A 115,343-nucleotide genomic window follows, 5' to 3' on the forward strand; every position below is an offset into this window, starting at 1 on the left:
GGCGGCGATCGCCTTGGGCAGCGTGCCCTTTGGATCGGGGTTGACGCCGGGGCCTTCGAAACCCCAGTGGGCGTCGGAAAGCTGGACAAAGTAGAAATCGTCGTCGCGTCCGTAGGTGAAGCCGGGCAGCGCCGATGCAAATGCCGCGCCGCCGACGGCCGAAAGCCGCAGGAAATCACGCCGGCTCAGGCCTTCCCGCCGGTTTGGGTCTTTCAGATCGTTTTGCATGGGGAACCTCGCGAGTTAGGGACTCGTCTGCTGTACCGCGCTGCACCGCTTTCTATTCCCGGTTTCATTTTTTTCGGCGCGTGCAAAAGCCGGGAATAAACTGGATTGGAGACCGGTATTGCAGCCGTGAGGTCTGGGCGAGCTGGAGGGGATCGGTGACTGAGACGGGAAAATCTGCTGCTGCGGGCGATGCCGGTGACGCGCGCGCCGAGGCGGCGCGCAGTCTGCGCTTTCAGCAGATGGCGCTGCCGCATCTCGATGCCGCGTACAACCTGGCGCGCTGGCTATGCGGCAACCCGAACGACGCCGATGACGTCGTCCAGGAAGCGTTCATGCGCGCGTTCCGCTTCTTCGACACGTTCCATGGCGAGACGGCTCGGCCGTGGCTGCTCGCGATCGTGCGGCGCACCTGGTACACGGAATGGCGGCGGCGCTCGGGCGTGCACGCGACGGTCGAATTCGACGAGAACCTCGACGACGAGACGTTCGAAGGCTGGAGCGGAAGCTCGCCCGATCCGGAAACGCTGATGGTCCGCGACGAGGACACGCGGCTCGTGCACGAAGCGCTCGAGCAGCTGCCCGTCGAATATCGCGAGGTGCTGATCTTGCGCGAACTGGAGGAGTTGAGTTACCGCGAGATCGCGACGATCGCGGACTTGCCCGTGGGCACCGTGATGTCGCGGCTCGCGCGAGGGCGGCGGAAGCTCGCGACGGCGTTGACCTCGTTGCTGGCGCAGGGGAGCGCGCGGACGGCAAGCGGCGCGCGCGGGGGCGGCGGGCGGCGTGCGCCGGACGGGGCAGGCGATGTGCCGGGGGCGCGGCCCGCGGTGCGCGCGTCGGCTCAGCCGGCGGGTCCGGCGGGTCTGGCGCAAGGCAGCGCTTCTGGCGGTGTGCCCGACGGTCCGCGCAAAACCGAAAGCGGCTGGTTGCCGCACGCTCCCGGCGCGTTGCCGGGCGGAATCGCAAAGGAGGCGCCAGATGGACTGTAACGAAGCGCGGCCGCTTCTCGATGCGAATGCGGACCACGAACTCACGCCGCCACAGTCGCTTGACGTGCAGCGGCATATCGAAAGCTGCGAGGCTTGCCGGAGGGAAAGCGAAATGGTGCGGGCGATGAAGGGCGCGGTGCGCACGGCGGCCTATCACCGCGCGCCCGACGAGTTGCGCGCCAGGATCATGGCGGCGCTGCCTCCCGTGGACGTCGCCGAGCCGCAATGGCGGGCGCGCGAAAGCGACCGGCAAGCGGAGCCGCGCGGGAGGCACCGCAAAGGCTGGCTCGACTGGCTGCGGCTGCCGCAGGGCGGCGGCTTCGGGGCGCTGGCGGGCGAGGGCGGTGCGAGCGGATCGGGAAATCAGTCCGGCAGCCGGGCCGGAAGTGTCGCCGGATGGCACGCGGGCACGGCCTGGCGCGGCGGTCTGGCGCTCGCGCTATGCGCGCTCGTCGCGGCGGGGATCGCCGTGACGCTGCATCGCGCAGGCGAGGCGGCGCCGTTCGTCGATCAACTGGTCGCGAGCCATGTGCGCGCGCAACTGTCGGGGCACGATATCGACGTCGTATCGTCGGATCAGCACACGGTGAAGCCGTGGTTCAACGGCAAGCTCGACTATGCGCCACCCGTCGAGGATCTGGCGGCGAGCGGATTTCCGCTGGCGGGCGGGCGGCTTGATTACGTCGGGCATCGGCGGGTGGCGGTGCTCACGTACCGTCACGCGAAGCACGTGATCGACGTCTACGTGTTTCCCGAGGACGATCCGGCGGCTGGCAAGCCCGGCCCGGCGCTCGTGCGCGACGGGTACGCGCTCGCCCGCTGGCGCGACGACGGCATGATGTGGTGGGCCGTCACCGACGCCGCGCCCGAATCCCTGACGGCGCTGCAAGCGGCGCTGAGCGCGCGGCTGCACGGGGAAGCGCCCGGCGCGCCCTATCCGGGCAGTTGAGCGACGACTGAGCGGGCAGCCGAGGACTGCCCGATTCCCTAAGCCCTTGAAAACAAACTCGAATCGGCCGTGCGATACACGTTTCGTGTTGCAGGCAGTGTCGATTCAGGTTATAGTTTCGGGCTTCTCACTTGCCACACCGGTTCCGACGCCCGGGTGGCTTCAATCCACAAGGAGTGTGTAATGCGTCATTACGAAATCGTATTCATCGTGCACCCCGATCAGAGCGAGCAAGTGCCCGCAATGATCGAGCGCTACAAGTCCACGATCACGTCGCACGGTGGCCAGATCCACCGCATCGAAGACTGGGGCCGTCGCCAGCTGGCCTACATGATCGAGAAACTCGCGAAGGCTCACTACGTCTGCATGAACATCGAATGCGACCAGACCACGCTCGACGAGCTGGAACACGCGTTCAAGTTCAACGACGCCGTTCTGCGTCACCTTATCGTCAAGATGAAGAAGGCCGAAACCGGCCCGTCGCCGATGATGAAGGAAGTGCAGCGCGAAGAAGCCAAGAAGGCGGCTGCAGCGCAGTCGACCGAAGCGCAGGCTTAAAGCAGAACCGTTAAGCCATCAGAGTTACGCGCCGCTCATTGGTACACCACGCGGACATCCTTAGAAGGAACCGATGAACCGGCTGCAACTCACGGCAAGCGTCGTCGAACGCGAACCGGTGCGGTACACCCCCGCCGGCGTTCCGATTGCAGGCTGTACGTTGCAACACCGCACGCAGGTCGTCGAAGCGGGCATTGCCCGAACCGTCGAGCTGACCATGCAGGCGGTAGCGGCCGGCGAGGCGAGCGGCAGGCTGGAACGGGTTGAAATGGGCGTCGATACGCTCTTCACCGGCTTCCTGGCGAAGAAAAGCCGCAACGCGAGAACTCTGGTGTTTCACATCACAGAATTGCAGGACATTGGAAAGGACTGAACATGGCCCGCCCCACTGGTAAGAAATTCGACAAGCGTCGTCAGCAACAAAACCCGCTCTTCAAGCGCAAGAAGTTCTGCCGTTTCACGGCAGCTGGCGTCGAACAGATCGACTACAAGGACATCGATACGCTGAAGGACTTCATCGGCGAAAACGGCAAGATCACGCCGGCGCGTCTCACGGGTACCAAGGCCCACTATCAACGCCAGCTGGACACGGCTATCAAGCGCGCGCGTTTCCTCGCGCTGATGCCATACACCGACCAGCACAAGGCCTAACCCGACGACGCCATAAGGAGCATCCGAATGCAAATCATTCTTCTCGAAAAAGTCGCGAACGTCGGCAACCTGGGCGACATCGTCAAGGTGAAGGACGGCTATGCACGTAACTTCCTGATCCCGAACAAGAAGGCTCGCCGCGCAACGAAGGAAGCGATCGCCGAATTCGAAGTTCGCCGCGCAGAACTGGAAAAGAGCGCTGCTGAAAAGCTGGCGGCTGCCCAGGCTCAAGGCGAAAAGCTGGCTGGCCTGACGCTGCAGATCGCGCAGAAGGCTGGCGTCGACGGCCGTCTGTTCGGCTCGGTGACGAACGCCGACATCGCCGACGCGCTGACCAAGCAAGGCTTCGTAGTGGAAAAGGCGCAAGTGCGTCTGCCGGAAGGCCCGCTGAAGCTGGTGGGCGACCACCCCGTGCACGTTTCGCTGCACACGGACGTCACTGTCGACGTCACGGTGTCGGTGCTGGGCGAGCACGTCTAAGCTGCACGCGTAGACAGGATGTGAGGTTGCCGGGAAGTTTCCGGCTACAAGGGCAGGGGCCGGGAAACCGGCCTCTGCCTTTTTTATTGTCCGCAATCGTTGTTTACGCGCCCGGGTGTTCGCTGCCGAACGCTTTGCTGCTGTCCTCTATTTGCTTGATAATTCCACCCCATGAACGCACCGTCGAAAGATCCTCAACTCGAATCGCTGAAAGTCCCGCCCCATTCCATCGAGGCCGAGCAATCGGTGCTGGGCGGTCTGCTGCTCGACAACGGCGCATGGGACCGCATCGCCGACTTCCTCGCGCAAAGCGACTTTTACCGCTACGACCACCGCATCATCTTCGAGCACATCGGCCGGCTGATCGCTGCGACGCGTCCTGCCGACGTCGTGACCGTCTATGAAGCGCTGACCACGTCGGGCAAGGCGGAAGAGGTCGGCGGGCTCGCCTATCTGAACGCGCTTGCGCAGAACACGCCGAGCGCCGCGAACATCCGGCGCTATGCGGAAATCGTGCGCGACCGCGCGGTGCTGCGCCGGCTCGTGTCGGTGGCGGACGAGATTTCCGCCGACGCCTTCAATCCGCAGGGCAAGGAGGTCCGCCAGCTGCTCGACGAGGCGGAATCGAAGGTGTTCTCGATCGCGGAAGACGGCGCGCGTGGCACGCAGGGCTTCCTGGAAATCGGGCCGCTGCTCACGCAGGTCGTCGAGCGTATCGACACCCTGTACCACACGGCCAATCCGAGCGACGTGACGGGCACGCCGACGGGCTTCGTCGATCTCGACCGGATGACCTCCGGCATGCACGGCGGCGAACTGATCATCGTGGCGGGGCGTCCGTCGATGGGCAAGACGGCGTTTTCGATGAACATCGGCGAATACGTGGCCGTCGAGTACGGACTGCCCGTCGCGGTGTTCTCGATGGAAATGCCGGGCACGCAGCTGATCATGCGTATGCTCGGCTCGGTCGGCCGGCTCGACCAGCACCGGATGCGAACCGGGCGCCTGACGGACGAAGACTGGCCGAAGCTCACGCACGCGGTGCAAAAGATGAGCGAGGCGCAGATCTTCATCGACGAAACGGGCGGCCTGAACCCGATGGAACTGCGTTCGCGAGCGCGTCGCCTGTCGCGCCAGTGCGGCAAGCTCGGCCTGATCATCATCGACTACTTGCAGCTGATGAGCGGATCATCGACGGGCGAAAACCGCGCGACCGAAATCTCCGAAATCTCGCGTTCGCTGAAGAGCCTTGCGAAGGAGCTCGACGTGCCCGTGGTCGCGCTGTCGCAGTTGAACCGAGGCCTGGAGCAGCGTCCGAACAAGCGCCCCGTGATGTCGGACCTGCGCGAATCGGGTGCAATCGAACAGGACGCGGACGTGATCCTCTTCATCTACCGCGACGAAGTGTACAACCCGGACAGCCCCGACAAGGGCACCGCTGAGATCATCATCGGCAAGCAGCGTAACGGTCCGATCGGCCCAGTTCGCCTCACGTTTCATGGTCAATTCACGAAGTTCGATAATTTTGCGGGTCCGCAGAACTTCTATGGCGGCGAGTAGCACAACTTAGCGCGAACGGGAAAACCGGGTTGCGCTTCCCGTTGCGCGCGCGCCTAAAACGCGGCGACGCGCCGCACTGAAAGTGGTCCCTAACGGTACAATATTGCCGTTTTATGACAGCCTCACCGTGACCACTTTCTGGGAACCCAATGTTTGGTCGATTCATGCCCACCGAGGGCAAATTCTTTGAAATTTTCAACGCTCACGCGAAGCACATCGTCTCGGGCAGCCGCGAACTCGAACTCCTGATCGATAACCTCGGCGATGCCGAGATCCACAAGCAAAACGTGCAGACGGCCGAGAAAGCGGCCGACAAACTGACGCACGAAACGATCGATCTGCTGCACAAGACTTTCATTACGCCGCTCGACCGCGACGAGATCCACAAGCTGATCACCACGATGGACGACATCCTCGACCTGATGGAGGACGTCGCCACGGCCATTTCGCTGTATGACGTGCAGGCCGTCACGTCGGAGGCGAGCCAGCTAGCGCACATCTCGACGGCGACCTGCGAACGCGTGCAGGCGGCCGTCGGCATGCTGTCGGACATGAAGCAGGCGCGCGAAATCCTGAAGGCCTGCGAAGACATCGACCGTCTGGAATCGGAAGCCGACCGCGTGCTGCGCTCTGCGATGTCGAAGCTTTTCCGCGAAGAAGACAACGTCAAGACGCTGATCAAACTGAAGGCGATCTACGAGCTGCTCGAGTCGATCACCGACAAGTGCGAGGACGTGGCAAACATCATCGAAGGCATCGTGCTGGAAAACGCGTAATGCATTCGATACAACTCGCCATCTGGGCGGTCGCGACGCTCGTCGTCGTCGCGCTCGTCTTCGACTTCATGAACGGTTTTCACGACGCGGCGAACTCGATCGCCACCGTGGTTTCGACGGGCGTGCTGAAGCCGCAACAGGCTGTCGCGTTCGCGGCGGCGTTCAACGTCATCGCCTATTTCATCTTTCACCTGAAAGTCGCGCAGACGGTCGGCAAGGGCACGATCGATCCCGCGATCGTCGATCACTACGTCGTGTTCGGCGCGCTGGTCGGCGCGATCGGGTGGAACATCGTCACGTGGTACTACGGCATTCCGTCGAGTTCGTCGCACGCGCTGATCGGCGGGCTGGTCGGCTCGGCGCTCGCGAAATCGGGCTGGAGCGCGCTCAACTGGGACGGGCTGCTCAAGACCATCACGTTCATCATCGTGTCGCCGCTGCTCGGCTTCGTGCTCGGCTCGTTCTTCATGCTGATGGTGTCGTGGCTTTATTTCCGCACGCCGCCGAGCAAGGTCGACCGGCGCTTCCGCCGTCTGCAGCTGCTGTCGGCGGGGCTGTACAGTCTCGGCCACGGCGGCAACGACGCGCAAAAGACGATCGGCATCATCTGGATGCTGCTGATCGCAACCGGCTACGCGTCGGCGACGGGCGACGCGCCGCCGCTTTGGGTGATCGGCGCGTGCTATCTGTCGATGGGTCTCGGCACGCTGTTCGGCGGCTGGCGCATCGTCCGGACGATGGGACAGAAGATCACGAAGCTCAAGCCCGTCGGCGGCTTTTGCGCGGAGGCGGGCGGCGCGATCACGCTGTTTCTCGCGTCGTTCCTCGGCATTCCCGTTTCCACCACGCATACGATCACGGGCGCGATCGTCGGCGTCGGCGCGACGCAGAAGTTGTCGGCCGTACGCTGGGGCGTGGCGGGCAATATCGTCTGGGCGTGGGTGCTGACGATTCCGGCGTCGGCCGTGCTCGCGGCGGCCGGCTGGTGGCTCGGGCACCGCTTCCTGTAAGCCTTCGCACAAGGCAACGCGCGCCGCGCTCAGATCAGCGGCGCGCTGCCTCCATCCATCGGGACGATCGCGCCCGTCACATAGCTCGCGCGGCCGCTCGCCAGAAAGAGCGCGACATCCGCAATTTCCTCCGGCTTCGCAAAGCGCCCGAGCGGCACGCGCGCTTCGCCGCGCGACAGCGCCTCGGCGGGCTGGATGCCTTCGCGCGACGCTTCGAGTTTCAGCGCTTCCTCGACGCGATCCGTCAGCGTCGCCCCCGGATTGATCGCGTTGATGCGTATGCCATAGCGCGCGTAATAGTGCGCGAGGCCGACAGTAGCGAGCATCAGCGCCGCGTTCGCCGCGCCGCCGGCGATGTGGATGTCGCTGGCGATCTTGCCGCCCATGCCGATGATATTCACAATCGCGCCCGGCTCTTTCGCTGCGCCGGATTTGACGCGCTCGGCCATGCGCTTCAGCACTTCCTGCTGCGGATAGATGTAAGGGAAATATTTGGCTTCCATCGTCGCCTTGAACGCATCGGCGTCGAGCGTTTCGGGATCGTAGCGGCGCGCGGCGCCCGCGCTGTTGATCAGGATGTCGATCGGGCCGACGGCGCCCGTCGCTTCGTCGACGACATCGGTGGCGCTGTGCGGTTCGCGAAGATCGGCGCGCGTCAGATGGATATGCAGCCCTTCGCTAGCAAGCTGCTCGCGGGCGCGGACAAGATTGGCGGGGTCGCGCGAAACGATCGCCACTTTCGCGCCTTCCATTGCGAAAGCGCGCGCGCATGCGAGACCGATGCCCTTGCTGCCGCCCGTCACCAGGACCACTTTGTCTTTGAGTCCGAGATCCATCGTCGTCACCCGCCATCAGAGAAATATCGAAAACGATAGCAGACGTGCGACCGGGCGGGTGGCGAATCGGCCGGCGGCGGCTTTGTCACGTGGTGGGATTCGCGATGAATCGTGTGCGTGCAGCGGCAGGCAGGCGCCCGTCAGACAAGCGTTTAAACACGATCAGTAGCTGCCGTTGGCAAAGCCCGCGATCGGGTCGTCGTTCGTATGCGTCGGGGCCGGAACGGGCCGCGAAGCCGTCGACGCGCGCATGATCTGCACGCCGCCCGAATCCGTCGATGGTTGCGCGTCGCGGGCTTGACGGGCCTGGCGTGCCGCGATGGCGGCGGGTGGAGGCGGCTCGTAGGCATCGGCGGCGGCGTCGATCGCGTCGGGCGCTTGCGCGTCAGCGGGTGCCGGCGAAGCGGCGGCAGCCGGCGATACCGCGCCTGCCGCGCGCGCCTGCATCTGCGCCGCGCTCATCCCCGGAGGCGGCGGTTCGAACGGATCGGCGGAAGCTGCAGCCGTCGCGGGCGGCGCGACGGCCGACGTGCCCACGGACGCCGACGACGGCTGTTGGACCGATTGCACGGCATACGCGCTGCCCAGCTTGTATCCGTTGGCGGCGGCGTTGGGGCTTGCTGCTTCACGCTGCGTGTTCGCCGTGTCGTAAGCTGCCGCCGGCTTCGACGGCGCGACAGTGGCAACTGCGGGCGCCACGGGCACAGGCGCCGCGGCCTGATAGCTCGGCGCGTCAAACGGCGTCGTCGTCGGCTTGCTCAGCGCCGGCGCGACACGCCGTATGCCGTCGAAGCGCCTGGCCCAGTACGGATTGGTCAGATAGTCGAGCCGCACGGTGCCGCCCGTCGACGGCGCGTTCACGAAGCGCAGCTTGCCGACATAAATCCCGACGTGCGAATGCGGCCGCCCCGTCGTGTTGAAGAAAATCAGGTCGCCGGGCGCGATCTCATCCGGTTCGACAGATTCGCCACGCGAACTCATGTCGGCCGTCGTGCGCGGCAGATTCACGGATGCCGCGCGCTGCACCACGTAGTGCACGAGGCCGCTGCAATCGAAGCCGCTGTCGGGCGTATTGCCGCCCCAGCGGTACGGCACGCCGACGAGGCCCATCGCCTGAATCGAGATTTCCTCGCGTCCGATGCTGTGATCAACGAAATGAGGGAGGCCCGGCGGCGTGGTCCGATACGCACCGCCGGACGACGCATACGACCCGCCCGATCCGCGCGCGGTCTTCTGCGGCGCGCCGGAGCAGGCGGCGAGCAGGGCGGCGATGAGCAGTGACAGCGCGAGGCGGAGCATGAAAGCGAAGCCGGGCGACAACGCCCGGCAATGGCCGACGATGCCCGATGGTAGCCTTGCCGCGGGCCTCCGGCAAGAATTCTTGAGAAATGACTTGAAGTTTACGCGCTAAATGTTGCGTCGCGCGGACGGCACGCGCGCACATTGCCCAACAATCGGCGATTCAACGCGCGTAACCCGCGCACGCAACGCGCAAAGAGAAAAGCAAAGAAAAAGCCGCTTCCGGCGACAACCGGAAGCGGCTTTGAAAGGGACTTTGAAGCGGCTTTGACCCGCGGCTTCGAAATCCAGCGAAGCGCTCAGAGAATATCGGATGCGTAATCCGCGAGCCGCGAGCGCTCGCCGCGCGCGAGCGTCACGTGGCCGCTGTGCGCCCAGCCCTTGAAGCGGTCGACGACATACGTGAGGCCCGAGCTGCCTTCCGTCAGATACGGCGTATCGATCTGCGCGATGTTGCCGAGGCAGATGATCTTCGTACCCGGACCCGCGCGCGTGACGAGGGTCTTCATCTGCTTCGGCGTCAGGTTCTGCGCCTCGTCGATGATCAGATACTTGTCGACGAACGTGCGTCCGCGCATGAAGTTCATGCTCTTGATCTTCAGGCGCGAGCGGATCAGCTCCTGCGTGGCCGCGCGGCCCCATTCGCCCGCCGCGTCGTCGGTCTTCTGCAGCACTTCGAGGTTGTCGTCGAATGCGCCCATCCACGGCTGCATCTTTTCCTCTTCGGTGCCTGGCAGGAAACCGATGTCTTCGCCGACGGGCACTGTCGCGCGCGTCACGATGATCTCGTTGTAGCGCTTGTCGTCGAGCACCTGCGCGAGACCCGCCGCCAGCGCAACCAGCGTCTTGCCCGTGCCGGCCTGGCCGAGCAGCGTGACGAAGTCGATTTCCGGGTTCATCAGCAGGTTCAGCGCGAAGTTCTGCTCGCGGTTGCGCGCCGTGATGCCCCACACGTTGTTCTTGTGGTGGCCGTAGTCGCGCAGCGTCTGCAGCAGCGCCGTCTTGCCGTTCAACTCGCGCACGAGCGCGTGGAACGCCGGCTCGCCGTTCTGCGGCTCCAGATAGACGAACTCGTTGACGAGCATCGACGCGCACAGCGGACCCGTCACGCGGTAGTACGTGGTGCCCGTCTTCGTGTCCTGCCAGCTTTCCATGCCCTTCGCGTGCTTCGTCCAGAAGTCCTGCGGCAGCTGACGGATGCCCGAGTAGAGCAGGTCCTTGTCCTCGAGGACCTGGTCGTTGAAGTAGTCTTCGGCGGGCAGGCCGAGCGCGTGCGCCTTGATGCGCATGTTGATGTCTTTCGACACCAGCACGACCTGGCGGTCCTGCCGGTCGCGCTGCAGCGCGCGCACGACGCCGAGAATCTGGTTGTCGGCCTTGCCTTGCGGCAGGCCTTCGACGGGCTCGATGTCCGTGAGCTTGGTCTGGAAATACAGACGTCCCAGCGCTTCGAGGCTGCCCAGACGCGCGAGCGGAATGCCTTCCGCCATCTCGCCGGCGTTCGCGACGAGTGAATCCAGCGTGCGGCTCACCTGGCGTGCGTTGCGCGCGACTTCCGACATCCCCTTCTTGTGATTGTCGAGCTCTTCCAACGTCATCATGGGCAGATAGACGTCGTGTTCCTCGAAGCGGAAGAGGCACGTCGGGTCGTGCATCAGCACGTTGGTATCGAGCACGAACAGCTTGCGAACCTCGGCTTCCGCGCCGCGCGTCACGCGTTTTTTCGTCCCGGCGCGCGTCGGCGCGGCGGGCGCAGCGGTTTCCGCCTCTGCTTCGGCGGAACCCTTGCCGCGGCGCGCGACGACGGGCGCAATCGCCTCGTCGTCTTCAGCGGACACGGACGGCACCGGCTGCAGCAACGCGGCCGTCTGCTTCGCCTTGCGGCTGCGCGACGGCGCGGCCTCGGGCAACGCGGAAGCGGAAGACGCGGCGATCGGCGGGACGGGACGCAGGGTGGTCGCGGCGTTGGCGGCGTGCGTCATCGGTGTGGCGACATTGGCGCGGCCGAATTCGGCCGATGCGGCTTGCTCCCCTTCATGCGCCTGTTTTCGAGCAGGTTTGGCAGGCTTGGCCTTGTATTCATCAGGCGGCAACAGATTGCCGAGCTTGCTGGGTGGGGTAGGCAAAGGCATGGTTTCCCTCAAGTAAATCGGGTCACAGTTCTTCGCCGCCTGCCGCAAACTGTCGTGCATGGTGTGCTTGCAATTTGCGTCCGGTGGCGCGTGTCGGATTAGTAATGCCGGTTCGCCTGATTTTCGATCGGCTCCTTGACGAAGGTGCGCTGCGAACGACGCGAACTGCTGCGCGCAATAAAAAAAGCCGCCGCCCCGGCAAACGGGGCAAGCGGCTCGACTTGAATGATCGCATCACGCCTGATGACTCGCCTCATTGCCGTACCGTCAGCGACGACAAAGACGCGATCTGCAGCGCAACTGCGCGAAAAATTAGATGAACAGGCACTCATTGCGGCCCAATATAACGCGCCTCAAAGCGCTTGTACAGCCTCCAGAATCTCGTCGACGTGGCCCGGCACCTTCACGCCGCGCCATTCGCGGCGCAGCACGCCTTCACCGTCGATGACGAATGTGGAGCGCTCAATGCCCCGTACTTCTTTGCCATACATTTTCTTCATTTTCATGACGCCGAAGAGCGTGCACAGCGTTTCGTCGGGGTCCGATACCAAGGTAAACGGCAGTTCGAGCTTGGTCTTGAAGTTATCGTGCGAACGCACGCTGTCGCGCGACACGCCGACGATCTCCGCGCCCGCCTTCTTGAACTTCGGGTACAGGTCGCGGAACTGCAGGCCTTCCGTCGTGCAGCCCGGCGTGTTGTCCTTCGGATAGAAATACACGACGACCTTCTTTCCGCGCAGGCTGGACAGCGTAAAGTCGCCGCCCGTTGCGGGGGCGGTGAAGTCGGGAACGGATTGATCGACTGCGATGGGCACGTGGTCCTCCGGTTGTTATCGTGATCGGCAGCCGCGATTGCGGTCTGACTGAACGCTTTGTTCTGGGTTGCTTGGGTGCTTCGGGGCGGCTCCCGGACAGGAGCGCCGCGGCCTGATGACGTGCTGGCTGGTTGCTGCTGGCTGGCTGTCGCTGGCTTGCATAAACGGGCGCGCATTCGGCAGACGACAAACGATGCGCACCTCGTCGCATTGCTAGTCGGGCTGAACGATCAGCTCGCCGGAGCGGCCCGGGATTTCGCCCCACGTCACAGGGTACGACGGCAATGTGTCACGGTCTAGCGCGGCGTGATAATCGCCCATCGTCGCGAACGTGTGGCCTTGCGCGCGCCAGCCGGCGAGCAGTTGCTCGAACACGGGCGCGAACTTCTGGCCTTCGAGTTCCGCGTGCAGCGTGAACACCTGGTCGTGCGGGTTGTTCTCGGTGCGCTTGAGCAGCCACGCGGCGACGTTGTCCGTGTCGATGCCGTCGACGCCCAGCACTTCGTCGAGCGTCGGCAGCGTGGTCGGCATCTGCACATGCGAGAGCGTGCGGCCGCCGACGACGGGGAAGTACGGCGTATGCCCGCGCCCATCGGACGCATACCGCATGCCCCATGCGTCGATCTGCTCGAACGCGTGGCCGTTCATCTGCCAGCCGGCCGCGCCGTGCGTGACGGGCGGCATGCCGAAGATGTCGACGAAACGGTCGTGGCTCTTCTGCATTTGCGCGACGGTCCAGTCGCGCGGACGCGAACGCACGTTGTCCTGCCAGTAGACGTGATCCCACGTATGGATGCCGCATTCGAAGCCGGCTTCGTGGATCGCGCGCATTTCCGAGCGGGCGCGCGCGCCGATGTCCGGTCCGGGCAGCAGCACGCCGTACATCAACTGCCTGACGCCGTAGTGCTCGACTACGGACGTGCGCGACACCTTCTTCAGAAAGCCCGGGCGCAGCACGCGCCGCATCGCCCAGCCGGTGTGGTCGGGCCCGAGGCTGAAGAGGAACGTGGCGCGCGCCTTGTAGCGGTCGAAGATGCGCGCGAGATTCGGCACGCCTTCACGCGTGCCGCGCAGCGTATCGACGTCGATCTTCAGTACGATCAAGGCCAAGAGCGGCAGCCCTTACTGTTGTTCGACGAGCGCGCGTGCCTCGGCGACATGGCCGCGATACGCTTCGAAGATCTTGCGCAGTGCTTCGTCGAACGTCGACTGCGGCGCCCAGCCGAGTTCCTGCATCGTGTTGTCGATCTTCGGCACGCGGTTCTGCACGTCCTGATAGCCCGCGCCGTAGTACGCACCCGATGACGTCTCGACGAGCTGCACCTTCTTCGCCGAATCTGCGTACTCTGGGAATTCGGCCGCGAGCGCCAGCATCTTGTGCGCGAGCTCGCGCACCGAGAAGTTGTTCTTCGGATTGCCGATGTTATAGATCTTGCCCGTCGCGACGCCGCCCTTGTTCTCGATGATCTTCATCAGCGCGCTGATGCCGTCGTCGATATCGGTGAACGCGCGCTTCTGCGCGCCGCCGTCGACGAGGCTGATGTTCTCGCCGCGCACGATATGGCCGAGGAACTGCGTGACCACGCGCGAGCTGCCTTCCTTCGGCGTATAGATCGAATCGAGGCCCGGGCCGATCCAGTTGAACGGACGGAACAGCGTGAAGTTGAGGCCCTCCATGCCGTAGCCCCAGATCACGCGGTCCATCAGCTGCTTCGAGCACGCGTAGATCCAGCGCGGCTTGTTGATCGGGCCGTAGGTGAGGGCGGACGCGTCCGGGTCGAACTGCTCGTCCGCGCACATGCCATAGACTTCGGACGTCGACGGGAACACGAGGTGCTTGCCGTACTTCACGGCCGAACGCACGATGGGCAGGTTCGCCTCGAAGTCGAGCTCGAACACGCGCAGCGGCTGCTGCACGTACGTGGCGGGCGTGGCGATGGCGACGAGCGGCAGGATCACGTCGCACTTCTTCACGTGATACTCGACCCACTCCTTGTTGATCGTGATGTCACCCTCGAAGAAGTGCATGCGCTCGTGGTTGACGAGATCGCCGAGGCGCTCCGTCTGCATGTCCATGCCGAACACTTCCCAGTCGGTCGTTTCGAGAATGCGCTTGGACAGATGATGGCCGATGAAGCCGTTCACGCCCAGAATCAGGACTTTTTTCATGCGTTACGGGAAGATTGAGTGAGCTGGGTGAATTCGGCGGGGGAGACGACGCGCTCTTTGCCGTCGCGCTGATGCCGCAATTCGTGGATGGCGATGACGCGGCCATCGCCGCATGTCGCAAAAATGCCATTATCGCCTACGTGGACGCCGGGCGGCAAATCCGCGCCCGCCGCGCCGGGCTGGGCCAGTCGCGCTCGCGCAATGACGAACCGCTCGCCGTCGATGTCCGTGAACGCGCCCGGATACGGCGGCGCGACGGCTCGAATCAGGTTGTAGACCTGCTGGCCGCTCTGGCTGAAGTCGATACGCCCGTCTTCGGGTTTGCGTCCGCCGAAATAGCTGCCGTGCGCGAGGTCGTTCGGCAGATGCGGCGCTTCGCCCGCGAGCAGCGCGGGCAGCGCGCGCCACAGCGTCTGCTCGGCGGCGACCGTCACCTTGTCGAACACCTGCGCGGCCGTGTCGTCGGGCAGGATGGGGACGGGCGTCTGCGCGATGATCGCGCCTGCGTCGGGCTTTGCCGCCATTTCGTGCAGCGTCGCGCCCGTTTCGGTTTCGCCGTTGAGCACGGCCCAGTTGGTCGGCACGCGTCCGCGATATTTCGGCAACAGCGACCCGTGCACGTTGTACGCGCCGCGCGGCGCGACGGCGAGCAGATCGACGGGCAGCATGTGCCGGTAGTAGAACGCGAAGATGAAGTCGGGCTGCGCGTTGACGACGAGCGAGCGCAACTCAGGGCTCTTCGGATCAGCGGGCGTCACGACGGGAATGCCGTGTTCGGCGGCGACGGATGCCACGCTGCCGAACCAGATGTTTTCGGTCGGATTGTCTTCGTGCGTGACGACGAGCGCGACGTCGACCCCGCGCGCGAGCAGAACCTGCAGGCAGCGCACGCCGACGTTGTGATAAGCGAATACGACGGCGCGCGGCTTCATTTGCTCGGCCCCTGATCGGCGCTGATGGCCTGCGCTGAGTGCGTCGACTGCCCGCCGTGCATGCCTTGCGCACCTTGTCCGGCCGGCTGGCGAGGCGGCGGCATGGGGTCGCCTTCGCGCTGTTCGAGAATGGTCTGCACCAGATAGCGCGGACGCGCGCGCACCTGCTGATAGATTCGCCCGATGTATTCGCCGAGCAGGCCGAGCGCGAAGATGATCACGCCGAGCATGAAGAACGTGATCGCAAAGAGCGTGAACACGCCTTGCACTTCCGCGCCGATGATGAAGCGGCGAATCAGCAGCAGCACGAAGAGGCCCGCCGAGCCCATCGACAGGATCACGCCGATGAACGACAGCCATTGCAGCGGCACGACCGAGAAGCCGGTCACGAGGTCGAAATTCAGGCGGATCAGGCTGTAGAAGGAATACTTCGATTCGCCCGCGAAGCGCTCTTCGTGCGCGACTTCGATCTCGACGGGATTCTGCGCGAACGTGTACGCGAGCGCGGGGATGAACGTGTTGATTTCGCCGCAGCGGTTGATCGTATCGATGATATGGCGGCTGTACGCGCGCAGCATGCAGCCCTGGTCGGTCATCTTGATGCGCGTGATGCGCTCGCGTAGCCGGTTCATCGCGAGCGACGCCTTGCGCCGCCACAGGCTGTCCTGGCGCTGCATGCGGATCGTGCCGACATAGTCGAAGCCTTCGCGCATCTTTGAGCACAGCTTGCCGATTTCTTCAGGCGGATTCTGCAGGTCGGCGTCGAGCGTGACGACGATCTCGCCGCGCGACTGCTCGAAGCCCGCGAGAATCGCCATGTGCTGCCCGTAGTTGCCGTTCAGCAGAATCACGCGCGTGGTGTCGGGACGGGCCCGGAACTGCTCCGCGAGCAGCGCCGCCGACCGGTCGCGGCTGCCGTCGTTGATGAAGATCACCTCATAGCTCGTGCCGAGCGCATCGAGCGCCGGGTACAGGCGCGAGAACAGGGCGCCGAGTCCCGCCTCCTCGTTGTACACGGGGATGATGACCGAGAGTTCGGGGACGACCGGGCGTGGGTCCGTTTGATTCATTTCCGCTAGGTTTCCGCTTTATTGACCGTATTGTTGGCAAATCTCGTTCACCGCGCGACACACGCGCTCGACATCGCCTTCCGTCATCTGCGTGAAGAGCGGCAGCGTGACCGTGCTCGCGCCATAGTGCTCCGCATGCGGGAACATGCCTTCCCTGAAGCCGCGCGCGCGATACAGCGAGAACAGGTGGATGGCCGGGTAGTGCACGCCCGTGCCGATGCCGCGCTCCTTCAGCTGCTCCATGAAGCCGGCGCGGCTGATCGACAGGCGCGCGAGCGGCAGCGTGACGAGGAACATGTGCCAGTTGGAGTTCTCGAAGTCCGCTAGCGGCAGGCCCATGCCGAGCCTGACGGCCGCGCCGCCTTCGAAGTCCGCGAAATAGGCGCGCGCGAGCGCGTGGCGCTGCGCGCGAAAGCGCTCGATGTGCGGCAGCTGGCCAAGGCCGACGCGCGCGGCGACGTCCGTCAGGTTGTACTTGCCGCCGAGCAGCTCGCAGTCCATGCCGTCGAAGCCCGTGCGCACGATGCCTTGCAGGCGGTACTTCTGCGCGAGGACGGCTTCCTCCTCGTTGTTCAGCACGAGCGCGCCGCCTTCGATCGACGTCAGGTTCTTGTTCGCGTGGAAGCTGAACGACACGATGTCGCCGAGCTTGCCGATTCGCTCGCCTTTCCACGTCGAGCCGAACGCCTGCGCCGCGTCTTCGATCACGCGCAGCTTGTGCGCGCGGGCGATCGCGTAGAGACGGTCCATGTCGACGGGCAGGCCCGACAGGAAGACGGGAATGATCGCCTTCGTGCGCGGCGTGATCGCCTTTTCCATCAGATCCAGGTCGATGTTGCGCGTTGCCGGGTCGATATCGACGAACACGGGCGTCGCGCCGACCTCGATGATCACGTTGCTCGTCGCGACCCACGACGCCGGCGTTGTGATGACTTCGTCGCCGGCTCCGACGCCCGCGATGCGCAGGCCGATTTCCAGCGTCGCGGTGCCCGAATTGAACGTGCGCACCGGGCGGCCGCCGCAGTATTCCGACAACGCCTTTTCGAACGCCTGGTTCTGCGGGCCCGTCGTGATCCAGCCGGAGCGGAGCACGTCGGCAACACCGCGGATCGTTTCTTCATCGATCTCGGGACGAACGAACGGCAGGAACGGAACGGATGACTCGGTCATGGATGGATTTGCTCGATATAAAAAGGGCACGGTCTGACACAATGCTAACAATCGGCTTAATTCAGGCTTGATCTGCCGCGCCTGCGTTAATCGGTGCCTCGACGCGGCGGCGATAATGTGCGACTTCTGCACCAATGTCCAGTGGTCGAAACAATTCAAGAGACATTAGCAGACGCGAACGGGCTTGCCAGGGGATATTCTGCGGCGGAGCAGCGTCGATAGCACCGATGATCCCCATAATGCGCGATCGCGCCGCCTCGCCAGGCGTCACGCCCCCGCGTTCATCAACTTGTCCATCAACTGCGTGCGACGAGAAACACACCCACGAGAATCACGCCGATGCCCACGAGACGCTGGGCCGACAGCACTTCGCCGAACAGATACCACGCAGCAAACGCGTTTACAACATAGCCCAGCGACAGCATCGGATAGGCGATCGACACATCCACGCGCGACAGTCCGACGATCCACACGACGACGCTCAGCACATAGCAGGCGAGCCCGCCGATGATGGGCAGCTGCGTCGCGATCCTGAACCCGATGGGGATGATGTTGGCGATGGTGAAATCGAAGTGGCCGACGGCATTCGTGCCGGCCTTCAAAAGCAGCTGGGCCGTCGCGTTCAGTGCGACGCCCGCGAGGATGCAGAAGAGCGAAATCGGATTCATCGATTAGACGTTTGGGTGATGGATGCGGTCATGGCTGCTGCGCTCTCGGCGTTCATTGCGCTTGCCGCGGTCCGGAGGCCGCCTGCGCAGCGGCGGGTTGCGCGCTGGCCGGCGCGGCGGCGCCTTGCCCTTGCTGTTGCGTGCCCGCCTGTTCGGAGCCCGGCTTCTCGACGATCACCCGGCGGGCGTCGCGCGCGACGACGGTCATCGGCAAGTGCTGCGCGCTAAGTTCCTCATAGCGGTCCGGCGACATCAGCGCCATCGCGTAGCGGTCGGCTTTCCAGCGCTCGATCCATTGCGGGATCGTCGGCACCCATTTTTGCGGTTCGACCGACACGCCGAAGGCCAGTTCGTCCGCATGCTCGACCATGATCATCGTGTGGCCGATGTAGAACGGCACCGTGTGATCGAGCACGCCGACCGAGTAGAACGGCGTGTCGGCGGGCAGTTTCGCGAGTTCGGCCTTGACGGCGGGGGCGAGCGGCGCGCCCGACGACAGCCGGCCGAACGCGTCGTGCCCCGTGCCCGCGATCACGGCGAGCAGCACCCATCCGAAGCCGAAGATCGTCGCGGCGCCGAAGAGGCCCGCGCCCGAAGTCCGCGCCGCGCCGTTCTGCGCGCCCGCCTGGAGGACCGCGGACGAGCCGTTCGCGGCGCGGCGCGTGCGCCAGTTGAACCAGATCGCCGCAAGCGTGAGGACAAAGCCGACGGCGAGCGCCGCGAATACCCAGACGCGGAACTCGAGGTACAGCGCATTCGGGTTGCGCTTGTCGCCCAGATGACCGAGGAACACCGCGCCGAATCCCGCCGCGACGAGAAACACCGCATAGCCTGTCAGATGCCGGTGGAACTGCTCGCGCGTGACGAGGGGCAGGTACAGGCCGATCACGAGCGCGATCGGAGGCGCGATGGGCAGCGTGTACGACAGCAGTTTCGAGTGCGACGCGCTGAAGAACAGGAAGATGAAGACCGTCCACACGAACAGCATCGTCACGGGCGAGAAGCCGTTTGCCTGACGCGGCATGCGCAGCGCGTTGCGCACGCTCTGCACGCTCACCGACAGCCACGGCAGGAAGCCGACGATCAGCACGGGCACGAAGTAATAGAACGGGCCGGGGCGATTCTGCTCGGGCGTCAGATAGCGCCTGAACTGCTGGACGACGAAGAAGAAGTTGAAGAATTCGGGGTTGCGATCCTGCACGATCAGGAACCACGGCGTGACGACCGCGAAGAACACGATCAGGCCGCTCACGAGATACAGGCGTTTCCAGATCGCCCAGTCGCGCGCGATCAGCGTGTACAGCACGAGCACGGCGCCCGGCAGGATCAGGCCGATGAGACCCTTCGACAGCACGGCGAGCGCCATCGACGCCCACACGACCCACATCCACAGCCGCTGCTCGCGCGACGCGAGGCCCGGACGCTGCGCGAGCAGCAGGCCGAAGAGCGTGAGTTCCATCCAGAACGACAGGCCCATGTCGAGCGTGTTGAAGTGGCCCATCAGGTTCCAGTACGGCGCGCTCGCGAGCACGAGGGCGGCGAACAGGCCCGTCGCGGCATTGAACACGCGCGCGCCCGTGTAGCCGACCAGCAGCACGCCCGCGAAGCCGGTGAGCGCGGTATAGAGGCGCGCCTGCCACTCGCCGATGCCGAACCACGCGAACGACAGCGCATTCGCCCAGGTTTGCAGCGGCGGCTTCTCGAAGTACTTGTAGCCGTTGTAGCGCGGCGTGATCCAGTCGCCGGTGACGAACATTTCGCGCGCCATTTCGGCGTAGCGGCCTTCGTCGCTCGGCAGCAGATGGCGCCAGCCCAGCGGCACGAACCAGATCACAGCCAGCGTGAGCACGAGCAGCAGGACCGTCGTGCGATTGAGCGTCAGCCCGGACGGCTTGTCGTTCATGTGTTGTTCAACCCTTCTCGGCGCCGCTCGCGCGGCTTCGTTCTTATTTCGACCGGACGAGGGGTCCGGTTCTTACGGTGCGTCCAGCGGGCATGCGGTGCGCAGCGCCCGGCCGGTGCGTCGGCGGGCACCAGGCGGCGCGTTATCGGACCCGTGACGCGTGGCAGCCGGCGATTGTCCATCGTCGACGCTTACGACACCCTTATGCCGCAGCTTTGCGGCAAGCGCCTGCGCCCGCTTGCGGGCAGGCCTTCGCGAGCGCGCCGTGCGGTGCCGCGGCTGCCGGAGCGCGCGCAGGCGCGCAGTGTACTTGATCCGCGTGACGCGCCCGCCAAAAGGTGCCGGTGTGTGCCCTGCGAAAACGCCGTTCAGCCCTCGGCCCGATGCGCCGCGAGCCCCGCTAGCCTTCGATCAGCAGCGCGGCGGCGACCTTGCGGCCTTCCGCCATCAGAATGTTGTAGGTCCGGCAGGCGGCCTTGAAGTCCATCGTTTCGACGCCGATCCGCTGGGCCGCGAGGGCTGCCGTGAGGCGCGGATGCGGAAAGCGCAGGCGCTCGCCGCTGCCGAAGATGACGACTTCCGGCGCCGGTTCGATCAAGAGCGCGAAGTGCTCGGGCGAGAGAGCCTCGAACGACGACACAGGCCAGCTCATGACGGGGCCTTGCGGCAGCACGATGATGCTGCCCGTATGACGTTCGAGATTGATTTCGACATAGTCGACGCCATAACCCGTGACGGTGTTCAGGGCGCCGCTTGAATCCTGGTGTAATTTCAAACTGGTTTTCCGTGGTCGTCGTAAGGCATGCACTGCGTGCGTCGTGTGTCGCGTTTCGACCGGCAGGCGCGACAACGGGTTCAATGCGCGGGTTCAATGCGCGGGTCCAACTCGCGGCTTCAATGCGGGTTGATGCCGTTCGATGCCTCGTGCGCGGGCATCCTGGCCTTGCGTGGTGCATTGCGGAAGTCGGCCAATATCCGCTAAATTATAACTTTTTAGCCGCTCGGCGGCTCCCCTCGAGGTCCGCGCGCTGCCACAAGCCGCGCCCGCAAGGCTGGCGACCGCGCCCGCCGTCCGCAGTGGGGTGCCCGGAACGCGCCGGCACAGGCGTCAACGAGACGCCCGCCAGCGCGTCGATGAGGTGTCGACCGAGGCGTCCGATGTGCCGGCAACGCGCGCGAATAGCCAGCAAAGCGGCCAGCAAAACGGCAGCAACTCGCGAGCAGACCGCGCCAGCAACACGCGCGCCGTGCCCATGCCATACGCGACGACGCATCAGGCGGCATGTCCGCGCCCGCTCAGCCGCTCGATGGCCTTGCGCGCCGCGCCGCCCGCGTTCCGCACGATGCCCGCGCTGGCTCGCCGGCCGGCTGCGCAAACCCCGTCCTCATGGTGTGCCCGCTGCATGGGGCGCAGCTCAGTGGTCCCGCTCATTTACCCAGGATGAAGTGCCCGTCGTGAAACCGATACTCAAATCAAACAAGCTGTTGAACGTCTGCTACGACATTCGCGGGCCCGTTCTCGAACACGCGAAGCGCCTCGAAGAGGAAGGCCATCGCATCATCAAGCTGAACATCGGCAATCTCGCGCCGTTCGGTTTCGACGCTCCCGACGAAATCATCCAGGACATGATCCGCAATCTGCCAGATTCGTCGGGCTATTCGGACTCGAAAGGCGTGTTCGCGGCGCGCAAGGCGATCATGCATTACGCGCAGCAAAAGGGCGTCGTGGGCGTCGAGCTGGAGGACATCTACATCGGCAACGGTGCGTCCGAGCTGATCGTGATGGCGATGCAGGCGCTTCTCAACGACGGTGACGAAGTGCTGCTGCCCGCGCCCGACTATCCGCTGTGGACGGCGGGTGTGAGCCTGTCGGGCGGCACGCCCGTGCACTACGTGTGCGACGAATCGAACGCGTGGATGCCGGATATCGACGATATCCGCGCGAAGATCACGCCGAATACGAAGGCGATCGTCGTCATCAACCCGAACAACCCGACGGGCGCGCTTTACTCCGACGAACTGCTGCTCGCGCTGATCGAGATCGCGCGCCAGCACGGTCTCGTCATCTTCGCGGACGAGGTCTACGACAAGATCGTCTACGATGGCAAGAAGCACACGTCGTTGGCGGCGCTCTCCGAAGACGTGCTGACGGTCACGTTCAACAGTCTGTCGAAGAGCTACCGTTCGTGCGGCTATCGCGCGGGCTGGATGTGGGTGTCGGGCCTGACGGGCGAAAACCGCCGCCGCGCGAAAGACTACTTCGAGGGCCTCGGCATTCTCGCGTCGATGCGCCTGTGCCCGAACGTGCCCGGCCAGTACGCGATCCAGACGGCGCTCGGCGGCTATCAGAGCATCAACGATCTGATCGCGCCGGGCGGCCGGCTCTACAAGCAGCGCCAGCTCGCGTACGACATGCTGACGGCCATTCCGGGCGTGACCTGCGTGAAGCCCGAGGCGGCGCTGTACATGTTCCCGCGCCTCGATCCGAAGCTGTATCCGATCGAGAACGACCAGCAGTTCATCCTCGATCTGCTGCTGGAGGAGCGCGTGCTGCTCGTGCAGGGCAGCGGTTTCAACTGGAAGGCGCCGGATCACTTCCGTGTCGTGTTCCTGCCGAACGTCGACGACCTCGCCGATTCGATCCACCGGATAGCGCGCTTCCTCGACGGCTATCGCAAACGCCACGCGGCCTGAGGGCGTGCATCAGCGCCCGAACCGATTTTCCACTCTCTCACTCGACATACACGCTGCATGGAACCGATCAAAGTTGGACTGCTGGGCTTCGGCACGGTAGGCAGCGGCACCTTCACGGTACTGCGCCGCAACCAGGAAGAAATCAACCGACGCGCGGGCCGCGGCATCGAGATCGCGCGCATTGCCGTGCGCAATCCCGCAAAGGCCACGGCGGCGCTTGGCAGCGAGGCAGGCACGGTCGCGATCACCGATGACTTCGGTTCGGTCGTCGACGATCCGTCAATTGCCATCGTCGCCGAAATGATCGGCGGCACGGGCATCGCGCGCGATCTCGTGCTGCGCGCGATCAGGAACGGCAAGCACGTCGTGACGGCCAACAAGGCGCTGCTCGCCGTGCACGGCACGGAGATCTTCGAGGCGGCGCGCGCGAACGGCGTGATGGTCGCGTTCGAAGCGGCCGTCGCGGGCGGCATCCCGATCATCAAGGCGCTGCGCGAGGGCCTCACGGCGAATCGCATCCAGTACATCGCGGGCATCATCAACGGCACGACGAACTACATTCTGTCGGAGATGCGCGACCGCGGCCTCGACTTCGCGACGGCGCTGAAGGCCGCGCAGGAACTCGGCTACGCGGAAGCGGACCCGACCTTCGACATCGAAGGCGTCGATGCCGCGCACAAGGCGACCATCATGAGCGCGATCGCGTTCGGCGTGCCTGTGCAGTTCGACAAGGCGTACGTCGAAGGCATCAGCAAGCTCGCCGCGATCGACATCCGATACGCGGAAGAACTGGGCTACCGGATCAAGCTGCTCGGCATCACGCGGCGCAGCGACAAAGGCATCGAGCTGCGCGTGCATCCGACGCTGATCCCCGGGAAGCGCCTGCTCGCGAACGTCGAAGGCGCGATGAACGCCGTCGTCGTGCGCGGTGATGCCGTCGGCACGACGCTGTATTACGGCAAGGGCGCGGGCGCGGAGCCGACGGCGTCCGCCGTGGTCGCCGATCTCGTCGACGTGACGCGCCTGCACACGGCCGACCCCGAGCACCGCGTGCCGCATCTGGCGTTCCAGCCGGACCGTCTGTCGAGCACGCCGATCCTGCCCATCGACGAAGTGACGAGCGGCTATTACCTGCGTCTGCGCGTCGCCGACGTGACGGGCGTGCTGGCCGACATCACGCGCATCCTCGCGGACACGGGCATTTCGATCGACGCGCTGCTGCAAAAGGAATCGGAGCAGGTCGACGTGTCGAAGAAGGGTGAGACCGACATCATCCTGATCACGCACGAGACAGTCGAGAAGAACGTCAACGCGGCGATCGCGAATATCGAGGCGCTGAAGACGGTCGTGTCGAAGGTGACGAAGCTGCGCATGGAAGCGCTGAACTGACGCACGAAAAGCACACGACGCACGACACGCACACTCGCAACGAGGCAAGCTCATGAACTACATTTCCACGCGCGGCGCCGGCATCGGCGAGCGCCATACGTTCTCCGACATCCTGCTCGGCGGTCTCGCGAAGGATGGCGGCCTGTATCTGCCGGGCGAATATCCGCAGGTGTCGGCGGATGAACTCGCGCGCTGGCGCACGCTGCCGTACGCCGATCTCGCGTTCGAGATCCTGCGTAAGTTCAGCGACGACATTCCCGCCGAAGACCTGCGCGAACTGACGCGCCGCACGTACACCGCGCAGGTGTACTGCAATGTCCGCGACGAAGAGAACGCCGCGCAGATCACGCCGCTCAAGACGCTCGGCGTCGAAGATGGCGCGCCGTTGTCGCTGCTCGAACTGTCGAACGGCCCGACGCTCGCGTTCAAGGACATGGCGATGCAGCTGCTCGGCAATCTGTTCGAGTACACGCTCGCAAGGCACGGCGAAACGCTGAACATTCTGGGCGCGACTTCGGGCGATACGGGCAGCGCCGCCGAATACGCGATGCGCGGCAAGAAGGGCATTCGCGTCTTCATGCTGTCGCCGCACAAGAAAATGAGCGCGTTCCAGACGGCGCAGATGTACAGCCTGCAAGACCCGAACATCTTCAACGTCGCGATCGACGGTGTGTTCGACGATTGCCAGGACATCGTCAAGGCCGTGTCGAACGATCACGCGTTCAAGGCGCAACAGAAGATCGGCACGGTCAACTCGATCAACTGGGCACGCGTCGTCGCGCAGGTCGTGTACTACTTCAAGGGCTACTTCGCGGCCACGAAGCGCAACGACGAGCGCGTGTCGTTCACGGTGCCGTCGGGCAACTTCGGCAACGTCTGCGCGGGGCACATCGCGCGGATGATGGGCTTGCCCATCGAAAAGCTCGTCGTCGCGACGAACGAAAACGACGTGCTCGACGAATTCTTCCGCACGGGCATTTACCGCGTGCGCAAGTCGTCGGAGACGTATCACACGAGCAGCCCGAGCATGGACATCTCGAAGGCATCGAATTTCGAGCGCTTCGTGTTCGATCTGCTCGGACGTGATCCGAAGCGCGTGCTGCAACTGTTCCGCGACGTCGAAGAAAAAAGCGGCTTCGATCTGCAGGCGAGCGGCGATTTTGCGCGCGTGCAGGAGTTCGGTTTCGTATCGGGGCGCAGCAGCCACGACGACCGCGTCGAGACGATTCGCGACGTGTTCCAGCGCTACGACACGATGATCGACACGCACACGGCCGACGGCGTGAAGGTCGCGCGCGAGCACCTGCAGGCGGGCATTCCGATGATCGTGTTGGAGACGGCGCAGCCGATCAAGTTCGGCGAGACGATCCGCGAGGCACTGGAGCGCGAGCCCGAGCGCCCCGCGGCGTTCAGCGGGATCGAAGACCTGCCGCAGCGCTTCGAGGTGCTGCCGAACGACGCGCAGCGCGTGAAGGATTTCGTCGCGGCGCATACGGGGGCTTGAGCGGCCAGTCAGCGCGGTAGCCGGCGCGATAGCCGCTCGGTCACGCAGACGGCGCACGTTCAACGACGTGCGCCGTTTTGTTTTGCTGCGCGCGCGTCGATCCGCGCAGCCGTCCCGCAGCTATCCGTCACGCCCGAATAAAAGCGCCCAGCAACGCGACGCGGCTGCGCCCGCTACAATGATTGTTTTCGAATCGCTTCATTTCCGATCGATGTCCACACCTACGTCTCCGCAGTCCGCGCCGCGCGCGCCGATGTTGTCGACGGCCGACGCGCTCGCCACGCTGCTCGGCGCCGCCGTGCAGATCGACGGCACCGAAACGCTGCCGACGCTCGATGCGACCAACCGCGTGCTTGCCGCCGACGTGATCTCGCCGCTCGACGTGCCGCCGATGAACACGAGCGCGATGGACGGCTATGCGGTGCGTGTAGCCGAGCTGTCGCAAGGCGAGCGGCGCTTGTCCATCTCGCAGCGCATTCCGGCGGGCCACGCGCCGCAGCCGCTCGCGGAAGGCACGGCGGCGCGCATCTTCACGGGCGCGACGGTGCCGCCCGGCGCGGACGCGATCGTGATGCAGGAGCAAACGGAAGCAGCCGGCGATGAAGTAGCGATCCTGCACACGCCGAAAGCAGGCGAATGGATCACGCAGCAGGGCGCCGACATCCGCAAGGGCGCGACGATCCTGCCCGCCGGCACGCGGCTCACGCCGCAGGCGCTGGGACTCGCGGCGTCCGTCGGATGCGCGAGCCTGGAGGTCATGCGCCGCGTGAAGGTCGCCGTGTTTTTCACGGGCGACGAACTGACGATGCCCGGCGAGCCGCTCAAGCCCGGCGCGATCTACAACTCGAACCGCTTCACGCTGACGGGCCTGCTGCGGAAGCTCGGCTGTGAAGTCACCGATTTCGGCATCGTTCCCGACAAGCTCGACGCGACGCGGCAAACGCTGCGCGAGGCGGCGCAGGCGCACGATCTGATCCTTACTTGCGGCGGCGTGTCGGTGGGCGAGGAAGATCATGTGAAGCCCGCCGTCGAGGCCGAAGGGCGTCTGTCGATGTGGCAAATCGCGATGAAGCCGGGCAAGCCGCTCGCGTTCGGCGCGATTCGTCGCGCGTCGGCGCAGGGCGAAAGCGCGGCAGCGAGTGGGGCGGGTGTATCGGGCGCATCGGGCGCGGCGAACGAAACGTTCTTCGTCGGCCTTCCGGGCAATCCCGTATCGACGTTCGTCACGTTCCTGCTGTTCGTGCGTCCGTTCCTGCTGCGCCTCGCGGGCGTGCGGACCGTGACGCCGCGCGCGCTGTCGCTGCGCGCCGACTTCACGCAGCAAAAGGGCGACCGCCGCAACGAATTTCTGCGCGCGCGCGTGAACGCCGCGGGCGGTCTCGATCTGTTCCCGAATCAGAGTTCGGCGGTGCTGACGTCGACGGTCTGGGGCGACGGCCTGATCGACAATCCGCCGAATCATGTGATCAGCGCCGGCGAGACCGTGCGCTTCATCCCGTTTTCCGAATTGCTGAACTGAGCGTGGCCGTTATAGGGCCGCTACCGAGAATGAAGATCCAGTTGAAATATTTTGCGAGCGTGCGCGAAGCGCTCGGCCGGTCAGACGAATCCGTGGACGTGCCCGAAGGCATCGCGACGGTCGGCGACGTGCGCGCCTGGCTGCGCGTGCGCGGCGGCGTGTGGGCCGAGACGCTCGCGGAAGGCCGCGCGCTGCGCATGGCGTGCAACCACGTGATGACGGACGCGGGCACGCGCATCACCGACGGCTGCGAAGTCGCGTTCTTTCCGCCCGTCACGGGCGGCTGAACCGGGCCATTGAAGCGGGAGGGCAAACGATGACGGTGCGCGTGCAGACAGAAGACTTCGACCTGACGACGGAAGTCGCCGCATTGCGCGCGCAGAATCCGAAGGTCGGCGCGGTGGCGTGCTTCGTCGGCACGGTGCGCGATATCAACGAGGGCGAAGCCGTCGACACGATGGAGCTCGAGCACTATCCGGGCATGACGGAGAAGTCGCTCGAAGCGATCGTCGACGCCGCACGTGAGCGCTGGCCGGGCACCGAGGTGCTGATCGTGCACCGCGTCGGCAAGCTGATGCCGCTCGATCAGATCGTGCTGGTCGCGACGACGTCGAAGCATCGCGCGAACGCATTCGCGTCGTGCGAATTCGTGATGGACTACCTGAAGACCCAGGCGCCGTTCTGGAAGAAGGAAAAGACGGAAAGCGGCGAGCGCTGGGTCGATGCCCGCGTGACCGATGACGAAGCGCTCGCCCGATGGGGACTGGACTCGTCGAACTCGAAGGCCGATTGAGCGAAGCCCGGCTCAATCGTCGTCGCGCGACTTGCCGATGATTTTTGCCGGAAACGGCTCGCCGCGCGGTCGCGCATGCTCCGCCTCATGCTCTTCGCGCGGACGACGGCGCGGCGCGATGCGCTCCAGCAGCGCCTGCTGTTCGGCGGGAATCTGATAGTCCCAGCCGAATCGGCTCAACTGCAAACTCTGTGCGATGCGCAGCGCCGGCTCCATGAAACGCACGGCGGCGGCCGGTTCGTAGCGCGACTCGACGGTATCGAGGAACAGATAGAGCCAGTGGCTGAAGTGCTGCGGCTCGACGCCGGCGAGCGGCATGTGCGCCTGCTGCACGTTGCCGCGATATTGCTTCGCGCCCAGAACCAACGATCCCCAGAACACGCACATCTTCGGCAGATGCTCGTCCCAGCGGCCCGCCAGCTTCTCTTCGAACACGGGACCGAGCAGCGCGTCGGCGCGCACGCGGTCGTAGAACGCGTAGACGAGTTCGCGGATGTTCTCTTCGTCGGGTTCGGCGTAGCGCGTGGCGAGGCGTTCGGCAGCGGGAATAGTGGAAGAAATTTCGGACTTCATAGCTGAAATAAGTGAGACGCGGCAAGCACTCCGACGCAAAGCCGACGCAAACCCCGTCGCAAACGTTGGGCGCGCTCATCTAAAGTCAGAAAAAGTGCGCTTCAAACGAAAGTTAGCGTTTATAGTTACGCGAAATAACGAGATAAACGCGGCAATAAGATGTGTTTTCCACGCATGATATTGCGCGCTGCAGCACCGGCGTTTATGGGGAGGCGTGAACATTCCGCACGTGATCCCCGTCGCGACTTGCCTTTCAATGAGACTGACAGACTATACCGATTACTCGCTGCGCGTGTTGCTTTACCTCGCAGTCCGTTCCGAAGGACTGGCTACGATCCAGGACATTTCGGACGCGTACGGCATATCGAAGAACCATCTGATGAAGGTGGTTCAGCGGCTTGCGGAACTCGGCTGGGTCGAGACTGTGCGCGGGCGCAACGGCGGTCTGCGGCTGTTCGAGCATTCGTCGGCGCTGACCATCGGCGAAGTGGTGCGCGCTGCCGAGAACGACTTCACGCTGGTCAGCTGTTTCAACGGCGGCGATCCGGGCGCGCATCGCGAATGTGTCATTCAGTCGCAATGCCGGCTGAAGGGCGTGCTCGAAGCGGCGCGCGCAGCGTTTTTCCGCGAGCTCGACGGCTTTACGATCCGCGATATCGCCGAGCCCGCATCGCCGCTGATGTCGCTGCTCGGGCTCAAGCCGTCGGCCACCGTCGTGCCTATCGTGCCCGTCACGCCCGCCGTACCGACGGGCACCTGAGCCAGCCGCACGATCGGTCGCCCGTGCGGCCGTCGTTCGAGGTTGCACTCTGCGCGCATGAACGGCTTGTGGGCAGGCTCACGCCGTTCTCCCGTCCCTGCTGCGAACCTCTGTCCGCAATCTCCGCCCTTGCTTTTCCCGTGCTGTACGCGGGGCTAAACTGCGCTGTGTCCCGCGCCGGGCGCGACAACGCGCCCGCCGTGCGAATTCTCTCTCCCTGATGCAAAAAAGCGCTTGAAACCTGCCTAAAACGCCTCATTTTGGTGGTAATCGAAATTGGAGGTCTCTTGATGAGAATCGACAAACTCACCACTAAATTCCAGGAAGCGCTGGCCGATGCGCAAAGCCTTGCCGTCGGCCATGACAATCAGTACATCGAGCCCGTGCACCTCCTCGCGGCCCTCGTCGCGCAACAGGACGGCTCGGCGCGTTCGCTGCTGTCGCGTGCCGGCGTCCATGTCCAGGCTTTGCAGACCGCGTTGAACGACGCGATCACGCGTTTGCCGCAAGTGCAGGGGACGGACGGCAACGTGCAGATCGGCCGCGACCTCACGGGTCTGTTGAACCAGGCCGACAAGGAAGCGCAGAAGCTCAACGACACCTACATCGCGAGCGAAATGTTCCTGCTCGCCGTCGCCGACGACAAGGGCGAAGCCGGGCGTCTTGCGCGCGAGCGTGGGTTGTCGCGCAAGTCGCTGGAAGCGGCCATCGTCGCAGTGCGCGGCGGCTCGCAGGTGCACAGCCAGGATGCCGAAAGCCAGCGCGAAGCGTTAAAGAAATACACGATCGATCTGACCGAGCGCGCCCGCGCAGGCAAGCTCGATCCCGTCATCGGCCGCGACGACGAAATCCGCCGTTCGATCCAGATCCTCCAACGCCGGACCAAGAACAATCCGGTGCTGATCGGCGAGCCGGGCGTCGGCAAGACGGCGATCGTCGAAGGTCTCGCGCAGCGCATCGTCAACGGCGAAGTGCCGGAGACGCTCAAGGGCAAGCGTGTGCTGTCGCTCGACATGGCCGCGCTGCTCGCGGGCGCGAAATATCGCGGCGAATTCGAAGAGCGTCTGAAGGCCGTGCTGAACGACATCGCGAAGGACGAAGGGCAGACCATCGTCTTCATCGACGAGATTCACACGATGGTCGGCGCGGGCAAGGCCGAAGGCGCGATGGACGCGGGCAACATGCTGAAGCCGGCGCTCTCTCGCGGTGAACTGCATTGCGTCGGCGCGACCACGCTCGACGAATATCGCAAGTACATCGAAAAGGATGCCGCGCTGGAGCGCCGCTTCCAGAAAGTGCTCGTCGACGAACCGACGGTCGAAGCGACCATCGCGATCCTGCGCGGCTTGCAGGAGCGCTATGAGCTGCACCACGGCGTCGACATCACCGACCCGGCAATCGTCGCGGCGGCTGAACTGTCGCATCGCTACATCACGGATCGCTTCCTGCCGGACAAGGCGATCGACCTGATCGACGAAGCGGCGTCGAAGATCAAGATGGAAATCGACTCGAAGCCCGAGGAGATGGATCGGCTCGACCGCCGCCGCATCCAGTTGAAGATCGAGCGCGAAGCCGTCAAGAAGGAGAAGGACGAAGCGTCGCAGAAGCGTCTGCAACTGATCGAGGAAGAAATCGAGCGGCTCGATCGCGAATATTCGGATCTCGAAGAAATCTGGACGGCGGAAAAAGCGGCCGTGCAGGGCAGCGCGCAGCTAAAGGAAGAGATCGAGAAGACGCGCGCGGAAATCACGCGTCTGCAACGCGAGGGCAAGCTGGAAAAGGTCGCCGAACTGCAGTACGGCAAGCTGCCGCAGCTCGAGGCGCGACTGAAGCAGGTCACGCAGGCCGAGGCGCAGGAGCAGAACAATCCGACGCGTCCACGGCTGCTGCGCACGCAGGTCGGCGCCGAGGAAATCGCGGAAGTCGTGTCGCGCGCGACGGGCATTCCCGTGTCGCGCATGATGCAGGGCGAGCGCGAGAAGCTGCTGCAGATCGAATCGAAGCTGCATGAGCGCGTGGTCGGCCAGAACGAAGCGATCAGCGCCGTCGCCGATGCGATCCGCCGCTCGCGCGCCGGGCTCTCGGACCCGAACCGTCCGTATGGCTCGTTCCTGTTCCTCGGACCGACGGGCGTCGGCAAGACCGAGTTGTGCAAGGCGCTGGCGGCCTTCCTGTTCGACGCGGAAGATCATCTGATCCGCATCGACATGAGCGAGTTCATGGAGAAGCACAGCGTTGCGCGTCTGATCGGCGCGCCGCCGGGCTATGTCGGCTACGAAGAGGGCGGCTATCTGACGGAAGCGGTGCGCCGCAAGCCGTATAGCGTGATCCTGCTCGACGAGATCGAGAAGGCGCACCCGGACGTCTTCAACGTGCTGCTGCAGGTGCTCGACGACGGCCGCATGACGGATGGCCAGGGCCGCACCGTGGACTTCAAGAACACGGTGATCGTGATGACGTCGAACCTCGGCTCGCAGGTGATCCAGGCGATGGTCGGCGAGTCGCAGGAAGCGGTGAAGGATGCCGTCTGGGAAGAAGTGAAGCTGCACTTCCGGCCGGAGTTCCTGAACCGGATCGACGACGTCGTCGTGTTCCATGCGCTCGGCCGCGACAACATCCAGTCGATCGCGAAGATCCAGCTGGAACGCGTGCACGACCGGCTCGCGAAGCTCGACATGCAGCTGGTCGTGTCGGATGCGGCGCTGGAGTTGATCGGCAAGGTCGGCTACGACCCGCTGTTCGGCGCGCGGCCTTTGAAGCGCGCGATCCAGCAGGAGATCGAGAACCCGGTCGCGAAGCTGATTCTGGCCGGCAAGTTCGGACCGAAGGACGTGATTCCCGTCGAGGTGGAGAACGGCAAGCTCGTGTTCGATCGGGTGGTGCACTAAGCCGCACTGGAACGGATGCGCTGACAACCTGCGTATCCGCTTCCGATCGAAAGCAAGAAAGCGAAAAGGCAACGAAGCGATGCGTTGCCTTTTTGTTTTTGCGCGGCGCGTCAGGCGCTACGCATGTCGAAGCAATGCAAAAGCGCTGCGGAAGGCGCGCAGAAGTAACGCGCTCAGGCGTTCTTGTTGCCGCTGAACAGGCCGGCCAGCGCGCCCAGCGAGCCGAGCGCGCCCGCGAGGCCGCCCGTGTCGATCTTGCCGTCGGCGGGCACTTCGCCGTTCGGCGTCGCGGCATTGACGACGTGCGGCAGCACTTGCGACAGCAGGCCCGTCACCGCCGACGGTTCGACGCCGACCTTCGACGCGATGTTGGTCACGGCTTCCGAGCCGAGCACGTTATGCAGTGCGTCGGCGGCGATCGGCTGGTTCTCGCCGTTGCTGACCCACGAGTTGATGATGTCGCCCGCGCCGTTCTGCTGGAAGCGCTGGATCAGCCCGTTCAGGCCGCCCGGCTGATTGTTGATGAATTCGAGCGCAGCGGCGACCAGCGCCTGCTGGCCGCCGCCTTCGGGCGTATTGCCGCCGCCGAGCATGGAACCGAGGGTGTCGAGTAGGCTCATGACGATCTCTCTCTGTAGGAGCCGGCGCGATACTCGTGAAAGCGTGCGCCGGCGGGTAATGAAACGCCGCGCGAGCGCGGCACCGATAGTCTTGACAGACGCAGACGTGAAGCAGTGAGGCCATCGGACGCACAGCGAAGTGCGTCCCGATTCGAGTCCTTATACGCCCGACGCAGCGGACGCGGCCTTGCTCTTCTTCGATTTCTTCGACTTCGAGGCGGTCGTTTCCGATGCCATCGCAGGCGCGGATGCCGCCGTAGCAGCGGGTGCCGATGCCGCAGCGGCGTCCGCCTTGCTCTTCCTCTTCGACTTCGAGGCCTTCGCGCCCGATGCGGCTTCGGCAGGCGCGGAAGGCGGAGTTTGTGCCGTGGTTGCGGGCGCAGCCATCGGCTTCGACGTCGTCGCGGCCGGCTTGGTGGTTGCGCCCGTCGGCGGCGTGGACGAGCCGTTGATCGTCAGGCCCGCGGCTTCGAGGTTCTTCACCGACTTCTCGCCGATGCCCTTGACGCGATTCGCGAGATCGTCTGCGTCCTTGAACGGGCCGTTCTTCGTGCGTTCGTCGATGATCGCTTTCGCATGGACAGGGCCGATGCCCTTGACCGATTCGAGCGCCGCCTGGTCGGCGGTATTGACTTCGACGGCGGACGCGAATCCCGCCGACAACGACAGCATCAGCACGGCGCAAAGCATCAACAGCTTTTTCAACATGGCAATCACTCCATTGAGGGCAAACAGGTAGCCGGAACGGACGACGCTTTCACGTTAGCGAGCACTGCGCTCAAGCATAGAACATTTACTGTTCTCTTTCGCCGAACGGCGCGCGACGTTGCGCGAAACGGCCGATTTATACCGGTGCGTCCGTGACAACACAATCGGCCCGCACCAAATTTAAAGCTTTTGCCTACTCGCGGGGCTGACATCGCGTACGGATGTCAGGGGAATTTGACGGGGGATGTGGCGGGACCGGGGCTCGCTGTTCGCGGCGCCGTCGTGCTCGCTCCAGTCGTGCCCGCTTTGTTCGTGCCTGCTTTCGCAGGGCCGCGCGCCGTCGCGCCGCGCACTTCGAAACGCACCGAATCGGCGCTCGATCCATCCGCGTCGACGAGTTCGAGCACGTGACGCCCGGGCCAAGGCAGCCACAGCACGCGTTCGTCGTGGCCGAGCGAACGGCCATCGAGACGCCATGTGCTGCTCGCGGACGAACCGCTCGCGCGTTCGAACACGATGCGCTGACGCGTGGCGGGGATGTCGGGATCGAGCGCGAAGAGCGTGCCGTCTGTCGGCGAGCCGATGCGCGGCGCGCCGTTCGATGACGACGTGCCGGAACCGTTCGACGCACGCACAAGCGCCGCTGAACGCGGCGTCCGCGACACGGCACGCGCGCTGGCCGTATTGCTGGCATTCGCGGCGAGTCCGATCACGCGCGTTTGCGTGCCGCTCACGAACCATTCGTCGCGCGCGGGCTCGATGTTCTGGTCGAAGGTCACGCGCGTCTGCACGACGCCGGCGGGCGCGCGCGGCGCGACGCTCGGCACGCGCCGATGCAGATAGCCGACGATGGCCGCCCAGACGGGCGCCGCGCCCGTCACGCCGGACACGTCCCACATCGGCTGTCCGTCCGCATTGCCAACCCACACGCCGACCGTGTAGCGCGACGTGTAGCCGATCGTCCAGTTGTCGCGCATGTCCTTGCTGGTGCCCGTCTTGACGGCCGAAAAGAAGCGCGTCGCCAGCGGACTGTCGAAGCCGAACGTGCGCGTGCGCGCGTTGTTGTCCGACAGCACGGTCGTGATGATGTAGCTGGCATCTTCCGTGAAGACGCGTTGCTTCGCGGCAAGCTCACGTGGGCTCGATGCAGGCGCATGGCGCGGCACGTCGAAAGTCGGCGAGGCGATTCCGCCGTTGGCGAGCGCGCGATACGCATTCGTCAGCGACAGCAGCGTCACGTCCGCGCTGCCGAGCGCGAGCGAATAGCCGTAGTAGTCGCCGCTTTGCGAAAGCGGCAGGCCGAGCGCGGTGAGCGTTTTCGCGAAGCGATGCGGCGTGACCATCACGAGCGTGCGCACGGCGGGCACGTTCAGCGACGAGCCGAGCGCCGTGCGCACGCTCACCCAGCCCTTGAAGTCCTTGTCGTAGTTTTGCGGAATATAGAGCCCGCCGCCCGCCGCGAGATCGAGCGGCGCATCGTCGAGCAGCGAGGCGGTGGTGAGCCGACGCTCGTCGATGGCCTGCGCGTAGAGAAACGGCTTGAGCGTCGAGCCAGCCTGGCGGCGCGCGAGCACGGCATCGACATCGCGCGCGCCCGACAGTCCGCCCGACGATCCGACCCACGCGAGCACGTCGCCCGTCGCGTTATCGAGCACGACGACAGCGCCATCGTGCACGTTGCGCGGATGCGCGGGCGCGTTGAGCTCGACGAGCGTGCGCGTGAGCGTGTCGCTGGCGAAGCGCTGGAGCTTCGCGTCGAGCGTGCTCGTGACGCGCGCGCCCGCCGCAGGGTGCGCTTCGCTCGCGATGCGCCGCGCGAAATGCGGTGCGAGCACGGGCGCATCGGGCGACACCGACAGCAGCGCTGGAGCCGGGCGCGCAAACGCGAGCTGCACGAAGCTCGCGAGATTCGCGCAGCGCTCGGGCGCCTTCATGTCGCGCAAAATGCGGCACGCGCGATCGCTGACCTTCGTGTACGCCGCATTCGGCGAGCGGATCAGCGCGGCGGCAACGGCGGCTTCGCGTTCGTCGAGGCCGGACGGCGCCTTGCCGAACAGCGTGTTCGACAGCGCGGACAGCCCGATCGTCTCGCCGCGAAACGGCACGAGATTCAGGTACGCCTCGAGAACCTGGTCCTTGCGCCACGTGCGTTCGAGCCATAGCGCGCTCACGGCCTGGCTCGCCTTCTGCGTGATCGAGCGTTGCCCGGAGCGTTGCGGGTCGTCGTTGAGCAGACCCGTGAGCTGCATCGTGACCGTCGATGCGCCGCGCGTGCGCGTGTTCCACAGGTTCGCCCATGCGGCCGCCGCTGCGCCGCGCCAGTCGACGCCGCTGTGCTCGTAAAAGCGCTTGTCCTCCGACACGACGATCGCTTCGCGCAGCGCGGGCGACACATCTGCGAGCGCGACCCAGTCGCCGCGCCGTTCGGTGTTGTCGATGCGCGTGCGCTGCAGCGGCACGCCGTCGCGCGACAGCAGCAGCCAGTCGGAGCTGCGCCATTGCGTGCGGACATCGTCGAAGGTCGGCAGCGCATGCGCGGCGAGCGGTGTGCCGATCAGCAGCGCGCATAGCACGACGCGCGCGGACGCGATGCGCCACCGCCTATTCAGCGGGCGATTGCGGCTCATCGCGTGCGTGCCATTCATCGTCATGCGCTCCTCGTTACTTCGCAGCCGCCGCAGGCTTCACGACGACGGGCGCATTCGGCAGCGCGCCGAACGTCGACGGCGCATAGAGCGCTTCGACGCGCGTCGGCGGCAGGCCGAACGTGCCGGCGTTGTTCAGCCGGATCGTGTACTCGACCGAGAATTTGCCCTTCGGCACGTAGTCGTAGTACGCGCGATACCCGTCGAAGCCGCGCTCGATGAACGACGGCCACGCATAGCCCTTCGCCTTTTCGCCTTCCGTCGCCGCTTCCGGATCGCGGCCCAGTCCCGAGCCGAGGATCGTCGCGCCAGCGGGCACAGGGTCGTTGACGACGACCCAGGTCATGTCCGTCTGCGCGTCGATGTCGAGATGCACGCGCACGATGTCGCCGCGCGTGTTCGCGCCCTCCACGGCGGGGTCGATCGGCGTGACCGTCTTCGTGATTCTGTAGCCCGCTGCGAACGGCGCTTTCAGCGCGACGGCGGCGAGACTTTCGATCGTCGCCCACGGCTTGCCGGTGCCGTCGTGCGCGAGCGTCAGCGGGACGGGCGCGCTGCGTGCGCCGGCCGGCCATGGCAGCAACTGGCTGCGCACGTCGGCTGCCTTCGCGACGGACGTCGCGGACGCGTCGTTCGTTGCAGCGGATACCGGCTGGCTCCATGAGATCACCTTGTCGGTCGCGCCGAGTTGCAGCTTCGTTTGTCCCGTCACGGGCGCGCTCTCGAAGACCTGCGAGAAACGCTGCACGGCAATCGAGCCCCACAGGTTCGCCGTCGTCGTCTGCCATGCGCCGTTCTTCTGCAGCGCAAGCAGACCCGCGACGAGGCGCGGCATCTCGTCCTTCCAGCCCGGCGTCTCGACGAACGTGAGCACGGTGCGCGCGGCGTTCGTTTCGGTGCCCGTCATCAGCCACCAGAGGTCGTCGTTATCGGCTGTCGAGAAAGTGAGGCGCGTGCCCTGGTACGTGAGCCGCGAGCGGATGATCTGCTCGGCTTGCGCGAGCTTTTCTGCACGTTGGGGAATGTCCTTCACGCGCGACAGCACCGCGTAGTAGTCGAGGACGGCCGACGTCGGCCACTGGTTCGGCGCGATCTCGATCGAGCCGAGCATGCCGGAGCGCGCCGCGCCATGACGCGACAACGCTTCAAGCGCGGCGAGCTTGCGCAGATCGAGATCCTTGCGCGGCGCCCAGACATCGCGCGCGAGCCGGCCTTCGACGAAATTCACGAGGCCGCCTTCGAGCTTTGCGCGAAGGTCGTCGGGCAACGCGAAACGTGGATCGAGCTTCGCGGCTTCGTCGGTGACGGAAAGCAGATACGCGGTGAGCGCCGTGCTGCCCGTGTTGCTGCTGTCGTCGGCGGGCGGGAAGTAGTTCGCGAGTCCGTCCTTGTCGAGATAGACGGGCATGCGCGCGACAACGGCCTGCCAGCGCGCCGGATCGCGCAAGCCGAGCGCAACGGACGTCTGCTGTTCGAGGCAGCTATACGGATAGCGCTCGAACCAGCGGCGCACACCGGGCAGGCCGTCGGCGAGCTTCGATTGCAGCGACACCGCGATGCCGCCGCGCGGCGCGCCCGCTTGTGTCATTGTCGCGTCGGGCGGCGCGGCGACGGGCAGCGAGAACAAGCCATCGACCTGCGTGAGCGTGGCCTGCTGAACGGTGACGGGGATGGCTGCCGTCACGCGCTGCGTGACTTTCAGCGCGTCCGCTGCGTGCGGCGCGCCTTGCTCCGTGGCGCCGACGCTCCACGCGAGCGCAGCGGATGCGGCCTCGGACAGGCCATCGGGCGGCGTCACCGTCCATGCGACTTCGCGCGCCGAATCCGCCGGGACGTCGACTGTTTGCGGCTGCAACGACAGCCCCGGCACGTTCGGCGTCACGACGACTTTCATCGCGCGCGTCGTCGTGTTGCGCACGGTGAATTGCGCGCGGAACTGATCGCCTTCGCGCACGAGCGGCGGGAGGCCGGAGATCAGTTGCAGGTCCTGTGTGCTGCGAATCGACGTGCTGTCCGTGCCGAACGTGCCGTCGCCGACAGCCGCTATTGCGACGATGCGAAAGCTCGTCAGCGAATCGTTGAGCGGCACGTCGACAAAGGCTTCGCCGTTGGTGTCGAGCGTCACGCGCGGATTCCACAGCAGCAGCGTATCGAACAGCTCGCGCTGCGCGCTGTGTCCGCCGCCGCCGCCGGCAGGCACCGCCTTGCGTCCGAAGTGACGGCGGCCGACGATCTCCATTTGCGCGGTCGCCGTTTCGACGCCATAAGCGCGCCGTTGCAGCATCGCGTCGAGCACGTCCCAGCTGTTGTTCGGCATCAGTTCGAGCAGCGCTTCGTCGACGGCTGCGACGGCGATCTGCGTGCCAGCCGGCGCAGGCTTGCCGCCCGGCATCTGCACGCGCAGCTTCACATGCGCTTTGCCGCGCACCGTGTACGACTTCGCGTCGGGCGTCACCGTGACGGCCAGCCTGTGCGCGGCTGTGCCGACCTTGATTTCGGCGAGGCCATAGCGGAACGCGGGCTTCGACAGATCGACGAGCGGCGTCGGCGCTTCGTAGTAGCGGCCTTCGTACCAGAACGCGCGCGCCCATTCGAGCGGTGCTTTCCAGCCCCACGTGAAGAACGAGTACCACGGCACTTCGCGAATGCGCCCGCGCAGCGCGAGCACCGACACATACACGTTCGGCCCCCACGCTTCGTTCACTTTCAGCTCGACGGTCGGGTCCTTGCCGTCCAGCTTCACGACATGCGTTTCGACGATGCCTTCGCGTTCGACAGCCACCAGCGCAGTCGCAAAGCGGAAGGGCATGCGCACCTGAAAGCGCGCCGTCTCGCCCGGCTCGTAAGCCGTCTTTTCGGGCAGCACGTCGATGCGATCGGTGTTCTCGCCGCCGAACCACAGGTCCTCTTCGTGCGTGACCCACACGGACGTCGCCGCCGTCGACAGATTGCCGTCGCCGTCCTTCGCCGTCACGACGAGATCGACGTTGCCCGCTTCCTTGAGCTTCGCGTCGCAGTTCATCAGTCCGTGGTCGTCGCTCTTGCCGCTGCATAGCGTGCCGAGGTCTTTCGTTTCCGTGCGGTTGTCGTATGCGTAGAAGCCGCCGACCATGCGCTTTCGCGACGTGATCGTGATGCGCGCAATGCCGCGCACGTCGAGCGGCACGCCCGCGCGCGGCTTGCCTTGCAGATCGACGGCGAGCGCCTTCACGGGCACTGTGCTGCCCGCCGACACCCATTGCCCCGACTTCACGCCCGCGACGACGGCGGCCGGCCACAACGTCGCGTCGCCGCTGATCGTCTGCACTTCGCCGTTCGGATCGGCGAAGGTGGCTTCGAGCGCAAGGCGCTTCGGCGCATCGACATGCGGCAGGTTCTTCAGCGTCAGGCTGCCCGCACCGTTGCGGTCGAGCGTGACGGGTTCCTTGTCGGCGATCAGCTTCGACGTGTCGTCGTCGGATTGCGGCTCGCTTTCTTCGTCATCCGAAGATGACGATTCGCTGCTCTCGTTGCGCTTCCTGTACGGCGCGAAGCTGAATTCCGGATACGTGCCGGCGAAGGCGGGCGTCGTGTTTTTCATCAGCGCCGATACCTGCACGGGCAAGCCCGATGCGCCGCCGCCCGACATATAGTCGATCTGCAACGCGAGCGGCGCTTCCTTCGCCGCGACGAGCGGATGAGTCTTCGCATCGCGTACGGCAATCGTGCCTTTGAATACGGGCAAACGGAATTCCTCGACGCGAAAGCTCCCGGACGCATAGCTGTGGCGTGGCGAAGCGGCGTCGCTGTCGTCGTCGTTGCTTTCCGTTGTGCTTTCGGCGGAGGTCGTGGCGGCATCGCCGTCGTCGAGAGACACGCTGTACTCGCCGAGCTTCGCCGCTGCGGGAATCGCGAACGTCGAGTCGGCCGTGTGGTCGGCGGCCCATTTGAGCGGCATGTGCCACGTCTGTCCGCTGCCGAGATGGCGGATCGTCAGGCGCGCCGGATACGCCTTCGGGAACGCGAGGCCGTGCATCGTCTCGACGCGGATCATGTGCTTCATCGATACCGTTTCGCCCGCGCGCAGCAGCGTCCGGTCGAACACGGTATGCGCGCGCACGGTCTGATCGACGCTCGTATCCGTCGGCACGTTGAAGCGCCACACTTCGATGCCCTGGTTCCAGTCGGAGCGCACGAACGCCATGTCGTGACCCGTCTTCGGATCGTCGATGCGCGCGGACACGAAAAAGCCTTCGTAACTCTCTTCCTTGCATTCGCGGCGCGAAGCCAGCGACTGGTTGATCGTCAGCACGCCGTGCGCGTCGGTCTTGCCGGACGCGACTTCATCGCCGTTGCAGTCGCTCACATGCACGTCGGCGTTCGGCACGGGCTGGCCCTTGTCGAGCGTCGTCACCCACACGACGCTGTTCTCGCGGCCCCGCTTGAAGTGCACGCCGAGGTTCGTGACGAGCACGGTCGTGCGTACGTACATCGGCGCGTGCTTGCCGAGCAGCGAGGCGCCGAGCGCGGGCGACGCGAGTTCGATCACATAGAAGCCGGGCTTCGTCACCGGCACGCCGACCACTTCGAACGGACGCAGCATTTTCGGATCGGCCTTCGGCAGCGCGAGCGTCTCGACCTTCGGCTGGCCGGCGAGCAACGACAGCGAGCGCACGTCGATCAGCGGATTCTTGCGGTCTTCGGCCGGGTTGGTGTCTTCTGCATTGCGCGGCACGATCACGGGATGCGGATTGTGCGCGAGCAGTTCCGGCATCTGCTGATCGATCGAATGACGATCCATCATGAAGCCGTCGAACCGGTCGACGTTGCGCATCCAGCGCCGGATGTCGCCATCGGCATCGACGTGCAGCTTCGTGAATTGCGCGTTGCCCGCATTGAGCCCGGCGATATGCAGGTCAGCCTCGACATTGCGCAGTGTGACGGGCACGAGCGCGGGCATGTCGGGTTCCGCGAAACGCTCGATGATGCCGAACGCGCCCGACGAAAACTTCGCGAGCGGCGGCAGCGGGGCGGTGTTTGTCTTGAGCGGAAACAGGTCCGCGTTGGTCAGCGCGCGGCCGCTGGCGTCCTTCAGATTCGACGGAACCTCGATGGTCAGCTCGGCGCGTTCGGGCAGCGGCGCGGCGAATTCGACAGTGGTGGTCTGCGGGTCCTTGTCGTCGGAGCCAAACGATGGCTTGATCTCGCCATTCGGCCCCTTGATGCGGATCTTCTCGGCGTCGGTGCGCAGGATGGGCGCATTGAACTGCACGCGCAGCGGACGCAAAGGCGTGCAGGGCGCCTTCGCGTTTTCGCGCTCGCAGCTGAAGCTAGCGGCGAACGGCTCGCGCACGGTGAAGTCGAAGCGCCGCTCGACGTCGTTGACGTTACCGCTCGGGCTCGCGACGCCCTTGCCATAGACGAGCTGCGCTTTCGTGCCCGACGGCAGCGCCTGCTGGCATTGCAGCGTCAGCACGCGCGCCGCTTCCTTTTGCAGCCTGAAGCGTTTGAGCAATGCCGTGCGCGCGGCGGCATCCACGTTCCTGATGGGAATGCGGTTGCCGAGTCCGCTCGATTCGCACCATACGTTCTGACTTACGGAGGCCTCCGTTGCCGGTCCGTTCAGATGGACGACAAAGGCCTGGTCCTCTTCGATTTCGCCGCCGTACGGCTCGATGCTCTGCACGAACGGGCCGCCCGTTTCGAACGCGAAGTGATGCGGGCCCGTCAGCGCATGGCCCGCCGACGACTTCAGGCCGTCGTTCAGATCGACGGAACATGCGACGCCTGGCGGCAGATCGGCAGCGAAGTCCCAGGCCCAGGTCTTGTCGTCGATCCAGCGCGGCTGGCCGACGCTCGCGGACGCGTCGCTGCACTTGATACGCGCGGGCGCGGGCAGATTCGGCGCGCCGAACGCGACCATCGGTTCGTCGAACTTGACGACGACCTGGCGCACCTGCGCGACCTTGCCTTGCGGAGAGACCTGTGTGATGAGGGCTGCATCGGCGCGCCATGCGGGCGTGGCGAGAAGGCCTAGCGTCACAGCCGTCACAGCCGTCGCGGCTGCCCCTATCCATTGACGTTTGATGGTGCCGCTTTGCATCGACTGCGCTCCCGGTTTCGTTTTTCTTGCGGATTGCCGCCGCCGATTCTAGCCGATGCACCCGTCGTTTCAGCCTCGATGCGCTGTAGGATTGCGTTGAATTTTGTCGGTCAGCAGATCGTGCTTGACTTAGAGTTCACTCGAAGTCCTAACCTGAGTTCGTCATGTCGAAAGCTCTCACCATCGGTCAGGTCGCCGCGACGAGCGGCGTCTCCGCGCATACGCTGCGCTATTACGAGCAGGCGGGATTGTTGCGCCCCGTCGGCCGCACGGACGCGGGCCATCGTCTTTATTCGCCCGCCGATCTCGACTGGCTGCGCTTCGTGATGCGCCTGAAAGCGACGGGGATGCCGGTTGCGGGCATGCAGGCGTTCGCTGCGCTGCGCGCGGAAGGCGATGCGACGATCGGCGCGCGGCGCGTGATGCTGATCGAGCATCGCGAGGCCGTGCTTGCGCGTATCGCGGAGTTGCAGACCAATCTCGACGCGATCACCGACAAGATCGCAGTGTACGAGGCGGCCGAGCGTGAGGCGGCATCGGCAGGACATATCGGAAACGCACGACTTGAGTGAGGACTCGCAATGAATGACGCACATGCAAAGGCACAAGAGCAAATGCAAGCGGGAGCACGCGGCGATCGCTATGCGCGCGGCTGGGACAAGCTGAAGGAAATCGACGGCACGGCGGGGGAGAAGGTGATCGCGTCGCTCGCGTCCGTTGCGCCGGATTTCGCGCGGCTGCTGATCGAGTTTCCGTTCGGCGATGTGTACAGCCGCCCGCAACTGGACCTGCGCGCACGTGAGATCGCGACGATCGCCGCATTGGCCGCGCTCGGCAATGCGCAGCCGCAACTGAAGGTGCACGTCGAGGCGGCGCTCAATGTCGGATGCACGCGCGACGAGATCGTCGAGGTGTTCATGCAGATGGCCGTGTATGCGGGCTTTCCGGCGGCGTTGAATGCGTTGTTCGCGGCGCATGAGGTGTTCGCTCAGCGCGACGAGGAAGAGGGGGCCGCGTAGGCGGTATCTGCGGCGATTGCGGGTTCAGGGAAGGGTTAAGGTGCAACTAACGGTCTGTTTTTATCCCTCACCCCAACGCGACGTGAGCGGCATGCACGTGAGGCGTTGTCTTTAGCCGGATGTCGCGGCTTCATGGGAAGGCGTTTACTGCTGGTTTGCCGAAATGCAGACCAGCACGACCAAGCGGACCGCACCAGCGCATCTGAAACATCGATCGATGCGCATGCCGTCAGCATGAAAAGCGCCTGGTCGTTCAGGCCGCGCTATCTGCCTGCATCTGCGCGCCCATCCGCACGGACCGCCCGCTGATCCAGCGCAGATAGAGCGCGAGACCGACGCCCGCAATCGCCAGGCTTGCCGTATTCGCCAGCCAGAAGCCGCGTGCGCCCGTGAACGATACGGGCACCCATCCGCCGACGTCGAAACCGAGCGCATAGCCGCCGCCGAGTCCGACGCCCCACAGCGCGACCGCGTAGATAACGGTCGGCACAACCGCGACGCGATACGCGCGCAGCACGAATGCCGACGTGATCTGCAACGCATCGCAGAGATGGTAGAAGACGACGATCAGCACCAGCGGCATCGCCGCCGCCGCGACCCGCGCATCCGGCGTATAGCCCGCGATGATCAGCGGCCGCAGCGCGAGCACGATCACGCCGTAGCAGCACGCAATCGCAACGGCCATCGCGATGCCGTGCCGCGCGAGCGTGCGCGCCGCTTCGTAGCGATGCGCGCCGAGCGCCTGGGCGACGAGCGTCGACGTGGCGATGCCGATCGACAGCGGCGTCATGTACAGCACGGCGCCGATGTTGCCCGCGATCTGATGCCCCGCCAGTGTCGTCGTGCCGAAACGCGCGATGAAGAGCGCCATGAACGTGTACGACGTGACTTCGATCAGATACGAGAGTCCCATCGGAATGCCAAGCTTCAGCAGCGCGGCCTGACGGCGCCAGACGGGCCAGCAGAAATGCGCGAAGATCGCGAACGGCCGGAACACGTCGAGCTTCGTCATCGCCAGCATGCCGACGACGGCGAGCGTCCAGTTGATCAGCGTGCTGGCGAGCGCGCAGCCCGGGCCGCCGAGCGCCGGCGCGCCGAGTCCGCCGAAGATCAGCCATGTGTTGAGCGGCAGCTTCAGCATCAGCGCGCCGATCTGCAGGATCATCACGAGCCGCGGCTGGCCGACGGCGTTCGTCAGCGAGCTATAGACGCGAAACGCAAGGCTCGCCGGCAATCCGAACGCGACTATTTGCAGGTACGACACCGTGCGCTCGCGCAGCGCTTCGGGCGCACGCGCAAGCTGCAGCAGCGGATGAGGGAAGTAGAGAATCAGAAAGCCGATGAGGGCGAGCGCAAACGCAAGCCATAGCGCCTGGCGCACTTCCTCGCCGATCTCGTCGTAGCGGGCGGCGCCGTACAGCTGGCCCGCGATCGGCTGCAACGCCGTCAGAATGCCCGTCAGTCCGATATACACGGAGATGTAGATCGATGAGCCCAGGCCGAGGGCGGCCAGATCCGTCGCCGAGTAGCGGCCGACCATCGCCGTATCGATCACGCCGAACGCGATAATCGCCAGCTGGCCGATCAGCACGGGCCATGCGAGCCCGGCGATTTTCCGCACATCGGCGAACATCGTCAGCCGTGTTTCTTCGGGCGCCACGGGTGGCGTTTGACGGGCGGCTGCGGGCGGTCGATGCGCACGTACAGCCGGAAGCGTTCGTCGCGGTCGGCGGCGCGGCGGCCTTCCCACACGAGTTTCCACACGAAGTTCGACATCGAGCTCGGCTCGCCGAAGTCCTGCGTGTCCTGGCGCAGGATCACGTCGCAATCTTCATCGAATGAAAAATGCATGTCGCCGAAATAGGCGAATGTTGCGATCTGCGCGTCGCCGAGACGCACGGGCGCAATGCAGTTGTAGTCGGATGGCAGGTGCGCGGAAATCTGCTCGGCCACGTCCTTGTACGTCCGGCTGTAGTTGACGACAGGCAGCCAGAGCGTCATCAGCAGCACCCACATCAGCGTCGTGCCGGCGCTCGACAGCACGACGCTGCGCCACAGCACCTTCGGATGGCGCGCGACGCGCCACTGCACGAGCGCGAACCAGCAGATCGTCACCGCGACCGCGCACAGGAACGACAGGATCTTGAACTGCGGCGTGAAGCCCGGCGCGAGCCGCGCGAGATTGCGCGCGAGCTGATGCGGAAAGCCCGTCATGCCCGCAAGCCACACGAGCCACACGAACGTGCCGAGCACCGTGAAGCTCAGCACCGCGAACCAGTCGATTGCGTTGATCGCGCCGCGCTTGAGCGTCGGCAGCGCGAATGCCGCGATCACCGCGAGCGCGGGCATCAGCAGCGTGAAAAGGCGGTTCGTCCCCTGGCTTTGCAGCACGACGAGAATCAGCAGCGGCGCGATCACCGACAGCGGAATCGCAATGTGCGGCGCGCGCCGCAGCCCCGCCCAGCTGAACCACGCCCAGATCGCGAGCGGCCACGCGGGCCACGCGAAGAGCGGCAGGTTCTTGACGGCATACCGCAGCGTCGAGCCGTACGGGCCGGCGAACGCGTGCAGGCTGGTGCGCATCCATTGATGAAGGAACCAGACGGCGTCGTCGGGGAAGAGCGCGATCGCCGTGAGCGGCCACACGACCGAGAGCGCCAGCGCGACGGGCAGACCCGCGAGCATCAGCGTGCGCCAGTGCGTTTCGTGCACGATGATCAGCATCGCGAATGTGCCGACGAGCAGCGCGCCGACCAGCACGGGATTGCTCGTCAGCGCGACGAGGCCGATCGCGCAGCCCCAGATCAGCGCGCCCTGGACGGGCTTGTCGATCATCCGCACGAGGCCGTAGACGAGCATCGCGATGCAGACGAATTGCGCGATCTGCGGGGTCGTTTCGTGGCCGCGCTCGGCGAGGCCGAAGATCGCGAGCAGGATCAGCAGCGCGCCGTCGCCGAGCGTGCGGCCATAGTCGCGCGGCTCGGGCTCGCCGCCGAATGCGTACTTGAACGGCTGCACCTCGGGGCGGCGGCCGAGCAGATAGGCCGCATACCAGACGAACGCGCACGCCGCGCAGAACAGCAGGCCCGTGAACACGCGCGACGCGTTGCTCGCGTCGACGAGCGGGTCCAGCACGCGGATTGCGCTCGCGCCGAGCCAGTAGCCGAGCGGCGCATCCGACGTGATGTACTTGCCGACGAGATTGGGCAGCATCCAGTCGTGCAGCGTGCCGTTGGCCATCGTCCACATGACGCCGAAGCCGGCTGCGTCTTCCGTCTTCCACGGGTCGCGGCCGAACAGGCCAAACGACGCGTACACGACGCAGATGGTGAGCAGCAGCCAGCGCGGCAGCGCGCTGGTGGCGGAAGCAGTGAGGCGAACGACTGATCTCATGCGGTGTTCGTGTGAGGCTGACCGGGCGGCAGCCGTGAGTTATTGATGGAGCGCAGGAGGCGTCTCTGAATCAGCATGCGGCATTGTAGTCGCGCGGCACGGTGCCCGTCACAAACGCACGCCGACGCGGCGGATGGGAGCAGGGCAGCGAAAGGGCAGAGAAGCGGGCTTTCGGGGCGCCGTTCGACGTGGGCCAGACGGGTGTTGCGGCGGGCTTCAGGCGGACTTTGCTTCGAGGTCTGCTGTCGTGCCGGCAGCCGTTGCGACGCGTAGGCATCGATAGCAATGGATGCAACCCGCATGTAACGTGGCGCAATGCCGTATCGGGCGAAGCGGGGGCACGCGGCCAGAGAGCCCAACCCAGCCCAACAAACCTTCCGCCGACAAAAAAGGGCAGCTTGCGCTGCCCTTCTTGCATCGTGGCGGCCCGGACAGGAGTCGGGGCCTGCAACACCTGTACTGCCGGTTACTTCGCGGCCTTGCCCGAAGCGCGGGCGCCGAACTTCTTGTTGAACTTCTCGACGCGGCCTGCCGTGTCCATGATCTTCTGCTGGCCCGTGTAGAACGGGTGCGATTCCGACGAGACTTCGATCTTCGCCAGCGGGTACGTCTTGCCGTTGAATTCGGCCGTTTCACGCGTCTGGATGGTCGAGCGCGTTACGAACTTGAAGTCGTTCGACATATCGACGAACAGGACTTCGCGGTAATTCGGGTGAATGCCTTCTTTCATGGTCTTTCCTTTAATCTGGCGGTAGCCAACCCGGGAGCCGGAGAATTCCGCAACCGCGAGCCACTTGCCTAAGGTCGAAAAACGGTGATTATGCCAGAAAATCAGACGTTTGACGAAGTTCGTGGAGGTTTTTTCGCAAGCTTCGGCGGCTGCCCGTTTCTTGCGATGCGCTACGCGTCCGACTGCCCGAGCGCGCCCGTATGCGCCGGGTCCTGACGGTAGTAGCGGGCGAGCAGCCGGTAAAGCTCCGGGTATTCCGCCTCGAACTCGCGCGGCTTCACGAACAGCGCCTCGCTGCACACGGCAAAAAATTCCGATGGATGGTCGGCGGCGTACGGATCGATCAGCGATTCGCGTTCGAAGCGGGCCCAGCGCCGCTCCGGCACGCCGTCCACCTTCGCGCAGAACTGGTCGTATGCGTGGTCGAACACGTCCGCCCATTGCGCGGAATCGAGCGGCGCATGCAGCTTGCGAAAGAGGGGCGGGTGGCCGTCGGCTTCGCCCGTCACCATGTCGATCTTGTGCGCGAACTCGTGAATCACGACGTTGTACGCGTCCGAGCCGTCCGTCATCTGCGCGTCTTCCCATGACAGGATCACGGGCCCGCCTTCCCACGCTTCGCCGCTCGCATCGTGCTCGACTTCATGGACGACGCCGTCCTCGTCCTCGACGGTCTTGCGGATCACGAACTCGCCCGGATAGACGATCACGCCGACCCAGCCGCGATACAGATCGAGCCCGAGATTCAGCACGGGCAGGCACGCCTGCACGGCGATCGCGACGGTGATCTGATCCGTCAGCTCGAGATCGTGCGCGGTCGAGAACTCCTTTTGCGCGAGAAAGAGGCTTGTCATGTCGCGCAGGCGCGCGAGGTCGGCGGCGCCGAGACGCGTGAGGAACGGCAGGCCATCGAGCGTCGCCTGCCAGAGCGCGTCGTCGATCGCGTGGGTGCGCAGCGCGCGATCGCGGCGGCGCGTGTCGAGCCATTGAGTGAATTTCGAAAGCATCGCGCGGTTGCCTCGCAGTTACCCGTTTTCGCTAACGTTGTCGATACGACTCTAGTCGATCTGCTTTTGCCATGCGGCGAAAACGCCGCCGCATACGGCCACGCCGATCAGAAAGTAAAACCCGTCGAGCGATGCGAGGAAGCTCGCCTGTTGCGCGACCATCCGGCTCACCTCGACGACGGCCAGCGCATGCGCGTCGGCGGCCGAGCGGCCGGCCGCCGTAAAGCCGTGCGTGAGCGCCGCGATCGTGTTCTCGAACGCCGGATTGTACGGATTCGCAAACTCGGCGAGCCGCGTCTGATGCAGCGCCTGACGATGCTGCTCGACGATGATCACCGACGCCGTCGCGAATGAAATCGTCAGTTGCCGGACGATGTTCTTCAGCCGGTAGCCGTGCGAGAACTCCTCGATAGCGAAGATTCTAAACGTCAGGTTCGCGACGGGCAGCACGATGAAGAGCAGCAGCAAGCCGCGCAGGAGAAGCGGCAGGATCAACGCTGCTTCGCCGACGGCGGGCGACATGCGCGTCATCCACGCGGCCGCGAACGCCGCGACCGCGAAGCCCGGCACGATGATCCATTTCTTGCGCGGCAGCAGTTTCGCGTAGCGCACATACGCGAACAGCGCCGTCGCCGAAATCAACGACGTGACGCCGACCAGCTGGCCCGTGTTCTCGACGGGATAGCCGAGGCCGGTTTCGAGGAAGCGCGAGATCAGATAGCTGAACGCCGTCGACTCGTAGTAGTAGAACATGTACAGCACGAGCCCGACCTGGAAGGTCTTTTCGCGCAGCGCATGCAGCCGCACGAGCGGCGACGGATGGTGCCATTGATGCCAGACGAACCACGCAAGCGCCGCGATGCCCGCCGCCGTCAGCATGAGCAAATTCGGCGATGTGCTGAAGAGCTGAAAGCGCACCTGCTGCATCACGATTTGCAGCGCGCCTTGTGCGAACGCGAAGATGATGTATGGCCAAAAGTGCGTCGCGCCGCGTTCTTCCGGCGTGCGGCCGCCGGAATCGGGCAGCGCAAGCATCGCGAGCACCGCGAACAGCACGCCGAACGGCGCCGTGCACGCAAAGAGCGCGCGCCACGTGAAATGCGCGACCAGCTGTCCGCCGACGAGCGGCGCGAGCGCGCTGCACAGCACGATCAGGATCAGAAAGGCGCGCGTTGCGGCCGGCCGCCGCTGCTGCGTGAAGCTCAGCTGGATGAGGATGCGGCACGTGCCCATCATCGGGCCGATGAAATAGCCTTGAAAGCCGCGCGCGAACAGCAGGCCGAACGATGTATCGCACAGCGCCGCTGCGACGGCGCCCACCGCATAGAGCAGCATGCAGCCGGCCACGTAGCGCCGGTAGCCGACGCGGTCGACCCACCATTGCTGTTGCAGGATGCCGAGCACGGCCGCGACGGCATACGCACTCGACGACCACACGAGTTCGTCCGGCGACGCGTTGACGCCGCCCGCGATGTAGCCGGCGAAGAACGAAAAGATCGCGTTGTCGAAGTAGTCGAGGCCGGTAACGACGGCCAGCACCCACGGGAAGAAATCGCCGCGCAGTTTCTCCGCGCTGAAGATCTGCGCGAGCGGTAATCCTGCGTTCATGCTTTCGTGCCCTTGCTCCCGGCACGTTTGCTGGCGGCTGTGGCGTGGCGCTGCCTGATCAGTTCATCGGCGCTTTCGCCGGCGAGACGCCGCTCGACGTAATTCAGGTCGTCGGCGAGTTCGGCCTTGAGCTTCTGCACTTCTTTCAACTCGCGCCGCACGGATTCGATGCGCGCGTCGAGCGATTCGATCTGTTGTGCGAGGCCGTCGCGAATCTGCTGCAGCGAGTCCATCGAGTAGCGGTTGCGTCCGCCTTCCGTCGTTTCGAGCGGGCGTTTCAGCATTTCCGTGATGCCCGCGAGCGAGAAGCCCAGCGCGCGCAGACGCAGGATGCGCGCAAAGCGTTCGAGGTCGTCTTCGTCGTACAGGCGATAGCGGCCTTCGCTGCGGCTTGGCGTGACGAGGCCGCGTTCCTCGTAATACTTGAGCGTGCGCGGCGTGACGTTCAGACGTTCGGCGGCGTCGCGCACGGTCAGCAGAGTGGGGGGCTCGTCGTTCGGCATGGCGATGCTTCACATGTCGGTCGTAATGCGAGGCATTATAGATTAACGTGTACGTTCACGTACAGGATTGCGTGTGGACGTAGTGCTGGGCGCAAGGCGTGCGGACGAAAAAAAACGCCTGCGCGATGGCAGGCGTTTTCGTGTTCGAAGATTCGAAGCGCTGGGCGGCGATCAGCCGCCGCGGCGCATCATGTCGAAGAACTCAGCGTTGTTCTTCGTCTGGCGAATCTTGTCGAGCAGGAATTCCATCGCTTCGACTTCATCCATGTCGTGAATGAACTTGCGCAGTACCCAGATCTTTTGCAGGATCTCGGGCTTGATCAGCAGTTCTTCGCGACGCGTGCCGGACTTGTTCAGATTGATAGACGGATAGACGCGCTTTTCCGCGAGACGGCGCTCGAGGTGCACTTCCATGTTGCCCGTGCCCTTGAACTCTTCGTAGATCACGTCGTCCATGCGGCTGCCCGTTTCGATCAGCGCGGTGCCGATGATGGTCAGCGAGCCGCCTTCCTCGATGTTGCGCGCCGCGCCGAAGAAGCGCTTCGGACGCTGCAACGCGTTCGCATCGACACCGCCCGTCAGCACCTTGCCCGATGCCGGCACGACCGTGTTGTACGCGCGCGCGAGACGCGTGATCGAGTCGAGCAGAATCACGACGTCGTTCTTCATTTCGACGAGGCGCTTCGCCTTTTCGATCACCATTTCGGCGACCTGCACGTGACGCGCGGCGGGTTCGTCGAAGGTCGATGCGATCACTTCGCCCGCCACCGAGCGCTGCATCTCCGTCACTTCTTCCGGACGCTCGTCGATGAGCAGCACGAACAGGATGACGTCGGGATGGTTCTGCTTGATTGCGTGCGCGATGTGCTGGAGCATCACAGTCTTGCCGGACTTCGGCGACGCGACGAGCAGGCCGCGCTGGCCCTTGCCGATGGGCGCGATCATGTCGATGATGCGGCCCGTGACGTTCTCTTCGCCGCGCATCTCACGTTCGAGCAGCAGCACCTTGTTCGGGTGCAGCGGCGTCAGGTTCTCGAACATGATCTTGTGCTTCGAGGCCTCGGGCGGCTGGCCGTTGACCTTGTCGACCTTCACCAGCGCGAAATAGCGCTCGCCGTCCTTCGGCGTGCGGACTTCGCCTTCGATGGTGTCGCCCGTATGCAGGTTGAAGCGGCGAATCTGCGACGGGCTGATGTAGATGTCATCCGTGCTTGCGAGATACGAGGTTTCCGGCGAGCGCAGGAAGCCAAAGCCGTCAGGCAGCACTTCGAGCGTGCCGTCACCGAAGATCGTTTCGCCCGTTTTGGCGCGTTTTTTCAGAATGGCGAACATCAGTTCCTGCTTGCGCAGGCGGTTCGCACTTTCGATCTCGAGACCATTGGCCATCTCGATCAATTGGGACACGTGTAGCGTCTTGAGCTCGGATAAATGCATACGGAGAACCCGCAGAGAAGGTGCGACCTGAAATGAAATCTGGGAGGAGAAGTGAGCGGAACCGCTCAAGGACTTACTCGTCTTTTAGACGTTTTATGGATTCTAGCATAGCACACGCCAATTCCAGCCTGCGCGGCTGGTTAGACTTGACGCATGATTCTTGTTGTCCCACGACAACAAGAATCATGCGGCTCGCTCGATGCATCAACTCACTGCAAGTTTTGCGAGCCGGGTGGCGCGCATGCGATGCATGCGTGCCGTGTCTGCGTGTGGCCGATTAAAGATTGCCGTCGAGGAACGCGGTGAGTTGCGACTTCGACAGTGCGCCGACCTTCTGTGCAGCAACGGCGCCGTTCTTGAACAGGATCAGAGTGGGGATGCCGCGCACGCCGAACTTGACGGGCGTGGACTGATGTTCGTCGACGTTGATCTTGGCGATCTGCAGGCGATCAGCGTAGTCCTTCGCAACTTCGTCGAGGATCGGCGCGATCATCTTGCACGGGCCGCACCATTCCGCCCAGAAGTCGAGCAGCACGGGTTTATCGGATTTGACGACGTCCTGTTCAAACGATGCGTCGCTGATATGCTTGATGTGTTCGCTCATTGTGTGAATACCTCTTTCGGTTCGAGGCCTGCTTTGATTGCCCGCCACGATACAACAAAATCAGAAAACTTTCCGTTCGCTTTGCCACAGGACAAACCATGAAAGCCGACGCGCGAAGCACTGTGGGGACAGTTTCGGGAAGGCGACCTGGCTTGGCTTTGCGGGTCAGTTGAACGTCAGTTTAGCCTAAATTGCTATGCGTTGCCCGCCGTGATAGTACGCCTTCCGACGGTAGGGTTTCATGCCGCGCGCGGCAGCACTGGCAAGGCTTCGGCCCATATCCCGAGTGCCTCGCGCGCGTATGCCGTGCACGCTGCAACCCGTCGTGACAAACCCTATCTGGAGATCGTGCGCGCGAAGACAAGAGGAGGGATGTGCCGAAGTTTCGGCTCTGTTGCGGCTCCGTTACGGCGGCTTTTGTCCCGATGCCTCTCGCGCAGCGCAGCAAGCGATGTTAGAATACGACGTGACGGGCCTCCTCGCATGGAGGGGCGGTCAACCTGGTCAGGTCGGGAACGAAGCAGCCACAGCCGTTTTCCGCCAGTGCCGAGGGTCGGGCTCGTCACCTTCCTTTCTTCCCTTCTGTCTCACTTTCCCCCGGTATTTCTCGTCATCTGCGTTGGTCGAAACGCGGCATGTTCAGGCGCTGGCGTCGCGAAATTCAATGAGCGTCAGAGCGTTGTCACGCCTTGCGCGAGCGCGCGATCGATTCGTCTTTTCGCGTCAGCGTTGCTGATACAATTTCCGGATGACCTATCAAGTTCTCGCACGCAAATGGCGGCCGAAGGATTTTGCTTCGCTCGTCGGACAGGAGCACGTGGTGCGCGCGCTCACGCACGCGCTCGACGGTGGCCGTCTGCACCACGCCTATCTGTTTACGGGCACGCGCGGCGTCGGCAAGACGACGCTCTCGCGTATCTTCGCGAAGGCGCTCAATTGTGAAACGGGCGTGACGGCCACGCCGTGTGGCGTTTGCCGCGCTTGCCGCGAGATCGACGAAGGGCGCTTCGTCGATTACGTCGAGATGGATGCGGCGAGCAACCGTGGTGTCGACGAAATGGCCGCGCTGCTGGAACGCGCTGTGTATGCGCCCGTCGATGCGCGCTTCAAGGTCTACATGATCGACGAAGTGCACATGCTCACGAACCACGCGTTCAACGCGATGTTGAAGACGCTGGAAGAGCCGCCGCCGCACGTGAAGTTCATCCTCGCGACGACCGACCCGCAGAAGATTCCTGTCACGGTGCTCTCGCGCTGCCTTCAGTTCAACCTGAAGCAGATGCCGGCAGGGCATATCGTCTCGCACCTGGAACGCATCCTCGGCGAAGAGAACATTCCGCACGAGGCGCAGGCATTGCGCCTGCTCGCGCGCGCCGCGGACGGTTCGATGCGCGATGCGCTGTCGCTGACCGACCAGGCGATCGCGTACTCGGCCAATCAGGTCACTGAGGAAGCCGTGCGCGGCATGCTCGGCGCGCTCGACCAGAGCTATCTGATTCGTCTCCTCGATGCGCTCGTCGCGGGCGACGGCGCCGAGGTGCTGTCTGTCGCCGACGAGATGGCGTTGCGCAGTCTGTCGTTTTCGACCGCGCTGCAAGACCTCGCAGGTCTTTTGCACAAGATCGCGTGGGCGCAGTTCGCGCCGTCGTCGGTGCTGGAAGAGTGGCCGGAGGCCGCCGACCTGCGCCGTTTCGCCGATGCGCTGAGCCCCGAGCAGGTTCAGTTGTTCTATCAGATCGCGACGATCGGCCGAAGCGAGCTGGGCCTCGCGCCCGACGAATACGCGGGTTTCACGATGACGCTATTGCGGATGCTCGCGTTCGAGCCGGCGCCGAATGGCGGCGGTGGTGGCGTGGCGCCTGCGGGACGCTCGACGGTTCCGGCTGCGGCTGGATCGAAGCGTGCGGGCACGCCCGTCGCGGCGGCTCCTGTGCGCGAGGCACAGGCTCGTCCGATTGAGACGCCGGCCGCTGCACCGAAGCCCGAATCCGTGCCCGCTCAGCCGAAAGCAGTCAGCGAAGCACCTGAAATCGCAGCAGCTGCAACGGTCGATATTGGCGTGACACCGATGGCGTCCACCGCCGGGTCCGAGGACGTCGACGAAGCACCTGCTGCCCCAAACGCTTCGGAAGATTTGCCAACCGACTCCGCCACGCCGGACGACAACGCGCCAGCACAAGCCGCAGCCGCGCCGCAACGTCAGCCCGAAGCTGCGCCGCGTCGCGCGGGCGGCGCCCGCGCCGCGCTCGACGTGCTGCGCAACGCGGGCATGAAGGTGTCGACGGATCGCGGCGCTTCGGCCCGTTCGGCTTCCGCTGCGCCCGCCGCAGCAGCGTCTCCCGCGGCGACGGCGAAGCCCGCCGCGCCGCGCGTCGCCGTTCGCGTGCCGGCACCCGATCCCGCGCGCCGCGCCGCCGCCGCGCAACAGGAGGCCACCGCGCGAGCCCAGCCGTCGCGTGCCGCGCAACAGCAGGGTGGCTCGTCCGTTCCGCCGTGGGAAGACATTCCGCCCGACGACTATATTCCCGCTTCGTCGGACGATGCGTTCTTCGCACCTTCCGACGACAACTTCATTCCCGTCTTCGACAGCGGCCCCGATGACGTGGTCGTCGCGCGAGGCAGTGCGTCCGCCGCGGCGCCCGCAGCCGCGCCCGTCGTCGACATCCGCACGCTGCCGCCCGCCGTGCCGCTCAATGCGATCGGTTTCGACGGCGACTGGCCGGCGCTCGCCGTCACGCTGCCGCTCAAGGGCATCTCGTATCAGCTCGCGTTCAACAGCGAGTTGATGGCCGTCGAGGGCAAGACGCTGAAGCTCAACGTCGCGGTCCAGCTCTACGCCGAGCCTGCGCAGATCGTGAAGCTGAAAGCGGCGCTCGCCGAACGGCTCGGCAGCGAGATCGACGTGCAGGTCGAAGTCGGTCCCGTGCAGCGCACGGCTGCGGTGCTCGATGCGGTCGAGCGCGCGCAGCGTCAACGGGAAGCCGAGCGCGAAATCGGCGCCGATCCGTTCGTGCAATCTCTGATCCGCGAGTTCGGCGCGAGCATCGTGCCGGGCTCGGTGCGTCCCGTCACGCCGGGCGCCGACGGCGGTCACAACGCCGCCAGCCACTGATTCCCGCGCGCGCCGGATGAGCGCGCGTCAACCGGATTTCACCATTACGAAGGAGCAAGTCCATGATGAAAGGTCAACTCGCCGGGCTGATGAAGCAAGCCCAGCAGATGCAAGAGAACATGAAGAAGATGCAGGAGCAACTCGCGCAGATCGAAGTCGAGGGGCAGTCGGGCGCGGGCCTCGTCAAGGTGACGATGACCTGCAAGAACGACGTGCGCCGCGTGTCGATCGATCCGAGCCTGCTCGCCGACGACAAGGACATGCTCGAAGATCTCGTGGCGGCTGCGTTCAACGACGCTGTGCGCAAGGCGGAAGCCACCGCGCAGGAGAAGATGGGCGGCATGACCTCGGGCCTGCCGCTGCCGCCGGGCTTCAAGCTGCCGTTCTGATCGCACGGGCTGTTCGCGCGCGGGCACCGGGCGCTTCGCCCGCAGCCCGTGCGCGCCTCGCCGAACCCACCATCGACGCCGCCGTTCCAGCATGAAACAACCTTCCGCCTTGTCGGCGCTCGTCGAAGCGCTGCGCGTTCTGCCCGGCGTCGGGCCGAAGTCGGCGCAACGCATGGCGTACCACCTGATGCAGCACGATCGGGACGGCGCCGAAAAGCTCGGCCGCTCGCTGCTGTTCGCGACCGAGCATCTGCAGCACTGCGAGAAGTGCAACACCTTCACGGAAGCGCAGATCTGCGAGGTCTGCAGCGATACCGAACGTGATCCGACGCTGCTGTGCGTCGTCGAAACACCCGCCGATCAGATCATGCTCGAACAGACGATGACTTATCGCGGGCTCTATTTCGTGCTGATGGGACGCCTGAGTCCGCTCGACGGCATCGGCCCGAAAGAGATTCATTTCGACCGGCTCGTCAAACGCGCATCGGATGGCGTCGTCAAGGAAGTGGTGCTCGCGACCAACTTCACCAACGAAGGCGAGGCGACCGCGCACTACCTCGGGCAAACGCTGAAGGCACGCGGCCTGTCGGTGACGCGTCTCGCGCGCGGCGTGCCCGTTGGCGGCGAGCTCGAGTATGTCGATGCGGGCACCATCGCGCGCGCGATGCTCGACAGGCGCTCGATGTAGCAGCTAGTGAGCATCGAACCCGCATTGAACGCGTAGCGCACGGATGCATCGGCCTCGTCTGGCAAGTACAAGAAGATCGGGAGACACATGAGCACATCGACTGCAACGCCAGAAGAACAACACAAAGGACCAACCCAGGGCCCGCTCGCGGGCGTCAAGGTGCTCGAGCTCGGCACGCTGATCGCCGGGCCGTTCGCCGCGCGCTTTCTCGGCGAGTTCGGCGCGGACGTGATCAAGATCGAAGACCCGAAGGGCGGCGATCCGCTGCGCAAGTGGCGCAAGCTCTATCCCGAAGCGGGCGGCACGTCGCTGTGGTGGGCCGTGCAGGCGCGCAACAAAAAGTCGGTGACGATCAATCTCAAGGCCGACGAAGGCAAGGAAATCGTCCGCAAGCTCGCGCAAGAAGCGGATATCGTCGTCGAGAATTTCCGGCCGGGGCTGCTCGAAAAGCTCGGGCTCGGCTATGACGTGCTGTCGAAGGACAACCCCGGTCTCGTGATGGTGCGCCTGTCCGGCTACGGGCAGACGGGGCCGTATCGCGACCGTCCGGGCTTCGGCGCGATCGCGGAATCGATGGGCGGTCTGCGTCATATCACCGGGTATCCGGATCTGCCGCCGCCGCGCATCGGCATTTCGATCGGCGATTCGATCGCGGCGCTGCATGGTGTGATCGGCGCGCTGATGGCGCTGCATCACCGCCAGGTGAACGGCGGCAAAGGGCAGATCGTCGATGTCGCGCTGTACGAAGCCGTCTTCAACATGATGGAAAGCGTGGTGCCCGAGTATGGCGTCTATGGCATGGTGCGCGAGCGCACGGGCGCTTCATTGCCGGGCATCGTGCCGTCGAATACCTATCCGTGCCGCGACGGCAGCATCGTGATCGGCGGCAACAGCGATCCGATTTTCAAGCGACTGATGATCGCGATCGACCGTGACGACCTCGCGAACGATCCTGCGCTCGCGCACAACGATGGCCGGGTGCCGCGCACACAGGAGATCGACGGCGCGATCGCGGCGTGGCTCGCGGATCGCACGATCGACGAAGCGCTCGACGTGCTGAACGCGGCCGACGTACCCGTGGGCCGCATCTATAGCGTCGCGGACATGTTCACCGATCCGCAATACGCCGCGCGCCAGATGATCCAGAGCTTCAAATGGCAGGACGGCCGTGACATCGCGTTGCCGGGCGTCACGCCGAAACTCTCCGAAACGCCCGGCGAAACGCGCTGGCTCGGGCCCGAACTGGGTGAACATACGGATGAAGTTCTGCAAACGCTGGGTTATGATGCGGACCACATCGCAAGGTTGCACGCGCAACAGATCGTTTGAACGGGGAACGGACCAGCGCGTGAGCGCGCGCGAACAGTGCACAAAGCGCGCGTGCAGACCGGCCGACCAGGCCGGCGACAGAACAACGATAGAAGAAACGGAGACAGGACCATGCAACGAAGAAGCTTTCTCGCAGGCACCGCGGCGCTCGCGGGCGCATCGCTCGTCGGCTCGCCGCTCGCATTCGGGCAAGGCAAGCTGGAGACGTCGAAAGTTGCGATCGCCGTCGGCGGCAAGAATCTTTTCTACTATCTGCCCCTCACGATTGCCGAGCGCCGTAATTTCTTCAAGGACGAAGGGCTCGAAGTCGAGATCTCCGACTTCGCGGGCGGCTCGCAGGCGTTGAAGGCGGCTGTCGGCGGCAGTGCAGATGTCGTCTCCGGCGCGTTCGAACACACGCTGCTGCTGCAGGCGAAGAACCAGTACTTCCGTGAATTCGTGCTGCAAGGGCGCGCGCCGCAGATCGTGCTCGCCATGTCGAAGAAGACGATGGCGAACTACAAGTCGATCGCGGACCTGAAGGGCAAGAAGATCGGCGTGACTGCTCCGGGTTCGTCGACGTCGATCATGGCGAGCTTCGTGCTCGCGAAAGCCGGGCTGACCGCGAAAGACGTGTCGTTCATCGGCGTCGGCGCCGGCGCGGGGGCGATCGCCGCGCTGCAATCGGGGCAGATCGACGCGCTCGCCAATCTCGATCCGGTGATGACGAAGCTCGAACGCTCGGGCGAGATTCGCGTCGTGTCCGACACGCGCACGCTCAACGATACGCACACGGTGTTCGGCGGCAACATGCCTGCCGGCTGCCTGTATGCGTCGCAAGCGTTCATCAGCAAGAATCCGAACACGACGCAGGCGCTCGCCAACGCGATGGTGCGCGCGCTGAAGTGGCTGCAAACAGCGACGGGCACCGAACTAATCAACACCGTGCCCGAGTCGTACCTGCTCGGCGACCGCGCACTGTATCTGGATTCGTGGCAGCACGTGAAAGAGGCGATGTCGCCCGATGGCCTGATGCCCGCCGACGGCCCCGCGACGTCGCTCAAGACGCTGCAGGCCTTCGACGACACCGTGAAGGGCAAGCCGATCGATCTGTCGAAGAGCTGGACGAACGACTTCGTGAAGAAAGCGCTCACGACGGTCAGGGCGTAACGCACTGGCGCAAGGACAACGACAGGCACAAGGGCGAGCGCCTGCGTCGCGCTCGCCTTTCAGGCAGAACGCGCAGTCGCGCCGTCACATCCTTGTCCGAAACCTCGAACCATCAAAGCATCGAAGAAGCGAGCCGAACGATGACCGTTGCTGCCTTGGCGCTCGAAAACATCACCTGCACATTTGCGTCGCGTGAGAATCGCGCCCAGCGATACACCGCCGTCAAGGACACGACCTTGCGCATCGCGCCGGGCGAATTCGTATCGGTCGTCGGGCCGACGGGCTGCGGCAAGTCGACGTTGCTGAACGTTGGCGCGGGGCTGCTGGAGCCGTCGTCGGGCGCGGTGACGGTGTTCGGCGAGAAGCTGTCGGGCATCAACCGGCGCGCGGGCTACATGTTCCAGGCCGATGCGCTGATGCCGTGGCGCTCGGCGCTCGACAACGTGATCGCAGGCCTGTCTTTCCATAACGTGCCGCGCGCCGAAGCCCGCTCACGTGCGGAAGAATGGCTCAAGCGCGTCGGCCTCGGCGGCTTCGGAGACCGTTATCCGCATCAGCTGTCGGGCGGCATGCGAAAGCGGGTTGCGATGGCGCAGACGCTGATCCTCGATCCCGACATCATCCTGATGGACGAGCCGTTTTCCGCGCTCGACATCCAGACGCGCCAGTTGATGGAAAACGAGCTGCTCGATCTGTGGGCCGCGAAACGCAAGGCCGTGCTGTTCATCACGCACGATCTCGACGAAGCGATCGCGATGTCGGATCGCGTCGTCGTGCTGTCGGCGGGGCCTGGCACGCGGCCCATCGGCGAGTTCACGATCGATCTGCCGCGTCCGCGCGACGTCGCCGAAGTGCGCTCGCATCCGCGCTTCGTCGAACTGCATGCTCAGATCTGGAGCGTGCTGCGCGATGAAGTGCTGAAGGGTTATCAGCAGCAACTGACGGCTGTGCAGGAGAACAACTGAGATGTGGAAAGTCTTGCGTCCGAACCGCGCGAATCTCGTGATCTGGCAGTGGCTGCTGCTCGTGCTGTCCTTCGTGCTCTGGTACGTGCTGACGAGTCCGACGCTGTTGCCCGCGTTCTATTTCGACGATCCGAACAAGGCCGCGTTCTTCTTCGGCGAGCCGCAAAAAGTGCTCGTGCGAATCTGGGAGTGGTTCGCGTCCGGCGAGATCTATCTGCATCTGTGGATCACGCTGATCGAGACGGTGCTCGCGTTCGCGCTCGGCACGGTGCTGGGGCTCGGCGTCGGCCTGTGGCTCGCGCTATCGCCGCTCGCGAGCGCGCTGTTCGATCCTTACATCAAGGCAGCGAACTCGATGCCGCGCGTGATTCTCGCGCCTATCTTCGGCGTGTGGTTCGGCTTGGGGATCTGGTCGAAGGTCGCGCTCGGCGTGACGCTAGTGTTCTTCATCGTGTTCTTCAACGTCTATCAGGGCGTGAAGGAAGTGAGCCCCGTCGTGCTCGCGAACGCACGCATGCTCGGCGCGAACCGCAAGCAGCTGCTGCGCGCCGTCTATCTGCCGAGCGCGATGAGCTGGGTGTTTTCGAGCCTGCATACGTCGGTGGGACTCGCGTTCGTCGGCTCGGTGGTGGGCGAGTACCTGGGCTCGGCGCGCGGCGTCGGCTATCTGATCCTGCAAGCCGAGGGCACCTTCGATATCAACACGGTGTTCGCCGGCATTCTCGTGCTGACGGCCTTCGCGCTGATACTCGATGCGATCGTCGGCATGCTGGAGCGGCGCCTGATGAAGTGGCAGCCGAAGAGCGGCGAGACGGAAAAGATCTGATCGCCGGTGTATCGAAAGAAGAACGGCGCGTGACCTGCAAGGGCCACGCGCCGTTTGTCGTTGAGCAGCCGGTACGACGTGCTTACGGCGTGATCACGATCTTGCCGAGCACGCGCCGCTGCGCCATGTCGTTGAGCGCGCGCGGCGTATCTTCGAGCGGATAGCGCGCCGATACCAGCGGATTGAGTTTGCCTTCGCGAATCCAGCCGATCATCTCCTGGAACGCAGCCGCGTTGCGCTGCGGTTCGCGGCGCGCGAAATCGCCCCAGAACACGCCGACGATGCTCGCGCCTTTCAGCAACGCGAGATTGAGCGGCAGCTTCGGAATCTCGCCGTTCGCAAAGCCGACGACGAGATAGCGCCCACGCCATCCTATGCTGCGAAACGCGGGCTCCGCATAACCGCCGCCGACCGGGTCATAGATCACGTCGGGACCTTTGCCGTCCGTCAGCGCGTTGATGCGTTCGCGCAGGTCTTCCGTCGCGTAGTTGATGGTCGCGTCGGCGCCATGCGTGACACAGGTCGCGAGCTTCTCGTCGCTCGATGCCGCAGCGATCACACGCGCGCCGAGCGCCTTGCCGATCTCGACGGCCGCGAGCCCGACGCCGCCCGCCGCGCCCAGCACGAGCATCGTTTCGCCCGCTTTCAACGCCGCGCGATCGACGACGGCATGATGCGACGTGCCGTATGCGAGCGTGAAGATGGCGGCCGTCTCCATGTCGGCGTCGTCGGGCAGCGGCACGCAGGCGCTCGCATCGGCGAGGGCCTGCTCGGCAAAGCCGCCTTGCTGCGTATAGGCCACCACGCGCATGCCCGGCTTGAACTGCGTGACGCCGTCGCCGACCGCGCGCACGATGCCCGCGACTTCCGCGCCGGGCGTGAAGGGCAGGGGCGGCTTGAACTGATATTTATTCTGGATGATCAGCACGTCAGGAAAATTGACGCTTGCGGCTTTCACGTCGATCACGATCTGGCCGGCTTGCGGCTGAAGATCGGGCAATTCCTCGATGCTGAGTGTCTCGGGCGGACCATAGTGGTTGCAGCGGATTGCGCGCATCGTGTCTCCAGTCGATAAGTGTCCATTGCAAGCTTGACGGGCTCATAAGCGTGCTGTCGATCAGCATGCTTGCCGCGATCTTCATACGCTGTTCAGGCAATGAAGCGCCAGCAATAAAACGAACCCTCGCAGCGAAGCAGTGTAAAGCAAGCGCGAACGACCGTGCGCTTCCGCTACGGCACGAAGCCCATGAAGCCATGCGTTCAGACATAGGCATGCGGCAGGCCAGCGTGTCGTTCGCGTGCCTTGTTTCCTCGGTTACAATCGGCGCATGCGAATCCTACTCAGCAATGACGACGGTTATCTGGCGCCCGGCCTTGCCGCGCTTTACGAAGCGCTCAAGCCGCTCGCCGATGTCACCGTGATGGCACCCGAACAGAATTGCAGCGGCGCGTCGAACTCGCTGACGCTCTCGCGCCCGCTGTCGGTGCTGCGCTCGGCCAACGGCTTCTACTACGTGAACGGCACGCCGACCGATTCCGTCCACATCGCGCTGACGGGCATGCTCGACCATACGCCGGACCTCGTCGTGTCGGGCATCAACAACGGTCAGAACATGGGCGAGGACACGCTGTACTCGGGCACGGTCGCCGCCGCGACGGAAGGCATCATGTTCGGCGTGCCCGCGATCGCGTTTTCGCTCGTCGATAAAGACTGGGTGCACCTCGAAGACGCTACGCGCGTCGCCACCGAAATCGTCGCGCACTATCTCGAACGTCCGCTGCCGGGCCATCCCCTGCTGAACGTCAACATACCGAACCTGCCTTACGAACAGTTGCGCGACTGGCGCATCACGCGCCTCGGCAAGCGGCATCCGTCGCAGCCGGTGATCCGGCAGACCAATCCGCGCGGCGAGCCGATCTACTGGATCGGTCCGTCGGGCGGCGCGCGCGATGCCAGCGAAGGCACCGACTTCCATGCAGTCGCGAACGGCTTCGTGTCGATCACGCCGCTGCAACTCGATCTGACCGATACGGCCATGCTGCCCGCGGCGTGCGACTGGGTGCGCGCGGGGAGCGGCACTTCATGACTGGCGAGCGCGCAAAGCGCTTCCCGCTTGGACTCGAAGACCTGGTGCGCGAGCCGCGCCGGGCCGACGCGCGCGCGGGCGATGCGCGCGGCGCGAAGACGCCCGTCAAGCCGGCGGCATCGAACGCGAACTCGCCGGCAGGCCGCACGCGCAGCGGCGTGAGCGGCACGGCGGGCGTCAAGTCGCCGGCGGGCGCGAAGGGCGTTGTCGGCGCGCTCAATCCGGGCGCGAAAAACGCGAACGCCGGCGCATCCGCGCGCACGCCTTCGATTGCAAAAAACACGGCGGGAATCGTCAATACAAAGAGCACGACTGCGATCCGCAACGACGGCGCGCGCAACCAGTTGCCGCGTCCCGTGACGACATCGTCGGATCGCACGGGCGCGCCGAACGTTGCGCTCAGCAGCGCGCTGACGCTGACCTCCGAACGCGTGCGCGAGCGGATGGTCGAACGGCTGCGTGCGAACGGCGTGTCGGACTCGCGCGTGCTCAATGCGATGGCGATGGTGCCGCGCCACATGTTCGTGGACCCCGGTCTCGCCACGCAGGCGTATGAAGATGCGGCGCTGCCCATCGGCCATCACCAGACGATCTCGAAGCCATCCGTGGTGGCGCGGATGATCGAGCTGGCCGCGCAGGGCCGCACGCTCGCGAACGTGCTCGAAATCGGCACCGGCTGCGGCTATCAGGCTGCCGTGCTGAGCCAGGTCGCGCGCGACGTGTATTCGATTGAACGCATCAAACCGCTTTACGAGCGCGCGAAGACGAACCTGCGTCCGCTGCGCATCCCGAACATCCGTCTGCATTACGGCGACGGACGCGTCGGTTTGCCGTCGGCGGCGCCGTTCGATGCGATCGTGATCGCGGCGGCGGGCCTCGATGTGCCGCAGGCGCTGCTCGAGCAGCTCGCCATCGGCGCGCGGCTCGTGGCGCCCGTCGGATCGCAGGATGGACAGTCGCAGGTGCTCACGCTCGTCGAGCGCACGGGGCCCGCGCAATGGCGCGAATCGCGGCTTGATCGCGTTTTCTTTGTCCCCTTAAAATCCGGAGTGATTTGAACCTGATGAGTATGTTTCGCGCGATGCAAAGAACCAGCCAGAATGTCCCGTTGACCATCGCTCAGCGCAGCGTTTGCGTGGCCATGCTTTCCGTGTTGGCGGCATGTGCCACGCGCCTCGATCAGGCGCCCGTCGTCGATCGCTCCGGCAACCTCGGCACCGTCACGCAAGCGGGTGGTGCGCCCGGCGCGCAGCCTGCCGTGCCGCTCGGTCCGCCGCCTCCGGGCTACTACCGAGTGAAGCCGGGCGACACGTTGTATAGGATCGCGCTCGAAAACGGTCAAAACTATCGCGACATCGCGACGTGGAACAACCTGACGAACCCGAACCAGATCGAGGTCGACCAGTTGCTGCGCGTGGCGCCGCCGGGCGCGAACGGTGCGCCTGTCGTGCCGGGTGTCGCGACGGCGCCGATCGGCGGTGGTGCAGTGCAGAGCGCGCCGCTGAACGGCGCGCCGCAGGCGGCGCAGGCGAACCAGCCGCCGCTCTTCGGCGCAGCGCCGGGCGCGTCGGGCACGCAGGCGACGACGATTCCGCCGCAGGTCGCCAGCGATACGACGGCGTCGAATGGAAACGTGGCGTTTGCGTGGCCGGTTCGAGGGCCGCTGCTCAACGGCTTCGACGACTCGAAGAACAAAGGCGTGAACATCGGGGGCTCAGCGGGCGAACCGGTAAAGGCTTCCGCTGATGGCCGGGTGGTTTATGCAGGAAATGGGCTGCGCGGTTACGGCAATCTCATTATCATCAAACATGACGCAACGTATCTCACAGCGTATGCACATAATCGTGCTTTGATGGTAAAAGAGGGTGACGCGGTAACCAAAGGTCAGAAGATCGCCGAAATGGGCAATAGTGATTCGGACCGCGTGATGTTGCATTTCGAAGTTCGCCGCCAGGGTAAGCCTGTCGACCCATTGAAGTATTTGCCGCCGCAATAAGCCAAGCGAAGCGATACGACCATGCCGAAATCGAAGCGCCGCACACCGCAAGCAGAGACTGAGTCACTCAGCCGTGCCACGCATGTTTCGGTGGACGACGCTGGCGCTTCCGACGTCGAGGACGACGCGGTCGACGATCTCGAAACCGCCAACGATCTCGACGAACGCGCAACGGGTTCCGATGAGGAGCCCGAGTCGCGCGAGGGCGCAAACGATTCCGCTCCCGACGCCGACGATTTCCGCGCGCTGCTGCAGGCCGAACTCACGGCCGACACGATCCAGCATTACCTGAACCGGATCAGCGTGAAGCCGCTGCTCACCGTCGAGGAAGAGCAGCGCTACTCGCGTCTCGCGAAAGCGGGCGAGTTCGAAGCGCGTCAGGTGATGATCGAGCGCAATCTGCGGCTGGTGGTCAGCATCGCGAAGGGTTATCTGAATCGCGGCGTGCCGCTGCTCGATCTGATCGAAGAGGGCAACCTCGGCCTGATGCACGCGATCGAAAAATTCGATCCGACGCGCGGCTTTCGCTTCTCGACTTACGCGACGTGGTGGATTCGCCAGAGCATCGAGCGCGCGATCATGAATCAGGCGCGCACGGTGCGGCTGCCCGTGCATGTGATCCGCGAGCTTAACCAGGTGCTGCGCGCGAAGCGCCATCTCGAAAAGAATTCGATGAACTCGGGCGAGGCGGCCGACCGCCGCGACGCGAGCATCGACGATATCGCGTACCTGACGGGCAAGACGACGGACGAAGTGACCGATATCCTCGCGCTGAACGAACACACGGCGTCGCTCGACGCGCCGCTCGATCTCGATCCCGCGAGCAGCCTGCTCGATCTGCTGTCGGACGACCAGAGCCAGTCGCCGGACGCGGAAGTGCAGCATCGCGAACTCGAAACGCTGACGCGCGCCTGGCTCGCGCGGCTGTCGGACAAGCATCGGCATGTGATCGAGCGCCGCTTCGGTCTCAATCACATCGAACCGGCCACACTCGAAGAACTTGCCGACGAAATGGGCCTCACGCGGGAGCGTGTGCGCCAGATCCAGCAAGAGGCGCTCGTGCGTCTGAAGCGCTTCTTTGCCTCCAATGGCGTGCGTAAGGACGCTGTTCTTTAGAAACAATGACTCCAATTCTGGTTTTCGACATCGAGACGATTCCCGATGTCGCCGGCATTCGCCGGCTTGAAAGTCTTCCTGCCACGATGTCCGACGAAGAAGTCGCCGAGCATGCTTTCGCGGCGCGGCGCGAGAAGACGGGCGGCGATTTCCTGCCGCATCACCTGCAGCGCGTCGCGGCGATTTCATGCGTGTTTCGCGACAACAACGGTTTTCGCGTGCGCTCGCTCGGCACGCCTGAAGACGGCGAAGCGGCGCTCGTGCAGTCGTTCTTCCGGACCATCGAGAAGTACACGCCGCAGCTCGTGTCGTGGAACGGCGGCGGCTTCGATCTGCCCGTGCTGCACTATCGCGCGCTCGTCAACGGCATTCGTGCGAACCGCTACTGGGACCTCGGCGAAGACGACCGCGACTTCAAGTGGAACAACTACATCAGCCGCTATCACTCGCGTCACACCGATCTGATGGATGTGCTTGCGATGTATCAGGCGCGCGCGAACGCGCCACTCGACGCGCTCGCGAAGCTGTGCGGCTTTCCCGGCAAGCTGGGGATGGACGGGGGCCAGGTGTGGCATGCGTTCGTGGCGGGCCGCATCGATGAAATCCGCAACTACTGCGAGACGGACGTCGTCAACACGTATCTGCTGTACTGCCGTTTCCAGCTGATGCGCGGCGGCTTCTCGCCCGAAGAGTACGCGGACGAAATTGCCTTCGTGAAGAATTCGCTCGCGCAGGAGTCGGCGCCGCATTGGGCCGAATATCTGGCTGCGTTCGAGAACTGATCGCAGCGTGCGCTCGCGTGCACGCGCCGCGAATGATGCGCGGGCGCCGCGTGCACACAGGGCAGGTCAATCCATCTCCAGCACGATCGGCTGATGATCGGACGCGCGCGTCGCGCCGTCGATCTCGCAGCTTCGTAGCCGCGTGCGCAGGTCTTCCGTGACGAACAGGAAATCGCACGTGAGCGGCCCGTCCGACCACTGCGCCTTGTCGTAGACGCCCGCCGTCATCGGCGGAGCCTGGTTGGGGTGCAGTGCCGTCCACGCGTCGACGAAGGACGGGCTGCCGTCGAGCGGCTCCAGCATGCGCTTGTACGCTTCGCTGTCGTACGCGCTGTTGAAATCGCCGCAGACGATTGCGCTGACAGGCCGCCCCGTATCGGTGAAAGGTCCGATTGCGTTTTCGGCGGGCGCGGGGTGCGCGGCATGCGCGGCCGCTTCCTGCTGCATCGCGCGCAGATGGTTCACCTGCGCGAGCCGTTGCTTGAGCGAATAGAACTCCAGATGCGTGACAATCACGCGCAGCGGGGCGCTGGGCGCGCGCAGCACGGCTTCGAGCGCGACGCGCTGCATCGACGGCGCTTCCGGGTCGGCGGGCCACGGCAGCGAATGACGGATCACGCGCTCGATGGGCAGACGCGTCGCGAGCGCGTTGCCGAACTGGCGGCGCGGCGCGGCGGGCGCGTCGAGCTTGAGCGGCGCGAGGTCCGCGCCGATCGCGCCGAGCACCGTGTAGCCGGGCAGCAGATCGGCCAGCTCGGCAAACTGGTCGTCGCCCGGATGGCCCGCCAGCACCGAAAAGCCGCGCGTGATTTCCTGCAGGCACAGCACGTCGAAATCGGCGAGCCGCCGTGCTTCGTCGATCGTGCGCGACAGGTTCACGTCCCCGTGCGCACTGCGTCCCCACTGGACGTTCCAGCTGATCAGTCGCATCGTCAAATCTCCGTCGGTGTTTGTCGTTCGTCTACAATCTCAGGTTTGGTCCCGCTGATTTTTCATTTCGGGTCCCACTTTTACACAGTCTGTCAGGAAGTCGCAGGTGTCCGAATCTGTTACCCCCATTGGTAAAACGCGCTCGCCCCGCAAGAGCAGGCAGGCGCGCGACGAGGCGGCCGCTGGCCCGTTCAAGGCGCCCGAACTCGATATCGACTCGCTCGACATGGAAGCGCGCGGCGTCGGCCGCACCGTCACGGAAGACGGCTCGCCCGGCAAGGTCATCTTCGTCGAGGGCGCGCTGCCCGGCGAACGCGTCACCTATTCGAGCTACCGGAAGAAGCCTAGTTTCGAACAGGCGCAAGTCGTCGATATTCTTAAAGAGAGCGTGATCCGTACCCGCCCGCAGTGCAAGTTTTTTGGCACGTGTGGCGGTTGTTCGATGCAGCATCTCGACGTGCGCGCGCAGATCGCCGTGAAGCAGCGCGTGCTCGAAGACAATCTGATGCATCTGGCGAAGCTGCGCGCGGAAACCATCTTCCGGCCGATCCACGGCCCGTCGTGGGGCTATCGGTATCGCGCGCGGCTGACGGTGCGCAACGTCGTGAAGAAAGGCGGCGTGCTGGTGGGCTTTCACGAGAAGAAGAGCAGCTACGTCGCCGACATGACGAGCTGCGAAGTGCTGCCGCCGCATGTGTCGGACATGCTGGTGCCGCTGCGCCATCTGGTCGAAGGGCTGTCGATTCGCGAGCGCATGCCGCAAATCGAACTGGCCGTCGGCTCGTCCGTGACGGCGCTCGTGCTGCGCATCCTGGAGCCGATCAACGCCGCCGACGAACAGCTGCTGCGCGATTTCGCCGATCAGCACAACGTCCAGTTCTGGCTGCAGCCGAAGGGGCCGGATACCGTCTATCCGTTCTATCCGCTCGACCGGCAGCTCGACTACACGCTGCCCGAGTACGGCATCCGCATGCCGTTCCGTCCGACCGATTTCACACAGGTCAATCACCAGATCAACCGCGTGCTGGTCGGCCGCGCGCTGCGTCTGCTCGCGCCCGCAAAGACCGATCGCGTGCTCGATCTGTTCTGCGGCATCGGCAACTTCACGCTGCCGCTCGCGCGGGTTTCGCGCGAAGTGGTGGGCATCGAAGGCAGCGACGTGCTCACCACGCGCGCGCTCGAAAACGCGAAGGAAAATGGCGTCAATGGCCACACGTCGTTTGCGTGCCGCAACCTGTTCGAAGTCACCGCCGACGACATCCGCGCGCTCGGCCACTTCGACAAGTACTTGGTCGATCCGCCGCGCGAAGGGGCGCTTGCCGTATCGAAGGCGCTCGCGGACATCGCGCAGAGCGGCGAAGGGCCGCTGCCGAAGCGCATCGTCTATGTGTCTTGCAACCCGGCGACGCTCGCCCGCGACGCGGGTCTGCTCGTGCATGAAGCCGGCTATCGGCTGAAGGGCGCGGGCGTCGTGAACATGTTCCCGCACACGTCGCATGTCGAGTCGATCGCGCTCTTCGAGCGTGACTGACCGGGCGTGACCGACGCGAACGGAACCGCGCCCGTCATGAAGCGCGTCCGCGTAAAGCGGGCATCAATGCGCGGGCACCAAAGCGGACACGAAAGCGGGCACCAAAGCGGGCCGCCACAAACAAAAACGCCACGGTATCGAACCGTGGCGTTTTTCATATCGGCTGACGATCAGCAGGTCAGAACTGCCACCACGCCTTTTCCTTGCCCGGACGCGCATGGCCCGTGATATACGGGCTGTCCGGGAACGTGCCTGCCAGCACGCGCTTCGTATCGTCGGCGAGCTGCGGCTGGTCCAGCTTCTGATACGACAGCATCATGATGTGCAGCGCGTCTTCGATAGCGGGCGCGTTCTTGTATTCCCTGATCGCGAGCTGCGCGCGGTTGATCGCGGCCACGTACGCGCCGCGGCGATAGTAGTAGTCGGCCGCGTGCACTTCGTGCGAGGCCAGCGCGTTCACGATGTAGCGCATGCGCTGAGCCGCATCGGGCGCGTACTTGCTTTGCGGATACTTGTCGACGACGACCTTGAACGCGTCATACGACTCGCGCAGCGACTTCGGATCGCGCTCGCTCATGTCCTGGCCCGAGAAGCGGCCGAACAGACCGAGGTCGTCGTTGAAGTGGATCATGCCCTTCAGGTAATACGCGTACGCGATGTCCGGATGGTCTGGGTGCAGCTGGATGAAGCGGTTGACGGCCTGGTCGGCGGCATCCGTTTCGCTGTCCTTCCAGTTGCAGTACGCGACGTTGATCTGTGCCTGCTGCGCGAAGTGGCCGAACGGGTCGCGGCCTTCGAGCGCTTCGAAGTATTTCGCGCACTTGCCGAAGTCGCCGCCGTTCAGGGCGTCTTGCGCCTCCGTATATAATTTATTGTTGGTCCACGTCGCCGTTTCGTCCGTCTTCTGAGGCAGGCCATGACAGGCCGCCACCAGCGTCACGGCTGCCGCGCAAGCGACATAGCTGGCCACCTTTCTGGCCATCTGTTGGGCCACTGTCTTTCGAACAGTTTGAGTAATGATGTTCAAGGCTCGCATTTTCCAGTCTAGCTTTACGTCCAGGTGACCCAGTCTCGATGACCCGTTCCAATACTCCGCGCCCCGCAAAGGGCGCGCGGAAGAGCAACAAGGATTATAGCCCAAGCGCCAACCCCGCCGACGCATTGCCGGACGATAGCGCGAGCGATGCGCTCGACGACGATTTCGGCGGCGACGCACTCTCTTCCGAAGCCCCGAACACCGATGCCGAAAGCGCCGTGCCGCGCGCGGACGAAGCGCCGCGCGTCGTCACGGTACCGCCCGAGCTTGCGGGCGACCGGCTCGACAAGGTGCTCGCGAAGGTCTTTCCCGAGTTTTCACGCAGCCGCCTGCAAAGCTGGATCGAGGCGCAGCGCGTGCGTGTCGACGGACAGCCCGCGAAGATCCGCCAGCCGGTGCCGCTCGGCGCGATGATCGAGCTCGTGCCCGATCTGCTGCCCGAGCAGCTCGCATTCACGCCGGAACCTGTGCCGCTCGATATCGTCTATGAAGACGAGACGCTCGTCGTGATCAACAAGCCTGCCGGGCTCGTCGTGCATCCCGCCGCCGGCAACTGGAGCGGCACCGTGCTGAACGGCCTGTTGCACCGCTACGGCGACGCCGCCGCGGGCTTGCCGCGCGCGGGCATCGTGCATCGGCTGGACAAGGAAACGTCGGGGCTGATGGTGGTCGCGCGCACGCTCGAAGCGCAAACGGATCTCGTGCGCCAGTTGCAGGCGCGCACGGTGAAGCGCCGCTATCTCGCGCTCGTGTGGGGCAACATGCCGGAAGAAGGCACGATCGACGCGCCCATCGGCCGCGATCCGCGCGAGCGCACCCGTATGGCCGTCGTGACGGGCGCGGCGGGCAAACCCGCGCGCACGCACTTCAGGCGCATCGATTCGACGCTGTGGGAGCGTCAGCCCGTGTCGGCGATCCATTGCGATCTTGAGACGGGGCGCACGCATCAGATCCGCGTGCATTGCGCGCATGTGGGCCATCCGCTGCTCGGCGACCCGGTGTACGGCCGCGCGCGCGGCAAGCGCTCGGTGACGCCGCTGCCGGGCGGCTTCGCGCGACAGGCGCTGCATGCGTGGCGGCTCGCGCTGGTTCATCCGCGGACGGGCCGCACGATGCAATGGCGCGCCGACGTGCCCGACGATATCGCTGCCTTGTCCGAAGCACTGGGGCTGGGCCGCGAGCACGAAGACGAATACGCTGGCGACTACGACGAATACGAAGCGTTCTACGACGACGAAACCGATGCATCGCCCGATGCGGAAGACTACGTCGACGAAGACGAAGCAGACGAAGCAGATGGATCACACGACAAGGACGATCGCGCATGACGCTGCCTGACCTGACGATGAACGACGTGCTGCGGCCCGACTGGCGCGTGTCGCCGCGCGTGCATGCGTTCGTCACGACGCGCAACGGCGGTGTGAGCCTGCCGCCGTTCGGCACGTGGCGCGATGGCGCCGACGGGCCGGGCGGGCTGAATCTCGGCAAGAAGTCGGGCGACGATCTCGCGCATGTCGAACAGAACCGCGCGCGCGTGCTGCGGCTCACAGGGCTCGACGAAGCGGCGTGGCTGTCGCAGGTTCACGGCGCGACCGTCGTGAACGCCGACGACGCGCTCGCCGCCGCAAATCGCGGCGAGCCGCCCGTTCAGGCCGACGCGAGCGTGACCGACCGCACGGGCGCGCTGTGCGTCGTGATGATCGCGGACTGCATGCCCGTCCTGCTGTGCGATCCGCAAGGCCGCGCGGTCGGCGCAGCACATGCGGGCTGGCGCGGTCTCGCGGCAGGTGTCGTCGAAAATACGGCGCAGCGTGTCGCGTCGCTCGCGGGCACTGACATGTCAGCGCTGCACGCTTACCTGGGTCCGTGCATCGGTCCGGAGGCTTTCGAGGTCGGACCAGACGTGCGTGACGCCTTCATGAAAGGTGTCGGTGGCGCACAACGCGATGAGGTCGCAAGCGCCTTCGTCGATCACCCCGCGAACGCGGGCAAATACCTTGCGGATCTGCACAGGCTTGCACGTCTGCGGCTCGCGCAACTCGGCGTGACGCATGTGACGGGCGGCGACCATTGCACGTTCACTCAACGCGAGCGCTTTTACTCATATCGACGCGATCATGAGACGGGCCGAATGGCCGCGATGATCTGGCTCGCGGACGATAATGGGGCGCTCTAAGTCCCGCTGCGCAAAGGCCTTTTTGCTGCATCCGACACATCGCGAAGGCGCTTCGCGAGCTTCTTATGCTGCGGTGCGCGAACGTGAGAAGACCTATGCGGTTGCGCAGCGCATAAGCGTTCCGTGCCTGTGTGGATCAGGACAAGAGCCCGTCATGGCAGGCTCTTTTTGCATTGCACAGCACGACCGTGCACCCGAGCGCGAAACGCCTTGCTGCACATCGGGAAAACGATAATGAAAAAAATCCCGCACTGCGGCAAAATCGGGAGCAAGCATTGACATGCCTTGCGATGGGGCGCAAGAATGTTCTTCACAGGGCAAGGGCGCCACGTGGTCGTGATCCGATCGCGATCTCCGCGCCTGTACCTGCCTCTCAACCCGTCCGCGAGGACTCTTCGGTCAAAAGCAGGCATGGTTGCATCTCAAACTTCCTCGAATTCTTCTCGCAAGGACACCTCGTCAGACCGCGCTCAGCAAGAAGCGAATGCGGCAGGGGTTCAGCAATGGTTCGACGCATGGATGAACGCATGGCGTTCGCTAGGTGCGCCGGCCGCAGCAAATGGCAATCCGTTCAGCGTTCCTCCCATGCCGGACTTCGCGAAAGCGGCGACGGCCCAGGCGGGTTCTCTGCCATTTTTCAATCCCTTCGTCGAGCAGATCGCCCGGCAGTTTGCCCAGACGCCGGGCCAATCGGACGGTCAGGCTTCGGGCCAGCCGTTCAACGCATTCTTCGGACAGGCGTTCAATCCGCAGCTGGCTCAACAGTTCGCGCCGCAGTTTGCGCAACAGTTCACGCAGCAGCTCACGGGGCTGATGGTGCCGAGCGCGTCGATTCCGCCCGCGCGGCTTCAGCAGTTGCAGTCCGACTATTCGCGTGACGCGATGCAGTTGCTGCAGCAGGCGACCCAGGCAGCGTCGACGGGCATCGAGCTCAAGGACCGGCGTTTCAGTTCGGACGCCTGGAAGACGACCCCCGTCTACACGTACACGGCCGCGTGGTATCTGCTGAACGCGCGCTATCTGCAGGAACTCGTCGACGCGATCGAAACCGACCAGAAGACGCGCGAGCGCATCCGCTTCGCCGTGCAGCAATGGACGGCCGCCGCATCGCCGAGCAATTTCTTCGCGCTGAATCCCGAAGCGCAGAAGACGCTGCTCGAAAGCAACGGCGAGAGCCTGCGCCAGGGCGTGATGAACCTGCTCGGCGACATGCAGCGCGGCAAGATCTCGCAGACGGACGAATCCCGTTTCGGCGTCGGCAAGAACCTCGCGATGACGGAAGGCTCCGTCGTGTTCGAGAACGATCTGATGCAGCTGATCCAGTACAAGCCACGCACGGCGACGGTCCACGAGCGGCCGCTGCTCATCGTGCCGCCGTGCATCAACAAGTACTACATTCTCGATCTGCAGCCCGACAACTCGCTTGTTGCGCATGCGCTCGAGTCGGGTCATCAGGTCTTTCTGATTTCGTGGCGCAACGCGGACCAGTCGATCGCGCAAAAGACGTGGGACGACTACGTCTCCGATGGCGTGCTGAAGGCCCTCGATACCGCGCGCCAGATCAGCGGCCGCGAGCAGATCAATACACTCGGCTTCTGCATCGGCGGCACGCTGCTGGCAGCGGCGCTGGCGGTCGCGGCAGCGCGCGGCGAGCATCCCGCCGCGTCGATGACGCTGCTCACGTCGTTGCTCGACTTCAGCGATACGGGTGTGCTCGACATCTTCGTCGACGAAGCGCATGTGCAGATGCGCGAGCAGACGATCGGCGGCAAGAGTGGTATGCCCCCGGGCCTGATGCGCGGCATCGAGCTCGCGAATACGTTCTCGTTCCTGCGTCCGAACGACCTCGTGTGGAACTACGTCGTCGACAATTACCTGAAGGGCCGCACGCCGATGCCGTTCGACCTGCTGTACTGGAACAGCGATTCGACGAGCCTGCCAGGTCCGATGTATGTCTGGTATCTGCGCAACACGTATCTCGAGAACCGGCTGCGCGAGCCCGGCGCGTTGACGACGTGCGGCGAAAAGGTGGACCTGTCGCGCATCGACGTGCCGACGTTCATCTACGGCTCGCGCGAAGACCACATCGTGCCGTGGCAATCGGCGTATGCGTCGGTGCCGCTGCTGACGGGGCCGCGCAAGTTCGTGCTCGGCGCGTCGGGCCACATCGCCGGCGTGATCAATCCGCCGTCGAAGAAGAAGCGCAGCTACTGGTCGGTGGCCGGCGACGAGAAGGCGCTGCCCACGAACCCGGACGACTGGTTCGAAGGCGCGACGGAAACGCCGGGCAGCTGGTGGCCCGAATGGACGAACTGGCTCGACCAGTACGGCGGCAAGAAGGTGAAGGCGCCCACGGAACCGGGCTCGGCCGAATTCCCCGTGATAGAACCCGCGCCCGGACGGTACGTGCAGGTGCGCGAGTAATCGTTCGGGCGTCGAAGCAATTCACAAGCGATCGCCGTCGAAGTCAATGAGCGATCGCCGCAACGAATAACGAGTGACGACGGAGTGAGACAGACGCTGTATCGCAGTAACGCTGACTGACCGGATTAACAACTTGACGGGCTACTGTGGAGTGACACGCCGCAGCCCCAAAGGAAATCGAAATGACTGACGTAGTGATCGTATCGGCGGCCCGCACGGCTGTCGGCAAATTCGGTGGGTCGCTGGCGAAGATCGCGGCGCCGGAACTGGGCGCCACGGTGATTCGCGCCGTGCTGGAGCGCGCGGGCGTGAAGCCCGAGCAGGTGAGCGAAGTCATCATGGGTCAGGTTTTGGCGGCGGGTTCGGGTCAGAACCCGGCGCGCCAGTCGCTGATCAAGGCCGGCCTGCCGATGGCCGTGCCCGGCATGACCATCAACAAGGTGTGCGGCTCGGGCCTGAAGGCCGTAATGCTCGCAGCCAACGCGATCATCGCGGGCGACGCGGACATCGTCGTCGCGGGCGGCCAGGAAAACATGAGCGCCGCGCCGCACGTGCTGCCGGGCTCGCGCGATGGCTTCCGCATGGGCGACGCGAAGCTGATCGACAGCATGATCGTCGACGGCCTGTGGGACGTGTACAACCAGTACCACATGGGTGTGACGGCCGAAAACGTCGCGAAGGAATACGGGATCACGCGCGAAGACCAGGACAAGTTCGCGGCACTTTCGCAAAATAAGGCGGAAGCCGCACAGAAGTCCGGCCGCTTCGATGATGAAATCGTGCCGATCCAGATTCCGCAGAGGAAGGGCGATCCGCTGTCGTTCACGACCGACGAGTTCGTGCGCCACGGCGTCACGGCCGAATCGCTTGCGGGCCTGAAGCCGGCGTTCTCGAAGGAAGGCACGGTGACGGCCGCGAACGCGTCGGGCCTCAACGACGGCGCAGCCGCTGTCGTCGTGATGTCGGCGAAGAAGGCCGAGGCGCTGGGTCTCACGCCGATCGCGCGCATCAAGGCATACGCGAACGCGGCTGTCGATCCGAAGGTGATGGGCATGGGCCCCGTGCCGGCGTCGCGCCGCTGTCTGGAGCGCGCGGGCTGGAGCGTGAATGATCTCGACCTGATGGAGATCAACGAGGCGTTCGCCGCGCAGGCGCTGGCCGTGCACAAGCAGATGGGCTGGGACACGTCGAAGATCAACGTGAACGGCGGGGCGATCGCGATCGGCCATCCGATCGGCGCGTCGGGCTGCCGCATTCTCGTCACGCTGCTGCATGAAATGCAGAAGCGCGATGCGAAGAGGGGTCTGGCCTCGCTGTGTATCGGCGGCGGCATGGGCGTGGCGCTGGCTGTCGAGCGTCCGTAAGCAGGACCGTTTCACAAGGAGGCCGCCACGCAGGCCGGCGTTCGCCAGAGGGCGGTCGGTGCGTGGCGCGGTCCAATGGCCTTGCGGGCGGCGCAATCCGCCCCATGGCCGTGGATATCGCGAAGGGCGAAGCACGAGGCGGCTGGCGTCTCGTAAAACGATAATGGAGTGTGTTTTATGTCACAACGAATTGCGTACGTAACGGGCGGCATGGGTGGCATTGGCACGAGCATTTGCCAGCGTCTGCACAAGGATGGCTTCAAGGTGGTCGCGGGCTGCGGCCCGAACTCGCCGCGCCGCGTGAAGTGGCTCGAAGATCAGAAGGCTCTGGGTTTCGACTTCGTTGCTTCGGAAGGCAACGTGGGTGACTGGGAATCCACCAAGGCCGCGTTCGACAAGGTGAAAGCTGAAATCGGTGAAGTCGACGTGCTGGTCAACAATGCGGGCATCACGCGCGACGTCGTGTTCCGCAAGATGACGCACGAAGACTGGACGGCCGTGATCGACACCAACCTGACCAGCCTCTTCAACGTGACGAAGCAGGTGATCGACGGCATGGTCGAGCGCGGCTGGGGCCGTGTCATCAATATCTCGTCGGTGAACGGGCAGAAGGGTCAGTTCGGGCAGACGAACTACTCGACCGCGAAGGCCGGCATTCACGGTTTCACGATGGCCCTCGCGCAAGAAGTGGCCACCAAGGGCGTGACGGTCAACACCGTTTCGCCGGGTTACATCGGCACGGACATGGTGAAATCGATCCGCCCCGATGTGCTGGAAAAGATCGTCGCGACGATTCCGGTGCGCCGTCTCGGCACGCCGGATGAAATCGGGTCGATCGTTGCATGGCTGGCGTCGGACGAGTCGGGCTTCTCGACGGGGGCCGACTTCTCGCTGAACGGCGGCCTGCATATGGGCTGATCCGTGGGCGTTCCGCTTTGTCGTAGCAAGGACGAAGCAGGACGTTGCATGGTTCAGATGTTTCTGGCGGCGTCTTGTACGCGCAGTGTCATGCTGCGCGTGCGACAGGACGCCGTTTCTGCGCTTCATTCGCGCTCAAAGGCTTTACATGACCACTACTACAAAGAAAACAGCCGAACGACTCATTAAGAAATATCCGAACCGTCGACTGTACGATACAGAGACCAGCACTTACATCACGTTGACTGATGTGAAGCAGCTCGTGCTGGATCAGGAGGATTTCAAGGTCATCGATGCCAAGAGCAACGAAGACCTGACGCGCAGCATCCTGCTGCAGATCATTCTCGAAGAGGAGAGCGGCGGTCTGCCGATGTTCTCTTCGCTGATGCTGTCGCAGATCATCCGTTTTTACGGGCATGCGATGCAGGGCATGATGGGAACGTACCTGGAAAAGAACATCCAGGCGTTCATCGATATTCAGAACAAGCTCGCGGATCAGTCGAAGGGCCTGTACGAAGGCAAGACGATGAATCCGGAGGTCTGGTCGCAGTTCATGAACATGCAGGCCCCGATGATGCAGGGGATGATGACGAGCTATATCGAGCAGTCGAAGAACATGTTCGTGCAGATGCAGGAGCAGATGCAGAACCAGGCGAAGACGATGTTCAGCTCGTTCCCGTTCACGCAGCCTGCGCCGCAAGGGAACCCGGAGCCGGAGAAGAAGTAACCGGCGCGAGCGGTTCTTCAGGCGGGAAAGTTTCTTCTCGAGTTTTCCGGCCAGGACGCCTCGATGAGTCCGCCCGGCGGCGCGCCGGGCGGTGCGGCGTTGGGTGTGCGTCTATTCTTCGACCGCTTTGAAAAGGTGGAAGGCCTTGCCATCGAAGTGGTAGTAGTACGTGCCGCGGCCGTTTTCATTTCGGCTGCCGTGGACGACTAGCAGGCAACTGTCCCTCCGGTATGAAAGCGGCTCGGTCACGTCGAGTGGCCAATCCGAAACCGTGAACGGGACCATCGTGACGGCGCCCGTCCTCGCGTCGATCGCCGCGGCCATGACGCACCCCGCGCCGCATCCCCAACTGGCCATGATGAAATGACCGGCGAAATCGACGGGACGTTTCTGTGCTTTCCTCAACTTTGTCGCATAGCGACGGGTCTCTGCTGTCGTAAGTCTCAGGCGCGCTTGCTTTTGCACCGTTTCAGGTTTGGCTGTGCAATTTTCGAATTTTGGCAAATCGTCGGACGCGATACACCGAATCGACACGGCACATAAGATCGAAAGAAAACACAATGAGAGGCGCATAACGTTCAATACCAGTGATGTCTCTTCCAGAAATCTTTCGCCGATTTAGCTGAGTGGTATCGGCCATAAATGTAACGGATGCCGCCCTGACACTCTTCAACGGTATTGCCGAAGGATTGCTCGCCATGCGGGTTTAAACCGTATTGAGCACGGAGCAGCTGATAGAGGCCCCGCGCTGTTGATGCTCCATTGCGCGTGTCGACAATCCCGGCGGATTCTTGCGCCATGATCCAGAGAAGATCGTTGAAATCGGCGGATGAAACGCCTTCGAGCTCAATCGCCGTTCTGAGCGCCGACTGAACGTAGAGCGGTACGACACTCGTCGACTTTTCTTGCCAGGATCGTTTCGAATGTTTGATTGGCCTGTGGTTGTGAATATGCCGTGCGCTCATATTTGTCCTTGTCTGCTGATTATTCTGATGCCGCGATTTAGCCTTTCGTATCGAAAACGTTCCGGAAGGACTGCGGATAAGAAAATAATGAATGCGCGGGCGTAAATGAATCAGGGCGGTGTAATCATTTGTCAAATCTCCACGATCGGCAACAGAGGGGCCGCGTTCGTTGACAGAGGCCATGTGTGGACCTGCATGTGTCTTGACGAAGGGGCGTCGATAGCTCGTCCCTCCACATCATCCCGCCATCCCCCACCCACGGTATAATATGCGGTTGCTTGCGCGGGGCCATTCCGATCAGGCGTCGACCGTGCATCGCGCTACAAATCCGGTCCACATGGCCCCAATTCGCGGCGGCCCGTAATTGTTCTTTTCGCCGCACGGTGCACCCACGTTTGCCGCGGTTTGGCGCTCGGGCTGCACGCCCAGGCCTTCATCTATCGCGCCACTCATCGCTTCTCGCCGGACCACTCTCTATGTCGCAGACTTCAACCCCCGCCGCGCCGACCGCTTCGACTCCGAAGGTCGGATTCGTTTCCCTCGGATGCCCGAAAGCCCTCGTCGACTCCGAACAGATCATCACGCAGTTGCGCGCGGAGGGTTACGAGATCTCCGGCACGTATGACGGCGCGGACCTCGTCGTCGTGAACACGTGCGGTTTCATCGACGAAGCCGTCCAGGAAAGTCTCGACGCGATCGGCGAGGCGCTGAACGAGAACGGCAAGGTGATCGTCACCGGCTGTCTGGGCGCGAAGCAAAGCGCGAGCGGCTCGAATCTGATCGAAGAAGTGCATCCGAAGGTGCTCGCCGTGACGGGCCCGCATGCCGTCGGCGAAGTGATGCAGGCCGTGCACAGCCATCTGCCGAAGCCGCATGATCCGTTCGTCGATCTCGTGCCCGCCGCGGGCATCAAGCTCACGCCGCGTCACTACGCGTATCTGAAGATTTCAGAAGGTTGCAATCACCGCTGCACGTTCTGCATCATTCCATCGATGCGCGGCGATCTCGTCTCGCGACCCGTCGCCGAAGTCATGCTCGAAGCGGAGAACCTGTTCAAGTCCGGCGTGAAGGAACTGCTCGTCATTTCGCAGGACACGAGCGCGTACGGCGTCGACGTCAAATACCGCACGGGATTCTGGAACGGCAAGCCGATCAAGACGCGCATGACCGATCTCGTCGGCGCGCTCGGCGAACTGGCCGCGCAATACGGCGCGTGGGTGCGTCTGCACTATGTGTATCCGTATCCGAGCGTCGACGAAGTGATTCCGATGATGGCCGAAGGTCTGCTGAAGGGCCACGTGCTGCCGTATCTCGACGTGCCGTTCCAGCACGCGCACCCGGAAGTGCTGAAGCGCATGAAGCGTCCTGCCAACGCCGAGAAGGTGCTCGAGCGCGTGCGCGCATGGCGCGAGATCTGCCCGGACCTGACGATCCGCAGCACGTTCATCGCGGGCTTCCCCGGTGAAACGGAAGAGCAGTTCGAAACGCTGCTGGACTTCATCCGCGAGGCGGAACTCGATCGCGTCGGCTGCTTCGCGTACTCGCCCGTCGAAGGCGCGACGGCCAACGAGCTCGACGGCGCGCTGCCCGACGAAGTCCGCGAGGAGCGCCGCGCGCGCTTCATGGAAGTCGCGGAAGAAGTGTCGGCGAAGCGCATTGCGTGCAAGGTCGGCAAGACGCTGAAAGTGCTCGTCGACGAAATCAACGCCGACGGCGGAATCGGCCGCACAGCGGCGGATGCGCCGGAGATCGACGGCGTCGTGTATATCGCGCCCGCGACGAAAGCGTCGAAGCGCTACAAGGTCGGCGATTTCGTGTCGGTGAAGATCACGGGCGCCGACGGCCACGACCTGTGGGGCGAGGTTTAAGCGATGGCGTCGAACGCGCTCGCCGGCACGCCGGCCGTCCTCGCACTCGGCGAAGCGATGGTCGAGTTCAACCAGTCGGAAAAAGACCAGCCGATGTATCTGCAGGGCTTCGGCGGCGACACGTCGAACTTCTGCATCGCGGCCGCGCGTCAGGGCGCGTCGACGGGTTTCGTCTCGGCTGTCGGCGGCGATCAGTTCGGGCGTCTGCTGCTCGATCTGTGGCAACGCGAGCACGTCGATACGTCGTTCGTGCGCATCGACGATCAGGCGTCGACGGGCGTGTATTTCGTGTCGCACGGTCCGTGCGGCCATCAGTTCGACTATCTGCGCGCCGGTTCCGCCGCGAGCCGCTACGCGCAGCGCGATCTGCCGCTCGACGCGATTGCCGCCGCGAAGGTCATCCATCTGTCGGGCATCAGTCTCGCGATTAGCGTGAGCGCGTGCGATGCCGCGCTCGCCGCCATCGAACACGCGCGCGCGAACCAGGTGCTCGTCAGCTTCGACACGAATCTGCGCCTCAAGCTCTGGCCGCTCGCGCGGGCGCGCGCGGTGATGCTAGAAGCGATCCGCCTGACGGACATCTGCCTGCCGAGCTGGGACGACGTCACCGAGCTGACAGGACTCACGAAGCGCGACGACATCGTCGATTTCCTGCTGGCGCAAGGTCCGCGTATCGTCGCGCTGAAACTCGGCAAGGAAGGCTCCTATGTCGCGACGCCCGATGAGCGTCGCGTCGTGCCGGGGCACGCGGTCAACGCCGTCGATGCGACGGGCGCGGGCGACTGTTTCGGCGGGGCGTTCATTGCGCGCATCGTCGCGGGCGACGACCCGTTCAAGGCCGCGCGTTACGCAAACGTCGCGGCGGCGCTGTCGACGCAAGGCTTCGGCGCCGTCGCGCCGATTCCCGATCGCGCGACCGTCGAAAAACTCCTCGGCGCTTGAGCGCATCGCACGGCGGCCGCTGCACAATAGCGTCAGGGCGCAATGCGCCAATCCGGCAACTCAGGCAGGTTCAGCGGGACATCGCCGCGTGTTGTCGTCATGAAGCGCGCGGCATTCATCTGAGACACAAGAGAGGAGCAAGCGATGCAACGTGAAGTGGTGGAGGTAAGCGGCGTACGGACCGCAATCGGCGATTTCGGCGGCAGCCTGAAGGACTTTGCGCCTACGGACCTGGGCGCGCGCGTCGTGCGCGAGGCGCTGTCGCGCGCGAACGTCGCTGGCGACGAAGTCGGTCACGTCGTGTTCGGCAGCGTGATCCACACGGAGCCGAAGGACATGTATCTGGCGCGCGTCGCGGCGCTGAACGGCGGCGTTGCGCAGCACGCGCCCGCGCTGACCGTGAACCGGCTGTGCGGCTCGGGGCTGCAGGCGATTGTCTCCGCGGCGCAGAGCGTGCTGCTCGGCGACGCGGACGTCGCGATCGGCGGCGGCGCGGAAAGCATGAGCCGCGCGCCGTACATGATGCCGACGGCGCGTTTCGGGCAGCGCATGGGCAACGCGAGCATGGTCGACATGATGCTCGGCGCGCTGCACGATCCGTTTCAACCGATCCACATGGGCGTGACGGCCGAAAACGTCGCGAAGAAATACGACATCACGCGCGAAGCACAGGACGCGCTCGCGCTCGAGTCGCATCGCCGCGCCGCGAAGGCGATCGAAGGCGGCTATTTCAAGGAACAGATTCTCCCGATCACGATTGCGTCGAAGAAGGGCGACACCGTCTTCGACACGGACGAGCACGTCCGCATGAACGCAACCGCCGACGACTTCGCGAAGCTCAAGCCGGTGTTCGCGAAGGAGAACGGCACGGTCACGGCGGGCAACGCGTCGGGCCTCAACGACGCGGCGGCGGCCGTCGTGCTGATGGAGCGCAGCGTCGCCGAAAAGCGCGGCGCGAAACCGCTCGCGCGGCTCGTCGCGTACGCGCATGCGGGCGTCGATCCGAACTACATGGGCATCGGGCCCGTGCCCGCGACGCAAAAGGTGCTGGAGCGTGCGGGCCTGAAGGTCGGTGATCTCGACGTGATCGAGGCGAACGAGGCATTCGCCGCGCAGGCGTGCGCCGTGACGAAGGAACTGGGCCTCGACCCCGCGAAGGTGAACCCGAACGGCTCGGGCATTTCGCTCGGTCATCCGATCGGCGCGACGGGCGCGCTGATCACGGTGAAGGCGCTGTACGAGCTGCAGCGCATCGGCGGGCGCTACGCGCTCGTGACGATGTGCATCGGCGGCGGCCAGGGCATCGCCGCGATCTTCGAGCGCATCTGACGAGGAAATGACGCGTGAAAAGGGGACGGCTGTTCCCTCGCTGAACGAACTTGCGGTATAACCGGTCGAAGCCGGTTCCCGCCACGCGAGACGTTACAACGTGACGTCGAAAGGCGGGACATCACAGGCCGGTTGAAAGGAAACAACGGATGCAGAAGATGAGGTCGAAACAGAGGGCGTCGTGGCCCGCGATGATCGCAGCCGCGGCATTGGCCGTCACGATGGCGCTGCCCGCCGTCACGCACGCGCAAAGCGATGCCGTGAAGGAACTCGCGGCGCCGCCGCCGATCCAGTTGCCGTTGAAGCCGAGCCCCGAGTTCGCGAAGTTTCCGCAATATGCGGGCACGCTCGGCAAGCGGCAAATCGTGCTGCGGCTGGGCGCGAAGACAGACGACCCATCCGGCGTGCACGGCGAGTATCAGTTCGCCGATTCGGGTGAGGTGATCCTGATCGCGGGCGATCGCGACGGCGACACGCTCGAAGTCGAAGAGTCGAACGACGGCACGCACATCACGGGCAACTGGGTCGGCAAGTTTGCCGCCGACGGCTCGCTCGAAGGCGAGCGGATGAACGTTGACGATTCCGATCCGCAAGCGTTCTCTTTGCGGCCGCTCGCGGCGGGACAGGCAGCGGCTGGTGCAGCCGGCAAGAGCGCAGCAACTCAGTTGCCCCCTCAAGCACCCGCTCAAGCACAGAAGCCGGCGCAACCGCCCCAGCAACCGCCCGCTCAGGCGCACAAGGGCGGCCAGCCCGTCAACGGCGTGAGCAATCTGACGACGGGCGAATAGGCGCGCCGCGCGCATCACTGACGTACTACCTCACGTACTTCGAATCCAACACCAACTGACCATGACTCAAAAGACTCCGAAGCACGGCTTGCAAACACGCATCGTCCAGCCCGCCGATCAGCTGACACCCGGTTTCGAATCGTTCTCGGTGCCCGTTGCGCGCGCATCGACGGTCGTTTTTCCGGATCTCGCCGCGATGCGCACGCTCGACTGGCGCGACGACGCGCAGTGGCGCTACGGCCTGCACGCAACGCCGACGTCGATCACGCTCGCGCAGCGCCTCGCCGCACTCGAAGGCGGCAATCACGCGCTGTTGCAGCCGTCCGGCCTGTCGTCGATTTCGAACGTGTACTTCGGCCTCGTGAAATCGGGCGACGACGTGCTGATTCCCGACAACGTCTATTCGCCGAACCGTGACCACGCCGAGTGGCTTGCGAAAGACTTCGGCATCACCGCGCGCTATTACGATCCGCTGATCGGCGCGGGCATCGCCGACCTGATCCAGCCGAACACGAAGCTGATCTGGCTCGAAGCGCCGGGCTCGGTGACGATGGAAGTGTCCGACATTCCCGCCATCACGGCCGTCGCCCGCGCGCGCGGCGTCATCACCGCGATCGACAACACGTGGTCGGCGGGCCTCGCGTTCCGTCCGTTCGATCACGGCGTCGATATCTCGATGCAGGCGCTCACGAAGTACCAGTCGGGTGGCAGCGACGTGCTGATGGGCGCGACGATCACCGTCGACCGCGAATTGCATCTGAAGCTGAAGCTCGCGCGCATGCGCATGGGCATCGGCGTGTCGTCGGACGATTGTTCGCTGATTCTGCGCAGCCTGCCGTCGATGAAAGTGCGCTTCGAGCAGCATGACAAGAGCGCGCTCGAACTCGCGACGTGGCTGAAGACGCGGCGCGAAATCGCGGCCGTGCTGCATCCGGCGCTGCCCGACTGCCCGGGCCACGAGTTTTACAAGCGCGATTTCACGGGCGCGGGCGGGCTGTTCTCGGTCGTGTTCAACGAGCGCTATACGCCCGCGCAGATCGACACGTTCTGCGAATCGCTCGAACTGTTCTCGCTGGGCTGGAGCTGGGGCGGCGCGCAGAGTCTCGCGATGCCGTACAACGTCGCGTCGATGCGCACCGAGTCGAAGTGGGCGCATCGCGGCACGCTGGTGCGCTTCTACGTCGGCCTCGAAGACGAAGCGGATCTGCGCGCGGATATCGAGCGTTGCCTCGCGGCGCTGGCCGCCTGACGGCCGCATTCACCGCCTGGCTTCAGGTCAAACGGCAACGCAAACAGAAAGGCCCGCTCGTTTCCGCGCGGGCCTTTCGCGTTTTCACATCATCCGGTGATGCAAGCGCGCCGGCTCAGAACAGCCGCAACAGTCCATCGAGCCCGACGTGATTGAACGCGACGCTCGCGGCCTCGCGCACGACGGGCTTCGCGCGGAACGCGACCGACAGGCCCGCGGCCGCCATCATCTTCAGATCGTTCGAGCCGTCGCCCATCGCGATTGCCCGCGACGGTTCGATGCCGAGCTTGTCGCACGCTTCGCGCAGCGTGCGCGCCTTCACATCGGCGTTGACGATTTCGCCGAGCACGCGGCCCGTCAGCTTGCCGTCGACGATCTCCAGCGTATTCGCGCGCGTGAAATCGAGGTTAAGGCGCGCCTGCAGCTTCTCGGTGAAGAACGTGAAGCCGCCCGACACGAGCAGCGTTTTCAGACCCGCCGCCTTCGCGCCCGCCAGCATCCTCTCCGCGCCCGGCGACAGGCGCAGGCGCTCTTCGTAGACCTTGTCGAGCGCGCTCGCGTCGAGACCCTTGAGCAGCGCGACACGGCGCGTGAGGCTCTCGTTGAAATCCTTGATCTCGCCGCGCATCGCCGCTTCCGTGATGGCCGCCACTTCGGCCTTCAGGCCGCAGAAATCCGCGATCTCGTCGACGCACTCGATCGTGATCAGCGTCGAGTCCATGTCCATCGCCACGAGGCCGAAGTCGGTCAGCCGGCGGCCCGCTTCGACGAACGCATAGTCGAGCGAATGCGTCGCGCAGTACACGTCGAGATCGGCGCGCTGCGCGACGTCGGCATTGTCGATGCGCACCGCGTGCGGATCGATCACGGTGAGGATCGATCCGCGTGACAACGCGGTGAGCGGCTTGTGGTGTTCGGCGGCAAGGGGCGCGAGGCTTTGGATGACGAGATTCATGTCGACGCGGGAAATAAGCGCGCAATGCGTGGCATGCGCGCGTGAATTGTGCAGCGGGACAGCACGGGAAATCGGGCTATTGTAACGGTTCCGCGCGCGATGGCCGGTCGGCGGGTGGAGCGGCGGTGATTGTGATGGCGGCATGGTTCATACTGGCGACTCGAAGCATTCAGCCGCGACGTGCGGCGAAGAACAGACAGGAGACACCGATGAACCCGTCTCACGGCACGGCAACCGATGCCGACATCGCCCGCGATTTCGACCTGCGGCATCTCGATGCGTCGTTTCACGCCGACCCGTATCCCGTCTATCGCGCACTGCGCACGCACGAGCCCGTCAAGCGCATGGCCGACGGTTCGCTCTTTCTGACGCGCTATCGCGACGTGCAAGCCGTCTATCGCGATCCGAAGACCTTCAGCTCCGACAAGAAAGTCGAGTTCGCGCCCAAGTACGGCGCGACGCCGCTTTTCGAGCATCACACGACGAGCCTCGTGTTCAACGATCCGCCGCTGCATACGCGCGTGCGCAAGCTGATCGCGGGCGCGTTGACGGCGCGCGCGATCGCCGCGATGGAAGACGGCCTGGTCCGTCTCGTCGACGGCCTGCTCGATCGCGCGGCGGCTTGCGGCGAGATCGATCTGATCAGCGATTTCGCGGCCGCGATTCCCGTCGAAGTGATCGGCAATCTGCTCGACGTGCCGCACGACGAACGCGAGCCATTGCGCGACTGGTCGCTGGCGATTCTCGGTGCGCTCGAGCCGACGCTCACGCCGGCTCAGCACGAACGCGGCAACCGCGCAGTGACGGAGTTCGTCGCGTATCTGAAGGATCTCGTCGCGCGACGCCGCGCGAAGCCCGGCGATCCGCAGCACGATGTGCTCACGCGCCTGATTCAGGGTGAGGAGGGCGGCGAGCAGCTGTCCGAAGTCGAGCTGCTGCAGAACTGCATCTTCATTCTCAACGCCGGCCACGAAACGACGACGAACCTGATCGGCAACGGTCTCGTCACGTTGAGCGCGTGGACGGCCGAGCGGGATGCGTTGCTGCGCGAGCCGGATCTGATCGAAAGCGCCGTCGAGGAGTGCTTGCGCTTCGAGAGTTCGAACCAGCTCGGCAACCGGATGACGATGATCGACACGGAGATCGGCGGCGTGTCCGTGACGGCGGGCACGCCCGTCACGTTGTGCATCGGCGCGGCGAATCGCGATCCCGAGCAGTTTCACGAGCCCGACCGCTTCGACATCCGACGCGCGCCGAACCGCCATCTCGCGTTCGGCTTCGGCATTCACCAGTGCGCGGGACTGTCGCTTGCGCGCCTCGAAGCACGCATCGCGATCGGACGGTTCGTGCGACGCTTTCCGTCGTACAGAATCAGCGGCGAGCCGACGCGCGGCGGACGCGTGCGTTTTCGCGGCTACGTAGCGGTGCCGTGCGCCGTCGCCTGAAGCAGAAGCGAGCTGAAGATCCAAAGGCCGGCAAGCCAGCCGGCTTCAGGCGCGCGCCCGTAGCTTTTTCCGCGCGCACGCAAGACTTACAGCGTCGCTGGCGGCCGTCGCGGCGATGCGTGGAAGCAGGCGCGAGCGGACTCGCAGAACGTCTGGGCACGCTTGCTGCTTCGCATGAAGTTCAACTTCGGGGAGCGCGCTATGCCTCATATGATCTGGAAAGGCGCGATCAGCTTCGGCCTCGTGCATGTGCCCGTGCAACTTTATCCCGCCACGAGGTCCGAGAAGGTCGGCTTCAATCTGCTCGACAAGCGCACGATCGATCCCATCGGCTATCGGCAGATCAACAAGCGCACGGGGAAGGAAGTGACGCGCGACAACATCGTGCGCGGCTACGAGTACGAGAAGGACAGATACGTCGTCCTGACCGATGAAGAGATTCGCGCGGCGAACCCCGAGTCGACGCAAACGGTCGACATACTCGCGTTCGTCGAGGCACCTGACATCTCGTTCCTCTATCTCGACACGCCGTATTATCTCGCGCCCGACCGCAAGGGCGAAAAGGTCTACGCGCTGCTGCGCGACGCGATGAAGCAGTCGGGCAAGGTCGGCGTGGCGAGCGTCGTGCTGCACAACAGGCAGCATCTGGCCGCGCTGATTCCCGTCGGGCCCGTGCTCGCGCTCAATACGCTGCGCTGGTCGAAAGAAGTGCGTTCCCTCGATGAATTCAAATTGCCCGACGAAAGCGCGAAGAAGTCGGGCGTCACGACGCGCGAACTCGATATGGCGAAAAAGCTGATCGATGACATGAGCGATACGTGGGATCCGTCCAAGTACAAGGACACGTTTCGCGACGACATCCTCGCGCTCGTCGACAAGAAGGTGCGCGCGGGCAAGATCGAGGAAGTCATGGACATCGAGACGCCGCGCCAATCGCGCCCATCGGCGGATATTCTCGACCTGTCCGATCTGTTGAAGCGCAGCCTTGGACGCGGCAAGGGCAAACCGGCGGCACGCGCCACGCCCAATACGGAGGACGCCGAACAGGCAGAAGCAGCGGGCAGGGACAAAGAGGCGGAAGAAGCCGAACGGGCGTCCAGGAAATCGCGCGCGCCCGCGAAGAAATCGGCGCGCCGCGCGACGGGCGCGGCCGCGCGCAAGAGCACGTCGTCCACGGCGCGCAAGCGTCGCGCGGCGTGATACCGCAGTGCGAGGCGAACGCAACGTAAGCAACGTATAGCGCAAACAGTCACCATGACGGACAAGCTCGAGACCTATCATCGCAAGCGCCGTTTCGACAGGACACCTGAACCGTCGGGGATCACCGCGCGCGCGCCGAGCGCAAAGAGCGCGCCGAGCACGAAGAGCACGAAGAGCACGAAGAGCACGAAGAGCACGCCGAAGACGCCGGCAACAGCGGCCTCGAAGCACGCGCTGTCGTTCGTGATCCAGGAGCATGACGCGCGTCGTCTGCATTACGACTTCCGTCTCGAACTCGAAGGCACGCTGAAGTCGTGGGCCGTGCCGAAAGGGCCGAGTCTCGATCCGTCGGTGAAGCGGCTTGCCGTGCACGTCGAGGATCATCCTCTCGAATACGGATCGTTCGAAGGCGACATTCCCGAGGGCAACTACGGCGCGGGCTCGGTGATCGTCTGGGACCGCGGCACATGGGAGCCCATCGGCGGTGAAACGGGCGCGCGCGAAGCGTATGCGGCGGGCAAGCTCAAGTTCCATCTGGACGGCGACAAGCTGCACGGCGGCTGGACGCTCGTGCGCAGCCATATGCAAGGCAGCGGCGGCAAGGAGCAGTGGCTGCTCATCAAGGAGCGCGACGACGAAGCGCGCAGCGAGGCCGAATTCGACGTGCTCGAAGCGATGCAGGGCAGCGTGATATCCGACGCGCCGGGCGCGCGCGGCGGTGCGGATAGTAGCGACAAGTCCGCTGCCGGCAAGTGGAAGACCAAGGCGCAACGCGCAAACGTATCGGCCGGGCCGGCGAAGGCAGCCACGTCGCGCAGAGCCAAAGGCTCGCCCGACGGGCATCCCGACATCGTCGCGACGCGCAGTGCGGAGTCGTTGCGCGAACTGGCCGTTCATCCGTCGATCGAAGGCGCTGTCGAGGCGAAGATGCCCGCGACGCTCAAGCCGCAGCTCGCGACGCTCGTCGATACCGCGCCCGCCGGTGACGACTGGCTCTACGAGATCAAGTTCGACGGCTATCGGGCGCTCGCCCGCATCGATCACCACGCGAAAGAGCCCGTGAAAGTCTTCACGCGCGCGGGCAACGACTGGACCGCGAAGTTTCGCAAGCAGGCGCAGGCGCTCGCGCGGATCGGGCTCGACCGCGCATGGCTCGACGGCGAGGCTGTGGTGCTCGACAGCAACGGCGTGCCGAGCTTCCAGCTATTGCAAAACGCCTTCGACGCAAACCGGCCGCAGGACATCACGCTCTACCTGTTCGATCTGCCGTATCTGAACGGCTACGATTTGCGCGGCGTGCCGCTCGTGCAACGGCGCGCGATTCTGCACGCGCTGATGGAAACCGTCGACGACGACACGCTGCGTTTCTCCGACGACTTCGGCTACGACGCCGATGAACTGCTGAAGAGCGCATGCGCGATGCACCTCGAAGGGATCATCGGCAAGCGGCGCGCCAGTCACTACACGTCGGGCCGCACGCCGTCGTGGATCAAGCTCAAGTGCCGGCGGCGCCAGGAGTTCGCGATCGGCGGCTATACGGAGCCGGCGGGCAGCCGCGAAGCGTTCGGCGCGCTGCTGCTCGGCGTGTACGACACGAAGGGCAAGTTGCAATACGCGGGGCGCGTCGGCACGGGCTTCGACGCGGCCTTGCTGCGCTCGGTGAAGCAGCAACTCGATGCGCGCGAAACGGCGAAGATGCCGTTCGCGAGCGAGCCGCGCGAACGTAGCCGCACACCCGTGCATTGGGTGAAGCCCGAACTCGTCGCCGAATGCAATTTCGCGGAATGGACGAGCGACGGCGTCGTGCGGCAGGCGTCGTTCGTCAGCTTGCGCAGTGACAAGCCTGCGAAGCAGATCGTTCACGAAACGCCGCACAATGGAGCCGACGTGGAGCAGATGAACGAAGAGCCGGACTCGGATAACGCGAAGACGTCAACGGCGAAAACATCGATCTCGAAAGCATCGACATCGAAAGCATCGACATCGAAAGCATCGACATCGAAAGCATCGACATCGAAAACATCGACATCGAAAGCATCGACATCGAAAACATCGACATCGAAAGCATCGACGGCCAAGAATCCGGACGCGCAAGCCGCAAACGCTTCGACGACGAAGCGCTCGGGCGCAACGACGACGGTAGCGGGCGTGCGCATCTCGCACCCCGAGCGCGTAATCGACAAGAGCACCGGCGTGCGCAAGATCGAACTCGTCGAATACTACGAGTCGGTTGCGTCGTGGATGCTGCCGCATCTGAGGGACCGGCCCGTCGCGCTCGTGCGCGCGCCCGAGGACATCGGTGGCGAGCTGTTCTTTCAGAAGCACAGCCAGAAGCTGGCGATTCCGAATATCACGCAGCATCCGGGGCTGGACCCGGATCACCCGCCGCTGCTGACGATCGAGAGCCAGGCGGCGCTCGTCGGCGCGGCGCAGATGGGCACGATCGAGCTGCATACGTGGAACGCGGTCGCCGCGAACATCGAAAAGCCCGACCGCATGGTGTTCGATCTCGACCCGGACCCGGCGCTCGGCTGGAAGCGGATGATCGAGGCGGCGCAGCTCACGCGCGAGCTGCTCGAAGAACTCGGCCTCGCGGCGTTCTGCAAGACGAGCGGCGGCAAGGGGCTGCATCTGGTCGTGCCGATCGCGAAGCAGCTGGGCTGGGACGACGTGAAGGCGTTCTCGCAAGCCGTCGCGCAGCACATGGCGAACGCGTTGCCGAAGCACTTCGCCGCGAAGATGGGCGCGCAGAATCGCAAGGGCAAGATTTTCGTCGACTATCTGCGCAACAACCGCGGGTCGAGCACTGTGTGCGCGTATTCGTTGCGTGCGCGTCCGGGGCTGGGCGTATCGGTGCCGCTTGCGTGGGACGAAGTGTCCGCTACGACGGCAGGCGATCAGTGGAATATCGCCAACGTGCATGAACGCCTCGACGCGTTGAAGAGCGATCCGTGGGCCGCCTACGCGAACACGAAGCAGCGCATCACCGCGGAGATGCGGCGCAGGCTCGATACAGCGGAGCATGAATGAGCGCTGCGTATTCGAACGACTTCATCGGAGCGAACGACTTCATCGGAGGCTCGACGACAGCGAGGCGCGCAATGTGCTCATGCATGTCATGCACGAAGCGGTACCGCACCTGAATCATGGAGAGGATCATGAAGACATCGCAGCAACACGCGACAGGCGACGATCATCAACGGCAGACGGAGCGCCCGGAAGGCAACGACAATTCGAACGTGCCGAATCGTTCGTTCGAGGGCAAGGCCGCGCCGTTGCCGCATGAGAACGATCAGAGCGCCGGATCGCAGGAAGAGCACGAGCCGCGCGGCGTCGGCAAGCAGGCGCATAGCGATCTCGAACACGGTCTCGAAGACACGGACCTGCGCGGCGGCGGCGACTATCAGGCACGCACGCAGAACGACGCGCACGCGAACAGGAATTCGGCGATGCGAGGCAAGCAGGGCAAGTCCACGAACCAAGGCAAGCGCCGTTGATCGAGCGGCACGCGATGCGCGCGCCGTGCCTCACCTGAAAGCGCGTGCCGCATCGTTTCACTGAGGATCGGCATCCCAGTACGGCGGATCGCCGAAATGCGCGGCGAGAAAATCGATGAACGCGACGGTCTTCGGCGGCACGAACGCGCGCGACGGATACACCGCCCAGATCGCGACTGTCTCGGCCAGCGGATACGTGTCGAGCACCGTCACCAGTTCGCCGCTGCGCAGATACGGCGCGACGTCCCATGTCGATTTCAGCGCGATGCCGAAGCCCGCCAGCAGCGCATCGCGGATCACTTCGCCGTTGTCGGTCGCGAGCCGGCCGCCGACGCGCACGGTCAACGGGCCCGTCGGCGTGACGAACGACCAGTCGCGCTGACCGGAGAGGATCACGCATTCGTGCCGCGCAAGATCGGACGGATGACGCGGCGTGCCGCGTTCGGCGAGATACGACGGCGCACAGCAGATCACGCGCCGGTTCACCGCGATGCGCCGCGCGACCAGCGACGAATCCTTCAGCGCGCCCAGACGGATGCCGACGTCGACGCCGGCATCGACGAGATCGACGAGATCGACGATTGTGTCCGTGAGCCGCAAGTCGACGCTCACGCCCGGATAGCGGCGCAAGAACTGGGCGATGACGGGCGACACGTGCTGCCGGCCGAATGACGATGGCATCGACACGCGCAACCGTCCTTGCGGCTCGGCCTGCCCGCGGCCCACCGACGCGCGCGCGGCCGACGCCGCGTCGAGCAGCGCTTCGGCGCGCGCCATGAAGACTTCGCCGTCCTGCGTGAGGCTGACGCGTCGTGTTGTCCGGTGCAGCAGGCGCGCGCCCAGCAGCCGCTCGAGACTGGCGATGCGCGCGCTCGCGACGGCGGGCGACAGTCCGAACTCCCGTCCCGCCGCCGACACGTTCGCGAGCAGCGCGGCGCGCACGAAGAGCGCGACGTCGAGCAGATCGAGCCGGTCGCACTCGTCGGCGGAAGACGAAACAGGGAACGCGGCAGCATCGGGCTTCATCGATTATTCGGAAAATCCAGAAAATGTTTCAGTCATTACGCCGGTTTTCAGAGGGTAAAGAATTTTCTACGATTCAGTCAATGCAAACGGCGCTACGCCTGTCGCCGAAGCACGAATCCCGTCAAAGACTTCACACGAATCAAGGAGCCGTCATGAAAGCCGTAGGCCTCACCCGTTACTTGCCCATCGACAATCCCGAGTCGCTGGTGGATATCGAAATCGACAAGCCGCAGCCGACGGGGCACGACATCCTCGTGAAGGTCGAGGCGATTTCTGTGAACCCGGTCGACTACAAGGTCCGCGCGCCGAAGGACACGGTCGAGAAGACGCCGCGCGTGCTCGGCTGGGACGCGGCGGGCATCGTCGAGGCCGTCGGCCCGGACGTGACGCTGTTCAAGGCGGGCGATGCCGTGTTCTACGCGGGCAGCATCACGCGGCCAGGCGCGAACAGCGAGTTCCATCTCGTCGACGAGCGCATCGTCGGCCGCAAGCCGGCGTCGCTCGATTTCACGCAGGCGGCCGCGCTGCCGCTCACGGCGATCACCGCGTGGGAAGCGCTGTTCGATCGCCTCGGCGTGTCGCCGCAGGGCGCGGACGCGGGCAAGTCGGTGCTGATCATCGGGGGCGCGGGCGGCGTCGGCTCGATCGGCATTCAGCTCGCGAAGCAGCTGGCCAGGCTCACCGTGATCGCGACGGCGTCGCGCCCCGAGTCGGCGAAATGGGCGAGGGGGCTCGGCGCGGATCATATCGTCGACCACTTCGGCGACATGCCCGCGCAGCTGAAGGAGCTCGGCTTCGCGCAGGTCGATTACGTGCTGATGTTCAACGACACCGACCGCCACTTTCCGGCCGCCGCTGCCGTCATCAAGCCGCAGGGCGGCATCGCGACAATCGTCGAGAACGCGAAGCCCGTGCCCATCGAGCTGCTGAAGGCGAAGAGCGCCGCGTTTCACTGGGAGTTCATGTTCACGCGCTCGATGTTCGGCACGCCGGACATGATCGAGCAGCACAAGCTGCTGACGGAAGTCGCGCGCCTGATCGACGCGGGCACGCTGCGCACGACGGTCGGCGAGAGTCTCGGCAGGATCAACGCGGAGAATCTGCGGCGCGCGCACAAGCTGCTCGAGGAAGGGCGTGCGATCGGCAAGCTGGTGCTGAGCGGCTTCTGATGCGGCGCGTTTGACGCTGTTACCACGTTGCCGCTGCAAGTGAAGGGCGCATGAACCGTCATGCGCGCTTCATGCACCCTTCATGCGCCGGACATGCACTGGACATGTCTCGCCATTCACCCGTCGTCCCGATGCCGCGTCGAATCCCTGCACACCACAACTGTCAAATAGACGGATCGCAGACAGATCGCGCATGCACAAACGTGCGGTTGCGCAAGCGGGGTAATACCCGATTCGAGCGAAGCCCGCGCCCGTCCGCTTGGCGTTAGACTGCTTCTGCATCATGCAAACCTGCCGCGCGCCTTCGACGCGTCCGCAACGCATGGCCGCGCGGCAGCACAACAACGAGGTGACAGTATGGGCATCAGCGTCAAACTTCCCGCCGTTTCTGTTGTGATTTCTCTCGCATGCGCGGCTTTCGTGCTCGCCGCGACGCCGGCGCCCGCGCGCGCGGCGACGCCGATCACCGTGACGTCGCAGGCGCCCACGGACGGTCCCATCCGCTATACCGTCAAGGTGACGTCGAAGCAGTTCGGCAACTCGCAGGAAACGCGCACGATCCGCTCCGGGGAATCCGACGACTTCACGTGGAAGACGGTGCCGCCCGGCGGCCCCGTCGCGGCCGATGGCGATTGCCCCAACATGTCGTCGCTGCCCGTCGATACGAACGGCGCGATGATCCGCCAGACGCAGATCCGCTTTGCGCCCGTCGTCGCGAAGGACGGCACCGCGACCGTGCAGATGAACTTCCAGGCGCAAACGCCGAAGGGCACGAAGATGGTGACGAACAATGGCAAGTCGCTCAAGTGTCCGAACTACACGAGCGTGAGCCAGGTGCTGCGCTTCACGATGCCGACCAACGGCAGCACGAAGACGTTGACGCTGAGCGACGGCTCGCAGGTGTCGGTCACGGCGAAGCGTTAGCGGACCAGCGGCACTAGCGGCACTAGCGGCGCGATCGTTCGCGCGCCGCATGCGTTGGATGCGTTGAATGGGTTGAATGATTGCATGCGGCGTGCATGTATCGGCGATGATCGCTCGCGACGGGCCGCGCGTGACTACGCGCATTAGCCCGCCTGACGTCTAGCTTCGCCCCGAAGCGCGCTCGACGAGCCGCGATGCGAGAAACCGGTGCTCCGGCGAAAAGAGCCGCCGATAAGTGAGCAGCACCGCGCCCACCGTGCCGAGCGCCGACGCCGCCGCAATCAGGAACATGATCACGATCTGATAGCGCACGGCCTGCAACGGCGATTGTCCGGCGAGCACCTGGCCCGTCATCATCCCCGGCAGGCTCACGACGCCGACCACGGCCATCTGGTTGAGCGTCGGGATCATGCCCGCGCGCACAGCCTGGCGCGCCGGTCCCTGCGCCGCCTCCCAGCGCGTCGCGCCGAGCGCGAGCGCCATGTCGACGCGGTCTCTGCGCGCCGTCAGCTCCTCCGTCATGCGTTCGATGCCGAGTGACACGCCCGTCAGCGTGTTGCCGAGAATCATCCCGAGAATCGGTATCGCGTATTGCGGCTCGTACCACGGGCGAATGCGGATCACCGCGAATAGACCGATGGCCGCGACGAGCCATGCGCTCGCCCAGATCGACATGATGCTGTCGGCGCGCTGTCCCGCGTAGGTGCGCGAGCCGCGTCCCGCGCCCGCGAAGCCCGCGATCAGCGTCATCACGATCATCAGCGGCAGCACCACGTACCAGCGGTCGTATGCGAACACCCATGCGAGCACATAGCCGATCGAGAGCAGTTGCACGACGGTGCGCACGGCGGCCCACGCGAGCTTGCGTTCGAGATCGAGCTTCAGCGCCACCGACACCGCGCCGTTCACGACGATCAGCAGCGCCGCGAACCCGACATCCCACAGGCTGAGGTTTTGCAGGGTCATCGCTTGATCTCCGTTGTGGTGTCGGCGGACGTGTTCGCGTGAATGCCCGCCAGGGTGCCGGATTGCGCTTCGCCGAGCACGCCTTCACGCATCGTCAGATGGCGGTTGCTCACGCGCGCGGCCTGCGCGAGATCGTGCGATACCCACAGCCACGCGCGCGCATCCGGCGCGGCGTCGAACCATCCGCGCAACAGCGCTTCGATCGCGCGCGCCGATTCGGGATCGAGCGATGCCGTCGGCTCGTCGAGCAGCAGCACGTCGGGCGCGAGTTGCAGCACGCGGATCAGCGCGGCGATCTGCGCTTCGCCGCCCGACAGCTCGCTTGCGCGACGGTCGAGGAAATCGTTCGCGCGCCCGGCCTGCGACGCGAGCGTCGCGGCCTGCTCGCGATCGAAGCGCACGTCGCGATAGACGTGCAGCGTGTACGGATAGCGCAGATTGTCTTCGACACTGCCGTCGAGCAGCGCGGGCCGCTGACGGATATACGCGACATGCCGCCGGTAGCGCGGAATCGCCGCGCGAACGATGCGCTTGCCGCGCCACAGCACCTCGCCGCCGTCGAGCGGATCGAGCAGCGCAAGCGCGCGCATGAACACGCTCTTGCCCGAGCCCGATGGACCCGTGATCGAGATGCGCGCGCCGGCATCGATGGCGACGCTCGTCGCGTGCAGCAGCGTCTCGCCGCGCGTCGCATCGCGCCGCACGATGTCTTTCGCATGGACGAGCGGTGCGTCCGTGGGGTGGGTATTGTGGGGCATGGGCAAATGAAATCTGTCGCAGCGCATCATCATGGCGGGCGCGTGGGGCGGGCACATCTCGTGCTGCGCTGACTATCGATGGTCGTATTCCTTACGGAGCCCTCATGGCAGTGCTGCACCCGACTGGATTATCCATCGGCAAAACGATAGGCAAGATTCTCGCGTGGCTCATCGGCGTGCTGATCGTTCTGATCGCCGCGCTTGCGGTGTTCGTCCTCACATTCGACTGGAATCGCGCGCGTCCGTACGTTAACGACAAGGTGAGCGAAGCCATCGGCCGGCCGTTCGCGATCGAGGGCGATCTGAAGGTCGGATGGCGGCATCCACTCGGCGAAACCGGCTGGCGCGCGTGGGTGCCCTGGCCGCGTTTTTCCGCGCAGAACATCACGGTCGCCAATCCCGACTGGGCGAAGCAACAGCACTTCGCGACGCTCGACGAAATCGACTTTCAGGTGAAGGTGCTGCCGCTGCTCACGCATGACATCGTGATTCCGGCGATCAATCTCGTGAATCCGTCCGTCGATCTCGAACGGCTCGTCGATGGACGCAACAACTGGACCTTCAAGCTGAAGTCGTCGGCGGGGCCGTCGGAGTGGAAGCTCGATCTGCACGACATCGAGTTGAACAAAGGCAATGTCGCGTTCAACGACCAGCAGAAGAAGATCGACATGCAGGCCGTCGTCGATACGCTTGGCCAGCCGATTCCGATCGGCGAAGCGCTGAAGCAGCAGGAACAGACGTCGCGCAACGCATCCGCCGACGTGGTCGGCAAGCAGGGCGCAAAACGGCTGAATGCGCAGGTGCAGCAAGAGGCCGCTTCCGAGGCGTCCGCCGCGTCCGCCGCGCCTGCTCTGCCGGGGGCATCTGGGGCATCGGCTGCACCGGGCGCTTCGGCGCCTGCCGCGCCGGCGGGCGTCGGCGCGTCGAGTCTCGCGAGCGCCGGCACGGGCGCCAGCGCGGGCGGGTCGGCGGCAGTCGCCGCATCGGGCAGCGCGCCTGCGAGCGCAACGGGCACAGCCGTCGTCGCGCAACGTCCGGGTGCGCCGCAATATGGAATCGGCTGGACCGTGAAGGGCACGTACAACCGCTCGCCCGTGTCGGGCAGCGGGAAGTTCGGCGGCGTGCTCGCGCTGCAGGACGCATCGCGCCCGTTCCCGGTGCAGGCCGATGTGAAAGCAGGCGACTTGCGCATCGCGATGGTCGGCACCGTCACCGATCCCGCGCATCTCGCCGCTGTCGATCTGCGTCTATGGCTGCAAGGCACGAGCGCTGACCAGCTGTATCAGCTGACGGGCATCACGCTGCCCCAGACGCCGCCATATGCGACGGAAGGCCATCTGATCGGCAACTTCAAGCGGGGCGGCAGCGTGTTCAGGTATGAAAATTTTACAGGCCGAGTCGGCGGCAGCGATGTGAACGGCACGGTCGTCTATACGCAGCGCGAAACACGTCCGCTGCTCCAGGGCACGCTCGTGTCGAACCTGCTCCAGTTCAAGGATCTTGCGCCCGTCATCGGCGCGGACACCAACGCGAGCAAGAAGAAGCGTGGCGAGAAGGCACGCCAGCCTTCGAACAAGGCGCTGCCGACCGAGGAGTTCAAGACCGACCGCTGGAAGGCCATCGATGCCGACGTCAGGTTTACGGGCCGGCGCATCGTCAAGGACCCGGCGCTGCCCATCACCGATCTCGACACGCACGTCGTGATGACGGACGGCGTACTGTCGCTCGAGCCGCTGAAGTTCGGCGTGGCGGGCGGTTCGCTTGCGTCGAACATTCATCTCGACGGCAGCGCGACGCCACTCAAGGGCCGCTTCTCGACGGAAGCGCGCCACCTGAAGCTCAAGCAGCTGCTGCCGACTGTGAAGTCGATGCAAAGCGCGCTCGGTGAAATCAACGGCGACGCGGCATTGTCGGCGACGGGCAATTCGCCGGCGGCGCTCGCGGGCACATCGAATGGCGAAGTGAAGCTGCTTGTCACCGATGGCACGATCAGCCGCCTGCTGATGGAAGCAGCCGGGCTCAATGTTGCGAACGTGGTCTACGAAAAGCTCTTCGGCAACCGCGATGTGCAGATCAATTGCGCAGCCGGCGATTTCGTCGTGACGAACGGCGTGCTCGATTCGCGCGTGTTCGCGCTCGATACGCAGGACGCCGTGATCAATATCGACGGCACGGTGGACATGAAGGACGAGTCGATGGACCTTGGCGTGCATCCGCACACGAAGGGCTTTCGCGTGTTCACGCTGCGCTCGCCGCTGTACGTGAAGGGGACGTTCAAGAACCCGAGCGTGGGCGTGAACGCGGCGGCGCTCGCGCTGCGCGGTGGCGCAATGGTCGGCCTCGGTCTGATCAATCCGTTCGCCGCGCTGATTCCTTTGATTGCGCCGAGCAACATCCATCCTCTGCCATGCCAGCAGCTGATGACGGCGATGCAGGCGCAGCCCCCGACTGCGCCGCCGCCGGGACAGCGCGAAAAGGCGAAGGGCCCCGTATTGCCGCCGGGCACGCCGGGTGCATCGGCCGTCGAGCCATCCGCGCCTGCGACATCCGGATCGAAGAAGTCGTCCGCGTCGTCGAAGAAGCCCGCTGTGCCCGCTAGCGGCGCGTCGCTGCCGGGGCCCGCGCATGCCGCCGACTACAAGGGAAGTTGAACGTGTCGGTTAGCCGTCGACGTAGCAGTGAAACACCATCGGCATATTCGATGCGGCGAAAGCCACTGAGCGCTGTGCAATAGAGCAGCAGTGCAGCACGCGAAAACACCACGGCCGCGAATTTCGCGGCCGTGTTTCATGGGTTCTGCGGATCTAGCGCAGCGAGCGAGGCGTCGCGTCGCCGGCGGCATCCTGGCGCCGCACGCCGCGCCGCGTGCCTGCAGCCGTAGCACGCGTCGCGCCGAATTCCGGCAAGATGCGCGCTCGCGCGCGACTTGCGAACACGAGAAAACCGAAACCGTCGGCCTCGTACCAGTAGCCGCCGTTCTCCAGTCCGTCTAGCGGCTGTTCGAGCGCATTCGCAATGGATTCGATGCAGCGGCGGCGCAACTCGGCGACAGCGGGATAAGGCGGCTGAGCGCCGCGCACACTGCACAACAGGACGTCGAGCCCTGGCAGCACATGTGCGTAGAGCACCGGCTCGTCTTGCGCGCGAGCGCGCGCAATCTTGGTATCGAGTTGACCGAAGGGCTTGAAGTGCCGCAGCACCGCGAGGAACGACTCGTCGCCGTCCACCTTCGCGCGCCTGCGCTTTTTCGGGAAGGACATAAAAACTCGCCTGAAAAAGAATTGCAAGAAACGCAGCGTCCTCATGCGACCACTCCCGGCTTCGCGCGCCGCACGTCGATCTTTTATAGCATACGAAAATGCCGGATACACGGTGATTCGTCTGTCTCACTCCATCGTCCCGTGCGAACCAGGCCGAATCGCGTCGCCGTGCGCTTTCGCATCCCTGTGCATCTGGTCTCAATAATAGACTCACCCACGCGTGACGTGTTTCCGGCACCTTAAAAAAAGACATTTTTGTGTGCGCCAGCCCCTTCTGTGCGCACGTTGAAATATCTTTTGTGCCCGTCGATAATGGCCCGGTCCTAGTCGCGGCGCGGCTTCGGACGCAGCGCACGGCGCTGTGTCGAATCGATGAGCGGCGCGCATGAGTGAAATCATCAATGGCGCATGGTGCGTGTCGGCGTTCCACGCTTCACATGCTGCGATGATGCCTGCGTGCGTTTCATGATTCGTGCCGGTTCTGCATGCCGGGAAATGCGTCGCCGGGCCTGCATGCATGTGCAGTCGCCGTCGGGGCAAGAGCCGTGCTGACAGTTCGATGCGCGAAACGAATCGCTGCTCGTGCGCCACGCTCGCTGCTTTCCGCCGTTCTCGCTGTTTCCGCCGCCATCGCGCGATGCGTAGATGAAACTGTTCACAAAGGGCCTGTTGCTGATCGCATTGCCGAGTGCCGTCGAGCTGGCGCTGCTAGGCGTCGTGTCCGATATGCAGGCACAAACAGCGCAGGCCGTCGAACGCTCGTCGGACAGCAGGCAGATCCTGTATCAGGCTGCATCCCTCGAAAACCCGATGCTGTGGCAAGTGGCTCGCTTGCGCGCGGGCATCGTCGCGGGCGATCCGTCGTTCATGGATCGTCATGCAGCGTGGGGCGATCTCGCCGACCGGCTGACGCGGCTCGAAGAAGCCGTTGCGGACACACCCGAGCAGGCCGCTCGCGTGCGGCAGATGCGCGAAGCCGTCGACAGCTATCGGCAGCAGGCGATGTCCGTTGCGCAATCGCTGCGCACGGGCGCGACGATGAAGCCCTTCGCGACGCTCGAAGGCGGTGCATTGCCCGCGCAAGCCGTGCGCTTTCGTGACGCGCTGCACGCATTCCTCGACGAAGCGACGCGGCTCGAAGCCGAACACAACGCGACGCTCGCGCAAACGCGCACGCGCCAGCATATCGCGCTGGTGTGCGCCGTGCTCGGCTCGATGCTGATCTGGGCCGCGACGGCGTTCGCGTTTGCGCGCGGCATCGGCCGTCGGCTGGATGTGCTCGCGTCGAACGCGCAACGGCTCGGCAGCGGAAAGCCGTTGCCGGCGCCGCTCGCGGGCAACGACGAAATCGCCGCGCTCGATGCCGCGCTGCACCGCACGAGCGCGCTGCTGCGTGCCGCCGATCTGAATCAGGCGGCGCTCCAGGCGTCGCTGCAGACGCGCGCGGCGGAACTGGCGAGCGTCAACGAAACGTTGCGCCAGGAGACGCAGGACAACGAGATGTTCATCTACAGCGTGTCGCACGATCTGCGTTCGCCGCTCGTGAACACGCAGGGTTTCTCGAAAGAACTGCAGGTTTCGTGCGACGAACTGCGCGCGACGATCGTCGACGCCCGTCTGCCCGCCGACGAACACAAACGGCTTGCCGATGTGCTCGACGGCGACGTGCAGGAGTCGCTGCGCTTCGTGCGCTCATCGGTGACGCGCGCGGCCGCGATCATCGATGCGCTGCTGCGCATCGCGCGCGCCGGGCGGCTCGAATATCACTGGCAGCGCGTGAGCGTGGGCCGTGCCGTCGCGCGGGCCGTCGATGCGCTGCAAAAGCGGATCGACGAGCGCGAGGCGGTGGTCGTCGTGCGCGAGTTGCCGGCGGCATGGGGTGATCCCGCCGCGATCGAGCAGGTGTTCAGCCAGTTGATCGGCAACGCGATCAGTTTTCTCGATCCAGCGCGGCCGGGACATATCGAAGTGGGCGCGCTCGATGCGGCCGATCACGTGCATGAAAACAGCACGATCGCGCCGCCTCAAAGAACACGCACGTATTTTGTGCGAGACAATGGCATGGGCATTCCAGCCGCGTATATGTCGAAAGTATTTCGCGCGTTCCAGCGGCTGCATGGCGATGTCGCGCAGGGCGAGGGCGTCGGGCTTGCATTGGTGCGCCGCATCCTCGAGCGGCACGGCGGGCGCGTGTGGGTCGAATCGGCGGAGGGCGCGGGCTCGACATTCTTCGTCACGCTGCCCGATCAGCCGTTGCGGGCCTGATGAATACATGAATGCGCGCAGCGTGGCATCGCTGGATGACGCAGTGCACGAAGCGCAGTGCAAGAAGTCGTAAGCTGAGCAACGCATAATGGCGTGCATCGAGTCGCACTGCATCGAGTCGCACTGCATCGAGTCGCACTGCATCGAGTCGTACTGGTTGGCGCGCAATCGGAGAAGGTCGTGACAAACGCGTGATGCGCAATGCAAGCGCGCCGGAGGGAACGATGTCACACGGGGAAGCGGTCGGTAAGTCGATTGGCATCGTGCTGATCGAAGACGATGACGGACACGCGACGCTCGTCGAGCGCAATCTGCGGCGTGCTGGCATATCAAACGGATTCATGCGCTTTGCGGACGGCCAGGAGGCGCTCGACTATTTCTTCGGCGAGCCGACGCCTGGCGAGCACGCGAGAGGCCTTCCATCGCGCGACGATCTCGCCAATTACGTCGTGCTGCTGGACCTTAAGATGCCTCGCGTGGACGGCTTTGAAGTGCTGCGGCGTCTGAAGGAAACGCCGTCGACGGCGTCGATGCCCGTCATCGTGCTCACGACCACCGACGATCCGCGTGAAATCGAGCGATGTTATGAATTGGGTTGCAACGTCTACATTACGAAGCCGGTCGAATACGATGCGTTCATCGAAGCCGTGCGCCGGCTCGGCTTCTTCCTGCAGGTCGTGAAGCTGCCGCCGGGGCAACGCTACGCGTCTGCATGAATGCACGAAGGGGCACGCAGTGCTCGCTCATCAAAGGGCGGTCCGTGCCGCAAGCAGTCCAATTGACGATTGACCATCTGGCATGACTGAAGACGGATCCACGCCGCTCGCCGCGCACGTGCTCGTCGTCGACGACGACGAGGGCATCTTGCGGCTTGCGCGCAAATCGCTGGAGCGCGCCGGCTGCCGCGTCGAGCTCTGCAATAGCGTCGAAAGCGCGCATCGCGCGATCGCCGCGAACGCGCCCGACCTGATCGTGCTCGACTATCAGCTCGACGGCGCGGAGACGGGGCTCGATTTTTTCAGGCGTCTGCGCCACGAAGGCGTGCGCATTCCCGCGATACTCGTTACCGGTTTCACCGACGAATCGCGCGTGATCGAAGCGCTGCGTTCCGGCGTGTCCGACGTCGTGCCCAAAGCGGGCGACTATCTCGACTATCTGCCCGAAGCCGTCGAACGCGTGTTGTCGCAAGTGCGGCTGCAACGGGCCTCCGCGGAAGCGCTGCTGCTGCGCGAGCGCGAGGCGCACTACCGCACGTTGTCCGAAGCGCTGCCGCATCTCGTGCTCACCTGCAACGCGAATGGCGACTGTGATTTTCTGTCGAAGCAGTGGGTGGACTACACGGGCCTCGACGGCGCGAATGCGCTCGGGCTGGCGTGGCTCGACGCCGTGCATCCCGACGACCGCGAAGACGTGCGCCGCACCTGGCTCAAGACGGTGCGCAGCGAAGCCACCTTTTACCGCCACGAATTGCGCATTCGCCGCCACGACGGCGCGTATCGCTGGTTCGATGCGCGCATTGCCGCCGTGCGCGACGCGAGCGGCACGGTCAGCAAGTGGTTCGGCAGTTGCACGGACATCCATTCGCAGCGCGAAGCCATCGAGGAGCGCGAAAGGTTGCTCGCCTCCGAGCAGGCCGCGCGTCAGGCGGCGGAAGAAGCGAACCGTTCGAAGGATCGTTTTCTTGCGATGCTGTCGCATGAATTGCGCACACCGTTGACGCCTGTGCTCGCGGGCACGCGCATGCTCGAGATGATGCCGGACCTGCCCGAAGCGGTGCGTACGGGCGTCGTGATGATTCGCCGTAACGTCGAACTGGAAGCGCGCCTGATCGACGATCTGCTCGATCTCACGCGCGTGGCGAACGGCAAGCTGCGGCTGTCGCTGGAAACGGTCGATGTGCACGAGGTGATCGACAGCGTGCTCGATCTGTTTCGCAGCGAGATCCAGACCAAGCAGCAGGACGTTCGCGTCAGCAAGACGGCGCAAAATCACTACGTGCTGGCCGATCGCGCGCGCTTGCAGCAGATGCTGTGGAACCTGATCCGCAATGCCGCGAAGTTCACGCCGGACGGTGGGCATATTTTCGTGCGCACGCGCGACGAAAGAATGCATGTGCAGATATCGGTCGAGGATACGGGCGTCGGCATCGAGCCCGAGCAGATCGGCAAGCTCTTCAACGCATTCGAGCAGGGCAGCCAGAACATGTCGCGGCAGTTCGGCGGGCTGGGACTCGGGCTCGCGATCACGAAGGCGCTCACCGATGCGCACGGCGGCACCGTCACCGCGCACAGTCCGGGCGCGCATTGCGGCGCGACGTTCACGATCACGCTGCCGACCGCCGAAGAGCGGCTCGCCGAGCCCGCTGCGCCCGTCGCCGAGAGTGCGCAGCCGGCAGGCGGCCTCACGATTCTGCTGATCGAAGATCACGCCGACACCGCCGAAGTGATGGCGCAACTGATGCGCACGCTGGGGCATGAAGTGACCGTCGTCGGGCGCGTCGCCGACGCGCTCGCCGCGACGCAGAGCGCGCCGTTCGATCTGATCGTCAGCGACGTCGGCTTGCCGGACGGCACGGGCCTCGATTTCATCAAGGCGTTCCGCGAGCGCGACGATGCGCCCGCTGTCGCGCTGACAGGCTTCGGCAGTGACGAAGATATTCGCCAATGCCTCGAAGCGGGCTTCACGTCGCATCTGACGAAGCCTGTCAACTTCTCGCAGCTCGAACAGGTGATCGAAGGCGCGGCGGCAGCGAAAGCGCAGAGAAATGCAGGCGAGGCGAAAGCGGGCTAGGCGCGTGCGTCGAGCGCGCATTCGATAGAAGGCATTCGATAAAAAGCGAAGGGCCTGTTGCGCATCGACGTACGCAACAGGCCCTTCACTTTATGTGGCATTTGCGAGTGGCGCCGAAGCGGTGCCGCCTCGCTCGCACGCGGTCAGCTTCGCGGCGAATTCTTCAGCGAGTCGCGGATCTCGCGCAGCAGCAGCACGTCTTCCGGCGTGGGCGGCGGTGCTTCGGGCGCGGCGGGCGCCGGGGCGCGCAGCTTGTTGATGAACTTGACCATCATGAAGATGATGAAGGCGAGAATCACGAAGTTGATCGCGACCGTGATGAACGAGCCATAGCCGAACGCTGCGACGCCCGCCGTTTGCAGATCCTTGTACGAATCAGGATTGCCCTTGAAGTTGGGCGGTATGTGGCCGAGCAGGACGAACTTGTTCGAGAAGTCGAGGCCGCCCGTCGCAACGCCGACGACAGGCATGATCAGGTCTTTCACGACGGAATTGACGATCGTCGAGAACGCGCCGCCGATGATCACACCGACAGCGAGGTCCATTACGTTGCCCTTGAGGGCAAATTCCTTGAATTCCGCGACTAGGCTCATCGGGCAGTTCTCCTTGAAGTCGATGGCGACATGATAGCCAACGTTCGGCGCAGCGGGGAATCATTTGGGGATTCATCGCGATGCGCCACGGCATGACGCAGGAAGCGATTGTCGTGCCCGTGCAGGACGAATCACGCCGATGGCCGAAGCCATGGCATGTGATGGGCTGTAGCACGCCGCGTGACATGTCGGTTTGACGAGCGCACGGGCAACCGGATGCAAGAATCAGACGCAAGACATGCGCATTGAAGCGCTAACGAAAGAAAGCGCGCAGCAAGAACACGCGATCACAGCGCGCGCGACGAGGCCGCTATATCGGCAGGCCCATCAGACTTCAGCGGCCCGCGCCTGTTCGATATGTGCGGCGAACGTCACGGGATCGGTATTCGTCCCACATAGCAGCACGCCGACGCGCTTGCCTTGCAGTTGCTCGCGCAACGGGCCGAGCAGGGCGGCTGTGGCGGCCGCGCACGCGGGCTCGACGGCAAGCTTCAGCTGCGTGAAGAGGGTGAGCATCGCGGCTCGCAGCGCGTCGTCGGTGACGGTGACGAGGCGGTCGATATGGCGGCGGCACAGCTCGTAGCTGTATTGCTCGGTATGCGGCGCCATCAGCGAATCGGCGATCGAATGCATGTGGCTCATCTTGACCGTGTGATTCGCGGCGAAGCTGCGGTTCATCACGTCGGCGCCTTCCGGTTCGACGCCGTACACATGCACGCGCGGATTGGCGAGCCGCAGCGCCGTCGAGATGCCCGCCGCGAGCCCGCCGCCGCCGATGGGCACGATCACCGCGTCGAGGTCCGGTGTTTGCGTCGCCCATTCGTAGCCGAGCGTCGCGGTGCCGAGCACCGTGCGGTAGCCGTTGAACGGATGCACAAAGTAGCGGCCTTCCTCGGCTTCGACGCGCCGCACGATTTCGAACGCTTCCGTCACGTTCTCCGCGACGACGACTTCCGCGCGATATTTGCGGCACAACGCGATGCGCGCGGGATTCGCCGCATGCATCACGACGACCTTTGCGCTGATGCCCATGCGCATCGCCGCATACGCGACGGCCACGGCATGATTGCCGCCCGACACGCAGGTGACGCCCGCGCTGCGCTGCGCCGGGTCGAGCGCGAGCAGATTCGTGAACGCGCCGCGCGCCTTGAAGCTGCCGCCCGCCTGCAATAGCTCGAACTTGAAGTTGAGCAGCGTGCCTTCGAGCGTCGGGAAATCCATCCGGTCGAACACGGGCGTTCGCACGACCCACGGTGTCAACGCGAAATGCTGCGAGGCGATGTCGTCGAGCGTCGGTATCGGCTCGCCGTCGATCGTGCGGTCGGAGTGCTGCGTGGCAGTGGACATGGCGTGCGTTACTCGTCTGTGGGGGAGGTCCGCGTTCGATGTCTTGTCGTCGGTTGTCGTCGCTTGTTGTTATGCGTTGCTTCCGTCAATGCGCGTGCGCGTCGACCGACATGCTATGGATAAACTTGCTCAGAAAGCGTTCGCACTGCGCGAGCTGGTCGAGCGTGACGAACTCGTTGGCCTTGTGCGCCTGCTGGATGTCGCCCGGCCCGCACACGATGCTCGGAATCCCTGCCCGCGAAAACAGGCCTGCTTCCGTGCCGTAGGCGACCTTGCGTTTGTCCTGATCGGCCGTGAGCGCACGCACGAGTTGCGTGATGGCCGCCTGCTCCGATGCGTCGAGACCGGGCGCCGCGGCGATCTTCGTGATCTCGATCGCGGCCGCTTCGTGCTCGCGCTTCATCTTCGGCAGCAGCGTCTCGCGCGCGTACTGGTCGATGCGCGCGAAGATCGGCTCGGGATCGAGCGTCGGCAGATTGCGGAACTCGAATTCGAAGCTGCATTCGGCGGGCACTGTGTTGATCGCATTGCCGCCCTTGATCGTGCTGGTCTGCGCCGTCGTGAACGGCACGTCGTAGAGTTCGTCGAACGGGCCTTGCTCGCGGAACTGGTCGGCCATGTCGCGGATGAAGCAGATGAGCCGCGCCGCGTATTCGATCGCGTTCAAGCCATTCGGCGTAAGCGACGAGTGCGCCGCCTGGCCGCGCACGCAGCACTGATACGCGTTGATGCCCTTGTGCGCGATGATGGGCCGCATGCTGGTCGGCTCGCCGACGATGCAGCCGTCCGGCTTGACGCCGCGCTTCATCAGGTCGGCGATCATCAGCGGCGCGCCCACGCAGCCCACTTCTTCGTCGAACGAGAAGGCCAGATGGATCGGCTTCGCGAGCTTCGTCTGCTGCATCTGCGGGACTAGCGTCAGCGCCGCGCCGATAAAGCCCTTCATATCGCAGGTACCGCGCCCGTAGAGCTTGTCGCCGCGCACTTCGGGCCGGAACGGATCGCTGTCCCATTGCTGACCGTCGACGGGCACCACGTCCGTGTGACCCGACAGCACGATTCCGCCATTCGTCTCGCCGTCGTGCGCCGGAATCGTCGCGAACAGGTTCGCCCATTTGCCGCTTTCGTCGTGCGTGAGCGTCGCGTCGATGCCGCGCTCGCGCAGCGCGTCGCGCACGGTTTCGATCAGGCCGAGATTCGGATTGCGGCTGACCGTGTCCATCGACACGAGGCGTTCAACCCAGGGAAGCGAAGCAGGAGACGAAGCGTTGGAGGCAACAGCGGAAGAGGAAGACGTTTGTGCGGACAGCGCTTTATCAGCGACCTGTGACATGACCTTGGCTCCAGCTTGTGTGTCATTCGATGATACCCAAAAAGCACTTAATAATCCAAAGCTCGATGCGCCAGGTGCTTGCGGGGCGTGGCTTTGCGCGATGCAGCAATCGTTTGGCGGGCGATGGAAGCGCTTTCGTCCGCGCTTTGGACTTCGACCAGCTTTGACCGTTTTTCGGCGCGTCGACCGTCAGGCCAGCAGCGCGAGCAACGCGCGTTCGTAGACGCAATAGACGGGCGCGACGCTCGAAAGTTCGATGCGTTCGTCGGCCGCGTGAATGCCCTCGCAGCGCACGCCGAAACCGCACAACGCGGGCACGCCCAGCGACGCCAGATAGTTGCCGATGTTCGACGGCCCCGCGACGGCGCATGGCAGTTCCACGCCGAGCTCGTCTCGTGCCGCACGATATAGCGCCATGACGATCGGATGCGATGCGTCCACGCGATACGCGGGCCAGCCCGCGATCCACTCGATCGTCGTCGCGAGCGACGCGTCGTAGCCCGCATCGTGAGTGCGGACGATCTCAGCAATACAGCGTTGTGCTTCGCGTTGATCGAAGCGCGGCGTGAGCCTGCAATCGACGCTCAGTTCGCAACGGTCGGGCACGTTCGTGAACGTGCCGTCGCCCGTGCGGATGCCTGTCACCGTGAGTTGCGCGGGGCGCTCGAAAGTATGATCGGTGGGCAGCTTTGCGTCGTTCAACGCGGCGGCGAGATGGGCGCCGCGTATCGCCGCGTTGAGGCCGCGCGCGCTGCTGCCGCCCGAATGCGCAGCGATGCCGCGCACGACGAGCCGTGCACGGATGAAGCCGCGCGCGCCCACGACGATGCGATCGATGCCCGGATAGCCGATGAACACGCCGTCGGGCCGGGGCGCGTCGGCGGCATCGAAGAAGGCGCGCGCGCCACCGAAACGGCCCGTGTGCTCGTCGAGATCGAAGAGCACGCCGAGCGTGCCGGCGAATTCATCGGTGCGCCGTGCGAGCGCGGCGGCCAGATGCGCGTAGATCGCTACCGCGGCCTTGCTGTCCGCGCTGCCGCGGCCGTGCAGCCAGCCGTCCGCGATCTGCGCGCTGAGGGGCGGGTACGTCCACGCGGATTCGTCGCCGAAGCTCGCGGTGTCGAGCGTCGCGTTCAGCAGATAGTACGGACGTCGCTGCGCGTTCGCCGTGCCTTGTATCTCGACGTAAAGCCCGAGCGGATCGCCGTCGTCACCGGTGAGCCGCCGCGTGGCGACCTGATGCGTGCTACACCATGCTTCTAGACAGGCGAGCACGGACGCGCACGCATCGATTCCGCCACGGCTCGGGATGCGCACGAGCGCCGTCAGCAGATCGACGATCGATGCCGTGTCGCTCGTGGCCGTCATGCGACGCGTCCGCTCAGGACGCGACGCGCTGATCCGCCGCGCCCTTCGCCGGCGCGCCGAGCGCGCGCAGCGTTTCCTTGACCGTCGCGACGCGCACCGAGAAGTCCGGGCTGCGCGTCTCGATGCGCAGCTTGTCCTGGCCCGCGAGCTTGATGTGCTTGTGTTTCTGGACCATCTCGATGATCCGCATCGCGTCGATGGGCGGATTCGGAACGAACTGCAAGCCAATGACCGCTTCGCCCGCATCGATCTTCGAAATGCCGAGCGGCTTCGCCGCGAGACGCAGGCGGTGCGTTTCGACGAGCGCATGCGCTTGCGGCGGCATCTTGCCGAAGCGGTCGATCAGCTCTTCCTGAATGCCGTCGATCGAATCGCTGTGCTCGCAGTTCGCGAGGCGCTTGTACAGCGACAGGCGCTCCTGCACGTCGCCGCAATAGTCGGCGGGCAGGATGGCGGGCGCGTGCAGGTTGATTTCCGTCGTCGCGGCCAAAGGCGATGTGAGGTCCGGCTCCTTGCCGTTCTTTAGCGCCTTGACGGCGTCGTTCAGCATGTCGGTGTAGAGCTGGAAGCCGATCTCGTGAATTTCTCCCGACTGCTTGTCGCCGAGCACTTCGCCCGTGCCGCGAATCTCGAGGTCGTGCATCGCGAGGTAGAAGCCCGCGCCCAGTTCTTCCATCTGCTGGATCGCTTCGAGCCGCCGTTGCGCCTGCTTCGTCAAACCCTGCGGATCGTGCACGAGGAGATACGAATAGGCCTGGTGATGCGAACGGCCGACGCGTCCGCGCAACTGATGCAACTGCGCGAGCCCGAACTTGTCCGATCGATGGATCAGGATCGTGTTCGCGCTCGGCACGTCGATGCCCGTTTCGATGATCGTCGTGCACAGCAGCACGTTCGCGCGCTGTGCAACGAAATCGCGCATCACGCGTTCGAGCTCGCGCTCGTGCATCTGGCCGTGCGCGACGGCAATGCGCGCTTCGGGCACGAGCGCTTCGAGCATCTGCCGGCGGTTCTCGATGGTTTCGACTTCGTTGTGCAGGAAGTACACCTGGCCGCCGCGCTTCAGTTCGCGCAGCATCGCTTCGCGGATCACGCCGTCTTCTTCGCGGCGCACGAAGGTCTTGATCGCGAGCCGCTTTTGCGGCGCCGTCGCGATCACGGAGAAATCGCGCAGCCCTTCGAGCGCCATGCCGAGCGTGCGCGGGATCGGCGTCGCGGTGAGCGTCAGCACGTCGACTTCGGCGCGCAGCGCTTTCAGCGCTTCCTTCTGGCGCACGCCGAAGCGGTGCTCTTCGTCGATGATCACGAGCCCGAGCCGCTTGAACTGCACATCCGATGACAGCAGCTTGTGCGTGCCGATCACGATGTCGACGCTGCCTTCGTTGATCTGCTGAATGGCCGTGCTGACTTCCTTGCCCGTCTTGAAGCGCGACAGCTCGGCGATGCGCACGGGCCAGTCGGAGAAGCGATCGGTGAAGGTCTGCGTGTGCTGCTCGGCGAGCAGCGTCGTGGGCGAGAGCAGCGCGACCTGCTTGCCGCCCATCACCGCGATGAAGGCCGCGCGCAACGCGACTTCTGTCTTGCCGAAGCCGACGTCGCCGCACACGAGGCGATCCATCGGCTTGCCGCTCGTCATGTCGCCGATCACGGCGGCGATCGCGGCCGCCTGGTCGGGCGTTTCCTCGAAGCCGAAGGTCTCCGCGAACTTCACGTAGTCGCGCGGATCGAGCTTGAACGCGTGGCCTTCGCGTGCCGCGCGGCGGGCGTACAGGTTCAGCAGCTCGGCGGCCGTGTCGCGGATCTGCTGCGCGGCCTTGCGCTTCGCCTTTTCCCACTGGCCCGAGCCGAGCGCGTGCAGCGGCGCGCTTTCGGGATCGGCGCCGCTATAGCGCGAGATCACGTGCAGTTGCGCGACGGGCACGTAGAGCTTGCTGTCGCCCTGGTATTCGAGGTGCAGGAACTCGGTTTCGCCTTCGCCGAGATCCATCGTCACGAGGCCCATGTAGCGGCCGATGCCGTGCTGCGAATGCACGACCGGGTCGCCGACCTTCAGCTCCGACAGGTCGCGCACCATCGAATCGACGTTGCTCGCCTGTTCCTGGCGGCGGCGTCCCGCACGGCGCGCGAGCGGCCCGTAGAGTTCCGTTTCCGTGATGATCGCCGCGCCTTCGCCGGGAATCGCGAAGCCGCTCGCTAGCGGCGCGACGCCGAGCGTGAAGCGCGCGTCGGCGGTCAGCCAGTCTTCGTAGCTGTCGACGGAAGCGGGGCGCAGTTCGTTTTCCGCGAGCAGTTGCGCGATCGTCTCGCGGCGGCCCGCCGATTCGGCTGCGAACAGCACGCGGTTCGGCGTCGTGTCGAGATACGCGCGCAGCCCCGACACGGGGTCTTCGGCGTGACGGTCGATCGCCAGATTCGGCAGCGGAACGGCCCAGCCGCCGCCCGCGTTGCCGGGCAGCGCGAGGCGCGCGAAAGGCTTCGCGAACGCAAAGAAATCTTCGTCCGACAGAAAGAGCCGCTGCGGTTCGAGAATCGGCCGGTCGCGGTCATGCGACAGGAAGCTGTAGCGCTGCTTCGTATCGGCCGTGAAGCGCCGTATCGCGGTGTCGAGGTCGCCGACGAACGCGAGCTGCGCGCCTTCGGGCAAGTAGTGAAAGAGCGTCGCCGTCTCTTCGAAGAACAGCGGCAGATAGTATTCGATGCCCGCCGACGGCACGCCGTTGCCGATGTCCTTGTAGATCGACGCGCGGCTCGGATCGCCTTCGAACACTTCGCGCCAGCGGCTGCGAAATGCGGTGCGCGCGGCTTCGTCGAACGGAAACTCGCGGCCGGGCAACAGGCGCACGTCCTTCACGGGATACAGGCTGCGCTGCGAGTCGGGATCGAACGCACGGATCGAGTCGACCTGATCGTCGAACAGGTCGATCCGGTACGGCAGCGGCGAGCCCATCGGGAACAGGTCGATCAGCGAGCCGCGCACGCAGTATTCGCCCGGCCGCACGACCTGGCTCACGTGCTCGTAGCCGGCGAGCGTCAGTTGCGCCTTGAGCTTCGCTTCGTCGAGCCGCTCGCCCTGCGAGAACGAAAACGTGTACGCGGCCATGAACGACGCGGGCGGCATCCGGTAGAGCGCGGTCGTCGCGGGGACGAGCAGGATGTCGCAACGGCCTTCGCCGAGATCGTGCAGCGTCGCGAGGCGCTCGGACACGAGATCCTGGTGCGGTGAAAACGAGTCGTAAGGCAGCGTTTCCCAGTCGGGCAGCAGACGAACGCGCGCATTCGGCGCAAAGAACGCGAGTTCCTGCGACAGCCGCTGCGCATCGACGGCGCTCGCGCAGACGACGGCGAGCAGCGGCATCTGCTGTCGATAGGCGAGGTGATAGCGGGCGATCAGCAGCGCATCGGACGAGCCGTGCGTGCCGTCGAAAACGAAACGCTGGCCGGCCTTGACCAGCGCGACGGGCGGTTCATTGAAGGACTGCGTGGATGCGGCGATGTCGGGCATAAAAGGGAAACGGCCTTTGGGGTGACGCGAAGGGTGACGCAAATGAGCAACCTGTCGATTACCAGCGTGAGACCATCGGCTCGCGACGCGCCCGGCCAATGGACTGCGCCAGCGGACGCCTCGAAGGTGTGTCGCTGGCGGAACACGAGCGGCAAGTTTACGCGTGTCGGGGCATGCGTGCCGAGGACCTATTATAAAATCCGTCCTTCACTTTGAACTGCGCCGCGTCTTTTCCGTGACTTCCCGCCTGTTTGCCCTGATTCCGTGCGCCGGCACCGGCAGCCGTTCCGGCGCGCCGATGCCCAAGCAATATCGAACCGTCGCGGGTCGCGACATGATGTATTACTCGCTCGCCGCGTTCGACGCTTGCAGCGAGTTTGCGCAGACGCTCGTCGTCCTCGCGCCCGACGACCAGCATTTCGACGCGCGCCGCTTCGCGGGGCTGCGCTTTGCCGTGCAGCGTTGCGGCGGGGCATCGCGGCAGGCGTCCGTGCTCAATGGGCTGCATGCGCTCGCCCAGTTCGGCGCGCGCGATGACGACTGGGTGCTCGTGCACGACGCCGCGCGTCCCGGCATCACGCCCGCGCTGATCCGTGCGCTCGTGAGCGTGCTGAAGGACGACGCCGTGGGCGGCATCATGGCGCTGCCCGTCGCGGATACGCTCAAGCGCGTGGCGCGCGGCACCGACCATCGCATCGATCACACCGAGCCGCGCGACGGCCTGTGGCAGGCGCAGACGCCCCAGATGTTTCGCATCGGCATGCTGCGCGAGGCGATCCTGCGCGCGCAAAGCGACGGCCACGACCTCACCGACGAAGCGAGCGCAATCGAATGGTCCGGCCATGCGCCTAAACTGGTTCAGGGCAGCTTGCGCAATTTCAAGGTCACGTATCCGGAAGACTTCGATCTGGCCGAGGCGATTCTCGGCCGCGGCACCGCGGGTTGAGCGGCGCGCGCCGTCGCACAATCGGAGCTTCATCGCAGTAACGCTTTCACGACATCACGGAACTTCACGCATATGGATTTGAGAATCGGACAAGGCTACGACGTTCACGCACTGGTGCCGGGACGGCCGCTCATCATCGGCGGCGTGACGATTCCGTACGAGCGTGGGCTGCTCGGTCACTCGGATGCGGACGTGCTGCTGCACGCGATCACCGATGCGCTCTTCGGCGCCGCCGCGCTCGGCGATATTGGCCGTCACTTTCCCGATACCGCGACCGAGTTCAAAGGCGCTAACAGCCGCGTGCTGCTGCGCGAGTGCGCGGCACGCATTGCGAAGGCGGGCTTCGCGATCCAGAACGTCGACAGCACGGTGATCGCGCAGGCACCGAAGCTCGCGCCGCATATCGACGGGATGCGTGCGAATATCGCGGAAGACCTGAGCCTGCCCATCGAGCGCGTCAACGTGAAGGCGAAGACCAACGAGAAGCTCGGCTATCTCGGTCGAGGCGAGGGGATCGAAGCGCAAGCCGCTGTTCTGCTGCTGCGCGGCTGAGTCTGGGCTCATCGCGCGTACGTCGAAAAGCCATGTGTCGCAGCCGTACGTAGAAACTCAAAACGCCACGCATCGCGTGGCGTTTTTTCATAC

General features: G+C 64.6%; 97 protein-coding genes and 1 other RNA gene (1 of these 98 running past the window's edge). 57 read left to right on the top strand and 41 right to left on the bottom strand.

Features of this window, described 5'->3' with window-relative positions; all coding sequences use genetic code 11:
* Positions 1–228: the 5' end (the start) of a metallophosphoesterase family protein gene (locus tag GCT13_RS16150; RefSeq protein WP_152759761.1), read on the bottom strand. It extends 684 nt beyond the left edge of the window; the window shows 228 of its 912 coding nt (coding positions 1–228); it begins with the start codon at positions 226–228; its stop codon lies beyond the left edge, outside the window.
* A gap of 155 nt (positions 229–383) precedes the next feature.
* Here GCT13_RS16150 and GCT13_RS16155 point away from each other — a divergent pair, with 155 nt between their 5' ends.
* The 9 genes from GCT13_RS16155 to GCT13_RS16195 all read left to right on the top strand — a co-directional run bounded on the left by GCT13_RS16155 (position 384) and on the right by GCT13_RS16195 (position 7,201).
* Positions 384–1,217: an RNA polymerase sigma factor gene (locus GCT13_RS16155; protein WP_321574392.1), complete on the top strand. Its 834-nt coding sequence runs from the start codon at positions 384–386 to the stop codon at positions 1,215–1,217.
* Positions 1,207–2,166 carry an anti-sigma factor family protein gene (locus GCT13_RS16160; protein WP_152759765.1) on the top strand — a complete coding sequence of 320 codons (960 nt, stop codon included), beginning with the start codon at positions 1,207–1,209 and terminating at the stop codon, positions 2,164–2,166. Before GCT13_RS16155 ends, GCT13_RS16160 begins: the two co-directional genes overlap by 11 nt.
* 183 nt (positions 2,167–2,349) lie before the next feature.
* Positions 2,350–2,724 (top strand): 30S ribosomal protein S6, encoded by a 375-nt coding sequence (rpsF, locus tag GCT13_RS16165; RefSeq protein ID WP_087735835.1) that lies wholly within the window; start codon positions 2,350–2,352, stop codon positions 2,722–2,724.
* 73 nt (positions 2,725–2,797) lie between these two features.
* The gene (gene priB, locus GCT13_RS16170; RefSeq protein ID WP_152759767.1) at positions 2,798–3,097 is read left to right on the top strand and encodes a primosomal replication protein N; all 300 of its coding nucleotides are present in this window, start codon (positions 2,798–2,800) and stop codon (positions 3,095–3,097) included.
* 2 nt (positions 3,098–3,099) lie between these two features.
* A complete protein-coding gene (gene rpsR, locus GCT13_RS16175) occupies positions 3,100–3,375 on the top strand; it encodes a 30S ribosomal protein S18 (protein ID WP_087735833.1) in 276 nt (91 codons plus the stop codon).
* Between the two features lie 27 nt (positions 3,376–3,402).
* Positions 3,403–3,855 (top strand): 50S ribosomal protein L9, encoded by a 453-nt coding sequence (rplI, locus tag GCT13_RS16180; protein ID WP_087735832.1) that lies wholly within the window; start codon positions 3,403–3,405, stop codon positions 3,853–3,855.
* Positions 3,856–4,026: 171 nt separating this feature from the next.
* Positions 4,027–5,415 carry a replicative DNA helicase gene (locus GCT13_RS16185; RefSeq protein ID WP_152759768.1) on the top strand — a complete coding sequence of 463 codons (1,389 nt, stop codon included), beginning with the start codon at positions 4,027–4,029 and terminating at the stop codon, positions 5,413–5,415.
* Positions 5,416–5,564: 149 nt separating this feature from the next.
* On the top strand, positions 5,565–6,191 hold the full coding sequence (locus tag GCT13_RS16190; RefSeq protein ID WP_152759770.1) for a DUF47 domain-containing protein: 627 nt from the start codon (positions 5,565–5,567) through the stop codon (positions 6,189–6,191).
* Positions 6,191–7,201, top strand: coding sequence for an inorganic phosphate transporter (locus GCT13_RS16195; RefSeq protein ID WP_090862082.1), 1,011 nt, complete (start codon positions 6,191–6,193; stop codon positions 7,199–7,201). The genes GCT13_RS16190 and GCT13_RS16195 overlap by 1 nt, the downstream gene beginning before the upstream one ends.
* Positions 7,202–7,230: 29 nt before the next feature.
* Here the strand turns inward: GCT13_RS16195 and GCT13_RS16200 are convergent, their stop codons facing one another.
* The 13 genes from GCT13_RS16200 to GCT13_RS16255 form a co-directional block, all read right to left on the bottom strand.
* Positions 7,231–8,037, bottom strand: coding sequence for an SDR family NAD(P)-dependent oxidoreductase (locus GCT13_RS16200; protein WP_152759772.1), 807 nt, complete (start codon positions 8,035–8,037; stop codon positions 7,231–7,233).
* Positions 8,038–8,199: 162 nt separating this feature from the next.
* Positions 8,200–9,336, bottom strand: coding sequence for a C40 family peptidase (locus tag GCT13_RS16205; RefSeq protein WP_152759774.1), 1,137 nt, complete (start codon positions 9,334–9,336; stop codon positions 8,200–8,202).
* A 299-nt stretch (positions 9,337–9,635) separates the two neighbouring features.
* Positions 9,636–11,468 carry a PhoH family protein gene (locus tag GCT13_RS16210; RefSeq protein WP_152759776.1) on the bottom strand — a complete coding sequence of 611 codons (1,833 nt, stop codon included), beginning with the start codon at positions 11,466–11,468 and terminating at the stop codon, positions 9,636–9,638.
* Positions 11,469–11,566: 98 nt separating this feature from the next.
* Positions 11,567–11,725 (bottom strand): hypothetical protein, encoded by a 159-nt coding sequence (locus tag GCT13_RS48380; protein WP_193727679.1) that lies wholly within the window; start codon positions 11,723–11,725, stop codon positions 11,567–11,569.
* A 96-nt stretch (positions 11,726–11,821) separates the two neighbouring features.
* A complete protein-coding gene (locus GCT13_RS16215) occupies positions 11,822–12,283 on the bottom strand; it encodes a peroxiredoxin (protein ID WP_321574394.1) in 462 nt (153 codons plus the stop codon).
* Positions 12,284–12,496: 213 nt separating this feature from the next.
* Entirely contained in the window at positions 12,497–13,393 is an 897-nt protein-coding gene (locus GCT13_RS16220; RefSeq protein ID WP_152759778.1) for a polysaccharide deacetylase family protein, read from the bottom strand.
* A gap of 12 nt (positions 13,394–13,405) precedes the next feature.
* Positions 13,406–14,452, bottom strand: a complete 1,047-nt coding sequence (locus GCT13_RS16225) for a bifunctional UDP-4-keto-pentose/UDP-xylose synthase (RefSeq protein ID WP_152759780.1) — start codon at positions 14,450–14,452, stop codon at positions 13,406–13,408.
* Complete coding sequence (locus GCT13_RS16230; RefSeq protein WP_152759782.1) at positions 14,449–15,384, bottom strand: formyltransferase; 936 nt, start codon at positions 15,382–15,384, stop codon at positions 14,449–14,451. Before GCT13_RS16230 ends, GCT13_RS16225 begins: the two co-directional genes overlap by 4 nt.
* Positions 15,381–16,454 (bottom strand): glycosyltransferase, encoded by a 1,074-nt coding sequence (locus tag GCT13_RS16235; RefSeq protein ID WP_227746870.1) that lies wholly within the window; start codon positions 16,452–16,454, stop codon positions 15,381–15,383. Before GCT13_RS16235 ends, GCT13_RS16230 begins: the two co-directional genes overlap by 4 nt.
* An 18-nt stretch (positions 16,455–16,472) precedes the next feature.
* Complete coding sequence (locus GCT13_RS16240) at positions 16,473–17,624, bottom strand: DegT/DnrJ/EryC1/StrS family aminotransferase (protein ID WP_152759784.1); 1,152 nt, start codon at positions 17,622–17,624, stop codon at positions 16,473–16,475.
* A 296-nt stretch (positions 17,625–17,920) separates the two neighbouring features.
* Entirely contained in the window at positions 17,921–18,292 is a 372-nt protein-coding gene (locus GCT13_RS16245; protein ID WP_152759787.1) for an SMR family transporter, read from the bottom strand.
* Positions 18,293–18,344: 52 nt separating this feature from the next.
* Entirely contained in the window at positions 18,345–20,195 is a 1,851-nt protein-coding gene (locus GCT13_RS16250) for a glycosyltransferase family 39 protein (RefSeq protein WP_152759789.1), read from the bottom strand.
* Between the two features lie 400 nt (positions 20,196–20,595).
* Positions 20,596–20,970, bottom strand: a complete 375-nt coding sequence (locus tag GCT13_RS16255; protein ID WP_152759791.1) for an Mth938-like domain-containing protein — start codon at positions 20,968–20,970, stop codon at positions 20,596–20,598.
* Between the two features lie 671 nt (positions 20,971–21,641).
* Here GCT13_RS16255 and GCT13_RS16260 point away from each other — a divergent pair.
* The 6 genes from GCT13_RS16260 (at position 21,642) to moaE (ending at position 28,094) form a co-directional block, all read left to right on the top strand.
* On the top strand, positions 21,642–22,889 hold the full coding sequence (locus tag GCT13_RS16260) for a pyridoxal phosphate-dependent aminotransferase (RefSeq protein WP_321574396.1): 1,248 nt from the start codon (positions 21,642–21,644) through the stop codon (positions 22,887–22,889).
* Between the two features lie 57 nt (positions 22,890–22,946).
* Positions 22,947–24,278 carry a homoserine dehydrogenase gene (locus GCT13_RS16265; protein WP_152759793.1) on the top strand — a complete coding sequence of 444 codons (1,332 nt, stop codon included), beginning with the start codon at positions 22,947–22,949 and terminating at the stop codon, positions 24,276–24,278.
* A 52-nt stretch (positions 24,279–24,330) separates the two neighbouring features.
* Complete coding sequence (gene thrC, locus GCT13_RS16270) at positions 24,331–25,782, top strand: threonine synthase (protein WP_152759795.1); 1,452 nt, start codon at positions 24,331–24,333, stop codon at positions 25,780–25,782.
* Positions 25,783–25,993: 211 nt separating this feature from the next.
* Positions 25,994–27,301 (top strand): molybdopterin molybdotransferase MoeA, encoded by a 1,308-nt coding sequence (locus tag GCT13_RS16275; protein WP_193727680.1) that lies wholly within the window; start codon positions 25,994–25,996, stop codon positions 27,299–27,301.
* Between the two features lie 29 nt (positions 27,302–27,330).
* Positions 27,331–27,588: a molybdopterin converting factor subunit 1 gene (gene moaD, locus GCT13_RS16280; protein WP_090862118.1), complete on the top strand. Its 258-nt coding sequence runs from the start codon at positions 27,331–27,333 to the stop codon at positions 27,586–27,588.
* Between the two features lie 29 nt (positions 27,589–27,617).
* Positions 27,618–28,094, top strand: a complete 477-nt coding sequence (gene moaE, locus GCT13_RS16285; protein ID WP_152759797.1) for a molybdopterin synthase catalytic subunit MoaE — start codon at positions 27,618–27,620, stop codon at positions 28,092–28,094.
* Positions 28,095–28,106: 12 nt separating this feature from the next.
* Here the strand turns inward: moaE and GCT13_RS16290 are convergent, their stop codons facing one another.
* On the bottom strand, positions 28,107–28,667 hold the full coding sequence (locus tag GCT13_RS16290; RefSeq protein WP_152759799.1) for a group III truncated hemoglobin: 561 nt from the start codon (positions 28,665–28,667) through the stop codon (positions 28,107–28,109).
* Between the two features lie 256 nt (positions 28,668–28,923).
* On the opposite strand from GCT13_RS16290, the gene GCT13_RS16295 reads away from it, so the two are divergent.
* Together GCT13_RS16295 and clpB are read left to right on the top strand one after the other, a co-directional pair.
* Positions 28,924–29,427: an Rrf2 family transcriptional regulator gene (locus tag GCT13_RS16295; protein WP_152759801.1), complete on the top strand. Its 504-nt coding sequence runs from the start codon at positions 28,924–28,926 to the stop codon at positions 29,425–29,427.
* 290 nt (positions 29,428–29,717) lie between these two features.
* Positions 29,718–32,315: an ATP-dependent chaperone ClpB gene (clpB, locus tag GCT13_RS16300; protein ID WP_152759803.1), complete on the top strand. Its 2,598-nt coding sequence runs from the start codon at positions 29,718–29,720 to the stop codon at positions 32,313–32,315.
* A gap of 173 nt (positions 32,316–32,488) precedes the next feature.
* On the opposite strand, the gene GCT13_RS16305 is transcribed toward clpB, so the two are convergent.
* From GCT13_RS16305 to GCT13_RS16320, 4 genes are all read right to left on the bottom strand, one after another.
* Positions 32,489–32,935, bottom strand: a complete 447-nt coding sequence (locus tag GCT13_RS16305) for a YidB family protein (RefSeq protein ID WP_152759805.1) — start codon at positions 32,933–32,935, stop codon at positions 32,489–32,491.
* Positions 32,936–33,094: 159 nt separating this feature from the next.
* Positions 33,095–33,643, bottom strand: coding sequence for a ComEA family DNA-binding protein (locus GCT13_RS16310; RefSeq protein WP_152759807.1), 549 nt, complete (start codon positions 33,641–33,643; stop codon positions 33,095–33,097).
* Positions 33,644–33,867: 224 nt separating this feature from the next.
* Positions 33,868–36,270: a penicillin-binding protein 1C gene (pbpC, locus tag GCT13_RS16315; RefSeq protein ID WP_407670807.1), complete on the bottom strand. Its 2,403-nt coding sequence runs from the start codon at positions 36,268–36,270 to the stop codon at positions 33,868–33,870.
* A 34-nt stretch (positions 36,271–36,304) separates the two neighbouring features.
* Entirely contained in the window at positions 36,305–42,370 is a 6,066-nt protein-coding gene (locus GCT13_RS16320) for an alpha-2-macroglobulin family protein (protein WP_152759809.1), read from the bottom strand.
* 164 nt (positions 42,371–42,534) lie between these two features.
* Between GCT13_RS16320 and GCT13_RS16325 the strand changes: the two genes are divergently transcribed.
* Both GCT13_RS16325 and GCT13_RS16330 read left to right on the top strand, forming a co-directional pair.
* Positions 42,535–42,942: a MerR family transcriptional regulator gene (locus GCT13_RS16325; protein ID WP_152759811.1), complete on the top strand. Its 408-nt coding sequence runs from the start codon at positions 42,535–42,537 to the stop codon at positions 42,940–42,942.
* Positions 42,943–42,984: 42 nt separating this feature from the next.
* A complete protein-coding gene (locus GCT13_RS16330; RefSeq protein WP_152759957.1) occupies positions 42,985–43,389 on the top strand; it encodes a carboxymuconolactone decarboxylase family protein in 405 nt (134 codons plus the stop codon).
* 253 nt (positions 43,390–43,642) lie between these two features.
* On the opposite strand, the gene GCT13_RS16335 is transcribed toward GCT13_RS16330, so the two are convergent.
* From GCT13_RS16335 to trxA, 8 genes are all read right to left on the bottom strand, one after another.
* The gene (locus GCT13_RS16335; RefSeq protein WP_152759959.1) at positions 43,643–45,022 is read right to left on the bottom strand and encodes an MATE family efflux transporter; all 1,380 of its coding nucleotides are present in this window, start codon (positions 45,020–45,022) and stop codon (positions 43,643–43,645) included.
* 2 nt (positions 45,023–45,024) lie between these two features.
* Positions 45,025–46,782 (bottom strand): ArnT family glycosyltransferase, encoded by a 1,758-nt coding sequence (locus GCT13_RS16340; RefSeq protein ID WP_152759813.1) that lies wholly within the window; start codon positions 46,780–46,782, stop codon positions 45,025–45,027.
* 466 nt (positions 46,783–47,248) lie between these two features.
* The gene (locus tag GCT13_RS16345; RefSeq protein WP_008921611.1) at positions 47,249–47,512 is read right to left on the bottom strand and encodes a type B 50S ribosomal protein L31; all 264 of its coding nucleotides are present in this window, start codon (positions 47,510–47,512) and stop codon (positions 47,249–47,251) included.
* Positions 47,513–47,682: 170 nt separating this feature from the next.
* Positions 47,683–48,519: a M90 family metallopeptidase gene (locus tag GCT13_RS16350; protein WP_152759815.1), complete on the bottom strand. Its 837-nt coding sequence runs from the start codon at positions 48,517–48,519 to the stop codon at positions 47,683–47,685.
* Between the two features lie 51 nt (positions 48,520–48,570).
* Positions 48,571–50,127: an MFS transporter gene (locus GCT13_RS16355; RefSeq protein ID WP_152759817.1), complete on the bottom strand. Its 1,557-nt coding sequence runs from the start codon at positions 50,125–50,127 to the stop codon at positions 48,571–48,573.
* Positions 50,124–50,630 carry a MerR family transcriptional regulator gene (locus GCT13_RS16360; protein WP_152759819.1) on the bottom strand — a complete coding sequence of 169 codons (507 nt, stop codon included), beginning with the start codon at positions 50,628–50,630 and terminating at the stop codon, positions 50,124–50,126. The genes GCT13_RS16355 and GCT13_RS16360 overlap by 4 nt, the downstream gene beginning before the upstream one ends.
* Before the next feature lie 171 nt (positions 50,631–50,801).
* Positions 50,802–52,064: a transcription termination factor Rho gene (gene rho / locus GCT13_RS16365; protein ID WP_012400357.1), complete on the bottom strand. Its 1,263-nt coding sequence runs from the start codon at positions 52,062–52,064 to the stop codon at positions 50,802–50,804.
* A gap of 277 nt (positions 52,065–52,341) precedes the next feature.
* Positions 52,342–52,668 carry a thioredoxin TrxA gene (trxA, locus tag GCT13_RS16370; RefSeq protein WP_007586494.1) on the bottom strand — a complete coding sequence of 109 codons (327 nt, stop codon included), beginning with the start codon at positions 52,666–52,668 and terminating at the stop codon, positions 52,342–52,344.
* A 468-nt stretch (positions 52,669–53,136) separates the two neighbouring features.
* On the opposite strand from trxA, the gene ffs reads away from it, so the two are divergent.
* From ffs to GCT13_RS16410, 8 genes are all read left to right on the top strand, one after another.
* Positions 53,137–53,235: signal recognition particle sRNA small type (ffs, locus tag GCT13_RS16375), an RNA gene on the top strand.
* 181 nt (positions 53,236–53,416) lie between these two features.
* Complete coding sequence (gene dnaX / locus GCT13_RS16380) at positions 53,417–55,780, top strand: DNA polymerase III subunit gamma/tau (RefSeq protein ID WP_152759821.1); 2,364 nt, start codon at positions 53,417–53,419, stop codon at positions 55,778–55,780.
* Positions 55,781–55,842: 62 nt separating this feature from the next.
* On the top strand, positions 55,843–56,169 hold the full coding sequence (locus tag GCT13_RS16385) for a YbaB/EbfC family nucleoid-associated protein (RefSeq protein WP_006048866.1): 327 nt from the start codon (positions 55,843–55,845) through the stop codon (positions 56,167–56,169).
* A 91-nt stretch (positions 56,170–56,260) separates the two neighbouring features.
* Entirely contained in the window at positions 56,261–56,857 is a 597-nt protein-coding gene (recR, locus tag GCT13_RS16390) for a recombination mediator RecR (protein ID WP_087735801.1), read from the top strand.
* 87 nt (positions 56,858–56,944) lie between these two features.
* Positions 56,945–58,186, top strand: a complete 1,242-nt coding sequence (locus tag GCT13_RS16395) for a CaiB/BaiF CoA transferase family protein (protein WP_152759823.1) — start codon at positions 56,945–56,947, stop codon at positions 58,184–58,186.
* Between the two features lie 111 nt (positions 58,187–58,297).
* Positions 58,298–59,335, top strand: a complete 1,038-nt coding sequence (locus GCT13_RS16400; protein ID WP_152759825.1) for an ABC transporter substrate-binding protein — start codon at positions 58,298–58,300, stop codon at positions 59,333–59,335.
* 140 nt (positions 59,336–59,475) lie between these two features.
* Positions 59,476–60,300 carry an ABC transporter ATP-binding protein gene (locus GCT13_RS16405; RefSeq protein WP_152759827.1) on the top strand — a complete coding sequence of 275 codons (825 nt, stop codon included), beginning with the start codon at positions 59,476–59,478 and terminating at the stop codon, positions 60,298–60,300.
* A gap of 1 nt (position 60,301) precedes the next feature.
* Entirely contained in the window at positions 60,302–61,126 is an 825-nt protein-coding gene (locus GCT13_RS16410) for an ABC transporter permease (protein WP_152759829.1), read from the top strand.
* A gap of 82 nt (positions 61,127–61,208) precedes the next feature.
* On the opposite strand, the gene GCT13_RS16415 is transcribed toward GCT13_RS16410, so the two are convergent.
* On the bottom strand, positions 61,209–62,183 hold the full coding sequence (locus GCT13_RS16415; protein ID WP_152759831.1) for an NADPH:quinone oxidoreductase family protein: 975 nt from the start codon (positions 62,181–62,183) through the stop codon (positions 61,209–61,211).
* 271 nt (positions 62,184–62,454) lie between these two features.
* On the opposite strand from GCT13_RS16415, the gene surE reads away from it, so the two are divergent.
* The 5 genes from surE to GCT13_RS16440 are packed head-to-tail and all read left to right on the top strand — an operon-like array spanning position 62,455 to position 67,107.
* Complete coding sequence (gene surE / locus GCT13_RS16420) at positions 62,455–63,213, top strand: 5'/3'-nucleotidase SurE (RefSeq protein ID WP_152759833.1); 759 nt, start codon at positions 62,455–62,457, stop codon at positions 63,211–63,213.
* On the top strand, positions 63,210–64,271 hold the full coding sequence (locus GCT13_RS16425) for a protein-L-isoaspartate(D-aspartate) O-methyltransferase (RefSeq protein WP_152759835.1): 1,062 nt from the start codon (positions 63,210–63,212) through the stop codon (positions 64,269–64,271). Before surE ends, GCT13_RS16425 begins: the two co-directional genes overlap by 4 nt.
* 5 nt (positions 64,272–64,276) lie before the next feature.
* Positions 64,277–65,209: a peptidoglycan DD-metalloendopeptidase family protein gene (locus GCT13_RS16430; RefSeq protein ID WP_152759837.1), complete on the top strand. Its 933-nt coding sequence runs from the start codon at positions 64,277–64,279 to the stop codon at positions 65,207–65,209.
* A gap of 21 nt (positions 65,210–65,230) precedes the next feature.
* Positions 65,231–66,325: an RNA polymerase sigma factor RpoS gene (gene rpoS / locus GCT13_RS16435; protein ID WP_152759839.1), complete on the top strand. Its 1,095-nt coding sequence runs from the start codon at positions 65,231–65,233 to the stop codon at positions 66,323–66,325.
* 5 nt (positions 66,326–66,330) lie between these two features.
* Complete coding sequence (locus GCT13_RS16440) at positions 66,331–67,107, top strand: 3'-5' exonuclease (protein WP_152759841.1); 777 nt, start codon at positions 66,331–66,333, stop codon at positions 67,105–67,107.
* 66 nt (positions 67,108–67,173) lie between these two features.
* On the opposite strand, the gene GCT13_RS16445 is transcribed toward GCT13_RS16440, so the two are convergent.
* Positions 67,174–68,037, bottom strand: a complete 864-nt coding sequence (locus GCT13_RS16445; protein ID WP_152759843.1) for an endonuclease/exonuclease/phosphatase family protein — start codon at positions 68,035–68,037, stop codon at positions 67,174–67,176.
* A 106-nt stretch (positions 68,038–68,143) separates the two neighbouring features.
* Here GCT13_RS16445 and rlmD point away from each other — a divergent pair, with 106 nt between their 5' ends.
* On the top strand, positions 68,144–69,568 hold the full coding sequence (rlmD, locus tag GCT13_RS16450) for a 23S rRNA (uracil(1939)-C(5))-methyltransferase RlmD (protein ID WP_407670803.1): 1,425 nt from the start codon (positions 68,144–68,146) through the stop codon (positions 69,566–69,568).
* 178 nt (positions 69,569–69,746) lie between these two features.
* Here the strand turns inward: rlmD and GCT13_RS16455 are convergent, their stop codons facing one another.
* Positions 69,747–70,550, bottom strand: a complete 804-nt coding sequence (locus GCT13_RS16455) for an outer membrane protein assembly factor BamD (RefSeq protein WP_407670804.1) — start codon at positions 70,548–70,550, stop codon at positions 69,747–69,749.
* 92 nt (positions 70,551–70,642) lie between these two features.
* Between GCT13_RS16455 and GCT13_RS16460 the strand changes: the two genes are divergently transcribed.
* The 7 genes from GCT13_RS16460 (at position 70,643) to GCT13_RS48385 (ending at position 78,423) form a co-directional block, all read left to right on the top strand.
* Positions 70,643–71,932, top strand: a complete 1,290-nt coding sequence (locus GCT13_RS16460; protein ID WP_152759847.1) for an RluA family pseudouridine synthase — start codon at positions 70,643–70,645, stop codon at positions 71,930–71,932.
* Entirely contained in the window at positions 71,929–72,780 is an 852-nt protein-coding gene (gene pgeF / locus GCT13_RS16465; protein WP_152759849.1) for a peptidoglycan editing factor PgeF, read from the top strand. The genes GCT13_RS16460 and pgeF overlap by 4 nt, the downstream gene beginning before the upstream one ends.
* Before the next feature lie 411 nt (positions 72,781–73,191).
* Positions 73,192–75,204: a class I poly(R)-hydroxyalkanoic acid synthase gene (gene phaC, locus GCT13_RS16470; protein ID WP_152759851.1), complete on the top strand. Its 2,013-nt coding sequence runs from the start codon at positions 73,192–73,194 to the stop codon at positions 75,202–75,204.
* Positions 75,205–75,386: 182 nt separating this feature from the next.
* Positions 75,387–76,568, top strand: coding sequence for an acetyl-CoA C-acetyltransferase (locus GCT13_RS16475; protein WP_152759853.1), 1,182 nt, complete (start codon positions 75,387–75,389; stop codon positions 76,566–76,568).
* 177 nt (positions 76,569–76,745) lie between these two features.
* The gene (locus GCT13_RS16480) at positions 76,746–77,486 is read left to right on the top strand and encodes a 3-ketoacyl-ACP reductase (protein ID WP_152759855.1); all 741 of its coding nucleotides are present in this window, start codon (positions 76,746–76,748) and stop codon (positions 77,484–77,486) included.
* A 148-nt stretch (positions 77,487–77,634) separates the two neighbouring features.
* The gene (gene phaR, locus GCT13_RS16485; protein ID WP_012400378.1) at positions 77,635–78,213 is read left to right on the top strand and encodes a polyhydroxyalkanoate synthesis repressor PhaR; all 579 of its coding nucleotides are present in this window, start codon (positions 77,635–77,637) and stop codon (positions 78,211–78,213) included.
* Between the two features lie 63 nt (positions 78,214–78,276).
* A complete protein-coding gene (locus GCT13_RS48385; protein WP_193727681.1) occupies positions 78,277–78,423 on the top strand; it encodes a hypothetical protein in 147 nt (48 codons plus the stop codon).
* 368 nt (positions 78,424–78,791) lie between these two features.
* Here GCT13_RS48385 and GCT13_RS16490 read toward each other — a convergent pair whose 3' ends face one another.
* On the bottom strand, positions 78,792–79,361 hold the full coding sequence (locus tag GCT13_RS16490) for an aggregation-promoting factor C-terminal-like domain-containing protein (RefSeq protein WP_227746873.1): 570 nt from the start codon (positions 79,359–79,361) through the stop codon (positions 78,792–78,794).
* A gap of 293 nt (positions 79,362–79,654) precedes the next feature.
* Between GCT13_RS16490 and rimO the strand changes: the two genes are divergently transcribed.
* The 5 genes from rimO (at position 79,655) to GCT13_RS16515 (ending at position 85,354) form a co-directional block, all read left to right on the top strand.
* Positions 79,655–81,046, top strand: a complete 1,392-nt coding sequence (gene rimO, locus GCT13_RS16495) for a 30S ribosomal protein S12 methylthiotransferase RimO (protein ID WP_152759857.1) — start codon at positions 79,655–79,657, stop codon at positions 81,044–81,046.
* Between the two features lie 3 nt (positions 81,047–81,049).
* Complete coding sequence (locus tag GCT13_RS16500) at positions 81,050–81,988, top strand: sugar kinase (protein WP_152759859.1); 939 nt, start codon at positions 81,050–81,052, stop codon at positions 81,986–81,988.
* Between the two features lie 144 nt (positions 81,989–82,132).
* Positions 82,133–83,317: a beta-ketothiolase BktB gene (gene bktB / locus GCT13_RS16505; RefSeq protein WP_152759861.1), complete on the top strand. Its 1,185-nt coding sequence runs from the start codon at positions 82,133–82,135 to the stop codon at positions 83,315–83,317.
* A 149-nt stretch (positions 83,318–83,466) separates the two neighbouring features.
* Positions 83,467–84,105, top strand: a complete 639-nt coding sequence (locus tag GCT13_RS16510) for a hypothetical protein (RefSeq protein WP_152759863.1) — start codon at positions 83,467–83,469, stop codon at positions 84,103–84,105.
* 61 nt (positions 84,106–84,166) lie between these two features.
* The gene (locus GCT13_RS16515) at positions 84,167–85,354 is read left to right on the top strand and encodes a cystathionine beta-lyase (RefSeq protein ID WP_152759865.1); all 1,188 of its coding nucleotides are present in this window, start codon (positions 84,167–84,169) and stop codon (positions 85,352–85,354) included.
* Positions 85,355–85,469: 115 nt separating this feature from the next.
* Here the strand turns inward: GCT13_RS16515 and serB are convergent, their stop codons facing one another.
* On the bottom strand, positions 85,470–86,309 hold the full coding sequence (gene serB, locus GCT13_RS16520; RefSeq protein ID WP_152759867.1) for a phosphoserine phosphatase SerB: 840 nt from the start codon (positions 86,307–86,309) through the stop codon (positions 85,470–85,472).
* 209 nt (positions 86,310–86,518) lie between these two features.
* Here serB and GCT13_RS16525 point away from each other — a divergent pair, with 209 nt between their 5' ends.
* From GCT13_RS16525 to GCT13_RS16540, 4 genes are all read left to right on the top strand, one after another.
* Positions 86,519–87,754 (top strand): cytochrome P450, encoded by a 1,236-nt coding sequence (locus GCT13_RS16525; protein WP_152759869.1) that lies wholly within the window; start codon positions 86,519–86,521, stop codon positions 87,752–87,754.
* A gap of 201 nt (positions 87,755–87,955) precedes the next feature.
* Positions 87,956–88,954 carry a non-homologous end joining protein Ku gene (ku, locus tag GCT13_RS16530; RefSeq protein ID WP_152759871.1) on the top strand — a complete coding sequence of 333 codons (999 nt, stop codon included), beginning with the start codon at positions 87,956–87,958 and terminating at the stop codon, positions 88,952–88,954.
* A 54-nt stretch (positions 88,955–89,008) separates the two neighbouring features.
* Positions 89,009–91,984 (top strand): DNA ligase D, encoded by a 2,976-nt coding sequence (gene ligD / locus GCT13_RS16535; protein ID WP_152759873.1) that lies wholly within the window; start codon positions 89,009–89,011, stop codon positions 91,982–91,984.
* Positions 91,985–92,112: 128 nt separating this feature from the next.
* Positions 92,113–92,451, top strand: a complete 339-nt coding sequence (locus GCT13_RS16540) for a hypothetical protein (protein WP_152759875.1) — start codon at positions 92,113–92,115, stop codon at positions 92,449–92,451.
* Between the two features lie 57 nt (positions 92,452–92,508).
* Here GCT13_RS16540 and GCT13_RS16545 read toward each other — a convergent pair whose 3' ends face one another.
* On the bottom strand, positions 92,509–93,477 hold the full coding sequence (locus GCT13_RS16545) for a LysR family transcriptional regulator (protein ID WP_152759877.1): 969 nt from the start codon (positions 93,475–93,477) through the stop codon (positions 92,509–92,511).
* Positions 93,478–93,629: 152 nt separating this feature from the next.
* Here GCT13_RS16545 and GCT13_RS16550 point away from each other — a divergent pair, with 152 nt between their 5' ends.
* Together GCT13_RS16550 and GCT13_RS16555 are read left to right on the top strand one after the other, a co-directional pair.
* On the top strand, positions 93,630–94,646 hold the full coding sequence (locus GCT13_RS16550) for a zinc-binding alcohol dehydrogenase family protein (RefSeq protein ID WP_152759879.1): 1,017 nt from the start codon (positions 93,630–93,632) through the stop codon (positions 94,644–94,646).
* Positions 94,647–95,003: 357 nt separating this feature from the next.
* Positions 95,004–95,570 carry a DUF6013 family protein gene (locus tag GCT13_RS16555; protein WP_152759881.1) on the top strand — a complete coding sequence of 189 codons (567 nt, stop codon included), beginning with the start codon at positions 95,004–95,006 and terminating at the stop codon, positions 95,568–95,570.
* A gap of 159 nt (positions 95,571–95,729) precedes the next feature.
* Here the strand turns inward: GCT13_RS16555 and GCT13_RS16560 are convergent, their stop codons facing one another.
* Both GCT13_RS16560 and GCT13_RS16565 read right to left on the bottom strand, forming a co-directional pair.
* On the bottom strand, positions 95,730–96,536 hold the full coding sequence (locus GCT13_RS16560) for an ABC transporter permease (protein ID WP_152759883.1): 807 nt from the start codon (positions 96,534–96,536) through the stop codon (positions 95,730–95,732).
* Positions 96,533–97,294, bottom strand: a complete 762-nt coding sequence (locus GCT13_RS16565; RefSeq protein WP_152759885.1) for an ABC transporter ATP-binding protein — start codon at positions 97,292–97,294, stop codon at positions 96,533–96,535. The genes GCT13_RS16560 and GCT13_RS16565 overlap by 4 nt, the downstream gene beginning before the upstream one ends.
* 104 nt (positions 97,295–97,398) lie before the next feature.
* On the opposite strand from GCT13_RS16565, the gene GCT13_RS16570 reads away from it, so the two are divergent.
* Positions 97,399–99,945 carry an AsmA family protein gene (locus tag GCT13_RS16570; RefSeq protein WP_152759887.1) on the top strand — a complete coding sequence of 849 codons (2,547 nt, stop codon included), beginning with the start codon at positions 97,399–97,401 and terminating at the stop codon, positions 99,943–99,945.
* A 153-nt stretch (positions 99,946–100,098) separates the two neighbouring features.
* Here GCT13_RS16570 and GCT13_RS16575 read toward each other — a convergent pair whose 3' ends face one another.
* The gene (locus GCT13_RS16575; protein WP_087735769.1) at positions 100,099–100,599 is read right to left on the bottom strand and encodes a hypothetical protein; all 501 of its coding nucleotides are present in this window, start codon (positions 100,597–100,599) and stop codon (positions 100,099–100,101) included.
* A gap of 600 nt (positions 100,600–101,199) precedes the next feature.
* On the opposite strand from GCT13_RS16575, the gene GCT13_RS16580 reads away from it, so the two are divergent.
* From GCT13_RS16580 to GCT13_RS16590, 3 genes are all read left to right on the top strand, one after another.
* Positions 101,200–102,819, top strand: coding sequence for a sensor histidine kinase (locus GCT13_RS16580; protein ID WP_152759889.1), 1,620 nt, complete (start codon positions 101,200–101,202; stop codon positions 102,817–102,819).
* Between the two features lie 224 nt (positions 102,820–103,043).
* Entirely contained in the window at positions 103,044–103,535 is a 492-nt protein-coding gene (locus GCT13_RS16585; protein WP_152759891.1) for a response regulator, read from the top strand.
* Positions 103,536–103,617: 82 nt separating this feature from the next.
* A complete protein-coding gene (locus GCT13_RS16590; RefSeq protein WP_152759893.1) occupies positions 103,618–105,609 on the top strand; it encodes a response regulator in 1,992 nt (663 codons plus the stop codon).
* A gap of 143 nt (positions 105,610–105,752) precedes the next feature.
* Here GCT13_RS16590 and mscL read toward each other — a convergent pair whose 3' ends face one another.
* The 5 genes from mscL to mfd all read right to left on the bottom strand — a co-directional run bounded on the left by mscL (position 105,753) and on the right by mfd (position 113,752).
* Positions 105,753–106,202, bottom strand: a complete 450-nt coding sequence (mscL, locus tag GCT13_RS16595; RefSeq protein ID WP_152759895.1) for a large conductance mechanosensitive channel protein MscL — start codon at positions 106,200–106,202, stop codon at positions 105,753–105,755.
* Between the two features lie 327 nt (positions 106,203–106,529).
* Positions 106,530–107,549, bottom strand: coding sequence for a threonine/serine dehydratase (locus GCT13_RS16600; RefSeq protein WP_152759897.1), 1,020 nt, complete (start codon positions 107,547–107,549; stop codon positions 106,530–106,532).
* An 85-nt stretch (positions 107,550–107,634) separates the two neighbouring features.
* Positions 107,635–108,882 (bottom strand): acetylornithine deacetylase, encoded by a 1,248-nt coding sequence (gene argE, locus GCT13_RS16605; protein ID WP_152759899.1) that lies wholly within the window; start codon positions 108,880–108,882, stop codon positions 107,635–107,637.
* Between the two features lie 189 nt (positions 108,883–109,071).
* Positions 109,072–110,250 carry a M20 family metallopeptidase gene (locus GCT13_RS16610; RefSeq protein WP_152759901.1) on the bottom strand — a complete coding sequence of 393 codons (1,179 nt, stop codon included), beginning with the start codon at positions 110,248–110,250 and terminating at the stop codon, positions 109,072–109,074.
* Between the two features lie 13 nt (positions 110,251–110,263).
* Positions 110,264–113,752, bottom strand: coding sequence for a transcription-repair coupling factor (gene mfd / locus GCT13_RS16615; RefSeq protein ID WP_152759903.1), 3,489 nt, complete (start codon positions 113,750–113,752; stop codon positions 110,264–110,266).
* Between the two features lie 235 nt (positions 113,753–113,987).
* Here mfd and ispD point away from each other — a divergent pair, with 235 nt between their 5' ends.
* Positions 113,988–114,698, top strand: coding sequence for a 2-C-methyl-D-erythritol 4-phosphate cytidylyltransferase (ispD, locus tag GCT13_RS16620; RefSeq protein ID WP_321574402.1), 711 nt, complete (start codon positions 113,988–113,990; stop codon positions 114,696–114,698).
* Between the two features lie 72 nt (positions 114,699–114,770).
* On the top strand, positions 114,771–115,250 hold the full coding sequence (gene ispF / locus GCT13_RS16625; RefSeq protein ID WP_152759905.1) for a 2-C-methyl-D-erythritol 2,4-cyclodiphosphate synthase: 480 nt from the start codon (positions 114,771–114,773) through the stop codon (positions 115,248–115,250).
* Positions 115,251–115,343: the final 93 nt, after the last annotated feature.

The sequence above is a fragment of the Paraburkholderia franconis genome, from assembly GCF_009362735.1.
GTDB lineage: Bacteria > Pseudomonadota > Gammaproteobacteria > Burkholderiales > Burkholderiaceae > Paraburkholderia > Paraburkholderia franconis.

What these genes read in the sequence shown, in the direction of transcription:
- GCT13_RS16160 (WP_152759765.1), top strand. Translation starts at nt 1,207, where the DNA reads ATGGACTGTAACGAAGCGCGGCCGCTTCTCGATGCGAATGCGGACCAC.
- rpsF (WP_087735835.1), top strand. Translation starts at nt 2,350, where the DNA reads ATGCGTCATTACGAAATCGTATTCATCGTGCACCCCGATCAGAGCGAG.
- priB (WP_152759767.1), top strand. Translation starts at nt 2,798, where the DNA reads ATGAACCGGCTGCAACTCACGGCAAGCGTCGTCGAACGCGAACCGGTG.
- rpsR (WP_087735833.1), top strand. Translation starts at nt 3,100, where the DNA reads ATGGCCCGCCCCACTGGTAAGAAATTCGACAAGCGTCGTCAGCAACAA.
- rplI (WP_087735832.1), top strand. Translation starts at nt 3,403, where the DNA reads ATGCAAATCATTCTTCTCGAAAAAGTCGCGAACGTCGGCAACCTGGGC.
- GCT13_RS16185 (WP_152759768.1), top strand. Translation starts at nt 4,027, where the DNA reads ATGAACGCACCGTCGAAAGATCCTCAACTCGAATCGCTGAAAGTCCCG.
- GCT13_RS16190 (WP_152759770.1), top strand. Translation starts at nt 5,565, where the DNA reads ATGTTTGGTCGATTCATGCCCACCGAGGGCAAATTCTTTGAAATTTTC.
- GCT13_RS16195 (WP_090862082.1), top strand. Translation starts at nt 6,191, where the DNA reads ATGCATTCGATACAACTCGCCATCTGGGCGGTCGCGACGCTCGTCGTC.
- GCT13_RS16200 (WP_152759772.1), bottom strand. Translation starts at nt 8,037, where the DNA reads ATGGATCTCGGACTCAAAGACAAAGTGGTCCTGGTGACGGGCGGCAGC.
- GCT13_RS16205 (WP_152759774.1), bottom strand. Translation starts at nt 9,336, where the DNA reads ATGCTCCGCCTCGCGCTGTCACTGCTCATCGCCGCCCTGCTCGCCGCC.
- GCT13_RS16210 (WP_152759776.1), bottom strand. Translation starts at nt 11,468, where the DNA reads ATGCCTTTGCCTACCCCACCCAGCAAGCTCGGCAATCTGTTGCCGCCT.
- GCT13_RS48380 (WP_193727679.1), bottom strand. Translation starts at nt 11,725, where the DNA reads ATGAGGCGAGTCATCAGGCGTGATGCGATCATTCAAGTCGAGCCGCTT.
- GCT13_RS16225 (WP_152759780.1), bottom strand. Translation starts at nt 14,452, where the DNA reads ATGAAAAAAGTCCTGATTCTGGGCGTGAACGGCTTCATCGGCCATCAT.
- GCT13_RS16230 (WP_152759782.1), bottom strand. Translation starts at nt 15,384, where the DNA reads ATGAAGCCGCGCGCCGTCGTATTCGCTTATCACAACGTCGGCGTGCGC.
- GCT13_RS16235 (WP_227746870.1), bottom strand. Translation starts at nt 16,454, where the DNA reads ATGAATCAAACGGACCCACGCCCGGTCGTCCCCGAACTCTCGGTCATC.
- GCT13_RS16240 (WP_152759784.1), bottom strand. Translation starts at nt 17,624, where the DNA reads ATGACCGAGTCATCCGTTCCGTTCCTGCCGTTCGTTCGTCCCGAGATC.
- GCT13_RS16245 (WP_152759787.1), bottom strand. Translation starts at nt 18,292, where the DNA reads ATGAATCCGATTTCGCTCTTCTGCATCCTCGCGGGCGTCGCACTGAAC.
- GCT13_RS16250 (WP_152759789.1), bottom strand. Translation starts at nt 20,195, where the DNA reads ATGAACGACAAGCCGTCCGGGCTGACGCTCAATCGCACGACGGTCCTG.
- GCT13_RS16265 (WP_152759793.1), top strand. Translation starts at nt 22,947, where the DNA reads ATGGAACCGATCAAAGTTGGACTGCTGGGCTTCGGCACGGTAGGCAGC.
- thrC (WP_152759795.1), top strand. Translation starts at nt 24,331, where the DNA reads ATGAACTACATTTCCACGCGCGGCGCCGGCATCGGCGAGCGCCATACG.
- GCT13_RS16275 (WP_193727680.1), top strand. Translation starts at nt 25,994, where the DNA reads ATGTCCACACCTACGTCTCCGCAGTCCGCGCCGCGCGCGCCGATGTTG.
- moaD (WP_090862118.1), top strand. Translation starts at nt 27,331, where the DNA reads ATGAAGATCCAGTTGAAATATTTTGCGAGCGTGCGCGAAGCGCTCGGC.
- moaE (WP_152759797.1), top strand. Translation starts at nt 27,618, where the DNA reads ATGACGGTGCGCGTGCAGACAGAAGACTTCGACCTGACGACGGAAGTC.
- GCT13_RS16290 (WP_152759799.1), bottom strand. Translation starts at nt 28,667, where the DNA reads ATGAAGTCCGAAATTTCTTCCACTATTCCCGCTGCCGAACGCCTCGCC.
- GCT13_RS16295 (WP_152759801.1), top strand. Translation starts at nt 28,924, where the DNA reads ATGAGACTGACAGACTATACCGATTACTCGCTGCGCGTGTTGCTTTAC.
- clpB (WP_152759803.1), top strand. Translation starts at nt 29,718, where the DNA reads ATGAGAATCGACAAACTCACCACTAAATTCCAGGAAGCGCTGGCCGAT.
- GCT13_RS16305 (WP_152759805.1), bottom strand. Translation starts at nt 32,935, where the DNA reads ATGAGCCTACTCGACACCCTCGGTTCCATGCTCGGCGGCGGCAATACG.
- GCT13_RS16310 (WP_152759807.1), bottom strand. Translation starts at nt 33,643, where the DNA reads ATGTTGAAAAAGCTGTTGATGCTTTGCGCCGTGCTGATGCTGTCGTTG.
- pbpC (WP_407670807.1), bottom strand. Translation starts at nt 36,270, where the DNA reads ATGAGCCGCAATCGCCCGCTGAATAGGCGGTGGCGCATCGCGTCCGCG.
- GCT13_RS16320 (WP_152759809.1), bottom strand. Translation starts at nt 42,370, where the DNA reads ATGCAAAGCGGCACCATCAAACGTCAATGGATAGGGGCAGCCGCGACG.
- GCT13_RS16325 (WP_152759811.1), top strand. Translation starts at nt 42,535, where the DNA reads ATGTCGAAAGCTCTCACCATCGGTCAGGTCGCCGCGACGAGCGGCGTC.
- GCT13_RS16330 (WP_152759957.1), top strand. Translation starts at nt 42,985, where the DNA reads ATGCAAGCGGGAGCACGCGGCGATCGCTATGCGCGCGGCTGGGACAAG.
- GCT13_RS16335 (WP_152759959.1), bottom strand. Translation starts at nt 45,022, where the DNA reads ATGTTCGCCGATGTGCGGAAAATCGCCGGGCTCGCATGGCCCGTGCTG.
- GCT13_RS16340 (WP_152759813.1), bottom strand. Translation starts at nt 46,782, where the DNA reads ATGAGATCAGTCGTTCGCCTCACTGCTTCCGCCACCAGCGCGCTGCCG.
- GCT13_RS16345 (WP_008921611.1), bottom strand. Translation starts at nt 47,512, where the DNA reads ATGAAAGAAGGCATTCACCCGAATTACCGCGAAGTCCTGTTCGTCGAT.
- GCT13_RS16350 (WP_152759815.1), bottom strand. Translation starts at nt 48,519, where the DNA reads ATGCTTTCGAAATTCACTCAATGGCTCGACACGCGCCGCCGCGATCGC.
- GCT13_RS16355 (WP_152759817.1), bottom strand. Translation starts at nt 50,127, where the DNA reads ATGAACGCAGGATTACCGCTCGCGCAGATCTTCAGCGCGGAGAAACTG.
- GCT13_RS16360 (WP_152759819.1), bottom strand. Translation starts at nt 50,630, where the DNA reads ATGCCGAACGACGAGCCCCCCACTCTGCTGACCGTGCGCGACGCCGCC.
- rho (WP_012400357.1), bottom strand. Translation starts at nt 52,064, where the DNA reads ATGCATTTATCCGAGCTCAAGACGCTACACGTGTCCCAATTGATCGAG.
- trxA (WP_007586494.1), bottom strand. Translation starts at nt 52,668, where the DNA reads ATGAGCGAACACATCAAGCATATCAGCGACGCATCGTTTGAACAGGAC.
- dnaX (WP_152759821.1), top strand. Translation starts at nt 53,417, where the DNA reads ATGACCTATCAAGTTCTCGCACGCAAATGGCGGCCGAAGGATTTTGCT.
- GCT13_RS16385 (WP_006048866.1), top strand. Translation starts at nt 55,843, where the DNA reads ATGATGAAAGGTCAACTCGCCGGGCTGATGAAGCAAGCCCAGCAGATG.
- recR (WP_087735801.1), top strand. Translation starts at nt 56,261, where the DNA reads ATGAAACAACCTTCCGCCTTGTCGGCGCTCGTCGAAGCGCTGCGCGTT.
- GCT13_RS16395 (WP_152759823.1), top strand. Translation starts at nt 56,945, where the DNA reads ATGAGCACATCGACTGCAACGCCAGAAGAACAACACAAAGGACCAACC.
- GCT13_RS16400 (WP_152759825.1), top strand. Translation starts at nt 58,298, where the DNA reads ATGCAACGAAGAAGCTTTCTCGCAGGCACCGCGGCGCTCGCGGGCGCA.
- GCT13_RS16405 (WP_152759827.1), top strand. Translation starts at nt 59,476, where the DNA reads ATGACCGTTGCTGCCTTGGCGCTCGAAAACATCACCTGCACATTTGCG.
- GCT13_RS16410 (WP_152759829.1), top strand. Translation starts at nt 60,302, where the DNA reads ATGTGGAAAGTCTTGCGTCCGAACCGCGCGAATCTCGTGATCTGGCAG.
- GCT13_RS16415 (WP_152759831.1), bottom strand. Translation starts at nt 62,183, where the DNA reads ATGCGCGCAATCCGCTGCAACCACTATGGTCCGCCCGAGACACTCAGC.
- surE (WP_152759833.1), top strand. Translation starts at nt 62,455, where the DNA reads ATGCGAATCCTACTCAGCAATGACGACGGTTATCTGGCGCCCGGCCTT.
- GCT13_RS16425 (WP_152759835.1), top strand. Translation starts at nt 63,210, where the DNA reads ATGACTGGCGAGCGCGCAAAGCGCTTCCCGCTTGGACTCGAAGACCTG.
- GCT13_RS16430 (WP_152759837.1), top strand. Translation starts at nt 64,277, where the DNA reads ATGAGTATGTTTCGCGCGATGCAAAGAACCAGCCAGAATGTCCCGTTG.
- rpoS (WP_152759839.1), top strand. Translation starts at nt 65,231, where the DNA reads ATGCCGAAATCGAAGCGCCGCACACCGCAAGCAGAGACTGAGTCACTC.
- GCT13_RS16440 (WP_152759841.1), top strand. Translation starts at nt 66,331, where the DNA reads ATGACTCCAATTCTGGTTTTCGACATCGAGACGATTCCCGATGTCGCC.
- GCT13_RS16445 (WP_152759843.1), bottom strand. Translation starts at nt 68,037, where the DNA reads ATGCGACTGATCAGCTGGAACGTCCAGTGGGGACGCAGTGCGCACGGG.
- GCT13_RS16455 (WP_407670804.1), bottom strand. Translation starts at nt 70,550, where the DNA reads ATGGCCAGAAAGGTGGCCAGCTATGTCGCTTGCGCGGCAGCCGTGACG.
- GCT13_RS16460 (WP_152759847.1), top strand. Translation starts at nt 70,643, where the DNA reads ATGACCCGTTCCAATACTCCGCGCCCCGCAAAGGGCGCGCGGAAGAGC.
- pgeF (WP_152759849.1), top strand. Translation starts at nt 71,929, where the DNA reads ATGACGCTGCCTGACCTGACGATGAACGACGTGCTGCGGCCCGACTGG.
- phaC (WP_152759851.1), top strand. Translation starts at nt 73,192, where the DNA reads ATGGTTGCATCTCAAACTTCCTCGAATTCTTCTCGCAAGGACACCTCG.
- GCT13_RS16475 (WP_152759853.1), top strand. Translation starts at nt 75,387, where the DNA reads ATGACTGACGTAGTGATCGTATCGGCGGCCCGCACGGCTGTCGGCAAA.
- GCT13_RS16480 (WP_152759855.1), top strand. Translation starts at nt 76,746, where the DNA reads ATGTCACAACGAATTGCGTACGTAACGGGCGGCATGGGTGGCATTGGC.
- phaR (WP_012400378.1), top strand. Translation starts at nt 77,635, where the DNA reads ATGACCACTACTACAAAGAAAACAGCCGAACGACTCATTAAGAAATAT.
- GCT13_RS48385 (WP_193727681.1), top strand. Translation starts at nt 78,277, where the DNA reads ATGAGTCCGCCCGGCGGCGCGCCGGGCGGTGCGGCGTTGGGTGTGCGT.
- GCT13_RS16490 (WP_227746873.1), bottom strand. Translation starts at nt 79,361, where the DNA reads ATGGCCTCTGTCAACGAACGCGGCCCCTCTGTTGCCGATCGTGGAGAT.
- rimO (WP_152759857.1), top strand. Translation starts at nt 79,655, where the DNA reads ATGTCGCAGACTTCAACCCCCGCCGCGCCGACCGCTTCGACTCCGAAG.
- GCT13_RS16500 (WP_152759859.1), top strand. Translation starts at nt 81,050, where the DNA reads ATGGCGTCGAACGCGCTCGCCGGCACGCCGGCCGTCCTCGCACTCGGC.
- bktB (WP_152759861.1), top strand. Translation starts at nt 82,133, where the DNA reads ATGCAACGTGAAGTGGTGGAGGTAAGCGGCGTACGGACCGCAATCGGC.
- GCT13_RS16510 (WP_152759863.1), top strand. Translation starts at nt 83,467, where the DNA reads ATGCAGAAGATGAGGTCGAAACAGAGGGCGTCGTGGCCCGCGATGATC.
- GCT13_RS16515 (WP_152759865.1), top strand. Translation starts at nt 84,167, where the DNA reads ATGACTCAAAAGACTCCGAAGCACGGCTTGCAAACACGCATCGTCCAG.
- serB (WP_152759867.1), bottom strand. Translation starts at nt 86,309, where the DNA reads ATGAATCTCGTCATCCAAAGCCTCGCGCCCCTTGCCGCCGAACACCAC.
- GCT13_RS16525 (WP_152759869.1), top strand. Translation starts at nt 86,519, where the DNA reads ATGAACCCGTCTCACGGCACGGCAACCGATGCCGACATCGCCCGCGAT.
- ku (WP_152759871.1), top strand. Translation starts at nt 87,956, where the DNA reads ATGCCTCATATGATCTGGAAAGGCGCGATCAGCTTCGGCCTCGTGCAT.
- ligD (WP_152759873.1), top strand. Translation starts at nt 89,009, where the DNA reads ATGACGGACAAGCTCGAGACCTATCATCGCAAGCGCCGTTTCGACAGG.
- GCT13_RS16540 (WP_152759875.1), top strand. Translation starts at nt 92,113, where the DNA reads ATGAAGACATCGCAGCAACACGCGACAGGCGACGATCATCAACGGCAG.
- GCT13_RS16545 (WP_152759877.1), bottom strand. Translation starts at nt 93,477, where the DNA reads ATGAAGCCCGATGCTGCCGCGTTCCCTGTTTCGTCTTCCGCCGACGAG.
- GCT13_RS16550 (WP_152759879.1), top strand. Translation starts at nt 93,630, where the DNA reads ATGAAAGCCGTAGGCCTCACCCGTTACTTGCCCATCGACAATCCCGAG.
- GCT13_RS16555 (WP_152759881.1), top strand. Translation starts at nt 95,004, where the DNA reads ATGGGCATCAGCGTCAAACTTCCCGCCGTTTCTGTTGTGATTTCTCTC.
- GCT13_RS16560 (WP_152759883.1), bottom strand. Translation starts at nt 96,536, where the DNA reads ATGACCCTGCAAAACCTCAGCCTGTGGGATGTCGGGTTCGCGGCGCTG.
- GCT13_RS16565 (WP_152759885.1), bottom strand. Translation starts at nt 97,294, where the DNA reads ATGCCCCACAATACCCACCCCACGGACGCACCGCTCGTCCATGCGAAA.
- GCT13_RS16570 (WP_152759887.1), top strand. Translation starts at nt 97,399, where the DNA reads ATGGCAGTGCTGCACCCGACTGGATTATCCATCGGCAAAACGATAGGC.
- GCT13_RS16575 (WP_087735769.1), bottom strand. Translation starts at nt 100,599, where the DNA reads ATGAGGACGCTGCGTTTCTTGCAATTCTTTTTCAGGCGAGTTTTTATG.
- GCT13_RS16580 (WP_152759889.1), top strand. Translation starts at nt 101,200, where the DNA reads ATGAAACTGTTCACAAAGGGCCTGTTGCTGATCGCATTGCCGAGTGCC.
- GCT13_RS16585 (WP_152759891.1), top strand. Translation starts at nt 103,044, where the DNA reads ATGTCACACGGGGAAGCGGTCGGTAAGTCGATTGGCATCGTGCTGATC.
- GCT13_RS16590 (WP_152759893.1), top strand. Translation starts at nt 103,618, where the DNA reads ATGACTGAAGACGGATCCACGCCGCTCGCCGCGCACGTGCTCGTCGTC.
- mscL (WP_152759895.1), bottom strand. Translation starts at nt 106,202, where the DNA reads ATGAGCCTAGTCGCGGAATTCAAGGAATTTGCCCTCAAGGGCAACGTA.
- GCT13_RS16600 (WP_152759897.1), bottom strand. Translation starts at nt 107,549, where the DNA reads ATGTCCACTGCCACGCAGCACTCCGACCGCACGATCGACGGCGAGCCG.
- argE (WP_152759899.1), bottom strand. Translation starts at nt 108,882, where the DNA reads ATGTCACAGGTCGCTGATAAAGCGCTGTCCGCACAAACGTCTTCCTCT.
- GCT13_RS16610 (WP_152759901.1), bottom strand. Translation starts at nt 110,250, where the DNA reads ATGACGGCCACGAGCGACACGGCATCGATCGTCGATCTGCTGACGGCG.
- mfd (WP_152759903.1), bottom strand. Translation starts at nt 113,752, where the DNA reads ATGCCCGACATCGCCGCATCCACGCAGTCCTTCAATGAACCGCCCGTC.
- ispF (WP_152759905.1), top strand. Translation starts at nt 114,771, where the DNA reads ATGGATTTGAGAATCGGACAAGGCTACGACGTTCACGCACTGGTGCCG.